At 65.7% G+C, this 109,912-nt stretch carries 112 protein-coding genes (1 of these 112 cut by a window edge); 40 read left to right on the forward strand and 72 right to left on the reverse strand.

The window, feature by feature from the left end; genetic code table 11:
* Both B2X67_RS12535 and B2X67_RS12540 read left to right on the forward strand, forming a co-directional pair.
* Positions 1-683 (forward strand): Tim44 domain-containing protein (locus tag B2X67_RS12535; protein WP_286785682.1); only part of this gene is annotated, 683 nt, incomplete at its 5' end.
* Positions 684-834: 151 nt separating this feature from the next.
* Entirely contained in the window at positions 835-1,242 is a 408-nt protein-coding gene (locus B2X67_RS12540) for an SMI1/KNR4 family protein (RefSeq protein ID WP_286785683.1), read from the forward strand.
* 42 nt (positions 1,243-1,284) lie between these two features.
* On the opposite strand, the gene B2X67_RS12545 is transcribed toward B2X67_RS12540, so the two are convergent.
* A complete protein-coding gene (locus B2X67_RS12545) occupies positions 1,285-3,042 on the reverse strand; it encodes a cation:proton antiporter (protein ID WP_286785684.1) in 1,758 nt (585 codons plus the stop codon).
* Positions 3,043-3,325: 283 nt separating this feature from the next.
* Between B2X67_RS12545 and B2X67_RS12550 the strand changes: the two genes are divergently transcribed.
* Complete coding sequence (locus tag B2X67_RS12550) at positions 3,326-4,717, forward strand: aspartate aminotransferase family protein (protein WP_286785685.1); 1,392 nt, start codon at positions 3,326-3,328, stop codon at positions 4,715-4,717.
* 111 nt (positions 4,718-4,828) lie between these two features.
* Positions 4,829-6,220: a glutamine synthetase family protein gene (locus B2X67_RS12555; RefSeq protein ID WP_286785686.1), complete on the forward strand. Its 1,392-nt coding sequence runs from the start codon at positions 4,829-4,831 to the stop codon at positions 6,218-6,220.
* A 101-nt stretch (positions 6,221-6,321) separates the two neighbouring features.
* On the opposite strand, the gene B2X67_RS12560 is transcribed toward B2X67_RS12555, so the two are convergent.
* Complete coding sequence (locus B2X67_RS12560) at positions 6,322-6,927, reverse strand: HD domain-containing protein (protein ID WP_286785687.1); 606 nt, start codon at positions 6,925-6,927, stop codon at positions 6,322-6,324.
* A gap of 193 nt (positions 6,928-7,120) precedes the next feature.
* Here B2X67_RS12560 and B2X67_RS12565 point away from each other — a divergent pair, with 193 nt between their 5' ends.
* Positions 7,121-7,816: a Crp/Fnr family transcriptional regulator gene (locus tag B2X67_RS12565; RefSeq protein ID WP_273233924.1), complete on the forward strand. Its 696-nt coding sequence runs from the start codon at positions 7,121-7,123 to the stop codon at positions 7,814-7,816.
* On the opposite strand, the gene B2X67_RS12570 is transcribed toward B2X67_RS12565, so the two are convergent.
* Both B2X67_RS12570 and B2X67_RS12575 read right to left on the reverse strand, forming a co-directional pair.
* A complete protein-coding gene (locus tag B2X67_RS12570; protein WP_286785688.1) occupies positions 7,813-8,505 on the reverse strand; it encodes an RES family NAD+ phosphorylase in 693 nt (230 codons plus the stop codon). The two genes, B2X67_RS12565 and B2X67_RS12570, sit on opposite strands and share 4 nt — an antisense overlap.
* Positions 8,505-8,915, reverse strand: coding sequence for an antitoxin Xre/MbcA/ParS toxin-binding domain-containing protein (locus tag B2X67_RS12575; RefSeq protein ID WP_282339193.1), 411 nt, complete (start codon positions 8,913-8,915; stop codon positions 8,505-8,507). Before B2X67_RS12575 ends, B2X67_RS12570 begins: the two co-directional genes overlap by 1 nt.
* Positions 8,916-9,080: 165 nt before the next feature.
* On the opposite strand from B2X67_RS12575, the gene B2X67_RS12580 reads away from it, so the two are divergent.
* Both B2X67_RS12580 and ybaL read left to right on the forward strand, forming a co-directional pair.
* Entirely contained in the window at positions 9,081-9,566 is a 486-nt protein-coding gene (locus B2X67_RS12580; protein ID WP_090231474.1) for an acyl-CoA thioesterase, read from the forward strand.
* A 153-nt stretch (positions 9,567-9,719) separates the two neighbouring features.
* Entirely contained in the window at positions 9,720-11,390 is a 1,671-nt protein-coding gene (gene ybaL, locus B2X67_RS12585) for a YbaL family putative K(+) efflux transporter (RefSeq protein WP_286785689.1), read from the forward strand.
* A 45-nt stretch (positions 11,391-11,435) separates the two neighbouring features.
* Here ybaL and B2X67_RS12590 read toward each other — a convergent pair whose 3' ends face one another.
* The 4 genes from B2X67_RS12590 to B2X67_RS12605 all read right to left on the reverse strand — a co-directional run bounded on the left by B2X67_RS12590 (position 11,436) and on the right by B2X67_RS12605 (position 16,201).
* Complete coding sequence (locus B2X67_RS12590) at positions 11,436-13,502, reverse strand: TonB-dependent copper receptor (protein ID WP_286785690.1); 2,067 nt, start codon at positions 13,500-13,502, stop codon at positions 11,436-11,438.
* 82 nt (positions 13,503-13,584) lie between these two features.
* Entirely contained in the window at positions 13,585-13,986 is a 402-nt protein-coding gene (locus B2X67_RS12595) for a DUF2946 domain-containing protein (protein ID WP_312205900.1), read from the reverse strand.
* A gap of 121 nt (positions 13,987-14,107) precedes the next feature.
* Positions 14,108-15,076, reverse strand: a complete 969-nt coding sequence (locus tag B2X67_RS12600) for a TRAP transporter substrate-binding protein (RefSeq protein ID WP_376747731.1) — start codon at positions 15,074-15,076, stop codon at positions 14,108-14,110.
* A gap of 222 nt (positions 15,077-15,298) precedes the next feature.
* Positions 15,299-16,201, reverse strand: coding sequence for a LysR family transcriptional regulator (locus B2X67_RS12605; RefSeq protein WP_273233916.1), 903 nt, complete (start codon positions 16,199-16,201; stop codon positions 15,299-15,301).
* A gap of 177 nt (positions 16,202-16,378) precedes the next feature.
* On the opposite strand from B2X67_RS12605, the gene B2X67_RS12610 reads away from it, so the two are divergent.
* The 3 genes from B2X67_RS12610 to B2X67_RS12620 all read left to right on the forward strand — a co-directional run bounded on the left by B2X67_RS12610 (position 16,379) and on the right by B2X67_RS12620 (position 19,162).
* The gene (locus B2X67_RS12610; protein WP_286785691.1) at positions 16,379-17,575 is read left to right on the forward strand and encodes a CaiB/BaiF CoA transferase family protein; all 1,197 of its coding nucleotides are present in this window, start codon (positions 16,379-16,381) and stop codon (positions 17,573-17,575) included.
* A 110-nt stretch (positions 17,576-17,685) separates the two neighbouring features.
* Positions 17,686-18,609 carry a hydroxymethylglutaryl-CoA lyase gene (locus tag B2X67_RS12615; protein WP_273233913.1) on the forward strand — a complete coding sequence of 308 codons (924 nt, stop codon included), beginning with the start codon at positions 17,686-17,688 and terminating at the stop codon, positions 18,607-18,609.
* A gap of 100 nt (positions 18,610-18,709) precedes the next feature.
* Positions 18,710-19,162 carry a DUF3301 domain-containing protein gene (locus B2X67_RS12620; RefSeq protein WP_286785692.1) on the forward strand — a complete coding sequence of 151 codons (453 nt, stop codon included), beginning with the start codon at positions 18,710-18,712 and terminating at the stop codon, positions 19,160-19,162.
* A gap of 4 nt (positions 19,163-19,166) precedes the next feature.
* On the opposite strand, the gene B2X67_RS12625 is transcribed toward B2X67_RS12620, so the two are convergent.
* Positions 19,167-20,051 carry an alpha/beta fold hydrolase gene (locus B2X67_RS12625; RefSeq protein WP_286785693.1) on the reverse strand — a complete coding sequence of 295 codons (885 nt, stop codon included), beginning with the start codon at positions 20,049-20,051 and terminating at the stop codon, positions 19,167-19,169.
* 174 nt (positions 20,052-20,225) lie between these two features.
* Between B2X67_RS12625 and B2X67_RS12630 the strand changes: the two genes are divergently transcribed.
* From B2X67_RS12630 to B2X67_RS12640, 3 genes are all read left to right on the forward strand, one after another.
* A complete protein-coding gene (locus tag B2X67_RS12630; protein ID WP_376747730.1) occupies positions 20,226-21,962 on the forward strand; it encodes a sensor histidine kinase in 1,737 nt (578 codons plus the stop codon).
* Positions 21,947-23,284 carry a sigma-54-dependent transcriptional regulator gene (locus tag B2X67_RS12635; RefSeq protein WP_286785695.1) on the forward strand — a complete coding sequence of 446 codons (1,338 nt, stop codon included), beginning with the start codon at positions 21,947-21,949 and terminating at the stop codon, positions 23,282-23,284. Before B2X67_RS12630 ends, B2X67_RS12635 begins: the two co-directional genes overlap by 16 nt.
* Before the next feature lie 233 nt (positions 23,285-23,517).
* Positions 23,518-24,828, forward strand: coding sequence for an MFS transporter (locus tag B2X67_RS12640; RefSeq protein ID WP_286785696.1), 1,311 nt, complete (start codon positions 23,518-23,520; stop codon positions 24,826-24,828).
* Positions 24,829-25,204: 376 nt separating this feature from the next.
* On the opposite strand, the gene B2X67_RS12645 is transcribed toward B2X67_RS12640, so the two are convergent.
* Positions 25,205-26,191 (reverse strand): CobW family GTP-binding protein, encoded by a 987-nt coding sequence (locus tag B2X67_RS12645; protein WP_286785697.1) that lies wholly within the window; start codon positions 26,189-26,191, stop codon positions 25,205-25,207.
* Positions 26,192-26,292: 101 nt separating this feature from the next.
* Between B2X67_RS12645 and B2X67_RS12650 the strand changes: the two genes are divergently transcribed.
* A complete protein-coding gene (locus B2X67_RS12650) occupies positions 26,293-26,652 on the forward strand; it encodes an NADH:ubiquinone oxidoreductase (protein WP_273233906.1) in 360 nt (119 codons plus the stop codon).
* A gap of 9 nt (positions 26,653-26,661) precedes the next feature.
* On the opposite strand, the gene zigA is transcribed toward B2X67_RS12650, so the two are convergent.
* Positions 26,662-27,864 carry a zinc metallochaperone GTPase ZigA gene (gene zigA, locus B2X67_RS12655; protein ID WP_286785698.1) on the reverse strand — a complete coding sequence of 401 codons (1,203 nt, stop codon included), beginning with the start codon at positions 27,862-27,864 and terminating at the stop codon, positions 26,662-26,664.
* A gap of 119 nt (positions 27,865-27,983) precedes the next feature.
* On the opposite strand from zigA, the gene B2X67_RS12660 reads away from it, so the two are divergent.
* Together B2X67_RS12660 and B2X67_RS12665 are read left to right on the forward strand one after the other, a co-directional pair.
* Positions 27,984-28,376: a glutamine synthetase gene (locus B2X67_RS12660; RefSeq protein WP_282339212.1), complete on the forward strand. Its 393-nt coding sequence runs from the start codon at positions 27,984-27,986 to the stop codon at positions 28,374-28,376.
* 259 nt (positions 28,377-28,635) lie between these two features.
* On the forward strand, positions 28,636-30,609 hold the full coding sequence (locus B2X67_RS12665; RefSeq protein ID WP_286785699.1) for an AAA family ATPase: 1,974 nt from the start codon (positions 28,636-28,638) through the stop codon (positions 30,607-30,609).
* 6 nt (positions 30,610-30,615) lie between these two features.
* Here the strand turns inward: B2X67_RS12665 and B2X67_RS12670 are convergent, their stop codons facing one another.
* From B2X67_RS12670 to B2X67_RS12690, 5 genes are all read right to left on the reverse strand, one after another.
* Positions 30,616-31,113, reverse strand: coding sequence for a GNAT family N-acetyltransferase (locus B2X67_RS12670; RefSeq protein ID WP_286785700.1), 498 nt, complete (start codon positions 31,111-31,113; stop codon positions 30,616-30,618).
* A 75-nt stretch (positions 31,114-31,188) separates the two neighbouring features.
* Complete coding sequence (gene cfaB, locus B2X67_RS12675; protein ID WP_286785701.1) at positions 31,189-32,373, reverse strand: C17 cyclopropane fatty acid synthase CfaB; 1,185 nt, start codon at positions 32,371-32,373, stop codon at positions 31,189-31,191.
* A 119-nt stretch (positions 32,374-32,492) separates the two neighbouring features.
* Positions 32,493-33,263, reverse strand: a complete 771-nt coding sequence (locus B2X67_RS12680; protein ID WP_286785702.1) for an alpha/beta hydrolase family protein — start codon at positions 33,261-33,263, stop codon at positions 32,493-32,495.
* Complete coding sequence (locus tag B2X67_RS12685; RefSeq protein WP_286785703.1) at positions 33,250-34,377, reverse strand: DUF3182 family protein; 1,128 nt, start codon at positions 34,375-34,377, stop codon at positions 33,250-33,252. Before B2X67_RS12685 ends, B2X67_RS12680 begins: the two co-directional genes overlap by 14 nt.
* A 115-nt stretch (positions 34,378-34,492) precedes the next feature.
* Entirely contained in the window at positions 34,493-36,901 is a 2,409-nt protein-coding gene (locus B2X67_RS12690; protein ID WP_376747726.1) for a heavy metal translocating P-type ATPase, read from the reverse strand.
* 76 nt (positions 36,902-36,977) lie between these two features.
* On the opposite strand from B2X67_RS12690, the gene cadR reads away from it, so the two are divergent.
* Together cadR and B2X67_RS12700 are read left to right on the forward strand one after the other, a co-directional pair.
* Positions 36,978-37,421, forward strand: a complete 444-nt coding sequence (gene cadR / locus B2X67_RS12695; protein ID WP_282339173.1) for a Cd(II)/Pb(II)-responsive transcriptional regulator — start codon at positions 36,978-36,980, stop codon at positions 37,419-37,421.
* A 188-nt stretch (positions 37,422-37,609) separates the two neighbouring features.
* Complete coding sequence (locus tag B2X67_RS12700; RefSeq protein WP_286785704.1) at positions 37,610-38,911, forward strand: MFS transporter; 1,302 nt, start codon at positions 37,610-37,612, stop codon at positions 38,909-38,911.
* Positions 38,912-38,933: 22 nt separating this feature from the next.
* Here B2X67_RS12700 and B2X67_RS12705 read toward each other — a convergent pair whose 3' ends face one another.
* From B2X67_RS12705 to rpmH, 22 genes are all read right to left on the reverse strand, one after another.
* A complete protein-coding gene (locus tag B2X67_RS12705; RefSeq protein WP_286785705.1) occupies positions 38,934-39,836 on the reverse strand; it encodes a LysR family transcriptional regulator in 903 nt (300 codons plus the stop codon).
* Between the two features lie 78 nt (positions 39,837-39,914).
* On the reverse strand, positions 39,915-41,765 hold the full coding sequence (gene glmS / locus B2X67_RS12710; RefSeq protein ID WP_286785706.1) for a glutamine--fructose-6-phosphate transaminase (isomerizing): 1,851 nt from the start codon (positions 41,763-41,765) through the stop codon (positions 39,915-39,917).
* Positions 41,766-41,776: 11 nt separating this feature from the next.
* Entirely contained in the window at positions 41,777-42,550 is a 774-nt protein-coding gene (locus B2X67_RS12715; protein WP_286785707.1) for a DeoR/GlpR family DNA-binding transcription regulator, read from the reverse strand.
* A 113-nt stretch (positions 42,551-42,663) separates the two neighbouring features.
* Positions 42,664-44,028, reverse strand: coding sequence for a bifunctional UDP-N-acetylglucosamine diphosphorylase/glucosamine-1-phosphate N-acetyltransferase GlmU (glmU, locus tag B2X67_RS12720; protein WP_286785708.1), 1,365 nt, complete (start codon positions 44,026-44,028; stop codon positions 42,664-42,666).
* Positions 44,029-44,160: 132 nt separating this feature from the next.
* Positions 44,161-44,586 carry a F0F1 ATP synthase subunit epsilon gene (locus tag B2X67_RS12725; RefSeq protein ID WP_273233891.1) on the reverse strand — a complete coding sequence of 142 codons (426 nt, stop codon included), beginning with the start codon at positions 44,584-44,586 and terminating at the stop codon, positions 44,161-44,163.
* Between the two features lie 41 nt (positions 44,587-44,627).
* Complete coding sequence (atpD, locus tag B2X67_RS12730) at positions 44,628-46,004, reverse strand: F0F1 ATP synthase subunit beta (protein ID WP_090231446.1); 1,377 nt, start codon at positions 46,002-46,004, stop codon at positions 44,628-44,630.
* Positions 46,005-46,030: 26 nt separating this feature from the next.
* On the reverse strand, positions 46,031-46,891 hold the full coding sequence (gene atpG, locus B2X67_RS12735; protein ID WP_090231445.1) for a F0F1 ATP synthase subunit gamma: 861 nt from the start codon (positions 46,889-46,891) through the stop codon (positions 46,031-46,033).
* 48 nt (positions 46,892-46,939) lie between these two features.
* Positions 46,940-48,484 (reverse strand): F0F1 ATP synthase subunit alpha, encoded by a 1,545-nt coding sequence (atpA, locus tag B2X67_RS12740; RefSeq protein ID WP_282339169.1) that lies wholly within the window; start codon positions 48,482-48,484, stop codon positions 46,940-46,942.
* 21 nt (positions 48,485-48,505) lie between these two features.
* Positions 48,506-49,042 carry a F0F1 ATP synthase subunit delta gene (locus tag B2X67_RS12745; protein ID WP_286785709.1) on the reverse strand — a complete coding sequence of 179 codons (537 nt, stop codon included), beginning with the start codon at positions 49,040-49,042 and terminating at the stop codon, positions 48,506-48,508.
* Between the two features lie 12 nt (positions 49,043-49,054).
* Positions 49,055-49,525, reverse strand: coding sequence for a F0F1 ATP synthase subunit B (locus B2X67_RS12750; protein ID WP_090231442.1), 471 nt, complete (start codon positions 49,523-49,525; stop codon positions 49,055-49,057).
* Between the two features lie 59 nt (positions 49,526-49,584).
* The gene (gene atpE / locus B2X67_RS12755; RefSeq protein ID WP_003097235.1) at positions 49,585-49,842 is read right to left on the reverse strand and encodes a F0F1 ATP synthase subunit C; all 258 of its coding nucleotides are present in this window, start codon (positions 49,840-49,842) and stop codon (positions 49,585-49,587) included.
* 62 nt (positions 49,843-49,904) lie between these two features.
* The gene (gene atpB / locus B2X67_RS12760) at positions 49,905-50,774 is read right to left on the reverse strand and encodes a F0F1 ATP synthase subunit A (protein WP_090231441.1); all 870 of its coding nucleotides are present in this window, start codon (positions 50,772-50,774) and stop codon (positions 49,905-49,907) included.
* Positions 50,775-50,789: 15 nt separating this feature from the next.
* Positions 50,790-51,194, reverse strand: a complete 405-nt coding sequence (locus B2X67_RS12765) for a F0F1 ATP synthase subunit I (RefSeq protein WP_090231440.1) — start codon at positions 51,192-51,194, stop codon at positions 50,790-50,792.
* 160 nt (positions 51,195-51,354) lie between these two features.
* A complete protein-coding gene (locus B2X67_RS12770) occupies positions 51,355-52,227 on the reverse strand; it encodes a ParB/RepB/Spo0J family partition protein (protein WP_286785710.1) in 873 nt (290 codons plus the stop codon).
* Positions 52,228-52,236: 9 nt separating this feature from the next.
* Entirely contained in the window at positions 52,237-53,040 is an 804-nt protein-coding gene (locus tag B2X67_RS12775) for a ParA family protein (RefSeq protein ID WP_286785711.1), read from the reverse strand.
* Positions 53,041-53,058: 18 nt separating this feature from the next.
* Positions 53,059-53,706 (reverse strand): 16S rRNA (guanine(527)-N(7))-methyltransferase RsmG, encoded by a 648-nt coding sequence (rsmG, locus tag B2X67_RS12780; RefSeq protein WP_286785763.1) that lies wholly within the window; start codon positions 53,704-53,706, stop codon positions 53,059-53,061.
* Positions 53,703-55,595: a tRNA uridine-5-carboxymethylaminomethyl(34) synthesis enzyme MnmG gene (gene mnmG, locus B2X67_RS12785; RefSeq protein WP_286785712.1), complete on the reverse strand. Its 1,893-nt coding sequence runs from the start codon at positions 55,593-55,595 to the stop codon at positions 53,703-53,705. The genes rsmG and mnmG overlap by 4 nt, the downstream gene beginning before the upstream one ends.
* A 463-nt stretch (positions 55,596-56,058) precedes the next feature.
* On the reverse strand, positions 56,059-57,426 hold the full coding sequence (gene mnmE, locus B2X67_RS12790; RefSeq protein WP_282339164.1) for a tRNA uridine-5-carboxymethylaminomethyl(34) synthesis GTPase MnmE: 1,368 nt from the start codon (positions 57,424-57,426) through the stop codon (positions 56,059-56,061).
* A gap of 69 nt (positions 57,427-57,495) precedes the next feature.
* Positions 57,496-59,235, reverse strand: a complete 1,740-nt coding sequence (gene yidC / locus B2X67_RS12795; RefSeq protein ID WP_286785713.1) for a membrane protein insertase YidC — start codon at positions 59,233-59,235, stop codon at positions 57,496-57,498.
* Positions 59,236-59,237: 2 nt separating this feature from the next.
* Positions 59,238-59,483, reverse strand: a complete 246-nt coding sequence (gene yidD, locus B2X67_RS12800; protein WP_090231433.1) for a membrane protein insertion efficiency factor YidD — start codon at positions 59,481-59,483, stop codon at positions 59,238-59,240.
* Entirely contained in the window at positions 59,476-59,877 is a 402-nt protein-coding gene (gene rnpA, locus B2X67_RS12805) for a ribonuclease P protein component (protein ID WP_286785714.1), read from the reverse strand. The genes yidD and rnpA overlap by 8 nt, the downstream gene beginning before the upstream one ends.
* A 16-nt stretch (positions 59,878-59,893) precedes the next feature.
* A complete protein-coding gene (gene rpmH, locus B2X67_RS12810; protein WP_090231431.1) occupies positions 59,894-60,028 on the reverse strand; it encodes a 50S ribosomal protein L34 in 135 nt (44 codons plus the stop codon).
* Between the two features lie 516 nt (positions 60,029-60,544).
* On the opposite strand from rpmH, the gene dnaA reads away from it, so the two are divergent.
* From dnaA to gyrB, 4 genes are read left to right on the forward strand one after another with little or no spacing between them, the layout of a single operon-like run.
* Positions 60,545-62,005 (forward strand): chromosomal replication initiator protein DnaA, encoded by a 1,461-nt coding sequence (gene dnaA / locus B2X67_RS12815; protein ID WP_286785715.1) that lies wholly within the window; start codon positions 60,545-60,547, stop codon positions 62,003-62,005.
* Positions 62,006-62,039: 34 nt separating this feature from the next.
* The gene (gene dnaN, locus B2X67_RS12820; RefSeq protein ID WP_286785716.1) at positions 62,040-63,143 is read left to right on the forward strand and encodes a DNA polymerase III subunit beta; all 1,104 of its coding nucleotides are present in this window, start codon (positions 62,040-62,042) and stop codon (positions 63,141-63,143) included.
* 6 nt (positions 63,144-63,149) lie between these two features.
* Positions 63,150-64,238 carry a DNA replication/repair protein RecF gene (gene recF / locus B2X67_RS12825; RefSeq protein ID WP_286785717.1) on the forward strand — a complete coding sequence of 363 codons (1,089 nt, stop codon included), beginning with the start codon at positions 63,150-63,152 and terminating at the stop codon, positions 64,236-64,238.
* Positions 64,239-64,241: 3 nt separating this feature from the next.
* Complete coding sequence (gene gyrB, locus B2X67_RS12830; RefSeq protein WP_286785718.1) at positions 64,242-66,659, forward strand: DNA topoisomerase (ATP-hydrolyzing) subunit B; 2,418 nt, start codon at positions 64,242-64,244, stop codon at positions 66,657-66,659.
* A 70-nt stretch (positions 66,660-66,729) separates the two neighbouring features.
* Here the strand turns inward: gyrB and B2X67_RS12835 are convergent, their stop codons facing one another.
* The 27 genes from B2X67_RS12835 to nifH all read right to left on the reverse strand — a co-directional run bounded on the left by B2X67_RS12835 (position 66,730) and on the right by nifH (position 88,315).
* Complete coding sequence (locus B2X67_RS12835) at positions 66,730-67,500, reverse strand: lysophospholipid acyltransferase family protein (protein ID WP_286785719.1); 771 nt, start codon at positions 67,498-67,500, stop codon at positions 66,730-66,732.
* 4 nt (positions 67,501-67,504) lie between these two features.
* On the reverse strand, positions 67,505-68,050 hold the full coding sequence (gene gmhB, locus B2X67_RS12840; protein ID WP_282339156.1) for a D-glycero-beta-D-manno-heptose 1,7-bisphosphate 7-phosphatase: 546 nt from the start codon (positions 68,048-68,050) through the stop codon (positions 67,505-67,507).
* A gap of 80 nt (positions 68,051-68,130) precedes the next feature.
* The gene (nifM, locus tag B2X67_RS12845; protein ID WP_273233617.1) at positions 68,131-68,973 is read right to left on the reverse strand and encodes a nitrogen fixation protein NifM; all 843 of its coding nucleotides are present in this window, start codon (positions 68,971-68,973) and stop codon (positions 68,131-68,133) included.
* Complete coding sequence (locus tag B2X67_RS12850; RefSeq protein ID WP_286785720.1) at positions 68,970-69,428, reverse strand: nitrogen fixation protein NifZ; 459 nt, start codon at positions 69,426-69,428, stop codon at positions 68,970-68,972. Before B2X67_RS12850 ends, nifM begins: the two co-directional genes overlap by 4 nt.
* A gap of 5 nt (positions 69,429-69,433) precedes the next feature.
* On the reverse strand, positions 69,434-69,742 hold the full coding sequence (gene nifW, locus B2X67_RS12855; protein ID WP_090231422.1) for a nitrogenase-stabilizing/protective protein NifW: 309 nt from the start codon (positions 69,740-69,742) through the stop codon (positions 69,434-69,436).
* 13 nt (positions 69,743-69,755) lie between these two features.
* Entirely contained in the window at positions 69,756-70,961 is a 1,206-nt protein-coding gene (gene cysE, locus B2X67_RS20885; protein WP_376747725.1) for a serine O-acetyltransferase, read from the reverse strand.
* Complete coding sequence (gene nifV / locus B2X67_RS12865) at positions 70,945-72,120, reverse strand: homocitrate synthase (protein ID WP_273233618.1); 1,176 nt, start codon at positions 72,118-72,120, stop codon at positions 70,945-70,947. The genes cysE and nifV overlap by 17 nt, the downstream gene beginning before the upstream one ends.
* A gap of 10 nt (positions 72,121-72,130) precedes the next feature.
* Positions 72,131-73,339: a cysteine desulfurase NifS gene (nifS, locus tag B2X67_RS12870; RefSeq protein ID WP_282339154.1), complete on the reverse strand. Its 1,209-nt coding sequence runs from the start codon at positions 73,337-73,339 to the stop codon at positions 72,131-72,133.
* Between the two features lie 3 nt (positions 73,340-73,342).
* Positions 73,343-74,233: a Fe-S cluster assembly protein NifU gene (gene nifU, locus B2X67_RS12875; RefSeq protein ID WP_286785721.1), complete on the reverse strand. Its 891-nt coding sequence runs from the start codon at positions 74,231-74,233 to the stop codon at positions 73,343-73,345.
* Positions 74,234-74,246: 13 nt separating this feature from the next.
* Complete coding sequence (locus tag B2X67_RS12880) at positions 74,247-74,570, reverse strand: HesB/IscA family protein (protein WP_286785722.1); 324 nt, start codon at positions 74,568-74,570, stop codon at positions 74,247-74,249.
* Positions 74,571-74,898: 328 nt separating this feature from the next.
* Positions 74,899-75,276: a hypothetical protein gene (locus B2X67_RS12885; protein WP_090231417.1), complete on the reverse strand. Its 378-nt coding sequence runs from the start codon at positions 75,274-75,276 to the stop codon at positions 74,899-74,901.
* Positions 75,277-75,307: 31 nt separating this feature from the next.
* Positions 75,308-75,580, reverse strand: coding sequence for a ferredoxin III, nif-specific (gene fdxB, locus B2X67_RS12890; RefSeq protein ID WP_090231416.1), 273 nt, complete (start codon positions 75,578-75,580; stop codon positions 75,308-75,310).
* On the reverse strand, positions 75,577-75,795 hold the full coding sequence (locus B2X67_RS12895; protein WP_286785723.1) for a CCE_0567 family metalloprotein: 219 nt from the start codon (positions 75,793-75,795) through the stop codon (positions 75,577-75,579). The genes fdxB and B2X67_RS12895 overlap by 4 nt, the downstream gene beginning before the upstream one ends.
* 13 nt (positions 75,796-75,808) lie before the next feature.
* The gene (locus tag B2X67_RS12900; RefSeq protein WP_286785724.1) at positions 75,809-76,267 is read right to left on the reverse strand and encodes a NifX-associated nitrogen fixation protein; all 459 of its coding nucleotides are present in this window, start codon (positions 76,265-76,267) and stop codon (positions 75,809-75,811) included.
* On the reverse strand, positions 76,264-76,674 hold the full coding sequence (locus B2X67_RS12905; protein ID WP_286785725.1) for a SoxR reducing system RseC family protein: 411 nt from the start codon (positions 76,672-76,674) through the stop codon (positions 76,264-76,266). The genes B2X67_RS12900 and B2X67_RS12905 overlap by 4 nt, the downstream gene beginning before the upstream one ends.
* Positions 76,671-77,099: a NifB/NifX family molybdenum-iron cluster-binding protein gene (locus B2X67_RS12910; RefSeq protein WP_286785726.1), complete on the reverse strand. Its 429-nt coding sequence runs from the start codon at positions 77,097-77,099 to the stop codon at positions 76,671-76,673. The genes B2X67_RS12905 and B2X67_RS12910 overlap by 4 nt, the downstream gene beginning before the upstream one ends.
* Positions 77,100-77,128: 29 nt before the next feature.
* The gene (gene nifN / locus B2X67_RS12915) at positions 77,129-78,535 is read right to left on the reverse strand and encodes a nitrogenase iron-molybdenum cofactor biosynthesis protein NifN (RefSeq protein WP_286785727.1); all 1,407 of its coding nucleotides are present in this window, start codon (positions 78,533-78,535) and stop codon (positions 77,129-77,131) included.
* 3 nt (positions 78,536-78,538) lie between these two features.
* Positions 78,539-79,942, reverse strand: a complete 1,404-nt coding sequence (gene nifE / locus B2X67_RS12920; RefSeq protein ID WP_286785728.1) for a nitrogenase iron-molybdenum cofactor biosynthesis protein NifE — start codon at positions 79,940-79,942, stop codon at positions 78,539-78,541.
* A 194-nt stretch (positions 79,943-80,136) separates the two neighbouring features.
* Positions 80,137-81,090 (reverse strand): hypothetical protein, encoded by a 954-nt coding sequence (locus tag B2X67_RS12925; RefSeq protein WP_286785729.1) that lies wholly within the window; start codon positions 81,088-81,090, stop codon positions 80,137-80,139.
* The gene (locus B2X67_RS12930) at positions 81,075-81,881 is read right to left on the reverse strand and encodes a 4Fe4S-binding leucine-rich repeat protein (RefSeq protein WP_286785730.1); all 807 of its coding nucleotides are present in this window, start codon (positions 81,879-81,881) and stop codon (positions 81,075-81,077) included. Before B2X67_RS12930 ends, B2X67_RS12925 begins: the two co-directional genes overlap by 16 nt.
* 16 nt (positions 81,882-81,897) lie before the next feature.
* Positions 81,898-82,674 (reverse strand): TOBE domain-containing protein, encoded by a 777-nt coding sequence (locus B2X67_RS12935; protein WP_282339143.1) that lies wholly within the window; start codon positions 82,672-82,674, stop codon positions 81,898-81,900.
* Positions 82,675-82,696: 22 nt separating this feature from the next.
* Positions 82,697-82,966: a DUF6129 family protein gene (locus tag B2X67_RS12940; protein WP_286785731.1), complete on the reverse strand. Its 270-nt coding sequence runs from the start codon at positions 82,964-82,966 to the stop codon at positions 82,697-82,699.
* 9 nt (positions 82,967-82,975) lie between these two features.
* Positions 82,976-83,680, reverse strand: coding sequence for a dinitrogenase iron-molybdenum cofactor biosynthesis protein (locus B2X67_RS12945; protein WP_273233631.1), 705 nt, complete (start codon positions 83,678-83,680; stop codon positions 82,976-82,978).
* Between the two features lie 102 nt (positions 83,681-83,782).
* Positions 83,783-84,010 (reverse strand): putative nitrogen fixation protein NifT, encoded by a 228-nt coding sequence (nifT, locus tag B2X67_RS12950; RefSeq protein WP_286785732.1) that lies wholly within the window; start codon positions 84,008-84,010, stop codon positions 83,783-83,785.
* 143 nt (positions 84,011-84,153) lie between these two features.
* Positions 84,154-85,725 carry a nitrogenase molybdenum-iron protein subunit beta gene (gene nifK, locus B2X67_RS12955; protein ID WP_282342436.1) on the reverse strand — a complete coding sequence of 524 codons (1,572 nt, stop codon included), beginning with the start codon at positions 85,723-85,725 and terminating at the stop codon, positions 84,154-84,156.
* A gap of 127 nt (positions 85,726-85,852) precedes the next feature.
* Positions 85,853-87,322 (reverse strand): nitrogenase molybdenum-iron protein alpha chain, encoded by a 1,470-nt coding sequence (gene nifD / locus B2X67_RS12960; RefSeq protein ID WP_090231402.1) that lies wholly within the window; start codon positions 87,320-87,322, stop codon positions 85,853-85,855.
* 108 nt (positions 87,323-87,430) lie between these two features.
* Entirely contained in the window at positions 87,431-88,315 is an 885-nt protein-coding gene (gene nifH, locus B2X67_RS12965; RefSeq protein WP_090231401.1) for a nitrogenase iron protein, read from the reverse strand.
* Between the two features lie 273 nt (positions 88,316-88,588).
* Between nifH and B2X67_RS12970 the strand changes: the two genes are divergently transcribed.
* The 5 genes from B2X67_RS12970 (at position 88,589) to B2X67_RS12990 (ending at position 91,845) form a co-directional block, all read left to right on the forward strand.
* Entirely contained in the window at positions 88,589-88,966 is a 378-nt protein-coding gene (locus B2X67_RS12970) for a NifB/NifX family molybdenum-iron cluster-binding protein (RefSeq protein WP_286785733.1), read from the forward strand.
* 3 nt (positions 88,967-88,969) lie between these two features.
* Complete coding sequence (gene modD, locus B2X67_RS12975; protein ID WP_286785734.1) at positions 88,970-89,809, forward strand: ModD protein; 840 nt, start codon at positions 88,970-88,972, stop codon at positions 89,807-89,809.
* 143 nt (positions 89,810-89,952) lie between these two features.
* A complete protein-coding gene (locus B2X67_RS12980; RefSeq protein WP_286785735.1) occupies positions 89,953-90,831 on the forward strand; it encodes an SIR2 family protein in 879 nt (292 codons plus the stop codon).
* A complete protein-coding gene (locus B2X67_RS12985; RefSeq protein ID WP_282342441.1) occupies positions 90,828-91,250 on the forward strand; it encodes a hemerythrin family protein in 423 nt (140 codons plus the stop codon). The genes B2X67_RS12980 and B2X67_RS12985 overlap by 4 nt, the downstream gene beginning before the upstream one ends.
* A 37-nt stretch (positions 91,251-91,287) precedes the next feature.
* Entirely contained in the window at positions 91,288-91,845 is a 558-nt protein-coding gene (locus tag B2X67_RS12990) for a nitrogen fixation protein NifQ (protein ID WP_286785736.1), read from the forward strand.
* A gap of 203 nt (positions 91,846-92,048) precedes the next feature.
* Here B2X67_RS12990 and B2X67_RS12995 read toward each other — a convergent pair whose 3' ends face one another.
* From B2X67_RS12995 to nifB, 3 genes are read right to left on the reverse strand one after another with little or no spacing between them, the layout of a single operon-like run.
* Complete coding sequence (locus tag B2X67_RS12995; protein ID WP_286785737.1) at positions 92,049-92,453, reverse strand: ArsC/Spx/MgsR family protein; 405 nt, start codon at positions 92,451-92,453, stop codon at positions 92,049-92,051.
* Entirely contained in the window at positions 92,450-92,731 is a 282-nt protein-coding gene (locus B2X67_RS13000) for a 4Fe-4S binding protein (protein ID WP_286785738.1), read from the reverse strand. Before B2X67_RS13000 ends, B2X67_RS12995 begins: the two co-directional genes overlap by 4 nt.
* A gap of 59 nt (positions 92,732-92,790) precedes the next feature.
* Entirely contained in the window at positions 92,791-94,278 is a 1,488-nt protein-coding gene (gene nifB, locus B2X67_RS13005) for a nitrogenase cofactor biosynthesis protein NifB (protein WP_286785739.1), read from the reverse strand.
* 343 nt (positions 94,279-94,621) lie between these two features.
* Here nifB and B2X67_RS13010 point away from each other — a divergent pair, with 343 nt between their 5' ends.
* On the forward strand, positions 94,622-95,326 hold the full coding sequence (locus B2X67_RS13010) for a Crp/Fnr family transcriptional regulator (protein WP_286785740.1): 705 nt from the start codon (positions 94,622-94,624) through the stop codon (positions 95,324-95,326).
* Between the two features lie 81 nt (positions 95,327-95,407).
* On the forward strand, positions 95,408-95,713 hold the full coding sequence (gene cowN, locus B2X67_RS13015; RefSeq protein ID WP_090231392.1) for a N(2)-fixation sustaining protein CowN: 306 nt from the start codon (positions 95,408-95,410) through the stop codon (positions 95,711-95,713).
* Positions 95,714-95,782: 69 nt separating this feature from the next.
* On the opposite strand, the gene nifA is transcribed toward cowN, so the two are convergent.
* Together nifA and nifL are read right to left on the reverse strand one after the other, a co-directional pair.
* Positions 95,783-97,330 carry a nif-specific transcriptional activator NifA gene (gene nifA / locus B2X67_RS13020; protein ID WP_090231391.1) on the reverse strand — a complete coding sequence of 516 codons (1,548 nt, stop codon included), beginning with the start codon at positions 97,328-97,330 and terminating at the stop codon, positions 95,783-95,785.
* The gene (gene nifL, locus B2X67_RS13025; protein ID WP_286785741.1) at positions 97,323-98,867 is read right to left on the reverse strand and encodes a nitrogen fixation negative regulator NifL; all 1,545 of its coding nucleotides are present in this window, start codon (positions 98,865-98,867) and stop codon (positions 97,323-97,325) included. Before nifL ends, nifA begins: the two co-directional genes overlap by 8 nt.
* 286 nt (positions 98,868-99,153) lie before the next feature.
* Here nifL and rsxA point away from each other — a divergent pair, with 286 nt between their 5' ends.
* From rsxA to B2X67_RS13060, 7 genes are read left to right on the forward strand one after another with little or no spacing between them, the layout of a single operon-like run.
* Entirely contained in the window at positions 99,154-99,735 is a 582-nt protein-coding gene (rsxA, locus tag B2X67_RS13030; protein ID WP_273233644.1) for an electron transport complex subunit RsxA, read from the forward strand.
* 11 nt (positions 99,736-99,746) lie between these two features.
* Positions 99,747-100,283 carry an RnfABCDGE type electron transport complex subunit B gene (locus B2X67_RS13035; RefSeq protein ID WP_273233645.1) on the forward strand — a complete coding sequence of 179 codons (537 nt, stop codon included), beginning with the start codon at positions 99,747-99,749 and terminating at the stop codon, positions 100,281-100,283.
* Positions 100,284-100,285: 2 nt separating this feature from the next.
* Entirely contained in the window at positions 100,286-101,725 is a 1,440-nt protein-coding gene (gene rsxC, locus B2X67_RS13040) for an electron transport complex subunit RsxC (RefSeq protein ID WP_286785742.1), read from the forward strand.
* Entirely contained in the window at positions 101,722-102,798 is a 1,077-nt protein-coding gene (locus B2X67_RS13045; protein ID WP_282342459.1) for an RnfABCDGE type electron transport complex subunit D, read from the forward strand. The genes rsxC and B2X67_RS13045 overlap by 4 nt, the downstream gene beginning before the upstream one ends.
* Entirely contained in the window at positions 102,795-103,427 is a 633-nt protein-coding gene (gene rsxG / locus B2X67_RS13050; RefSeq protein WP_286785743.1) for an electron transport complex subunit RsxG, read from the forward strand. The genes B2X67_RS13045 and rsxG overlap by 4 nt, the downstream gene beginning before the upstream one ends.
* On the forward strand, positions 103,418-104,113 hold the full coding sequence (locus B2X67_RS13055) for an electron transport complex subunit E (protein WP_376747729.1): 696 nt from the start codon (positions 103,418-103,420) through the stop codon (positions 104,111-104,113). The genes rsxG and B2X67_RS13055 overlap by 10 nt, the downstream gene beginning before the upstream one ends.
* 18 nt (positions 104,114-104,131) lie before the next feature.
* Entirely contained in the window at positions 104,132-104,416 is a 285-nt protein-coding gene (locus tag B2X67_RS13060; RefSeq protein WP_090231383.1) for an RnfH family protein, read from the forward strand.
* A 123-nt stretch (positions 104,417-104,539) separates the two neighbouring features.
* Here B2X67_RS13060 and glyS read toward each other — a convergent pair whose 3' ends face one another.
* On the reverse strand, positions 104,540-106,594 hold the full coding sequence (glyS, locus tag B2X67_RS13065; protein ID WP_286785745.1) for a glycine--tRNA ligase subunit beta: 2,055 nt from the start codon (positions 106,592-106,594) through the stop codon (positions 104,540-104,542).
* Complete coding sequence (gene glyQ / locus B2X67_RS13070; protein WP_282342464.1) at positions 106,594-107,541, reverse strand: glycine--tRNA ligase subunit alpha; 948 nt, start codon at positions 107,539-107,541, stop codon at positions 106,594-106,596. The genes glyS and glyQ overlap by 1 nt, the downstream gene beginning before the upstream one ends.
* Before the next feature lie 177 nt (positions 107,542-107,718).
* Here glyQ and B2X67_RS13075 point away from each other — a divergent pair, with 177 nt between their 5' ends.
* The 4 genes from B2X67_RS13075 to B2X67_RS13090 form a co-directional block, all read left to right on the forward strand.
* On the forward strand, positions 107,719-108,273 hold the full coding sequence (locus tag B2X67_RS13075; RefSeq protein WP_273233651.1) for a DNA-3-methyladenine glycosylase I: 555 nt from the start codon (positions 107,719-107,721) through the stop codon (positions 108,271-108,273).
* A 69-nt stretch (positions 108,274-108,342) separates the two neighbouring features.
* Positions 108,343-109,230 carry a lysophospholipid acyltransferase gene (locus B2X67_RS13080; RefSeq protein ID WP_286785746.1) on the forward strand — a complete coding sequence of 296 codons (888 nt, stop codon included), beginning with the start codon at positions 108,343-108,345 and terminating at the stop codon, positions 109,228-109,230.
* A gap of 70 nt (positions 109,231-109,300) precedes the next feature.
* Positions 109,301-109,576: a PilZ domain-containing protein gene (locus B2X67_RS13085; RefSeq protein WP_286785747.1), complete on the forward strand. Its 276-nt coding sequence runs from the start codon at positions 109,301-109,303 to the stop codon at positions 109,574-109,576.
* A 113-nt stretch (positions 109,577-109,689) separates the two neighbouring features.
* Positions 109,690-109,912: the beginning of a 7-cyano-7-deazaguanine/7-aminomethyl-7-deazaguanine transporter gene (locus tag B2X67_RS13090; RefSeq protein ID WP_273233654.1), read on the forward strand. It continues 431 nt past the right edge of the window; only the first 223 of its 654 coding nucleotides appear in the window; the start codon lies at positions 109,690-109,692; the stop codon falls past the right edge of the window.

Below are 109,912 nucleotides of genomic sequence, written 5' to 3' on the forward strand. Positions count from 1 at the left end.
AGGCGGGCGCCGCCAGTGGCGCCTCGCGCTGGCTCGGCCCGCTGGCCGGTATCGCCGCCGGCGGCCTGCTTGCCTCGATGTTCATGGGCGACGGCTTCCAGGGCCTGCAACTGTTCGACATGCTGATCTTCGGCGCCATCGCCTTCCTGATCTTCCGCTTCCTCGCCGCGCGCCGTCGCCAGCAGCAGCCGACCGCGGCCCCAGCGGGCCATGCGCCGTTCCAGCGCGAAATGCCGGTCGAGCCGCAAGCCGCCAACCGCAACATCTTCGGCGGTTCGCTGGCGCCCAGCGCCGCGGCCCCGGTGATCGCAGCGCCCGCTTGGTTCAACGAGCAGCGCTTCCTGGAAGCCGCCCGCGAGCACTTCATGTCCCTGCAGCAGCACTGGGACGCCAACGAGATGGACAAGATCGCCGAGTTCGTCACCCCGCAGATGCTCGACTTCCTCAAGCGCGAGCGCGCCGACCTGGGCGACGGCTTCCAGTCCACCTACGTCGACGACCTGCAGGTCCAGCTCGACGGCCTCGACGACAACCCGGACAAGACGGTCGCAACCCTGACCTTCGCCGGCGTCGCCAAGACCTCGCGCTTCGATCAGGGCGAGGCGTTCAGCGAGAGCTGGCGCATGGAACGCGCGCAGGGCGAGAACCAGCCGTGGCTGGTGGCGGGCATCCGGCAGAACTGACCCGCCGAGCAACGCTGAAAAAGCCCGGGCTTGCCCGGGTTTTTTATCGCCTGGAGTTAGCGCCGACCGGCGATTGGGTGCGACTCGGGTTTTTCTCCGCGGTCACGCTACTGTATAAAACGCATCCATTTCGTTGGGGAGGACGCTTGCCGTGGAAGAAGTCATCGAAGAGCTGCGCGAACAGAACGAGCCCGTGCCGGTGCCCCTGGAGCTGCCGGACGACGACCAGCTGGTCGAAATCGAGGAGCAGCTGCTGATCAACCTGCCGTTCGAGTTGCGCGAGTTCCTGCTCAAGGTCAGCGACGTGGTCTATGGCCGCCTGGAGCCGGTCACCGCCACCGACCCGCAGTCGCACACCTACCTGCCGGACGTCGCCGCCACCGCCTGGGACCTCGGCGTGCCGCGCGATCTGGTGCCGCTGTGCCAGGACGGGCGCGACTACTACGTGGTCGATATCGAAGGGCAGGTCACCCTGTGGGATGGCGACGACGGCGAACTCACCGACGAGACCTGGGACTCGGTGTGGCACTGGGCGCGCGACGTCTGGCTGGAGAGCTGATCGGCGATCGGTGCGCCGCCCGGACGCCCCGCATGAGCGGTTTCAGTGCGGCTGTTCGGGCTTGTCGAGGGTTTCGAACAGGGCGATCTGCATGCGCGAGTGCACGCGGATGAACCAGCGCCAGAGCAGCGCGATCACCCCGGCGGCGAGCAGGCCGATGACGGTCAGCAGCTCGCCGGTTGGCAGGATGCTCGCCGACAGCGCCATCACCAGCAGCATGATCCCGGCCAGCGACAGCAGCGGGATCAGCTCGGCGATCACCTTGCGCACCCGCGCCGTGTGGCGGCCGGCCTTGTCCGGGCGCACGCTCAGTTCCGCCAGCAGCATCGACAGCGCCTTGAGCTTGCGGTACGCGGCGATCAGGAACGGCAACGCCAGCAACAGCGCGGCGCCCCAGATCAGCGCCTTCTGCAGGTTGACCTGAGCGACCCAGGGCGCCAGGTAGGTGGCTAGGGTGCCGGCGAAATAGGCGCCGCCGAGGAAGATCGCCACCACGATGGCGAGGTTCACGCCCACCTGCATCAGGATCTTGCGGATCATCCCGGCGAGCACGGCGCTCTGGCCCTGCGGCTGGATGCTGCGCAGCCAGTCGCCATACAGCGCGAAGACCCGCGACACGCGCTCCGGCATGACCTGGGCGAGCTTGCCCGACAGCGGGTCGGCGGCGCGGATCAGGTAGGGCGTGAGCAGCGTGGTGATCGCCGACACCGCCACCGCCACCGGATAGAGAAAATCGCTGGTGACCTGCAGGCTGATGCCCAGCGCGGCGATGATGAACGAAAACTCGCCGATCTGCGAAAGGCCCATGCCGACGCGCAGCGAGGTGCGCCCGTCGTTGCCGGCAACGATCGCGCCGAGGCTGCAGGTCACGATCTTGCCGATCACCACGGCGCAGGTGATCACGGCGATGGGCCAGGCGTAGTCGAGGAGGATCCGCGGCTCGATCATCAGGCCGATGGCGACGAAGAAGATCGCGCTGAACATGTCGCGGATCGGTTCCACCAGCCGTTCGATCTGCGCCAGTTGCCGCGACTCGGCCATGATCGCGCCGATCAGGAACGCGCCCAGTACCATGCTGTATTCCAGCTTCACCACCAGCAGGCAGAAGCCGAAGCACAGCCCGAGCACCGTCACCAGCAGCATCTCGCTGCTCTCGAAACGCGCCACGTAGGCGAGGATGCGAGGCACCAGGAGGATGCCCACCACAAGCGCGACGATCATGAACAGGGTCAGCTTGCCGACGGTGGCGAACACCTGGCCGGTTTCCACGTTGCCGCTGACGGCGATCCCGGAGAGCAGGGCGATGATGCCGATGCCGAGGATGTCCTCGACGATCAGCACGCCGAAGATCAGTTGGGCGAAACGCTCGTTCTTCATCTTCAGGTCGCCGAGCGCCTTGATGATGATGGTGGTGGAGGAAATCGCCAGGATCGCGCCGAGGAACAGCGAATCCATGTTGTTCCAGCCGAAGTACTGGCCGATCTCGTAGCCGATCCAGATCATCAGGCCGATTTCCAGGAAGGCCGCGATGAACGCCGTGGCGCCGACCTTGAACAGCTTGCGCAGGGAGAATTCCAGGCCTAGGCAGAACATCAGGAAGATCACCCCCAGCTCGGCGAGGGTCCTGATCGTCTCCTCGTCGTGGATGAGGCCGACCGGCGGCGTATGCGGGCCGATCAGGAAGCCGGCGACGATGTAGCCCAGCACCACCGGCTGCTTGAAGCGGTGGAACAGAATCGTGACCACACCGGCGATCAGCATGATCACGGCCAGATCCTGGATGAAGCTGATGGCATGCATGGCCGCGGCTCCTGTGTTGCTGGCGATACTCGCTTGGCCCCGCCGGAGCTCGACATTCGAAAATGGAGTGGCCGCCTGGAACAGCGGGCGAGTGAAACGCAGATTACCACCGGCGCCGCACGCCGCTGACGAACGGCAATATGGCGAAACAATGCACCCGCTCAACCGTCGCCGGGTTGGCACGAACGGCGCTTTCAGCGCGCTGCCGGGCGTTTTCGCTCGCTATTGACAGGCCGCGGGCTCAGCCCCGAGGATGTGCGAAAAATCGAACGAGGTGTTCAACATGACAGCCAGTGGCGTCGCAGAACAGGCCGTACAGATTCTGACCGCACGCGAGCGGCAACGCTTCCTCGAACGCAATCCGCGTTCGCTGGCACTGGCCGAGCGCGCCCGCCATTCGCTGTTTGGCGGCGTGCCGATGCACTGGATGAGCGATTGGTCGACGCCTTCCGCGCTGTTTGTCGAGCGCGCCCAGGGCGCCCGCTTCCATGACGTCGACGACCATGAGTACGTCGACTTCTGCCTCGGCGACACCGGCGCCATGTTCGGCCATTCGCCGGCACCGATCGCCCGCGCCATCGCCGAGCAGGCCGGCAACGGCCTCACCACCATGCTGCCCGGCGAGGACGCGGTGGTCTGCGGCGAACTGCTCGCCCAGCGTTTCGGCCTGCCCTACTGGCAGGTGGCGACCACCGCCACCGACGCCAACCGCTTCGTCCTGCGCTGGGTGCGCGCGATCACCGGACGCAAGGTGATCCTGGTGTTCGACGGCTGCTACCACGGCACCGTGGACGAGGCCATGGTGCGCCAGCGCGACGGCCACACCGTGCACCGCGCGGGCCTGATCGGCCAGGCGCGCAACCTGGTGCAGCACAGCCGCGTGGTGCCGTTCAACGACCTCGCCGCACTGGAGGCCGCGCTGGCGCAGAACGACATCGCCGCGGTGCTCTGCGAGCCGGCGATGACCAACATCGGCATGGTCCTGCCCGAGCCCGGCTTCATGCAGCGCGTGCGCGAGCTGACCCGCAAGTACGGCAGCCTGCTGGTGATCGACGAGACCCACACCATTTCCACCGGGCCCGGCGGCTGCACCCGCGCCTGGAACCTCGAGCCGGACTTCATCACCCTCGGCAAGCCGATCGCCGGCGGCGTGCCCTGCTCGGTGTACGGCTGCACGGCCGAGATGGCCCAGGACATGCGCCTGGCCCAGCAGCACGCCAGCGAGATGGTCCACGGCCACGGCCACAGCGGCATCGGCACCACGCTGTCGGCCAACGCCCTGGCCATGCACTGCATGCGCGCCAACCTTGAACAGGTGATGACCGAGAGCGCCTACGCGCACATGCTGGCGCTGGCCGAACGCCTGGCCGACGGCTTCCGCGCGCTGATCGGCCGTCACCAGCTGGCCTGGTCGGTCAGCCAGCTGGGTGCGCGCTGCGAGTTCCAGTTCTGCGCGCAGCCGCCGAAGACCGGCGCGCAGGCCGAAGCGGCGTTCCACGACAGCCTGCAGATGGCCCTGCACCTCTACCTGATCAACCGCGGCGTGCTGATCACGCCGTTCCACAACATGACCCTGTGCTGCCCGGACACCACCGCGGCGGATGTCGATCGGCTGCTCGCCACCCTCGACGAGGGACTGAGCGAGCTGCTGGCGATTCCCGGCGCGCGGCTTTAACCCTCTCCCATTCACGGGAGAAAGCTGGGGAGAGGGCCCATGTCGCGTCCTCCGCCCCGCTCCCCCGGCCCCTCTCCCATAAACGCTAGAGGGGAGAAAAAGGACCTCACCATGCAATTCGCCGATATCCAGGAAGCTCATGACTTCCTTGCCGCCAACCCCGAGGTGCGCAGCATCGAGCTGTTCCTCATCGACGCCAACGGTGTGCCGCGCGGCAAGCTGCTGCACCGCGAGGAACTGCTCGCCGTGTTCGAGTCCGGCCGGCCGCTGCCGAGCACCATCCTCGGGCTGACCATCAACGGCGAGGATGTCGACGAGACCGGGCTGGTCTGGGACGTCGGCGATGCCGACTGCTGGACCTTCCCACTGCCCGGCAGCCTGTGCCTGCAGCCCTGGCGCGAGCGCCCGACCGGGCAGTTGCAGGTGAGCATGCATCCGACCCTGGGCCTGCCGGCGACCCCGGCCGATCCGCGCCATCTCCTGGCGCGGGTGATCGACGGCCTCAAGGGCGACGGTTACCACCCGGTGATGGCGGTGGAGCTGGAGTTCTACCTGCTCGACCGCGAACGCGCCGCCGACGGCCGCCCGTTGCCGGCGCGGCAGATGAACGGCACACGGCCGCACGCTACCCAGGTCTACGGCATCTACGAACTGGAACAGCTGCAACCCTTCCTCGACGATCTCTACGACGCCTGCGAGGCGCAGGGCCTGCCGGCGCGCACGGCGATTTCCGAATACGCGCCCGGCCAGGTGGAAATCACCTTGGAGCACCGCTTCGACGCGTTGCAGGCGATCGACGAAGGCATCCGCTACAAGCGCCTGGTGAAGGGCGTCGCCAACCGCCACGGGCTGCAGGCCTGCTTCATGGCCAAGCCGTTCGCCGACCTCGCCGGCACCGGCATGCACATGCACGTCAGCCTCGCCGACGCCGAGGGCAACAACCTCTACGCCAGCGATCTTTCCGACCTTGAGGGCAACGGAGCCGCCGGTGCCGGTACGCTGCTGCGCCACTCGATCGGCGGGATGATGGCCACGCTGCTGGACTCGCTGGCGCTGTTCTGCCCCAACGCCAACTCGTTCCGCCGCTTCCAGGCCAACAGCTACGCGCCGCTGGCGAAGAGCTGGGGCATCAACAACCGCACCGTGTCGTTCCGCGTGCCGGGCGGGCCGGCGAAGAGCCGCCACATCGAGCACCGCATCTGCGGCGCCGACGCCAACCCCTACCTGGCCGCCGCGGCGATCCTCGCCGGCATCCACCACGGCATCCGCCTGCAACTCGATCCGGGCGCGCCCATCGAAGGCAACGGCTACGCCCAGGCCACGGAATTCCTGCCCACCGACTGGCTCACCGCGCTGCGCGCGCTGGAACACTCGAGCTGGGCACGCGAAGCGCTGGGCGAGGAGTTCCTCAAGGTGTTCCTGGCGATCAAGCAGGCCGAATACCGCCAGTTCATGGGCGAGGTCGGCGAGCAGGACTGGCGCTGGTACCTGACCCAGGCCTGAGCCGTCGCAACCCGTCAGAATCTGGCGGGGCTGAAGCCAGCCGCCCAGGAGCGCGGTTCACCCAGGGTAAACGCGCGACCTGGACGCCCCGTCGAACGCACTCAGGCCGGCTGCTGCGCCGGCATCTCCGCCGGCTCCAGCGCCTTGCCGTAGATGCTGTTGCGCGGCTTGGCCAGCACGCGGCGCAGCATCGGCTCGAACTCGCTCAGCGGCAGGTTGGCGTAAGCCGGGTCGAACGCCGGGCTGTCGTACAGCTCGCAGAACTCGGCGGTGAGCTCGTAGTGCGGGCTGTCGGCGTACTGCTCGCGCAGGTCGCGGTCCAGGCCCAGGTGATGGAAGAAGTAGTAGCCCTGGAAAATCCCGTGGTGCTGGACCATCCAGTGATCGGCCTCGCTGACGAAGGGCTTGAGGATCGCCGCGGCGACGTCCGGGTGGTTGAAGGTCGCCAGCGTATCGCCGATGTCGTGCAGCAACGCGCAGACCACGTATTCCTCGTCGCGTCCATCGCGCAGCGCCCGCGTGGCGGTCTGCAGCGAGTGGGCGTAGCGGTCGATCGGAAAGCCGCCGTAGTCGCCCTCCAGCAGGCGCAGGTGGGCGATGACGCGGTCGGGAAGCCCCTTGGCGAAGCCGACGAATTCGGCGCCGATCAGCTGCCAGTCATCGCGGGTACTGTTCTGGAACGAGGTGAAACCGGCACGGGCACTCATGGCGCTCTCCTTGTTATGGATCGCCGGCGTGGGCCGCTGGCGTCATCGCAGCCTAGAGAAAGCGCGGCCGGCGAACTGCAAGGTTTCTTGCAATTGGCCAGGCTGGCTGGCCACGGCCGCTCCGCCATTCGGCGCCTTGCGGCTCCCGGCGAGTCGGGTCACAGTGCCCCGACAACTCCAAGGAAGCACGCGAATGCCCTTCGCTGACGATCTCCTCGCCGCGCGAATGCTCGGCAACCCGTGGTTCGCCGCGCTGCCCGCCGACATCCGCGACGAGCTGCTCGCCGCCGGCAAGCCGAAGCGCCTGAACGGTGGCGAATTCGTGTTTCGCCAGGGCGACGCCGGCAGCACCTTCTACGGGCTGGTGGCGGGCACGCTGAAGGTCTCGACGCTGCGGGCGGACGGCAAGGAAGCGATCCTCGGCCTGCTGGAGCCGGGCAACTGGTTCGGCGAGGCCTCGGCGCTGGATGGCCTGCCGCGCATCCATGACATCACCGCGCAGGGCAACGCCGAACTGCTCTGCATCGAACCGGCGGCGTTCGCCACGCTGATGCGCCACGGCCGCTTCGCCCATGCCATCGCGGTGCTGCAGGCCGCCCATACGCGGCTCGCCTTCAAGCTGCTGGAGGACGCCATGCTGCGTTCGACGCGCGCGCGCATCGTGCGCCGCCTGGAACAGCTCGCCCACGGCGACGCGACCATGGCCGACAGCGGCCGCGCGGTGGTGCAGGTGACCCAGGACGCGCTGGCGATGATGCTCGGCATCACCCGGCAGACGCTGGCGCTGGAGTTGAAGACGATGGTCGCGGCGGGTGCCATCGCCCTCGGCTATGGCCAGGTGCACATCCTCTCGCTGCCGCTTTTGCGCGCACTGGAAGACGACGCCTAACGACGCAGCTGCGCCAGGCTCAGGCGCACCAGCAGTTTCCCCGGCTCGCGCTCGACCTCGACGCTGCCGGCCGCCGCATCGATGCGGTAGGTCAGGTCGTAGAGTTGCACGGGCGAGGACAGCGGATCGGCGCGGAACGCCGCCAGGCAGTCGCCGCGCCAGCGTGCCGACGGGTAGAGCACACCGGGCAGGCCTTCGTGGGACAGGCGCTTGCCTACCGACTGCGGGTAACCGTAGTCGTCGCCGAGCAGGTCGGGGAATTCCCCGGTCTTGCCGCGCAAATCGACGAACAGGCCGCTCGCCTGCACCCGCCAGACCTTGCGGTAGCGGGTCACCGGGCCGTCCACACCCTCGATGTCGCGCAGCATCTGGATCTGGTGGTAGCAGGTCTCGGCCAGCGCGGTGTCTTCGTCCAGTGCGCCGTACCATACGCGGATGCTGCCGTCGCCGTAGCGGCTGGCGACGATGCCGTCGGCCTCGAACGGATAGCCGATGGCCTCGCTGTAGGCCAGGCCGCGCTCGATCACGCCGGGGCCGACGCGGCGCACGCGCATCTCCGCGGCGTTGGCCAGTTCCTGCGCGCGCGCGTCGTCGACCAGGTCGTCGAACAGGTTGGCGGATACCCGCAACGAGGCGATGTTGCGGTAGGTCGCGGCGGAGAAATCGCAGGTGCTGTCGAGCAAGGCCATCAGCGACCCCGCTGGAAATCGACCAGCCGGGCGATCCGCGCCACCCCGAGCAGGCCGTCGCGGACCATCACTTCCAGCGGCGTGGCGCCTTCGAGCACGCGGTTGCGCCGGTGCACCCAGGAAAAGCGCAGCGCCTCGTCCTCGGGAAACAGCAGGCGCAGCCCCTTGTGGATACCGAGCAGGTAGCCGACGCGGTCCAGGGTGTCGCGGCTGTTGGGCAGGGCCAGTTCGCCGGCACGGTATTTCGGCAGTTGCTTGCGGCTCTTCGGGCTCATGCCGAGCAGTTGCATCTGCAGGTCGGTATCCAGGCGCCAGCGCTCGAAGAGCGCCGCGACGATCCGCGCCAGGTCGCGGCGGCTTTCTTCCGAGGCGAATTCGGACGAATCGGAACGCAGGGCGGACATGACCATGGAAGGCACTCATCTCGTAGACATATCTACATTATTGGGCGATATATCCACAAATGCAAATCGGTGCAGCGGTAATCCCGCCCGCCGAGGCAGAAGCCAGGCGACGCCAGGATTGCGCCTCGGCTATGGTTGCGCGAAACCAGCCACGAACAGACGAGGGACGCCATGGAAGCCGGAACCACCCAATTGACGATGACGGTGCTGATGACGCCGGACATGGCCAACTTTTCCGGCAACGTGCACGGCGGCACCCTGCTCAAGTACCTCGACGAAGTCGCCTACGCCTGCGCCAGCCGCTATGCCGGTCGCTACGTGGTGACGCTGTCGGTGGACCAGGTGATCTTCCGCGAGCCGGTGCATGTCGGCGAACTGGTGACCTTCCTCGCCTCGGTCAACTACACCGGGCGCACCTCGATGGAAGTCGGCGTGAAGGTGGTCACCGAGAACATCCGCGAGCGCTCGGTGCGGCATACCAACAGCAGCTTCTTCACCATGGTGGCGATGGACCAGGACGGCAAACCGTCACCGGTGCCGCCGCTGCAGCCGGAAACCTACGACGAGAAACGGCGTTTCGCCCAGGCCCAGCAGCGCCGCCAGATCCGCCAGGAACTGGAGCAGCGCTACCAGGGGCTGAAGGACAGCTACGAGTAAGATTCCGTTGCAAAATCAAGGACAAACCGGCGTCAACCGAGGTCCTTGAGCGGTTACTCTGGGGAGTGGAAGGCGCGCTTCGCGCGTCTGCCCCGCTTCGCCCCAGCCCGCTCCGCGGCGCGCGGCGACCCGGTCCGTGCCAAGGAGAGCCGCATGCCCCATCAAACCCCGCTGATCGCCACCCTCGCCGCCGGGCTGGTGCTGGCGTTCATCCTGGGCGGCCTGGCCAACCGCCTGCGCATCTCGCCGCTGGTGGGCTACCTGCTGGCCGGCGTGGTCGCCGGCCCGTTCACCCCCGGATTCGTCGCCGACCAGGCGCTGTCGCTGGAGATTTCCGAACTCGGTGTGATCCTGCTGATGTTCGGCGTCGGCCTGCACTTCTCGCTGAAGGACCTGATGTCGGTGAAGGGCATCGCGATTCCCGGCGCGCTGGTGCAGGTCGTCCTCGCCACCCTGCTCGGCATGGGCCTGGCCCGGGCGCTCGGCTGGACGCTCGGCGCCGGGCTGGTGTTCGGCCTGGCGCTGTCGGTGGCGAGCACCGTGGTGCTGCTGCGCGCACTGGAGGAACGCCAGTTGCTCGACACCCAGCGCGGGCGCATCGCCATCGGCTGGCTGATCGTCGAGGACCTGCTGATGGTGCTGGTGCTGGTACTGCTGCCGGCGGTGTCCGGGCTGCTCGGCGGCAAGCAGGCGAATGCCGATGTCAGCCTGCCGATGGAGCTGCTGCTGACCCTCGGCAAGGTCGCCACCTTCATCGTGCTGATGCTGGTCGGCGGTCGCCGCTTCGTGCCCTGGCTGCTGGGCAAGGTGGCCAGCACCGGTTCGCGCGAGCTGTTCACCCTCGCCGTGCTGAGCATCGCCATGGGCATCGCCTTCGGTTCGGCGGTGCTGTTCGACGTGTCCTTCGCCCTCGGCGCGTTCTTCGCCGGGATGGTCCTCAACGAATCGGAACTCAGCCACGACGCGGCGGAGAAGACCCTGCCGCTGCGCGACGCCTTCGCCGTGCTGTTCTTCGTCTCGGTCGGCATGCTCTTCGACCCGCGCATCCTGATCGCCGAACCGCTGCCGGTGCTGGCGACCTTCCTGGTCATCGTCCTCGGCAAGTCGATCGGCGCGCTGCTGATCGTCCGTGCCTTCGGCCACCCGCTGTCCACGGCACTGACCATCGCCGCCAGCCTGGCGCAGATCGGCGAGTTCAGTTTCATCCTGATCGCCCTCGGCATCGGCCTGGAGCTGTTGCCGGCCCAGGGCCGCGACCTGCTGCTGGCCGGCGCGATCCTGTCGATCCTGGTCAACCCGCTGCTGTTCATCGCCATCACCCGCCTCAAACCCTGGCTCGACCGGCGCGAACCCGGCCCGGCACCGGCGCCGGCGGAGGTCGACGCGCCGCCGCCGATCGACGAGCGCGACCACGCCATCCTCATCGGCCACGGCCGCGTCGGCCGGCTGATCAGCGCGCGCCTGCGCGAAACCGGCACGCCGCTGGTGGTGATCGAGGATGACCTGGGCGGCATCGACGGTCTGCGCGAAGCGGGCATCAGTGCGGTGCTCGGCAACGCGGTAAAATCGGGCGTGCTGGAGCAGGCCAACATCGGCTCGGCGCGCTGGCTGCTGGTGGCGATACCCAATGGGTTCGAGGCGGCGAAGATCGTCCAGCACGCGCGCGAGCTGTGCCCGCGGCTGTGCATTATCGCCCGTGCGCATTTCGACGCCGAGGTGGAACACCTCGAACAGAGCGGCGCGGATCTCGTGGTGATGGGCGAGCGGGAAATCGCCCGCAGCATGTTCGAGCGGCTGGAAGAGCGTCGGGTAGCGGCGGTTTGAGCGGAACGCAGGGCGGGCCGCGGCCCACCCTGCGAACGCCTGCGGTCAGAAGCTGAAGTTCACCTTGGTCCACAGCGTGCGTCCCGGCTCCTGCACCGGCTGCGGATCGTCGGCGGCGTAGCCGAAGCCGGCGTTGCCGGCCAGGTTGAGGTGTTCGGCGTAGGCCTTGTCGAACAGGTTGTCGACGCCGGCGCTGAGCTTGACCTGCTCGCTCAGCCGATAGCTGCCGTTGAGCGAGAAGACGCCGAAGCCGCTGCTGTCGCCGTAGTCCTTGCCGACCACGTTGCCCTTGTCCTGCGCCACCCGGCCCTGCTCGGCGACCAGCCGCCAGAGGGCACCGGCGCTCCAGTCGTCACGCTCGTAGGTCAGCCCGAGGCGGGATTCCAGCGGCGGCATCTGCGGCAGCGCCTCCCCGTCCGAACTGTTCTTGCCCCAGGAATAGGCCAGCGTCGCGTCGGCCTTCCAGTGCTCGCTCAGGTGATAGGCCGCACCCAGCTCGCCGCCCATGATCCGCGCATCGACGTTACGCGCCTGCGAGCTGCTGCCCATCATCCCGCCGTTGCGGTACTCGAAGAGGATGTAGTCGCGGACCTGGCCGGCATAGGCCGAGGCCCACGCCTGCAGGTGCTCGCCGGCGTATTGCGCGCCGATGTCGAGCTGGGTGGTCTTTTCCGGACGGACGCCGTCGAAGGCGTTCGCCGAGTCCGCCGGGCCGGCGTCCGGCGAGTACAGCTCCCAGTAGTCGGGGAAACGCTGCACGTGGCCCACGCCGGCATACAGCGTCGTCGGCGAGTCGGCGAGGTCCTGCTCGACGCGCAGAAAGCCGCTCGGCAGGCTGTCGCTGCGCGTGTCGCCGGCGGTGGGGTTGGCCACCGCGCCCATGCCCGAACCGAGACTGGAGCGGTAGTCGCGGGCCGAGGCGCGGTCCAGGCGCGCGCCGCCGATCAGCCGGCGACGTTCGGCGGCGTACCAGGTAAGTTCGCTGAACAGACCGGCGTTGCGCATGGTCGCGTCGTGGCTCCAGGGCCGATCGTCGTAGGTGTCGATGCCCGAGGCGCTGCGCTCGCGGTGTTCGCTGACCTGGGCATCGGCCCCGCCGATCAGTTGCCAGTCGGCCCAGCGCCAGGTAGCGGAGACGCGCCCGCCGAGGGTGCGGCGGTCGACGTCGGCCGCCATCGGCCCGGCCATCATGCCGGTCCCCGAGGGCGTGCGCAGGCTGTAGTTGTCCATCACGTGGTCGGCGTAGTTGTAGTACACCCGCGCCTCCAGCTCCTGCAGCACCTCGCCGATGTTGGACTTCTTCAGGCGCAGGGCCAGGCTTTCGCGCTTGAACTGCGCACCGTCCATGCCGCGTCCGGCGTAGCGCGCCTCGCCGTCACCGGCACCGGCGCTGAGCTCGACCAGGGTGTCGGCGTCCGGCGTCCAGCCGAGGGCGACGTCACCGTTCCACTTGTCCCATTTCGACGGCACGTGGTGGCCGTTGCCATCGCGGTAGTCATCGGCGCGGGCCTGGTTGCCGACGACCCGCAGATAGCCCTGCGAGCCACCCACGGCGCCGTCGACGACCTTGTCGAAGCGCCCGTTGGAGCCCACCAGCAGGCTGCCGTCGAGGCGCGCGCCGAGTTCGCCGAAGCGCTCCGGATCGCGCTCGAAAAGCACCGTGCCGGCCGAGGCGCCGGGCCCGTAGAGCACGCTCTGCGGGCCCTTGATCACGGTCAGGCTGTCGAAGGTTTCCGGCGAGATGTAGGACGTCGGCGCGTCCATCCGGTTGGGGCAGGCGCCGATCATCTGGCCACCGTTGGTGAGGATGTTCAGCCGCGAGCCGAACATCCCGCGCAGCACCGGATCGCCGTTGCTGCCGCCGGCGCGGATCACCGAGAAGCCGGGGATGGTCTTCAGGTAATCGGCGCCGTCGCTGGCCGGCACCGGCTGGCGTGGCTGTTTCGGGTCGGTGACGACGGTCAGCGGGGATTCCGGCGCGACCGCCGTGACCACCTGGGTTTCCAGTTCGAGCGGGCTCGCTTCGTCGGGCGCAGACAACGCGAAAGGCGCGTTCAGCAGCAGCGGGCTGGCGACGAAAACCAGGCGCGCGCGGGTACGTAATGTGGACATGTGCTTTCCATGATCGGGAGACGGATACCGCTGCGCCGCGCGCGCGCAGGCGCGCCGGCGAGGTCAGCGGGTCGGGGGGCGATCAGGAAAACAGCGGTGGCGCGCGGCTGCGTGCGCCGGGGAACACCGCCGAGGCGGCGTGGCCGTCGACGACCCGCGGGGTCGCCAGCGGGGTGATGAACAGACCTGCCGGCGGCAGATCGAAGGGCGCCGCGACCAGGGCCGGGCAACTGAACAACAGGGTGCAGTAGCCGCACTGGGCCCAGAGCGCATCGTCGGCGCCGGTGCTGGCGGGATGGGCGTCGGCATGCGCCATGCCCGGCATGTCGTGCATGCCCGGCATCGCGGCCATGTCCATCGACGCCTGCATCCCCGGCATGGCGTGGTGCGCCATCCCCTGCGACAGCAACGGACCGGCGAACACCAGCAGCATGGCGAAGAGACCAAGCCAGGCGCTGCTGCGGGTTCGTCGGGAATGGCTCACGTGAGGGTCGGGAGATTGGCCGGAAGGGTCGCCATCCTACCCGGCTATGCCATCCTGCTGGCTGATTTGAGACAAAACGCCGCGGCCCGGCGAGCGCCGCCGGGCCGCGTATAGCCCGCGATCAGGGCGCCGTGTTAGCCGCCTGAGCGGCCTCGATCAGGTCGGCGCCGATGTCGGCCTCGAAGGGCTTCCAGCTCGGCCGCACGGCATCGCGCCACTTCGCCCGCTGCTCCGGAGTGAGCACGATGAACTCGTTCTGCCCGGCATCGACGATCGCCTGGCGGGCCTTGTTGTTGAGCGCTTCGGCCTGCTGGTTAACGGTCACCGTAACCTCGTCGATGATCGTCTCCAGCTGGCTGCGGATGTCCGCCGGCAGGCCGTTCCAGAACTGCGTGTTGGTGATCAGCACGTAGTTACCGATGCCATGGTTGGATTCGACCATGTACTTCTGCACTTCGTAGTACTTCTGGCTGTAGATGTTCGACCAGGGGTTGTCCTGGGCATTCACCACGCCAGTCTGCAGACCTTGGTAAATCTCGGCGAAGGCCATCTTCCGCGGCACCGCGCGCAGTGCGCTGTACTGCGCGGCCTGCAGGTCGGACGGCTGCACGCGGAACTTCAGGCCGCGGGCGTCCTTGGGTTCGAGCAGCGGCTTGTTGGCGGTCAGCTGGCGCATGCCGTTGAGCCAGTAGGCCAGCCCGGTGACGCCCTTGGGCTCCATCGACTTGAGCAGCGCCTTGCCGCGCGGGGAATTCTGGAAGCGCTGCGCGGCCGCCACGTCATCGAACAGGAACATCAGGTCGAACAGCTGCAGCTGCTTGGTGTACTGCTCCAGCTTGGACGGTGCCGGGGCGAGCATCTGCACTTCGTTGAGCAGCAGCGCCTCCATTTCCTTGCCGTCGCCGTAGAGCGAGGAGTTGGCGTAGACCTGCACCGCCACCTTGCCGGCCATGCGCTCTTCCACCAGTTTCTTGAACAGCAGCGCACCCTGGCCCTTGGGCGTGGAGTCGGCGGTGATGTGGGAGAACTTGATGAGGATCGGGTCAGCCTGGGCGCCGAGACAGAGGAACAGTGCCGAAGCGGCGAGCATGCGGCCGGTGCCGCGCAGAAAAGTACGCATCATGGAGGAGCCCCTTAGTTGTAGTTGTCGAGCCGCGGATGAATCTACGACGCGGCGGCAAGCCGCTGAAATTCTTAATTGGCTAAGCGAGCCTTCGGATTTCGCGAAGGCAGCCTTCAATCGCCCGCCGTGAAACGCGCGAAAGCGCGATCAGGCTTCGTCGTCCACGAGGGCTTGCGCACGAAGAAGCGCCTAGCCGGCCAGCGGATTTCCGCCAATCAGGTGTTCGAGCATCTGCCGCGCGGTGACCGAGAGGCTCTCCAGGCTGCGCACGCCGACCTTGAGTTCGCGTTTCGCCCAGGGGTCGGTGAGCGGGATCACCGCGACGTCCAGCGCCGGCAGGAGGCTGCGCACCGCTTCGTCGGGCAGCACGCCGACGCCCATCCCGGTCTGGATCATCCGGCTGATCGCCTCGAAGCTGCGCACCTGGATGCGCATCCGCAGCGGCTCGCCGAGCTGGTGCGCGGTGTGCTGCAGCAGGCTGTGCAACGAGGCATCCTGCTGCAGGCCGATGAAGTCGTAGCCGATGGCATCGCGCAGGCTGACCTGGCTGCGCGATGCCAGCGGATGATCGCGCGGGGTGACCAGCGCCAGTTGGTCGCGGCGATAGCCGAACACCTGCAGTTCGTCGGCCTGCACGTGGCCCGCGAAGATGCCGATGTCGGTGAGGCCCTCGCGCACCGCGCGGATGGTTTCGCTGCTGACCCGCTCCTCGAGGTCGATCTTCACCTCCGGGTGCGCGCGGGCGAAGCGGCTCAGGTCCTCGGGAAGGAATTCGATCACCGCCGAGGTGTTGGCATGGATGCGCACGTGGCCTTTGACGCCGAGGCTGAATTCACTGAGGTCGGCGCTCATCTGGCGCAGGTTGTCGAGCAGGGTGCGCGCGTGGTGCAGCAGCGCGTGGCCCGCCGGGGTCAGCTCGACGCCCTTGGGCTGGCGGTACAGCAGCGCGCTGCCGAGCTGGCCTTCCAGGTCGCTGATGCGCTTGCTCACCGCGGCCAGGGCCAGGTGCTCGCGTTCGGCGGCGCGTGTCAGGCTGCGCTCGTCGGCGATGCTGACGAAGAGCTTGAGAGTGACGAAATCGATGCGGCGCATGGGGCTCCTGCATTCGTGGATCACGAATCGAAAGGAATGAAATCGAACGTTTGGCGATAAAAATCAGCCGGTCTTCGCGTTTGGCGAAGCATAACTTGGCAATTCATTGATTGTCCGGGTTCAGGCGCTGTTCCATGCTCAGTGCCATACGCAACATATCCTGCGAGGAGAGCAGACATGACCCAGAGCAGCAGCCTGCCGCTGCAGGGCATCAAGGTGGTGGAGATGGGTCAGCTGATCGCCGGCCCCTTCGCCAGCAAGATGCTCGGCGAATTCGGCGCCGACGTGGTGAAGATCGAGCCGCCGGGCGTCGGCGACCCGCTGCGCAAATGGCGCAAGCTCAAGGACGGCACCTCGCTCTGGTGGCACGTGCAATCGCGCAACAAGCGCTCGCTGAGCCTCGACCTGAAAGCCGCCGAAGGCCAGGAAATCGCCCGCCGGCTGATCGCCGAGGCCGACGTGCTGATCGAGAACTTCCGTCCCGGCACTCTCGAGGGCTGGGGCCTGGGCTATCGCGAACTGGCGAGGTTGAACCCGAAACTGATCATGCTGCGCATCTCCGGTTACGGGCAGACCGGCCCCTATCGCGACCTGCCCGGCTTCGGCGTGATCGGCGAGGCGATGGGCGGGTTACGCCATCTGTCCGGCTACCCGGGCCAGGCACCGGTACGCGTAGGTGTCAGCATCGGCGACTCGCTGTCCTCGCTGTATGGCGTGATCGGCGTGCTGCTGGCCTTGCAGGAGCGGGCGCGCAGCGGTCGGGGCCAGGAGATCGACGTGGCGTTGTACGAGTCGGTGTTCGCCATGATGGAAAGCCTGGTGCCCGAGTACGACGCCTTCGGCTATGTCCGCGAACCGGCCGGTAGCGCGCTGCCGGGCATCACCCCGTCCAACTCCTACCCCTGCAACGACGGCCGCTACGTGTTGATCGCCGGTAATGGCGATTCCATCTACAAGCGCCTGATGCGCCTCATCGGCCGTATGGACCTCGCTGACGATCCTGCCCTGGCGCACAACGACGGGCGCAGCCTGCAGGCCGAGCGGATCGATACGGCGATTTCCGAGTGGACCCTGCAACACGGCCGTGACGAGGTGATCGAGGCCCTGAAGGAGGCCCGCGTACCGGCTGGGTACCCCTACACCGCCGCCGATATCGTGGCCGATCCGCACTACCTGGCCCGCGGCATGATCGAGCAAGTGCAGACCAGCGCCGGTCCGCTGAAGGTGCCGGGCGTGCTGCCCAAGCTGAGCCGCACCCCGGGACGAATTGGTGCCGGCGGCCCGCAGCTGGGCGAACACAGCAACGATGTGCTCGCCGGCCTCGGCCTCAGCGACGCACAGGTCGCCGGCCTGCGTGAGCGCGGGATCATCTGAAGCCAGCCATCGCCGGTAGCCTGGGTTGAACGACGTGATACCCAGGAGATCCGTCCCGGGTGACGCTGCGCTCGACCCGGGCCACATACCCGACCCAACAGGATTGCCCCATGACCCGTCTCTACATCCAGGAAGTCGCTACCCGCGACGGCTTCCAGATCGAAGCCGACTTCATCCCCACCGAGACCAAGATCGCCCTGATCGACGCGCTTTCGCGCACCGGCCTGGCGAAGATCGAGGCGACCTCGTTCACCTCGCCCAAGGCGATTCCCAACCTGCGCGATGCCGAGGAGGTGATGCGCGGCATCACCCGCGTGCCGGGCGTCGAATACACCGTGCTGGTGCCCAACGTGAAGGGCTGCGAGCGCGCCCTGGCCTGCGGGGTGGACGAGATCAACCTGGTGATGTCGGCCAGCGACACCCACGGCCTGGCCAACCTGCGCATGACGCCGGAGCAGTCGCTGGCGCAGTTCGCCGAGATCATCGATGTAAGCCGCGGCAGCGGCGTGTTCATCAACGCTTCGCTGTCGACCACCTTCGGCTGTCCGTTCGAGGGCCACATCGCGGAAGAACGGGTCTACCACCTGATCGAGCGCTTGCTGGAAATCGGCGTGCAGGGCGTGACGCTGTGCGATACCACCGGCATGGCCAACCCGGCGCAAGTCGCGCGGATCTGCCGCGAAACGCTGGCGCGCTGGCCGCAGGCCGGCTTCACCCTGCATGTGCACGACACCCGCGGCATGGGCCTGGCCAACGCGCTGGCGGCGTTCCAGGTCGGCATCCGCCGCTTCGACGCCTCCCTCGGCGGGCTCGGTGGCTGCCCCTACGCGCCGGGCGCCACCGGCAATGTCTGCACCGAGGACCTGGTACACATGTTCGCGCAGATGGGCGAGGACACCGGGGTCGACCTCGACGCCCTGCTGGAGGTCGCCGCCGGGCTGCCGGCGATCGTCGGCCACGCCCTGCCCGGGCAGGTACTGAAGGCCGGCAAGGCCGACCGCCGCTACCCGAAACCGCGTTCGCTGCAGGCCTGAAAGCGGCGCATGCGGGCCGCGAAAAAAGCCCGGATGCGCCCCGTTGAAAGTCGCCGGGGTTGGGGTAAGCTCCTGTCTCCGCCCCTCGACTGGACCCTCCATGCTGACCCTCGGCAATCTGTTCCTGCTGCTGTTACTGGCTGGCGCCGGCGCCTGGCTCTGGCATGGCCACGGCGTGCGCGAGCGCGCGTTGATCCTGGCGCGCCAGCATTGCGCGAAGGTGCAGGTGGAACTGCTCGATGAGAACGTCGCCTTCCGCCGTTTCGGCCTGGTCGCCGACAGCCGCGGGCGCAAGCGCTTCGCGCGGGTCTACGCCTTCGAGTTCACCGTCACCGGCGAGCAGCGCCACGCCGGCACCCTGGTGATGTTCGGCAATCACCTCGGCCGTATCGAGCTGGAGGCGCACCCGCTGCCGACCGCCGCCGAGCCGATGCCCGCACCGGTGGTGGAAGTCGCCGCCAGCGCGATCCTGGAAAGCGTGCCGAGCGTCCCACCGACGCCGCGGCGCACCGACAACGTGGTCCGCCTCGACCAGTGGAAGCGCAAGAGCTAGCGGGTCAGAACGACTGCTCCAGCAGGAAGCCGCGCACCAGCACGGCAGTATGCTCGGGGTGTTCCTGCATGAAGCAATGGCCACCGTCGACCGCCTGCTCGCTGAGCGACGGGCTCGCCGCGCACCAGCGCGCCACCGAGGGCGCGATGAAGGCGTAGCTGTCGCGGCCGTGGATCACCCGGGTCGGCGTGCGCACCTGGCGCAGCGTCGGCCACAGGCGCTGCGGCGACGAGGAGAACACCTCGGCCTCGCGGCTCGGCCGGCATTTCAGCTCCACGCCGCCGTCCGCCGCCGGGCGCAGCGCGTGCTCGATGTGCGCGTCCAGCGCCTCCTCGCACCAGCCCTTGAAGATCCCGCGACCCTCGAAATTGGCGCGCACCGCCGGGCGGTCCGGCCAGTGGTTGCGCCGCGCCGCCGCCCGACGCGCCATCTGATGCCGGCCGTACTGTCCGAACAGCGCGGCGAAGCGCATCGCCATCAGCATGCGCGGGCTGAACAGCACCGGGTCGAGCAGCACCGCGCGCTGGAACAGGTCCGGCCGCTCGGCCAGGATCAGGCCGGTGAGCACGCCGCCGAAGCTGTGCCCGAGGGCCAGCCGGGGCACCTGGCCGAACACCTCGCGGCCGGACTCGAAGCACTGCACGGCGAGTTCGGCGCTGCGGTTCCAGCCGACGAAGGTGCCGCCATGGTCGCTTTCGCCGTGGCCCTGGAAATCGCCCAGCCACAGATCGAAATCGTCGCTCAGCCGGCGCAGCAAGGGTTCGTAGGTGCGAGAGCAGAAACCGTTGCCGTGGAGGAAATGCAGCAGCGGTTTGCCGGACGGCTCGCTGTGCCAGCCGCGCAGGGTGAATCCCTCGGCGACGGGTAAAGACCAGGGATACAAGTGCATGAGGGCGCAATCGTTGTTGTTCGAGAAGCGCAGTGTATCCAGTCGCCGTGGACAAGGGCAGAGCGTGGCGACGGCTCGTGATAAGGTCGGGCCTGCCTCGATCGCTCCCTCCCCGGCTCGCCGGGCCACACCATGAGTTCACCCGTGCCACCCCGTTCCCTGCGCCTCATCGTGATGATCCTGCTGCTCGCCGCCGGCCTGCTGCTGGCGATGCATTTCGCCGGGCGCCAGGCCGAACGCCAGGCCCTGCGCGAGCAGAGCGTGCAGGCGCGCGAACAGCTCAGCCTGATCGGCGGCAACCTGCAGACGCTGATCGAGCGCTACCGCTCGCTGCCGGCGGTGCTGGCGCTCGATCCGGAGCTGAAGACGGCCCTGCGCGGCCCTGTGGACGGCGCGCTGCGCGAGCGGCTGAACCTCAAGCTGGAGGCCATCAACGGCGCCGCGCGCTCGGCGATCCTCGAACTGATGGACCGCGACGGGCTGGCCGTCGCCGCCAGCAACTGGCGCCTGCCGACCAGCTACGTCGGCCACAACTACGGCTACCGGCCGTACTTCTTCGACACCCGCCGGCAAGGCAGCGGGCGCTTCTACGCGGTGGGCGTGGTCAGCGGGATTCCCGGCTACTTCATGTCCCAGGCGATCCGCGACGACGACGGCAGTTTCCTCGGCGCGATCGTGGTCAAGCTGGAGTTTCCCGATCTGGAGGCCGACTGGAGCACGCGCCCGGACCTGATCCTCGCCAGCGACGCCAAGGACGTGGTGTTCCTCGCCAACCGCGCGGCCTGGCGTTACCGCGAGCTGCGCCCGCTGGGCGAGGCCGAACGCGCCGAGCTCGCGGCCACCCGGCAGTACGACAAGCAGCCGCTGCAGCCGCTTCGCTACGGCGAGCTGCGCACCCTGGGCGAGGACAGCCACCTGCGGCGCGTGGCCGGCCCCGACGGCGCCGAGGACCTGCTCTGGGAATCGATGGCGCTGCCCAACGAGGGCTGGACGCTGCACCTGCTCAGCGCACCGCAGAGCGGCAACGCCGCCCGCGATGCGAGCCTGGCCGCCGGCGGCGCCTGGCTGGCACTGGTCTTCCTCGGCCTGTTCCTGCACCAGCGCTGGCGTCTGGCACGCCTGCGCCAGCGCAGCCGGGCGGAGCTGGAACGCCTGGTGGAACAACGCACCGCCGACCTGCGCACCGCCCAGGACGGCCTGGTGCAGGCGGCCAAGCTGGCCGCGCTGGGGCAGATGTCCGCCGCGCTGGCACACGAGATCAACCAGCCACTGACCGCCCTGCGCATGCAGCTGGCCAGCCTGCGCCTGCTCTTCGACCAGGGCCAGCTGGAGCAGGCGCGCGCCGCCCTCGCCCGCCACGACGAACTGCTGCAGCGCATGAGCGCACTGACCAGCCACCTGAAGACCTACGCGCGCCGGAGCCCCGGCGGCAACCGCGAGCGCCTGGAGCTGGGCGGCGTGCTGGACAAGGCGCTGCAGCTGCTGGCGCCGAACCTGCGGCAGGCGCAGGTGCGCATCGAGCAGCGCGTGCAAAGGCCGGCCTGGGTGAGCGGCGACGCGATCCGCCTCGAGCAGGTGCTGGTCAACCTGCTCAGCAACGCGCTGGACGCGGTCACCGGCAAGCCCGAGCCGTGCATCCGCCTGAGCCTGCAGCGCGACGGCGAACACTGGCTGCTGCAGGTCGCCGACAACGGCGGCGGCATCGCCGAGGAACACCTGACGAAGGTCTTCGATGCCTTCTTCACCACCAAACCGGCCGGCGCCGGGCTGGGCATCGGCCTGGCCGTGTCCGCCGCCATCGTCGGCGAACTCGGCGGCCAGCTGAGCGCCACCAACCTGGACGACGGCGCACTGTTCAGCCTGCGCCTGCCGATCCACACCCCGGAGGAAACAGCATGCGCGGACCGGTGATTCTGGTCGATGACGAGGCGGTGATCCGCCAGGCGGTCGGTGAATGGCTGCAGCTGTCCGGCTACGCCGTGACCCTGTTCGAAAACGCCCGGGACTGCCTGGCGAGCCTGGACGCGGACTTCGCCGGCGTGCTGATCAGCGACCTGCGCATGCCCGGCATGGACGGCATGGCGCTGCTGCAGGCGGTGCGCGCGATGGACGCCGAGCTGCCGCTGATCATGGTCACCGGCCACGGCGACGTGCCCCAGGCGGTGGAAGCGATGCGCCTGGGCGCCTACGACTTCATCGAGAAACCGGTGGACCCCGAACGCCTGCTGGAAACCCTCGGACGGGCGCTGGAGAAGCGCCGCCTGGTGCAGGAAAACCGCCGACTGCGTGCCCAGGTCGAGCACGGCGACGCGCTCGAGTCGCGCCTGCTCGGCGTTTCCCCGGCGATCTGCACGCTGCGCCGGCAGCTGCTGGCGCTGGCGCAGACGCCGGTCAACGTGCTGCTGCGTGGCGAGACCGGCAGCGGCAAGGAAATGGTCGCGCGTTGCCTGCACGACTTCGGACCGCGCGCGCAAAAGCCCTTCGTCGCGCTCAACTGCGCGGCGATTCCCGAGCACCTGTTCGAGACCGAGCTGTTCGGCCACGAAAGCGGCGCCTTCACCGGCGCCCAGGGCAAGCGCGTCGGCAAGCTGGAGCACGCAGACGGCGGCACGCTGTTTCTCGACGAGATCGAGAGCATGCCGCTGGCGCAGCAGGTCAAGCTGCTGCGCGTGCTGCAGGAGCAGCGCCTGGAGCGGCTCGGCTCGAACCAGAGCATCGCCATCGACCTGCGGGTGATCGCCGCGACCAAGCCCGACCTGCGCGATGAAGTGCGCGCCGGGCGCTTCCGCGAGGACCTGTTCTACCGCCTCAACGTCGCCGAATTGCACTTGCCGGCGCTGCGCGAGCGGCGCGAGGACATCGCCCTGCTGTTCGCCCATTTCTCCCGCGAGGCCGGCGGCCGGCTCGGTCGCGAGGCCACCGCGCCGACGCCGCTGCACCTGGCGCAACTGCTCAGCCACGACTGGCCGGGCAACGTGCGCGAACTGGCCAACGCCGCCGAACGCCATGTGCTCGGCCTCGACGAAAGCCCGCTGCCGGCCACTGCCGGCGAGCCATCGCTGGCCGAGCTGATGGAAGCCTACGAGGCGCAGTGCCTGCGCCTGGCGCTGGCGCGCAGCGGGGGCGAAATCAAGACGGCGATGAACCTGCTGCAACTGCCGCGGCGCACGCTCAACGAGAAGATGCAGCGCCACGGTCTGGCCCGCGGCGAATTCCTGCGTGACGAGGAATGAGATGATCGGCCCGCCGTAGGGTGCGCCGTGCGCACCGAGAGCCCCCTCAAACAGGCGGATTTCCGCTTATCCAGCCGCAGCAGTCGGCATAATTCCGCGCATCGACTCCCCTAAAAACCCTCGCAACCCCTCTGATACGGGCCTTCCGGCCCATGGCACAGCATCTGCTATGGACAACCGGCACTCGCGCGGCCGAGGCGGCGCCCAAAAACAACAACATCAGAGGAATAACGATGGATAGCTCCAGCACGCTGTCTGCTTCCAACGCAGCACCCCGCAGCACCTCGCAACGCATCAAATCGATTTTCAGCGGCTCGGTGGGCAACTTGGTCGAGTGGTACGACTGGTACGTCTACGCCGCCTTCTCCCTGTACTTCGCCAAATCCTTCTTCCCCCAGGGCGACCAGACCGCGCAGTTGCTGAACACCGCGGCGATCTTCGCCGTCGGCTTCATCATGCGTCCCATCGGCGGCTGGCTGATGGGCATCTACGCCGACCGCAAGGGCCGCAAGGCCGCGCTGCTGGCCTCGGTGCTGCTGATGTGCTTCGGCTCGCTGATGATCGCGCTGACCCCGAGCTACGAAACCATCGGCGTGGCAGCGCCGGTGCTGCTGGTGGTCGCGCGCCTGCTGCAGGGCCTCTCGGTCGGCGGCGAGTACGGCACCTCGGCAACCTACCTGAGCGAGACGGCGACCAAGGAAAGCCGTGGCTTCTTCTCCAGCTTCCAGTACGTCACGCTGATCTCCGGCCAGCTCATCGCCCTGGCGGTGCTGATCGTCCTGCAGCAGACGCTGACCGTCGAGCAGCTGGAAAGCTGGGGCTGGCGCGTACCGTTCCTGATCGGCGCGCTGTGCGCGGTGGTCGCCATGTTCCTGCGTCGCGGAATGGAAGAGACCGACTCCTTCACCAAGAAGAAGGACAAGCCGGCCGAAAGCCTGATGCGCACGCTGATGCGTCATCCCAAGGCGGTGTTCACCGTGGTCGGCCTGACCATGGGCGGTACGCTGGCGTTCTACACCTACACCACCTACATGCAGAAATACCTGGTGAACACCGTCGGGATGAGCAAGACCGATTCGACGATGATCTCCGCCGCCACGCTGTTCCTGTTCATGCTGCTGCAGCCGCTGGTGGGCGCGCTCTCCGACAAGATCGGACGGCGCCCGATCCTGATCGCCTTCGGTGTGCTCGGAACGCTGTGCACGGTGCCGATCCTCACCACCCTGCACACCGTCCAGACCTGGTGGGGCGCGTTCTTCCTGATCATGGCGGCGCTGATCATCGTCAGCGGGTACACCTCGATCAACGCCGTGGTGAAGGCCGAGCTGTTCCCCACCCAGATCCGCGCCCTCGGCGTCGGCCTGCCGTATGCGCTGACCGTGTCGATCTTCGGCGGGACCGCCGAGTACGTCGCGCTGTGGTTCAAGAGCATCGGCCTGGAAAGCGGCTTCTACTGGTACGTGACCGGCTGCATCGCCTGCTCGCTGCTGGTCTACGTGTTCATGAAGGACACCCGCACCCACTCGCAGATGGACAAGGATTGACTGAGCCGTACTGGCTCTGGCCACGTTAACCCGTGGCCGTTTTATTCCCGACGACGGGCCCGCAAGGGCCCGTTTTTCGTTCGTAGTGCGGCCGCGAATGCACCGCTCGCCGGCCCCGTAGGGTGCGCCGCGCGCACCACAACCACCGCGCCGCTCCCACGGTGCGCATGGCGCACCCTACGCAGCGCAACGATCAGGAAGGTGTTGTTTGTCCGACCACCGCTGGGTGCACCACCGGGGAACGCGCCGCTCGCTCGGCCCGTAGGGTGCGCCGCGCGCACCACAACCAGCGCGCGGGGACCAGTGGTGCGCATGGCGCACCCTACAGGGCAGCGATCAGGAAGGTGTTGTTTGTCCGGCCACCGCTGGGTGTGCTTCAGCCCACCACCGCCCTGTCATCCGGCAAGCGGCACGCCTCCAGCCCCGCCGATAGCGCCTCGACATCCTGCGCCTGGGTGAAGATCAGCTCGATCCGCGAATCGCGGCGCCACTCGCTGTCGCGCCAGTGCAGGGCCTCGCCGTCCAGCGCGTTGCCCGACAGCCAGCCGGCGTCGCTCCGCAGCACCAGCTTGGCGCGTCGCCAGCGCAGCAGCATCAGCCATTGCTGCAACCGCGCCAGCTCGAAACGCTGGCTTGGGTGCCAGCGCCAGCCGATGCTCCAGCCGTCCGCCTGCTCACGCACCTGGCGGATCGCCTGCGCGGGATCGCGCCAGAGCGCCGCGGGTGTGGAGGCGCCGTCCGGCAGCGCGGCGGTGTCGCCCCCGGTCTCGCCGGTAGCCGCATGGCCGGGCAGGTCGGCCAGGACCAGCTCGCCATTCCGGGTCCAGCGCCAGGGCCGCGCGGGCAATCCGGCAAGCACCCTGACGCGCGTCGCGTCGTCGAGGCCCTCGGCCTTGTTCAGCAGCAGCAGACCCGCCTCGTCCAGCGCGCCGCGCTGGCTGTCCGGCAACGCCTGGCCCGCCGCCAGCGCCGCAGCATCGAGCACCATCACCAGCGGCTGTATCGCCAGCACGCCGACCCACGGCGGCTCGTTCAGTTGGCGAAGCAGCTCGGCGGGATGACCGAGCCCGGACGGCTCGATGAACAGCCGGTCGGGCCGTGCCTTGCGCAGCAGCCGACCAAGGCCGACCTGGAAGGGCGCGCCATTGATGCAGCACAGGCAGCCACCGGCGACCTCGGCGAGGCTGACACCGTCGGCGTCGGTACTGAGCAGCGCGGCATCCAGGCCAATCAGGCCAAACTCGTTGATCAGCACCGCCCAGCGCTCGGCCGCTGGCTTCTGCGCCAGCAGCGCGCGGATCAGGCTGGTCTTGCCGGCGCCCAGGGGCCCGGCGATGAGGTAGGTCGGGATGTTCTTCAGCATCTGCACATGGTGCGGTTTCGTTCGCCATCGGTGAAGCCCCCGCGCGCTCAACGACGCCGATCCGGCGTGCTAAAGTCGCCGGCCTTCCATGGGAGATGCCGATGCGCGCCCTACTCTTGAGCCTGCTGCTGTTGCCCGGTCTGGCGTTCGCCGAGGCCTGCGTGGTGCACAGCCAGGACGAGCACGTCGAAGTGAAGATCTGCCAGCAGAACCGCAGCATTCCCAGCGGCCTGTTCCGCAGCGGCTACTGCGAGCCGCAACTCAAGGACCAGAAGGTCGACGTGAGTTTCGTCGAGCAGTGCCCGGGCGGCGCCTTCGGCGTATGCAGCGGCGCGCGCACCTCCAACATGCCCTACCTCGAAGACATCCACTACTACGGCGTTGCCAGCGACGCGCGCTTCCTCAAGCCGGCCTGCGAGGGCCAGAGCCAGGGCCAGTGGATAACCCCGAAGGCGGACTGAGCGACACCGCTAGGCGGCCTCCGTCCAGGGTCCGAAGGGGTCGGGAAGCTGCAACCAGGCCTCGGTGCCGAGGTCCATTTCCGCATCGCTGAGCAGGCAGGCATCGAGCTCGGCGGTGAGCCGGTCGAAGTCGATGTTCTGCCCGATGAACACCAGTTCCTGGCGGCAATCGCCGCTGTCCGCGCTCCAGTGGCGCATGATCGTGCGCACCCCTTCGTCGTCATCTGGCCACTGGTTCTTCGGCACGAAGCGCCACCAGCGACCGCCGTAGCCGTAACGCATCAGCCCGCCGGCCTGCGACCAGCTGCCGGCCTCCTGCGGCTTGCTCGCCAGCCAGAAGAAGCCCTTGGAGCGCAGCAGGCGCCCGTTGGTCCATTCGCGGTTTAGCAAGGCGAAGAACCGTTGCGGATGAAACGGACGCCGCGCGCGGTAAGCGCCGGAAGCGATGCCGTATTCCTCGGTTTCCGGGATGTGCTCGCCGCGCATTTCCTTCAGCCAGCCGGGCGCCTGGGCAGCGCGCTCGAAGTCGAAGCGGCCGGTGTCGAGAATCTTCTTCAGCGGCACCGCACCCATGCTCATCGGCAGGATCTCGGCATGGGTATTGAGCCGGCGCAGGATCGCCATCAGCTCCTCGCGTTCGGCAGAAGCGATCAGGTCGATCTTGCTGATCAGGATGACGTCGGCGAACTCCACCTGGTCGATCAGCAGGTCGGTGATCGAACGCTCGTCGTCCTCGCCCAGGCTTTCACCGCGGCTGGCGAGGCTGTCGGCGGCATGCAGATCGCGGAGGAAATTCACCCCGTCGACCACTGTGACCAGCGTGTCGAGGCGCGCCAGGTCGGCCAGGCTCTGCCCCTGCTCATCGCGAAAGGTGAAAGTTTCCGCCACCGGCAGCGGCTCGGCGATCCCGGTGGACTCGATCAGCAGGTAGTCGAAACGGCCTTCGCGGGCAAGTCGGCTGACTTCCTCCAGCAGGTCCTCGCGCAGCGTGCAGCAGATGCAGCCGTTGCTCATCTCGACGAGCTTTTCCTCGGCGCGGTTGAGGACGACGTCGCGCTGCACTTCGCTGCCGTCGATGTTTATCTCGCTCATGTCGTTGACGATCACCGCCACACGCAGGTTTTCGCGGTTTCTCAGCACATGATTGAGCACGGTGCTCTTGCCGGCGCCGAGGAAGCCGGACAGCACGGTGACGGGAAGACGGTGGGTCATGCGGGTTACCTCATCGGGCATCACGTAGGTGTTTTTGCCGTCGCTTCCGGTTTCACTCCGGGCGGCTGTTTTTTGTTATACCATAACATTTAAAGACGACTGGAAAATCGCCCGTGTCGATGAAATCGCTTTCGCTGATCCGCTGCAGTTTCGTCCTCGCCCTGCTCGCGTACGGACCGGCACAGGCACGTCTGCTGTTGCCGCTACCGAAGACGGACTGTCTGCGCAGCGCCAATCTGCTGGTCTGCGAAGACCGCTTGGGCAATGCCTATGCGGTGGCGAAAGTCGGCTCGGATACCTATCTGCGCGGCTACGACAGCCTGAGCGGCCGCCATTGGCGCCAGACCAGCAGCCGCTACGGCCGGCTGACCTTCTTCAGCGGCATCGCCAGCGATGGCGAGATCTGGATCGGCTCCAGTCGCCGGCTCGGCTGGAACGACGTCAGCCGACTCTCCTCGTCGAGCGGCACCCGTGGCTCGGTAATCTGCAATCGCCTGGTCGGTTGCCAATAGGCTCTCGATGAGCCGAAAGCCTGCATCCATGCATGTTCCACATGGAACCCCTTGAGAAATCGCCGGTTTTGCAAGCTGCTGAAGGCGGCGAAGGACACCCGACAGAAGGCAGTCTTTTGACGTCAAGGCAGGGAACTTATCGCCGATAGCCTGTTTGTGCCGCCTTCGCGTGCACCTCACAGCGGATTGTCCGCAGCACCGCAGCCGGTCTCCCGGCGTTGACGTATCGATGTCGGGCCACCGCCCGCCTGGAAGCACGATGAAGAAGCCTGCTTTGCTGAATACCCGTCGCGGGCGTGCCGCGTTCCTGGGCCTTTTCCTGGCTGTCGCGCTGCTCGCCGGCGCCGCCTGGCAACTCTGGCCGCAGGCAGTACAGCCCGCCGCCAGCGGCGCGGCCGCGTTGATGCTCGAGCAGCTGAAGGAATCGACCCAGCCGTGGCTTGAGAACCGCCGCGACCTGTCCACTCTGGTCGCCGACCTGCGCGACAAACGCATCGCCAGCGCCGCGCTGGATCGCGACGCGGTCTACATCAGCACCAAGGACGGCGCTCGCTACTGGTTGCCGGACCAGTCCGGCCGTATCGCCGACCTGCTGCTGCAGCGCTACGCCGACGGCAGTGGCGAACTCTTCCCGCTCAGCCTGTTCCGCACCGATGGCGAAGCGCCCTGGTATGCCGGCGCACTCTCCTATGCGCCGTTCGGCGTGCTCGCACTGCTCCTGCTGGCAGTGCTGGCGGTGAAAATGCGCCCGTACGCGGTCCTGCGCAAAAGTACCGGGGTCGGCTTCGACGACGTGATCGGCGCCCACGAAGCCAAGCAGGCACTGACCGACGTCACCGCCTACCTGCGCGACCCCAGCGCCTTCGTCGAACTGGGTGCGCGGCCGCCTCGCGGCGTGCTGCTGACCGGCGAGCCCGGCACCGGCAAGACGCAACTGGCCAAGGCCCTGGCCAGCGAGGCCAACGCGGCGTTCATCCAGGTCACCGGCAGCGACTTCTCCTCGATGTATTTCGGCGTCGGCATCCAGAAGGTCAAGGCGCTGTTCCAGGCCGCGCGGCGCCAGGCGCCGTGCATCATCTTCATCGACGAGATCGACGGCATCGGCAAGCGCTCCGAGCAGACCCGCTCCAGCGACGCCGAGAGCAACCGCATCATCAACCGCTTCCTCACCGAAATGGACGGCTTCGATGCCAGCTCAGGCGTGCTGGTGGTGGGCGCGACCAACTTCCCCAACTCGCTGGACGCCGCGCTGCTGCGTGAAGGGCGTTTCGACCGCTCGATCGCCGTGGGCCTGCCGACGCTGGCCGACCGCGGTGCGCTGTTCCGCCTCTACGCCGGCAAGCTGCGCCGCGCCGCCGACATCGACTTCGCCCAGCTGGCGCGCAACAGCGTCGGCCTGACCCCCGCGGCGATCGCCTCGATCGTCAACCAGGCGGCCCTGCTCGCCGCCCGCAACCGCGCCGCGCGGGTCGAGATGGAGCACATGGTGGAGGCCATCGAGATCAGTCGAATCGGCGCCAAGCCAGATGGCGTCACCCCGCTCTCCGACGCCGAACGCACACGCATAGCCGTGCACGAGGCCGGCCACGCGCTGGTCGCCGCCGCGCTGAACACCGGCCGGGTGGAGAAAGTCACCATCCTGCCGCGCGGCCAGGCCCTCGGCGTGACGCTGGTGACGCCGCTGGAAGACAAGCGCCTGCACTTGGAATCCGAACTGCGCGGACGCATCCAGATGCTGCTCGCCGGGCGTAACGCCGAGCAGCTGTATTTCCACGAAGTCTCGTCCGGTGCCGGGCAGGATCTGCAGGAAGCCTCAAAGCTCGCGCTGTCGATGGTCGGCGCGCTGGGCATGGGCCCGGCCGGCTCGCTGCTCAGCCTGCAGGCGGTGCGCGAGGCGCACATCGACTTCGACAGCAGCGAAACGCTGCACTCGGCCGATGCGCTGCTGCAGCAGCTCAACCGCGAATGCTTCGCCCTGCTGCAGCGGATGAAGCCGGCGCTGGACGAGATCAGCCAGCGTCTGCTGGAAGAGGAAAGCGTGCCGGGCGAAGCCGTGGTGGAGGCCATTGCCCGGTTGCCGGTGCACGACCTGGAGATGGCACTGAAGCCGCTGCACCAGCGTGCTCACGGCGGCCTGGAACGCGTCGCCCTGAGCGCCTACGACCAGGACCAGCCGTTCGAGCTTGGCGCAGCGCCAGCCGAGCCGGACGAAGAAGGTCCCGGCATGGCCTGAGCGGCGTCACTCCGCCGACGCGATCTGGTGATACAGCTCGAAGCCGCGCGCCTTGTAGTTGGCCAGCGCGGCCGGGTGATCCAGGCTGCAGGTGTGCAGCCAGATGCGCTCAGTCCCCGGCCAGTTCCAGCCCGAGGCGATCGCGTGGGACAGTAGAGGCCCGCCCAGCCCCTGTCCGGAGAATTCCGGCGCCAGGCCGAAATAGAGAATCTCGACGTTGCGCTCATCCGGGCGATACAGCTCGTAATAGCCGGCGATGGCGCCGCGCCGGTAAGCCACCCAGGTGCGGTGCGCGGGGTTTTCCACCAGCTCACGCCATTGCGCGTCGCTCCACGACAGCTTGTCGGTCCATTCCCAGGGACCGCCGACCAACTGGTAGAGAAAGCGGTTCAGGGCGAACTGCGGCTGCTCGCATTCGACAACACTCAAGCCGGCCGGCAACGGCTTGGCGCGCAACGCCTGCGACTGGTTCATTTCCAGGTAGTAGGTGATCAATTCGCTCATGGCCGAGGCATCCCTTTTTCCGAGGACGGCCAAGGTACCTAGCTCGACGGCGAAGTAAAACCCACCCGCGCCCTTTCAGGCATACAGATCGGCGCGGGACCAGGGCAGCTCGTGGGAGCCGTCCTCCCGCGGCTTCACCGCGAGGATCTGGTGCAGGTTGATCCAGTTGCGCCCGAAGCCATAGGCGCAGCCGGCCAGGTAGAGCCGCCAGATGCGCAGCGCCTCCTCCGGGACCAGCGCCCTGGCCTGCTCCAGCCGCGCCTCCAGCCGCCCGCTCCACAGCTCCAGGGTGCGCGCGTAGTGCCGGCGCAGGCTTTCCACATCGACGATTTCCAGCCCGGCATCGCTGATCTGCGCACTGATCATCGCCAGGTGCGGCAGCTCTCCGTGGGGAAATACATAGCGCCCGATGAATTCGCCGGCGCCGTGACCGACCGGGCGTCCGTCGGTGTGGCGCGCGGTGATGCCGTGGTTCATCACCAGCCCGCCCGGACGCACCGCGTTGAACAGCGTGCGGCAATACAGCGGCAGGTTGGCGTGACCGACGTGCTCGAACATGCCGACGCTGACCACCTTGTCGAAGCGGCCGTCCTGCGGCAACTCGCGATAATCCATCAGTTCCAGTTGCACCTGTCCGGCAAGGCCGTCGTCGGCCACGCGCTGGCGCGCCAGCTCCAGCTGGGCGCGGCTGAGCGTGATGCCGAACACCTCGGCACCGAACTCCCGCGCGGCGAAACGCGCCAGCCCGCCCCATCCGCAGCCGACGTCCAGCAGCCGGTCGCCGGGCTGCAGGCGCAGCTTGCGACACAGGTGACGCAGCTTGGCCTGCTGCGCCTGGTCGAGGTCTTCCCCGCCGGTTTCGAAATAGGCGCAGGAATAGACCATGTCCTGGTCCAGCCAGAGTCGGTAGAAGTCGTTGGAAAGGTCGTAGTGATAGGAGATTGCCGCCGCATCGGTGGCCTTGTCGTGGGCCTGGCGACTCGGCGCAGTACCCGTATCTTCACCGATCAGGGCCCGGCACAGGCTGTCGGCGATACGGATCACCTCGAGTATCGGCCCCTCCAGCCCGAGGCGGCCTTCGACATAGCTGCTGCCCAGCAGGTCCAGGCTGGGCCTGGCGAGCTGGCCGACCAGCGCCGGGTCATTCACCACCAACGTGACCACAGGGCTGGGGCCCAGAACGACGTGGCTACCGTCCCAGAGGCGCAACTGCACGGGAAGGTGCAAGTCACGCAAGGCTGTCATGAGCGGCGCGAACATGAGGAAGTCCTCCTGTAACAGGCAGGACTACCATAAGCCCCTATTCGATAGGTGTCATGCTATCTACCCGATAGACGAAACCTTTCCTCCTACGCTGGAAAATCGCAGCGCGGATTCGATCAGGCGTATTCGCCCGGCATCGCCCCGCCGACGCGCGCGCCGATGACCATCTCGGTCGCCCAGCCGGTCAGCACGGAGGTATAGGCCTGCTGGCAGGTCTCGCCGCTGAGCGCGTGGTCGGCGCCGTCGATGATGCGGTGAGTCAGCGAGTGGGTTTTCTGGAAGGCCGCGCGGTAATTCATGATCGTCTCGTGGGGGACGAAATCGTCGTGCTCGGACTCGACGATCAGCACGTCGCCGGTGAAGGCCGCGCACGCGGCCAGCGCACGGTTCTCGCTGGGCAGCACGCGGGTGCGCCGGTACTGGGCAAGGTCGACGCGGTCCAGGCTGCGTTTGGGCAGCGTCCAGTCCTCGTCGCGGTAAAGCGCCGGCACTCGCAGCGCCAGCCAGCGCACCGGCCGCAGGGTGGTGAGAATGGCCGCCAGGTAGCCGCCGTAGCTGGTGCCAACCACGGCGATCGCCGAGGTGTCGATGCCCGGGTGCGCGGCGAGGCGGTCGTAGGCGGCGAGGATGTCGCTGAGATTGTCCTCGCGGGAAACTGTCTCCTGCTGCTCGCGAGTTTGCGCATGACCGCGCAGGTCGAAGGTCAGGCACACACAACCCAGCCCGGCGATGCCGCGGGCGCGCGCGATGTCGCGCGCCTGGCTGCCGCCCCAGCCGTGGACGAAAAGCACGCCGGGAATTTTCGAGCGGGGAACCAGGAACGTACCGGCGATTTGTTCGCCGGCGACTTCCACTTCGATGTCGAATGTTTCGCTACGTGCCTTCATACGCCTCCACCGTCACGCATTTGGTCATGAAGCCGATTTCCGGATCGAGACCGCGAAACAGTACCGAGGCATGGGTCGGCGGCTGGCGGGCTTCGCCGAAGAACTCCAGCGAAGATGACCGCACGCGGGTCACGGTCGGGTCGGCATGAAAGGTTTCCAGCGCGGCGATTTCCGCGCTGCTGGCACCGCCGATGCGCCAGGACTGCTCCAGCACGCCGGAGCGCTGCCGGCCATGCGCGTCGCGGCCCTGGGCGACGTCATAGTTGCGCCGCGACGCGATCAGCGCGGGGAAGCAGGCGCTCGCGACGGCGTCGTAGCGCTGGCTCTGGCGCACCGCCAGGCGCACGGGGTCGGGCAGATCCAGTCGCAGCAGGGCGTCGAAATCGCCGCGCACCACGACCAGGTCGGAGCCCCCATAGACCGTCTCGCCGGCGTTGTCCTCGGTGAGCCGCTGGCGACCGTGATAGGTCGCCAGCAGTTCACCGATGCGTACCTGGCCGACGCTGTAGGTCAGCACCTCGTCCAGATGCTGCTCCAGCACCAGCCCGAAGGCGTTCACTTCGTCGGCGTCCTGGGCAGCGAGCGCCTGCTCCAGCGCGTCGGTATCCTCGACCAGCCACTGTCCTCGTCCGGCAGTGGCGCGTACCGGCTTGACCCGCATGCGCCCCTGCCGCAGCAGCCGCCGTCCGGCCTCGCGGGCATCGTCCAGATCGAACGCGGTGAAGCCGTCGAGCAGCGCGTCCCCGGCCTGCGAGGCGAAGGCTTCCGGCCAACCCTGCGGTGCCTGTGCACCCGCGCCCACCAGCCCGTGACTGATCGCCTTGGTCGCCACGAAGGGCAGCGGAACCACGCCGCCGAACAGATCCTGCTCGCTGGCGACACCGAGCGAACGCGCCTCGTCGACGCCGATCAGGGTTCCGCTGGGGACCAGATACAGCGACTCGGCCGGCGCCTGCGCGGGGTTGAATTCGCCGTAATAGGGCAGCCCTTGAAGGCCGGCGATGCGACGCGCCAGTTCGCCCAGCGAGATCCGCTCGTGCTGGGCCTCGTGCGCCCGATTGGGATAGAGGGCGACGGCCACATGTGCAGTATGGGGGGTGTTTTGAGCTGTCATCGCATCGCTCCCCGGGGCTGGGATCGTCCCGCTGCCAACGCGGCGGGACGCACGGAACCACTTACCCGGTAGACCCGGACAGGTCGCGATCTATCGACCGTTCGTCCGTCAGCCGCTATTTGCGCAGCAGCCGCATGCCGTTCAGCACCACCAGAAGGCTGACGCCCATGTCGGCGAACACCGCCATCCACAAGGTCGCGTGGCCGGTCAGGGTGACCAGCAGGAACAAGGCCTTGATCCCCAGTGCCAGCGCGATGTTCTGCTTGAGCACGGCCGCGGTCTGCCGCGACAGGCGCACGAATGCCGGAATCTTGCGCAGGTCGTCGTCCATGATCGCCACGTCGGCGGTCTCGATGGCGGTGTCGCTGCCGATCGCCGCCATGGCGAAGCCGATGTCGGCGCGCGCCAGCGCCGGTGCGTCGTTGATCCCGTCGCCGACCATGCCGACGCCGCCGGATTTGCCCAGCAGCGCCTCGATGGCCGCCAGCTTGTCGCTCGGCAACAGCTCGCCGCGAGCCTCGTCGATGCCAGCCTGGCGCCCGATGGCGGCCGCGGTGTGGGAGTTGTCGCCGCTGAGCATCAGGGTGCTGACGCCCAATGCGTGCAGCTCGCGGATCGCCTCGCGGCTGCTCGGCTTGAGCGTATCGGCCACGGCGAACAGCACCAACGGATGCAGCTCGTCGCAGAGCAGCACCACGCTCTTGCCCTCGCGCTCCAGCACGTCGAGGCGCGCCTCCAGCTCGGGCGAACACAGCCCCAGCTCTTCCACCAGGCGATGATTGCCCAAGTGCAGCAGCTGCCCGCCGATGCGCCCGCGCACCCCGCGCCCGGCCAGCGCGGCGAATTCCTCGACGTCCCGCAGCGGCTGGTTTTCGCCATGCCGGGCGATGGCCTGCGACACCGGATGGTCCGAACGTGCCGCCAGGCTCAGCGCGAGGCCGACGACGGTCGTCGGATCGGCATCCACCAGCAGATGCTGATCGGTCAGCTGCGGCTTGCCGTAGGTCAGCGTGCCGGTCTTGTCCAACGCCAGGTGGCTGAGGTGACGACCGTTCTCCAGGTAGGCGCCGCCCTTGATCAGGATGCCCTTGCGCGCCGCCGCGGCGAGCCCGCTGACGATGCTCACCGGGGTGGAAATCACCAGCGCGCAGGGGCAGGCGACCACCAGCAGCACCAGCGCGCGATAGATCCACTCCAGCCACTGGCCGTCGAAGAGCGGCGGCAGCAACGCCACCGCCAGCGATAGCAGCACCACCGCCGGGGTGTAGAGGCGCGAGAAGCGGTCGACGAAACGCTGCGTCGGCGCGCGCATGCCCTGGGCCTGCTCGACGGCCTGGATGATCCGCGCCAGCGTGCTGTTGCTCGGCTCGGCGGTGACCCGGTACTCCAGCGCGCCATTGCCATTCAGGGTGCCGGCGAACAGCGCGTCACCGACGGCCTTCTCCACCGGCAGGCTCTCGCCGGTGATCGACGCCTGGTTCACGCTGGACTGGCCGACGAGGACTTCGCCATCCAGGCCGATGCGTTCGCCAGGACGAACGCGCACCTGGCTGCCCAGCGCCACCTCGGCCACCGGCGTGCTCAGCCAGCTGCCGTCGGGCTGGCGTACCGTGGCCGTTTCCGGCGCCAGTTCGAGCAGGCCGCCAATGGCATTGCGCGCACGATCGAGGGACTTCGCCTCGATCAGCTCGGCAACGGCGAAGAGGAACATCACCATCGCGGCCTCGGGCCACTGGCCGATGAGGATCGCCCCGGTCACCGCGATGCTCATCAGCGCGTTGATGTTGAGGTTGCGGTTCTTCAGCGCGATCCAGCCCTTCTTGTAGACCTCCACCCCGCTGAGCAACACGGCGGCCAAGGCGATCAGTGCCACCAGCCATTCGGGCGCCAGGTCGGCGAAATGCAGCACTTCGGCGGCAATCGCGGCGACACCGGCCAGTGCCAGCTTGATGCCCTTTCCGCTCGTCGGCGCCATCTGCGGCGCCGGTTCGCCCGTCGTCGCCACCTGCGGCGTGAAACCCAGCTCGCGAATCGCCTGCAGCGCCGGCTGCAGCGCCTCCGGATCGTGGCCGAGGGTGAGTACACGCTGCATCAGGTTGAACTGCAGCGCCGTGATGCCGGGCATGCCGCCGAGCTTGTCGGTGATCAGACGCTCCTCGGTCGGACAGTCCATCTGCGCGATGGCGATCCGCGTGGTGGTCGCCGCCAGCGGTTCGGCGCGCATGCCCAGCTCGGCGATCGCGTCGCGGATCGTCGCTTCCCGCAGCCCCGTGTGCCACACGCCAAGCACGCGCTTGAGCAGGTTGAACTCCAGGCGCTGTACCTCGGGCAGCTTGCCGAGGCGCCCGCGGATCAGGCTTTCCTCGGTCGGGCAATCCATCTGCTCGATGCGGAAACGGCTCAGCTGGCCGGTCACCGCGCCGTGATCGTGATCGTGATCGTGATCGTGATCGTGGCGATCCTGAACGTCCTGTCGGTCCGCGGAGGGTTTTCCGCAGGCGTGGTCACCGCAACACTGGGTCATCTCGGTTCTCCGGATGGGGTATGGTGCCCAGTGAACACCCTGTAGCAACTACAGGGTCAAGCGACCTGGAGGCCTCATGAAAATCGGTGAACTGGCGCGGCAGACCCACTGCCCCGTGGAAACCATCCGCTACTACGAACGTGAAGGCCTGCTGCCGCTTCCCGCCCGCAGCGAAGGCAATTACCGGGTTTACGGCCCGCTACACAGCGAGCGACTGACGTTTATCCGCAACTGCCGCACGCTGGACATGACCCTCGACGAGATTCGTCGCCTGCTGGAATTCCGCGATCAGCCGCAGAACAACTGCGAAGCCTTCAACGAGTTGATCGACGAGCACATCGAGCACGTCGCCGCCCGCATCGCCGGCCTGCAGGCGCTCCAGGTGCAACTGGTGGAGCTGCGCCGCAGTTGCGCGGAAGGCGGCGAAATCGAACGCTGCCAGATCGTCCGCCAGCTCACCGAAGCCAGCATCAACGTGGAGGAGGCTCCGTCCCACGTCGGCCGTTCGCACCAGCACTGAGGTCATCACGCAGGGGAAGACCCGACAGGTTTCATGCGTATTGGTTGGAATCGAATTCAAACTGATGCCAGGCACGCATCAATACATGCGAAATACGCACTTATCATTTCAAGATGTGTCAGCCAACATCGAGGATTCCAATAATCGTGCGCCCCCCTGCGCATGGACAAAAAGGCTGGAGAATACCCATGCAGGATTCGATGAAATCCGCGGCAACATCCGCGCGGGCAAAAATCGCCGCCGTATTCCGAGTCACTTCGGGCAACTTCCTCGAACAGTTCGACTTCTTTCTGTTCGGCTTCTACGCCAACCACATCGCCGCCGCGTTCTTCCCGTCATCCAGCGAATTCGCCTCGCTGATGATGACCTTTGCCGTGTTCGGCGCAGGCTTCCTCATGCGTCCCCTGGGCGCGGTGATCCTCGGCGCGTACATCGACGACGTCGGCCGCCGCAAGGGGCTGATCGTGACGCTCTCGATCATGGCTAGCGGCACCCTGCTGATCGTGATGGTGCCGGACTACTCCAGCATTGGCCTGGTGGCACCGCTGCTGGTGCTCATCGGCCGACTGCTTCAGGGCTTCTCGGCCGGTGCGGAACTGGGCGGGGTATCCGTGTATCTAGCCGAGATCGCTACGCCGGGGCGCAAGGGTTTCTATACCGCCTGGCAGTCGGGCAGCCAGCAGGTGGCGATCATCGTCGCCGCGGCGCTAGGTTACGCGCTGAACCAGGGAATGGCGGCCAGTGACGTGGCGGCCTGGGGCTGGCGCATTCCCTTCGCGATCGGCTGCATGATCGTGCCGTTCATCTTCCTGCTGCGCCGCAACCTGAAGGAAACCGAGGAATTCATCGCGCGCCGACACCGTCCGACGATGCGCGAGGTGTTCCGCACGCTGATGCAGAACTGGGTCACCGTGGTGGCCGGCATGCTGATGGTCGCGATGACCACCACCGCGTTCTACCTGATCACCGTCTACGCGCCGACCTTCGGCAAGAACGTGCTTGAGCTGAGCACGGCGGATGCCTTGCTGGTGACGCTGCTGGTGGGGGTGTCGAACTTCATCTGGCTGCCGATCGGCGGCGCGCTGTCCGATCGCATCGGGCGCAAACCGGTGCTGGTCGCCATGACCGTGATGGCCATCGTCAGTGCTTACCCGGCGCTGTCGTACCTGGCGCAGGCGGCGAGTTTCGCGCACATGCTCGAAGTGCTGCTGTGGCTGTCGTTCCTCTACGGCATGTACAACGGCGCGATGATTCCGGCGCTTACCGAAATCATGCCGGTGGAAGTCCGCGTAGCCGGTTTCTCCCTGGCCTACAGCCTGGCCACCGCTGTATTCGGTGGCTTCACCCCGGCGATCTCCACCGCGCTGATCCACGCCACCGGCGACAAGGCCGCGCCCGGCTACTGGATGACCTTCGCCGCCCTCTGCGCATTGCTGGCGACGCTGTACATGTATCGGCGCATCTCCGCGCAACCGCAGTTGGCGGTCTGAACGCGGGCCTGCCGGGTGGCAATCAGCCCGGCAGGCGCTTCATCTCCCGCACCAGGCGTTCCAGTTCCAGCGCGGCCGGTGTCAGCGAGTGCCCCCTGCGCTTGATCAGGCCGACATTGCGCAGCACCTCCGGCTCCACCAGCGGCACGCTCGCCAGCAAGGGGTGCCCGGCCATCGGCATGGCGATGGACGGCACCGCCGCCACGCCCAGCCCCGCCTCCACCAGACCGATCATGGTGGTCACATGGCGGGTTTCGCAGATCCCGGCCTTCTCCGGACGGACCTTGACCAGCGCCTGATCCAGCAGAAAACGGTTGCCCGAGCTCTTGCCAAGGGTGATGTAGTCCTGCCGGTACATCTCGTCCCAGCTCACCTGCGCCGCTTCCGCCAACGGATGGTCGCGACGACAGGCCATCACATAGCGTTCCTGCAGCAGCAGCTCGAAGGCGATGGCCGGATCCAGCGCGCCGGTGAAACTCAGGCCGAGATCCGCTTCGCCGCTGGCCACCGCGTCCTGTACCTCGCTGGCGCTGGCATCCAGCACGTGCACCTTGGTCCGTGGATACAGGCGGTGGTACTCGGTGACCACCTGCGGCATGAAGTAGTAGGCGGTGGACGGCACGCAGGCGATGGTGACGTTGGCCAGGCGGTTCGAAGCGACGCCGGTGATGCCGAGCAAGGCGACTTCCAGGTCATCCAGCAGGCGTTCGACATTCGGCATGAACGCGCGCCCGGCCATGGTCAGGCTGACCTTGCGGGTGGTCCGCTCGAACAGCTTCACGCCGAGCGCGGTTTCCAGCTTGTCGACGCGCCGGCTGAGCGCCGGCTGCGAGATGCGGATGGCCTCGGCGGCCTTGCGAAAGCTGCCCTTCTCGACCACCGCGCGAAAGGCCTGGAGATCATTGAGATCGAAGTTGATGTTCATAGAGCGCCAGAACGGTTCGGGGAGGCGGCGGCAGCCGGGCGGTGGAATCCGCCAATGCTGTCCGCACGCCTCCAGACTTCACTCCACGGTGACCGATTTCGCCAGGTTGCGCGGCTGGTCGACGTCGGTGCCCTTGAGCACGGCTACGTAGTAGGACAGCAGCTGCAGCGGCAAGGTATAGAGGATCGGCGCGAGGATGTCGTGAATGTGCGGCATGCTGACCACGTAGGTGCCTTCGCCGTTGTCGATACCGGCCTCGATGTCGGCGAACACCACCAGTTGGCCGCCGCGCGCGCGTACTTCCTGCAGGTTGGACTTGAGCTTCTCCACCAGCTCGTTGTTCGGCGCCACGGTGACCACCGGCATGTCGCTGTCCACCAGCGCCAGCGGGCCGTGCTTGAGTTCGCCGGCCGGGTAGGCTTCGGCGTGGATGTAGGAGATTTCCTTGAGCTTGAGCGCGCCCTCCATCGCCACCGGGTACTGCGCGCCGCGACCCAGGAACAGCGTGTGGTGCTTCTCGGCAAAGAGTTCGGCGACTTTCTCCACGGTCTTGTCCATGCCCAGCGCTTCGCCGAGGCGGGTCGGCAGGCGGCGCAGCTCGTCCACCAGCTCGGCCTCCACCGTCTTCGACAAGCCGCCGCGCACGCGCCCCAGCGCCAGGGTCAGCAGCAGCAGGGCGACCAGCTGTGTGGTGAACGCCTTGGTCGACGCCACGCCGATTTCCGGCCCGGCCTGGGTCAGCAGGGTCAGGTCGGATTCGCGCACCAGCGAACTGGTGCCGACGTTGCAGATCGCCAGGCTGGCCAGGTAGCCGCCGGCACCGGGGGCAAGCTGCTTGGCGTTGCGCAGCGCAGCCAGGGTGTCGGCGGTTTCGCCGGACTGCGAAATGCTGACGAACAGGGTGTCCGGCTGCACCACCACCTTGCGGTAACGGAACTCGCTGGCGACTTCGATCTGGCAGGGAATCCCGGCCAGTTCCTCGAGCCAGTATCGGGCGACCATGCCAGCGTGATAGCTGGTGCCGCAGGCGACGATCTGCACGTTGCGCACCTGGGCGAACAGCGCCTCGGCCTGCGGGCCGAAGGCCTCGACCAGCACGTGGTCGAGACCCAGGCGACCTTCCAGCGTGCGCTGCACGACCTTGGGCTGCTCGTGGATTTCCTTGAGCATGAAGTGCCGGTAGGCGCCCTTGTCGGCGGCTTCCGCGCCTTCGTGGTACTGCACCTGGTCGCGCTGCACCGGCTGGCCGTCGAGATCCCAGATCTGCACGGAATCGCGGCGGATCTCGGCGATGTCGCCCTCCTCCAGGTACATGAAGCGGTCGGTCACCTGGCGCAGCGCCAACTGGTCGGAAGCGAGGAAGTTCTCGCCCAGACCCAGGCCGATCACCAGCGGGCTGCCGCTGCGGGTGGCCAGCAGGCGGTCCGGCTGCCTGGCGCTGATCACGGCCAGGCCGTAGGCGCCGTGCAGCTCCTTCACCGTCGCCTTGAGCGCATCGGCCAGGTCGCCCAGCGCGTCCAGGTGATGGTGCAACAGGTGCACGATGACTTCGGTGTCGGTCTCGGAGGTGAAGAGGTAGCCCATGTCCTTGAGACGCGCACGCAGCGGCTCGTGGTTCTCGATGATGCCGTTGTGCACCAGCGCCAGGTCGTTGCCGGAAAAATGCGGGTGCGCGTTGCGCTCGCTGGGCACGCCGTGGGTGGCCCAGCGGGTGTGGGCGATGCCCAGCCGGCCATTCAGTGGAGCTGTGGCCAGGGCCTGCTCCAGTTCGCTGACCTTGCCCGGCCGGCGCACGCGCTGCAATGTGCCGTCGCCGTCGAGCAGGGCCACGCCGGCGCTGTCGTAACCGCGGTATTCCAGGCGTTTGAGGCCCTCGACGAGGACCGGCAGGATATTGCGTTCGGCGACGGCGCCAACGATGCCACACATATGTTTCTCTCCTATTTGTCGCTGGCGGCGGCGAGGATCAGCCGTACGCCAAGGGATTCGATGCGATCACCCGCCTCGGCGGTGAGGCGCGTGTCGGTGATCAGGGTATGCACGCTGCTCCAGGGCAGCTCGAGGTTCGGCATGCGCCGGCCGATCTTGTCGGACTCGACCATCACGATCACCTCGCGGGCGACCTCGGCCATCACCCGCGACAAGCCCAGCAACTCGTTGAAGGTGGTGGTGCCGCGCTCCAGGTCGATGCCATCGGCGCCGATGAACAGCTGGTCGAAATCATAGGAACGCAGCACCTGTTCGGCGACCTGGCCCTGGAAGGATTCGGAGTGCGGGTCCCAGGTGCCGCCGGTCATTAGCAGGACCGGTTCGTGCTCCAGTTCGCGCAGGGCGTTGGCCACGTTCAGCGAATTGGTCATCACCACGAGGCCCGGCTGACGCCCGAGCGCACCGATCATCGCCGCCGTCGTGCTGCCGCTGTCGATGATGATGCGTGCATGCTCACGCAGGCAGGCGACCGCGGCGCGGGCAATCGCGCGCTTGTAGGGTGATACCGGCTGCGCATCGTCGGCGATCAGTTCCTGCGGCACCGGCACCGCGCCGCCGTAGCGACGCAGCAGCAGGCCATTCTTCTCCAGCGCCGTGAGGTCCTTGCGGATGGTCACTTCGGACGTCGAGAAGCCTTTGGCCAACTCGTCCACGCTGACTTCTCCCGACTCGGCGAGCATAGCCAGGATGGCGTGACGACGTTGCGGCGTGTTGCGCTTCGACATACTTAAGTTTCGATTCGAAATTAAAGTTGTCGAATCAAAACCTAACGAAGCTTTCACGTCAACCACAGAAACGAAAAAGGCGGCCCAGGGCCGCCTTCTCATCATCGATCACGCTACTTCTTCACCTTCACCGGCCGCTTCCAGCCTTCGATGTTGCGCTGCTTGGCGCGCCCGACGGCCAGCGTATTTGCCGGCACGTCCTGGGTGACCACCGACCCGGCACCCGTGGTGGCGCCGTCGCCGAGGCTCACCGGAGCGACCAGTGCGCTGTTGGAACCGACGAATACATCCTCACCCATCCGCGTGCGTGACTTGTTGGCACCGTCGTAGTTGCAGGTGATGGTGCCAGCGCCGATGTTGCTGCGCGCACCGATCTCGGCATCGCCGAGGTAGCTCAGATGGCCGGCCTTGGCGCCCTCCCCCATGACGGCATTCTTCAGTTCGACGAAGTTGCCTACATGGGCCTTCGCACCCAGCACGCTGCCCGGACGCAGCCGCGCGAACGGGCCGCAATCCGCGCCCTCGCCCAGTTCGGCGCCATCCAGATGGCTGTTGGCCTTGACGATCGCTCCCTTGCGCAGCGTGCTGTTGCGGATCACGCAGTTCGGTCCGATCTCCACGCCCTCCTCGATCAGCACGCGGCCTTCGAGAATCACGTTGATATCGATGAGCACGTCGCGGCCGACACTGACGTCTCCGCGCACATCGAAACGCGCCGGATCACGCAACGTCACGCCCTCGGCCATCAGGCGACGTGCCGCACGCTGCTGGTAATGACGTTCCAGTTCGGCCAGCTGGATGCGGTCGTTGGCGCCCTGCACCTCCATCGCGTCCAGCGGCTGTTCGGTGGCGACGGTGAGCCCGTCGGCGACCGCCATGGCGATCACGTCGGTCAGGTAGTACTCGCCCTGCGCGTTGCTGTTGGACAGCCGGCTCAGCCAGCCGCCGAGGCGTTTGCCGGGCACCGCGAGGATCCCGGTATTGCCTTCCCTGATCGCGCGCTGCTCGGGCGTTGCGTCCTTGTGCTCGACGATGGCGCTCACCGCCCCCACGGCGTCACGGACGATGCGCCCGTAGCCGGTCGGGTCGCCGAGCTCCACGGTAAGCAGCGCCAGATTTTGGTCATCCACCTTCTGCAACAGGCGCTGCAGGGTGCCGACTTCGATCAGCGGGACGTCGCCATAGAGGATGAGCACGCGCTTGGCGGACAGCGCCGGCGCCGCCTGGGCCACGGCGTGGCCGGTGCCGAGCTGTTCACGCTGCATGACGAAACTGAGGTCGTCCGCGGCGAGCCGCTCGCGCACCGCATCCGCGCCGTGCCCGATGACCACGTGGATGCCCTGCGGCTGCAACTGGCGCGCGCTGTCGATGACATGCCCGAGCATCGGTTTGCCGGCTACCGGGTGCAGCACCTTGGGCAGTGCCGAACGCATGCGCGTACCTTGGCCGGCGGCGAGAATCACGACTTCAAGGGACATGCAGGGACCTCCGGGAGCAAAGGGAAACGGCGCGACCTTAAGACAGCCAGATCATGCCGGCAACAGCGTTCGGAAAAGACGCAAACAAAAAGGGGTAGCCGAAGCTACCCCTGATTGTCGAAACGGATTCACTCAGCGTTTGGCTCTGGCGCGCAACTGCTGGATGGTCCGCAACTGGGCGGCGGCTTCGGCGAGCTGGGCCGAAGCCGAGCCGTAGTCGAACTCCGCGCTCTTATCGTTCAGAGCCTGCTCGGCGGCCTTGACGGCCTCCTGGGCGGACGCTTCGTCGAGGTCGCCAGCGCGCTGCACGGTGTCGGCAAGAACCTTGACCATGTTCGGCTGGACTTCGAGAAAACCGCCGGAGATGTAGAACACCTCCTCTTCGCCGCCCTGCTTGACCAGACGGATCGGACCCGGCTTCAGGTCGGTGATCAAGGGTGCGTGGCCCGGCGAAATACCCAGGTCACCCAGGTTGCCGTGCGCAATCACCATTTCCACCAGACCGGTGAAGATTTCGCCTTCCGCGCTGACGATATCGCAATGGACTGACATAGCCATTAGGTAGCCTCGCGTGGGCGCCCGTCACCGGGCGCTCCCGATTACAGTTTCTTGGCTTTCTCGATGACTTCTTCGATGCCACCAACCATGTAGAACGCTTGTTCCGGCAGGTGATCGTAGTCGCCGTTGAGGATCCCTTTGAAACCAGCGATGGTGTCCTTCAGGGAAACGTACTTGCCCGGCGAGCCGGTGAAGACTTCGGCCACGAAGAACGGCTGGGACAGGAAACGCTGGATCTTACGAGCGCGGGATACCAGTTGCTTGTCGGCTTCGGACAGCTCGTCCATGCCGAGGATAGCGATGATGTCCTTCAGCTCCTTGTAGCGTTGCAGGACGTACTGCACGCCACGAGCGGTCTCGTAGTGCTCGGCACCGATCACGTTCGGGTCCAGCTGACGCGAGGTGGAGTCGAGCGGATCGACCGCCGGGTAGATACCGAGCGAAGCGATGTCGCGGGACAGAACCACGGTGGCGTCAAGGTGGGCGAAGGTGGTCGCCGGCGACGGGTCGGTCAGGTCATCCGCAGGAACGTAGACGGCCTGGATCGAGGTGATCGAACCCGACTTGGTGGAAGTGATGCGTTCCTGCAGAACGCCCATTTCCTCGGCCAGGGTCGGCTGGTAACCCACTGCGGACGGCATACGGCCGAGCAGTGCGGACACTTCGGTACCGGCCAGGGTGTAACGGTAGATGTTGTCGACGAACAGCAGAACGTCGCGACCTTCGTCACGGAACTTCTCGGCCATGGTCAGGCCGGTCAGCGCCACGCGCAGACGGTTGCCCGGCGGCTCGTTCATCTGGCCATAGACCAGGGCAACTTTGTCGAGAACGTTGGAGTCCTTCATCTCGTGGTAGAAGTCGTTCCCTTCACGGGTACGCTCGCCCACACCGGCGAACACGGAGTAACCGCTGTGCTCGATGGCGATGTTACGGATCAGCTCCATCATGTTGACGGTCTTGCCGACACCGGCGCCGCCGAACAGACCGACCTTGCCGCCCTTGGCGAACGGGCAGACCAGGTCGATGACCTTGATGCCGGTTTCCAGCAGCTCGTTGCCGCCAGCCTGCTCCGCGTAAGACGGCGCAGCGCGGTGGATGCCCCAGCGCTCTTCTTCGCCGATCGGGCCCGCTTCGTCGATCGGGTTGCCGAGGACGTCCATGATCCTTCCCAGGGTTTTCACCCCGACCGGAACCTGGATGCCAGCACCGGTGCTGGCGACGTCGAGACCGCGCTTGAGGCCTTCGGTCGAACCCATGGCGATGGTACGGACGATGCCGTCGCCCAGCTGCTGCTGGACTTCCAGGGTGGTTTCCGCGCCTTGTACCTTCAGCGCGTCATAGATGTTCGGGACCTGATCGCGCGGGAATTCCACGTCGATGACGGCGCCGATGATTTGAACGATACGTCCGCTACTCATCTTTGGTTCCTCTGAATTTTGAACCGTTAAACCGCGGCAGCGCCGCCGACGATTTCCGAGATTTCCTGAGTGATCGCTGCCTGACGCGCCTTGTTGTAGATCAGCTGCAATTCGCTGATCAGATCACCGGCGTTGTCGGTGGCGTTCTTCATCGCAATCATCCGCGCGGCCTGCTCGGCCGCATTGTTCTCGACCACCGCCTGGTAGACCTGCGACTCCACATAGCGCACCAGCAGGCCTTCCAGCAGCTGCTTGGCATCGGGTTCGTAGAGATAGTCCCAGTGGTGCTTCAATTCCTGACTATCCTCGGCGACCAGCGGAATCAACTGTTCCACGGTCGGCTTCTGGGTCATGGTGTTGACGAACTTGTTGGAGACCACGTACAGCCGGTCGATACGGCCTTCGAGGTAGGCATCCAGCATGACCTTGACGCTGCCGATCAAGTCGTTGATCGAAGGCGCTTCGCCCAGGTTGCTGATCGCCGCTACCACGTTGCCGCCGTAGCTACGGAAGAACGACGCACCCTTGCCCCCGATCACCGCCAGATCGATCTCCGCGCTTTTCTCGCGCTGGGCGCTCATGTCCTTGACCAGTGCTTTGAACAGGTTGGTGTTCAAGCCGCCGGCAAGACCACGGTCGGAGGTGACGACGATATAGCCGACACGCTTGACCTCACGCTCGATCATGAACGGGTGCAGGTATTCCGGATTGGCGTTGGCCAGATGGCCGATCACCTGCCGAATGCGCTCGGCATAAGGACGGCTGGCAGCCATGCGCTGTTGTGCTCTGCGCATCTTGCTGACCGCCACCTTTTCCATGGCGCTGGTGATCTTTTGCGTGCTTTTGATGCTCGCAATCTTGCTGCGAATCTCTTTTGCGCCTGCCATTTCACACCTATGGGGTTAGCAGGCGGGGCCTTTCGACCCCGCTGCGGCTTACCAGGTTTGGGTGGCCTTGAACTTCTCGATGCCGGCTTTGATGCCTTTATCGATTTCGTCGTTGAAGTCACCCTTCTCGTTGATCTTCGCCATCAGATCGGCGTGATCACGGTTGAAGTAGGCAATCAGCGCAGCTTCGAAGCTACCGATCTTGGCCAGCTCGACGTCGGTCAGGAAACCGCGCTCGGCGGCATACAGCGACAGCGACATTTCGGCGATGGACATCGGCGCGTACTGCTTCTGCTTCATCAGCTCGGTAACGCGCTGACCATGCTCGAGCTGCTTGCGAGTGGCTTCGTCCAGGTCGGAAGCGAACTGGGCGAAAGCCGCCAGTTCACGGTACTGCGCCAACGCGGTACGAATACCACCGGAAAGCTTCTTGACGATCTTGGTCTGAGCAGCGCCACCCACGCGGGATACCGAGATACCGGCGTTGACAGCCGGACGGATACCCGAGTTGAACATCGCCGATTCAAGGAAGATCTGGCCGTCGGTGATCGAAATCACGTTGGTCGGAACGAACGCGGAAACGTCGCCGGCCTGGGTTTCGATGATTGGCAGCGCGGTCAGCGAACCGGTCTTGCCAGTCACGGCGCCATTGGTGAACTTCTCGACGTACTCTTCGGAAACGCGGGAAGCACGCTCCAGCAGACGGCTGTGGAGATAGAACACGTCGCCCGGGTAGGCTTCGCGGCCCGGCGGACGGCGCAGCAGCAGGGAGATCTGGCGATAGGCGACAGCCTGCTTGGACAGATCGTCATAAACGATCAGGGCGTCTTCGCCGCGGTCACGGAAGTACTCGCCCATGGTGCAGCCGGCGTAGGGAGCCAGGAACTGCAGCGCTGCGGATTCCGAAGCACTCGCCGCCACCACGATGGTGTTGGCCAGGGCGCCGTTCTCTTCCAGCTTGCGTACAACGTTGGCGATGGTCGACTGCTTCTGACCGATGGCGACGTAGACGCAGCGGATGCCGCTGTTCTTCTGGTTGATGATGGCGTCGATGGCCAGAGCGGTCTTGCCGATCTGACGGTCACCGATGATCAGCTCGCGCTGGCCACGGCCTACCGGGATCATCGCATCGACCGATTTGTAGCCGGTCTGTACCGGCTGGTCGACCGACTTACGCCAGATCACGCCCGGCGCGACCTTCTCAACCGCGTCGGTAGCGACGTTGTTGAGCGGGCCTTTGCCATCGATCGGGTTACCCAGGGCATCGACCACACGACCCAGCAGTTCCGGACCGACCGGAACCTCGAGGATGCGGCCGGTGCACTTGGCACTCATGCCTTCTTGCAGGCCGAGGTAGCTACCCAGAACGACGGCGCCGACGGAGTCTTGTTCCAGGTTCAGCGCCATACCGTAGACGCCACCGGGGAACTCGATCATCTCGCCGTACATAACGTCGGCCAGGCCGTAGATGCGCACGATACCGTCGGAAACGCTGACGATGGTGCCTTCGTTACGGGCTTGGGAAGAGACGTCGAGTTTCTCGATACGCCCCTTGATGATTTCACTTATTTCGGAAGGATTGAGTTGCTGCATTGCTCTGCTGCCCCTTCAAACTCAGGATTTCAACGCTTCGGCCAGTTTCGCGAGCTTGCCGCGAACCGAGCCATCGATAACCAGGTCGCCTGCGCGGATCACGACACCACCGATGAGGCTGGCGTCTTCCGCAGCGTGCAATCGCACTTCCCGGCTGAGCCGAGCGCTGAGAACCTTGGCGAGTTTGTCTTGCTGTTCGGCGCTCAATGCGAAGGCACTGGTCACGTCCACATCGACCGATTTCTCCTGCTCGGCCTTGTACAGCTCGAACAGTTCGGCGATTTCCGGCAACAGCGCGAGGCGCTCGTTTTCGGCGATGATATGGATGAAGTTCTGTACCTGAGCATCGAACTTGTCGCCGCACACCTCGACGAAGGTGGCGGCCTTTTCTGTACTGGTCAGACGCGGAGCCTTGAGCACGCTCTGCATGCGCGCGTCTTGCGACACTGCTGCAGCCAGGCCGAGCATGGCCGACCAGGCGGCCAGCTGCTGATGGGCCTGGGCGTGCTCGAAAGCAGCCTTGGCATAAGGTCGGGCCAGCGTGGTCAATTCTGCCATGATCGCCCTCGCTTAGATTTCGGCAGCCAGTTTATCAACCAGCTCCGCATGCGCGTTTCGATCGATTGTGGCACCCAGGATCTTCTCGGCACCGCCGACGGCCAGGCTACCCAGTTGGGCACGCAGCGCGTCCTTGACACCGTTAATTTCCTGCTCGATCTCGGCCTGAGCCTGAGCCTTGACGCGCTCAGCTTCGACACGGGCCTGATCACGGGCTTCGTCGACGATCTGGGTCGCGCGCTTCTTGGCTTGCTCGATGATCTCGGCTGCCTGAGTCTTCGCTTCGCGCAGTTGCTCGCCCACTTTCTCTTGGGCCAGCTCCAGGTCGCGAGTCGCACGATTGGCAGCGTCCAGACCTTCTGCGATCTTCTTCTGGCGTTCGCGCAAAGCCGTGATGACCGGAGGCCACACGAACTTCATGCAGAACAGCACGAAGATGAAGAACGCAACGGACTGGCCAATCAGGGTTGCATTAATGTTCACGCCAACACCTCGCTCGTTCGTTGTCCATCAAACCGGTTCACTCGAATGAAGACGAGTGATCAGCCGGCGATTTGACCAACGAAGGGGTTCGCGAAGGTGAAGAACAGAGCGATACCAACGCCGATCATGGTCACGGCGTCGAGCAGGCCGGCGACGATGAACATCTTGACTTGCAGCATCGGGACCATTTCCGGTTGACGCGCAGCGCCTTCCAGGAATTTGCCACCCAGCAGACCGAAACCAATGGCGGTACCCAGGGCACCCAGGCCAATCAGCAGTGCAACGGCAATAGCGGTAAGACCAACTACAGTTTCCATTTTTCCTCCGACTCTTATGTCGACTTGGTTAGGGGTTTTAGATGAAGCGGTAAAGCGAACAATCAGTGGTTATCTTCGTGCGCCATCGAAAGGTAGACGATCGTCAGCATCATGAAGATGAACGCTTGCAGGGTGATGATCAGGATGTGGAAAACCGCCCACGCCCACTGCAGCACCACACCCAGGCCACTCAGCCAAAGCAGACCGCTGCCGAACATCACGGCGATCAGGATGAATACCAGCTCGCCGGCATACATGTTGCCGAACAACCGCAGGGCCAGCGAAATCGGCTTGGCCACCAGGGTTACGAATTCGAGCAGGAAGTTGACCGGGATGAGGATGACCTGCACCGCGATGTTCTTGCTGCTGAAAGGATGTAGGGTCAGTTCACCAATGAAGCCGCCGATGCCCTTGACCTTGATGCTGTAGAAAATGATCAGCGCGAACACCGACAGAGCCATGCCCAGGGTAGCGTTCGGGTCGGTAGTAGGAACCGCACGGAAGAAGATGTGCTCGTTACCGGAGATCGCCATCGCCGCATGAGGGATCCAGTCGACCGGGATCAGGTCGATGGCGTTCATCAGGAAGATCCAGACGAAGATCGTCAGGGCCAGAGGAGCGATCAGCGGGTTGCGGCCGTGGAAGGTGTCCTTGACGCTGCCGTCGACGAACTCGACCAACACCTCGACGAAGTTCTGCAGGGCACCCGGCTGACCGGAGGTTGCCTTGCTGGCAGCCATGCGGAATAGCAGAACGAAGATCACACCCAGCGCAACCGACCAGCCCAGGGTATCCAGGTGGAATGCCCAGAAGCCCATTTCCTTGGCTTCCTGAGCGGTGTGGGCAAGACCCCAGTCACCGCTCGGCAGCCGCCCGAAGGTCAGGTTCTGCAGGTGGTGCTGAATGTAGCCCGAAGCGTTTTCTGCTGCCATGTTTGCCTCAACGCGTTAATTCGTAAGTCGTTTTCTCATCAGCAGGGGAGAAAACCAGCCGACCGTCTGGGTCAGCAGGAACACACCGAATACGGCCAGCGGCTCCAGTGGTTTCACACCTGCGAACGTCAGCGCAAAGAGCACCGCCGTCAGAATCAGTTTTCCGGCCTCGCCGGCGTAGAACGACCGGACGATGGCTTGTGCGGCCCGCGCCCCGCTGAAGCGGAACGCCTTGTGAGCGAAATACAGATTGGGTAGCCATACGATCAGACCACCGCAGAGTCCCGAGTAACCGGCTACCGATCCTCGCGAAAGCCACAGTAACGAAGCGGCGATCAGCAGCAGGACCAGTTGGGCGATCAACACCGGAAAAACCGGCAGGCGATGGAGGGGCAGGCGTTGTGGCGTGCGGGCATCCATCGCAAACGTCCTCTGGAAGGTCGGCGTCCGTTAAATCAACGACTTGGCATATTTCATGCCGACCAAAATGCGCGCAGAGTATAGGGGCGCTTCCCTACCCGTTCAACTGCCGGGTAGTGATTTCCGACTACCCGCTACACGTCATGCATAAGCATTTGTTTCAGCGGATATGCGCCAGTACGCCCTGCAATTCATCCAGCGAGTTGTAGCGGATTACCAACTGACCTTTGCCCTTCTGTCCGTGCTTGATCTGCACGGGAGAGCCCAGCCGCTCTGCGAGGCGCTGTTCCAGACGGCTGATGTCCGGATCGGCTTTGGGCTTCTCGGTGGCCTGTGGTTTGTCGCTCAGCCACTGCCTCACCAGAGCCTCGGTCTGACGGACCGTCAGACCTCGTGCGACAACATGTCGCGCAGCTTCCAGCTGGCGGTCGGCCGGCAATCCGAGCAATGCCCGGGCGTGCCCCATTTCCAGATCGCCATGGGCGAGCAGGGTCTTGATCTCTTCCGGCAGGGCGATCAGGCGCAACAGGTTGGTCACGGTGACCCGCGATTTGCCCACGGCCTCGGCGACCTGCTGCTGGGTCAGCTGGAATTCCTGCTGCAGGCGCTGCAGGGCGAAGGCTTCCTCGATCGGATTGAGGTCCTCGCGCTGGATGTTCTCGATCAGCGCCATCGCCACCGCGGCCTCGTCGCTGACGTCGCGCACCATCGCCGGGATCTTTTCCAGATTGGCCTGCTGGCTGGCACGCCAGCGACGCTCGCCGGCAATGATTTCGTAATGACCACCGTCGATGGCACGCACCACGATCGGCTGCATCACGCCCTGGGCCTTGATCGATTGCGCCAGTTCTTCCAGTGCGGCGGGGTCCATGTCGCGGCGCGGCTGATACTTGCCGCGCTGAATCAGGTCGAGCGGGAGGTAATGCAGCTCGCGGTTTTCCACCTGGGCGGCTTCTTCCTGCATGGCGGCGATGCTGGTTCCGCCCAGCAGGGCGTCCAGTCCGCGTCCGAGACCTCGTTTCTTGATGGCCATGCCAGTTCCTTATGCTTGTGTGGCGGGCGCCACTGCGGTGCGTCCGGCGCTCCGCTGACGGCGTGCCAGCTCGCCGGCCAGCGCCAGGTAGGCCAGGGCGCCACGCGATTGCTTGTCGTAGACCAGCGCCGGCATCCCGAAGCTGGGCGCCTCGGCGAGACGGACGTTGCGCGGGATCACAGTGTCGTAAAGCGTGTCGCCGAAATGCTCCTTGAGCTGGGCGGACACGTCGTTGGTCAGACTGATGCGCGGGTCGTACATGGTGCGCAGCAAGCCTTCGATCTTCAGTGTCGGATTGAGCATCTTGCCGATGCGCTGGATCGAGTTGATCAGGTCGGTCAGCCCTTCCAGCGCGTAGTACTCGCACTGCATGGGGATGATCACGCCATCTGCGGCGACCAGGGCGTTGACGGTGAGCATCGACAGCGACGGGGGGCAGTCGATGAGGATGTAGTCGTAGTTCTCGCGGACCGGGGCCAACGCCTCGCGCAGGCGATTCTCCTTGGCCGGCATGTCCAGCAGAGCCACTTCGGCGGCCGTCAGGTCGCGGTTGGCCGGCAGCAGCTGGTAACCGCCGTGCTCGGAGAACTGCATGGCTTCGACCAGGCTGCATTCGCCGATCAGCACGTCGTAGATCGAATGTTCGAGACCGAGCTTGTCCACGCCGCTGCCGGTGGTGGCATTGCCCTGCGGATCGAGGTCGATGAGCAGCACCCGGCGCTTGGTGGCCACCAGCGAGGCCGCCAGGTTGATGCAGGTCGTGGTCTTGGCGACACCGCCTTTCTGGTTGGCGATGGCGAGAACTTTAGCCATTGTCGGTGTCGGTCCGGGTCATGAGGAGCGGCGCAGTATCAGCAGATGGCGCTGGCCTTGGCAACCGGGAACCTTGAGCACGTGGGTCGCGGCGAGGCGGAAGTCGTCCGGCAGCGCCTGCAGCTCGTCATCGGGATGCACGCCTTTCATCGCCAGCCAGCAGGTCGATGCATCGCCCAGATGGCGCGTCCAGTTGGCGAAATCGTCCAGGGCGCTGAAGGCGCGCGAGCAGATGCCGTCGAACGGCCGCTCGGGCGTGAACGCCTCGACGCGACCATGCACCACATCTAGGTTGCTCAGGCCGAGCTCGAGTTTTACCTGGGTGAGGAAGCGGGTCTTCTTGCCGTTGGAGTCGAGCAGGGTGAAATGGCGTTCGGGAAACAGGATCGCCAGTGGAATGCCGGGCATGCCGCCGCCGCTGCCGACGTCCAGCCAGCGCTCTCCAGCGTCGGCCACGAAGGGCACCACGCTGAGGCTGTCGAGCAGATGACGCGAGACCATCTCGTCAGGGTTGCGCACCGCCGTCAGGTTGTAGGCCTTGTTCCACTTGATGAGCAGCGCGAGGTAACCGAGCAGGCGGCGTTGCTGCGACGCGTCGAGCGCCAGACCGAGTTGCTCGGCGCCCCGGGAAAGCTCCAGCGCCTGATGATCGGTGACCGCCATCAGGCGCTCTGTTCCAGCTGGCGGCCAGCGCCGCGCTTCTTCAGATGGATCATCAGCAGCGACACGGCCGCCGGCGTGACGCCGGGAATACGCGAGGCCTGGCCGAGGGTTTCCGGGCGGGCCTGGCCGAGCTTGTGCTGGATTTCCTTGGACAGCCCGGAAATCCCGGCGTAGTCGAGGTCGTCGGGCAGGCGGATGTTCTCGCTGGCACGCAGGCGGGCAATTTCTTCCTGCTGGCGATCAATGTAGCCGGCGTACTTGGTACGGATCTCTATCTGCTCGGCGACCTGCGGATCGCCTACGCCTTCGCCGGTGATCTCGATCAGCCCGGCATAGTCGATTTCCGGGCGGCTGAGCAGGTTGAGCAGGTTGTATTCGTGGGCGAGCGGTGTCCCGAAGCGCGCGGCGACGGCGTCACCCTGCGGGGTGTTCGGCCGGACCCAGGCGCTTTTCAGGCGCTGTTCTTCCTGCTCGATCGCCACGCGCTTGGTGCAGAACGCGGCCCAGCGCGCGTCGTCGATCAATCCCAGTTCGCGGCCCTTCTCGGTGAGGCGCAGATCGGCATTGTCCTCGCGCAGGATCAGCCGGTACTCGGCGCGCGACGTGAACATGCGGTACGGCTCCTGGGTGCCAAGGGTGATCAGGTCGTCGACCAGCACGCCGATGTAGGCCTCGTCGCGACGCGGGCACCAGGCGTCCTTGCCCTGCGCACGCAGCGCGGCGTTGGCACCGGCGAGCAGGCCCTGGGCACCGGCTTCTTCGTAGCCCGTGGTGCCATTGATCTGGCCGGCGAAGAACAGCCCGCCAATGACCTTTGTCTCCAGGCTGTACTTGAGATCGCGCGGATCGAAATAGTCGTACTCGATGGCGTAGCCGGGACGCACGATGTGCGCGTTTTCCATCCCGCGGATGCTCTGCACGATCTGCAACTGCACGTCGAAGGGCAGCGAGGTGGAGATGCCGTTCGGATACAGCTCGTGGGTGGTCAGGCCTTCGGGCTCGAGGAACACCTGGTGGCTGTCCTTGTCGGCGAAGCGATGGATCTTGTCCTCGATCGACGGGCAGTAGCGCGGGCCGATCCCTTCGATGACGCCCGAATACATCGGCGAACGATCCAGGTTGGCGGCGATGATCTCGTGGGTGCGCGCATTGGTATGGGTGATCCAGCAGCTGACCTGCGTCGGGTGCTGTTCCTTCGAACCGAGGAACGACATCACCGGAACCGGTGTATCGCCAGGCTGCTCGGTCATCACCGAGAAATCCACCGAGCGACCGTCGATGCGTGGTGGCGTGCCGGTCTTCAGCCGACCGACGCGCAATGGCAATTCACGCAGGCGCTTGGCCAGGGCGATCGACGGCGGGTCGCCGGCGCGGCCGCCGGAATAGTTCTGTAGGCCAATGTGGATAAGTCCGCCCAGGAATGTGCCGGTGGTCAGCACCACGGACTCGGCGAAGAAACGCAAGCCCATCTGGGTGACCACGCCCCTGACCTGCTCGTTCTCGACGATCAGGTCGTCGCAGGCCTGCTGGAATATCCACAGGTTGGGCTGGTTTTCCAGCACCTCACGCACCGCGGCCTTGTACAGGATTCGGTCGGCCTGGGCGCGCGTGGCGCGCACCGCAGGGCCCTTACGGCTATTGAGCACACGGAACTGGATTCCACCCTTGTCCGTTGCCTGCGCCATCACGCCGCCGAGGGCGTCGATTTCCTTCACCAGATGGCTCTTGCCGATCCCGCCGATGGCCGGGTTGCAGCTCATCTGGCCGAGGGTTTCGACGTTATGGGTCAGCAGCAGGGTTTTCACCCCCATGCGGGCAGCAGCCAGCGCTGCTTCGGTACCGGCATGGCCGCCACCGATGACGATCACGTCGAAACGGGAAGGGTAATCCACCACGCACCTCGTGCCTGTTGAGATTGGGAAATCAGGGAGCCGGCAAGTATAGGGAGTTAGGTCGGCTGAATGAAGCCTTTTGCACAAAATTTAGCCAATCGGTTCACCCTGAGAAGGGAGTGGCTCCTGAGTCCGGCTAACAAGAATAAATAGAGATGAATTTATAAAGCTTGTTTTCTATGTTTATTCTTACTGCAACCATTTTCTGTGGATAACGTGATACAAGCCACGCCAATCCTGATGTACAGCGTTCGTGAGACTTGTGCCCTAGCTGCGTGAAAGCAGGGGTTAGGCTGATCGTAACCTGTGTATTAAGTCATCAGTTATGCACAGGTGAGTTTATCCTCCGCGTTGGAGACGCGTTACCTACAGGGCACAGTCAGGGTTATCCACAAAGCTCAATGACCGAAAAATGGATGGCCGAATGCCGTCCCGACCCGCGAGACCGCAACCCTTCCGGGGGCTACTTGCCGATGCAGAAGCTGGAGAAGATCCGACCGAGGAGGTCGTCGGAGCTGAACGCGCCGGTGATTTCGCCGAGTGCCTGCTGCGCCAGGCGCAGGTCTTCCGCCAGGAGCTCGCCGGCGCCTGCCAGGGTCAACTGGGCGCGTCCATGTTCGAGATGGCTGGACGCCTGGCGCAGTGCCTCGAGGTGACGCCGGCGGGCGCTGAAGCTGCCCTCGGACAGCTGCTGGTAGCCCATGCAGGCCTTCAGGTGTTCGCGCAGCAGTTCGAGGCCGTCGCTGGAGCGCGCGGACAAGACGATGCTGACGTGACCATCCTCGGCGACCGACAGTTCGGTGGGCTCGCCGGAAAGATCGGCCTTGTTGCGGATCAATGTGACCTTGTCCGCCGCCGGGCGCACGTCGAAGAACTCCGGCCAGAGTGCGAACGGATCGCGCGCTTCCGGCGTGCTCGCATCCACCACCAGCAGCACACGATCGGCCTCGCTGATCGCCTTCACCGCGCGTTCGACGCCGATCTTCTCGACCTGGTCGTCCGTAGCGCGCAGGCCGGCGGTGTCGATCACGTGCAGCGGCATGCCATCGATGTGGATATGTTCGCGCAGCACGTCGCGCGTGGTGCCGGCGATGTCGCTGACGATCGCCGTCTCGCGGCCTGCGAGGGCGTTGAGCAGGCTCGACTTTCCGGCGTTGGGTCGGCCGGCGATGACCACGTTCATGCCGTCGCGCAGCAACGCGCCCTGGCTGGCTTCCCGGACGACCTGCTGCAGGTGTTCGCGCACGGCATCGAGTCGCCGCAGTACGTGGCCATCGGCGAGGAAGTCGATTTCTTCCTCCGGGAAGTCGATTGCCGCTTCGACGTAGATGCGCAGCTGGATCAGGCTCTCGGTCAGGCCGTGCACACGTTTCGAGAACTCGCCCTGCAGCGAACGCAACGCGTTACGTGCCGCCTGTTCGGAGCTTGCCTCGATCAGGTCGGCAATCGCCTCGGCCTGCGCCAGATCGAGTTTGTCATTGAGGAAGGCGCGCTCGCTGAACTCGCCCGGGCGTGCTTGGCGGGCGCCCAGTTCGAGGCAGCGCCTGAGCAGCAGGTCGAGGATCACCGGGCCGCCGTGGCCCTGGAGTTCGAGTACGTCTTCGCCGGTAAACGAATTCGGCCCCGGAAAAAACAGCAGCAGGCCTTCGTCGATGACCTGGCCCGCTTCGGCGAGGAACGGACCGTAATGCGCATGCCGTGGCCGCGGTTCACGGCCGGACAGCGCGACCGCCATTAGCCGCGCCTGCGTACCCGACACCCGCACGATACCCACGCCGCCGCGTCCGGGTGCGGTGGCGACGGCGGCGATGGTTTCGCGGGGTGTGGACATCGGGGCTCTCCAGATAGCAAGACGCCCCATAAATGGGGCGTCTCGTTCAACAGGTGCGCGCGGCGTGAATCAGACTTCTGCCTTCTTCGTGCGTGCTTCGATCTGGCGGGTAATGTACCACTGCTGTGCGATGGACAGGCAGTTGTTGACCACCCAGTACAGCACCAGACCGGCCGGGAACCAGAGGAAGAAGAAGGTGAAGATGATCGGCATCAGCTTCATCACCTTGGCCTGCATCGGGTCCGGCGGCGTCGGGTTCAGCTGCTGCTGAATGAACATGGTCGCGCCCATGATGATCGGCAGGATGAAGAACGGATCCTTGATCGACAGGTCGGTGATCCAGAACATCCACGGCGCCTGGCGCATCTCTACGCTTTCCAGCAGCGTCCAGTAGAGCGCGAGGAACACCGGCATCTGCACCACGATCGGCAGGCAGCCGCCGAGCGGGTTGATCTTCTCCTTCTTGTACAGCTCCATCATCGCCTGGGACATCTTCTGGCGATCGTCACCGAACTGTTCTTTCAGTGCGGCCATCTTCGGCGAGACGGCACGCATGCGCGCCATCGAACGGTAGCTGGCGGCAGACAGCGGGAAGAACGCCATCTTGATGATGATGGTCAGGACGATGATCGACCAACCCCAGTTTCCGAGGAGGCTGTGGATATGTTGCAGCAACCAGAAGATCGGTTGTGCGAGGAACCACAGTACGCCGTAGTCGACCGTCAGCTCGAGACCGTGCGACAACTCGCCGAGGTACTTCTGGATCTTCGGACCGGCATAGAGGATCGCACTAGTCTCTGCCTTGGCGCCGGGGGCGACGGTTACGGTTGGACCGGTGAAGCCGATGATGTAGTTGCCCTGGGCGTCCTTGCGGGTCTGCACCACGTTGGTGGTGTCTTTCGCCGGCACCCAGGCGGTGACGAAGTAATGCTGCAGCCAGGCAACCCAGCCGCCCTGCACGGTTTCCTTCAGCGGGGCCTTGTCGATGTCCTTCATTTTCACCTTGGTGTAAGGCGAATCAGGTTTCCACATTGCCGCGCCGAGGTAGGTGGCCGTGCCGGTGGCCGTGGTCGAGGACGGGTCGCCGCTGGCGTCACGCTTGAGCTGGGCGAACAGGTTACCGTTCCAGGTAGCGCCGCTCTGGTTGTCGATTAGGTAGCGCACTTCGACCTGATAGGCGGACGGGTCCACGCAGCCCGGCTTCTTCAGCTGCTGCTCCTTGGGCGAGCAAGAGGCATCGAGCCCGCGCTTGAAGGTGAAGCGCTTGATGTAGTTGACCCCGGCATCGCTGTAGGTCAGGTCGACCACCAGTTGATTCTGACCTTCGGCCAATTCGTAGCTGCGCTGCGCGCTGTTGAACAGCGGGCGTCCGGAGCTGCGGGCATCCGGGCCGTTGGCGCCGGTCAGGCCGCTCTGCGCCAGGTAGGTCAGTTCGCCGCCGTTGTCGAACAACTGGAACGGCACATCGGGACGGTCCTGACGACGCGGATACTGCGGCAGGCTGAGCTGGACGATATCCCCCCCACGCGGATCGATCGCCAGGTCGAGAACGTCGGTCTTCACCCGGATGAGCGCGTTGCTGACTGCGCTCGGCGCGATTTGCGCTTCGCCTTCGGCCGTCGCGCTGGGCACGTCATCACTGGTGGCAGTGGCACTGGGAGCGTCGGGCAGCGCCTGGTTGGAGCTCTGCGCAACAGGGTTCTGCGTCGGCGGTAATGCGGCCTGCCCATAATCCTGGTTCCATTGCAGGACCATCAGGTAGGACACGATCGCAAGGGCGACGATCAGGATCGAGCGTTTGATATCCATGATTACTCGGCCATCGAAGGGGATCGGGAGGGTTTCGCTGCGGGAACCGGATCGTAACCGCCGGGATTCCAGGGATGACAACGGCCAAGCCGGCGCATGGCCAGCCAGCCGCCACGCATCACGCCGTGCTGCTCGATGGCGTCATGGGCGTAGCAGGAACAGCTGGGGTAGAAGCGACAGTGGCTGGCCATCATCGGGCTGATGGCGTAGCGGTAGAACTGGATCGATGCGAGGGCCAGTTTACGCATGACGACTGTCGGTGACCTCAGGTTCGGCTTGGGTGTGCAGGCGAGGTCGATTGCGCGCGAGGCGTTTCCAGAGCTTGCCGAACTGCAGAACCAGTTCGCTATTGTCCAGGTCGCCAAGGCCCTTGCGCGCGACGATCACGATGTCCCAGCCGACCAGGCTGTCCTGATTCAGGCGGAACGATTCGCGGATCTGACGTTTCAGGCGATTGCGTTCAACGGAGAGCTTGACGCTCTTCTTGCCGATCACCAAACCCAAGCGGGAATGATCAAGATCGTTGTCGCGCGCGAGTAGCAGGACATTCCTGCCGGGGACCTTGCCGGTGGGGGAGTCGAATACGCTCTTGAATTGTCGGGGTGTAAGCAGGCGCTTTTCCCGACTGAAGTCTCGACTCACCACCCGTGCCGGATTATTAGACGGTCAGACGCTTGCGGCCCTTGGCGCGGCGACGCGACAGGACTTGACGACCGTTCTTGGTGGCCATGCGGGCACGGAAACCGTGGACACGAGCGCGCTTGATGGTGCTGGGCTGGAAGGTGCGTTTCATGATGCTTCTACCTGGTGCTCACTACGGGCCGGGAGTGGCCCCCGTTTAAGAGACCGGCAATTCTAGTGAAACCGAACGGACAGGTCAATTTCCAACCAACGCTTTCGTTGCAGAGAAATATAAAGAGAAGAATAGATAAGCTCTTTGGTGAATATGACTACTAATGGTGAGCCTGTTTTCTGTGGAAAAAGCAGTGAAGGCCGGACCAGCTGCTGCCTGCAGCGGATTACAACACTGTGATGAAAACGTGCTGCGGATGTGCCCGACCTGTGCAGAGGCTCTGGACAAGTGGGCGAGTTTTCCACAGGTAAGGTTAACGACAGGTTTTCCCACGGGTTCTTACATATGTTATTGGCACTTCACCCACAGTGAAACGCGTGGATTTCTGCCTGTCCATGATTTTCGTGTACGACGTCTCTAACCATTTCCCCACGTCGGGCAATGTGGATAACTGCCCGCCAGCCCCGTACAATGCCTGCTGTTTTTTCGTCGCTTTTTCACTCTGTGGGGTCGTCTGTGTCCGTTGAACTTTGGCAGCAATGCGTGGAAATACTTCGCGACGAGCTGCCGGCCCAGCAATTCAACACCTGGATACGGCCACTGCAGGTCGAGGCAGAAGGCGAGGAGTTACGCGTCTATGCGCCGAACCGGTTCGTTCTGGACTGGGTCAACGAGAAGTACCTCGGACGGCTGCTCGAACTCCTCGGGGAGCGCGGCGCGGGAGTCGCACCGGCACTGTCCCTTCTTATCGGCAGCAAGCGCAGCGCGGCTTCGCGCCCGGCGCCTAACGCGCCCCTTTCGGCGGCCGTCGCGCCGCCGCCCGAGCCCGTTCAGCAGGCCAGCCAGGTAGCGGATGTCGTTTCGGCGCCGATCTACGCCCCTGAGCCTGTGGCGAGCAACTCGGCCCCTGCGGTTCGTACCGAGCGGACGGTGCAGGTAGAGGGCGCGCTCAAGCACACCAGTTACCTGAACCGGACCTTCACCTTCGAGAATTTCGTGGAAGGCAAGTCCAACCAGCTGGCACGAGCAGCGGCGTGGCAGGTAGCCGACAACCCCAAGCACGGCTACAACCCGTTGTTCCTTTATGGCGGCGTCGGTCTGGGCAAGACTCACCTGATGCATGCGGTCGGCAACCATTTGCTGAAGAAGAACCCGAACGCCAAGGTGGTCTACCTGCATTCGGAGCGTTTCGTCGCGGACATGGTCAAGGCACTGCAGCTGAACGCGATCAACGAGTTCAAGCGTTTCTACCGCTCCGTCGACGCGCTGCTCATCGACGACATCCAGTTCTTCGCCAAGAAAGAACGTTCCCAGGAGGAATTCTTCCATACTTTCAATGCCTTACTTGAAGGCGGCCAGCAGGTTATCCTCACCAGTGACCGCTATCCGAAGGAGATAGACGGGCTTGAGGAGCGCCTGAAGTCGCGTTTCGGCTGGGGGCTGACGGTAGCCGTCGAGCCACCGGAGCTGGAAACGCGCGTGGCCATCCTGATGAAGAAGGCCGACCAGGCGAAGGTCGAGCTGCCGCACGATGCAGCATTCTTCATCGCTCAACGGATTCGCTCGAATGTTCGTGAACTCGAAGGCGCGCTGAAGCGTGTCATCGCTCACGCCCACTTCATGGGGCGTGATATCACCATCGAGCTGATCCGCGAGTCGCTGAAGGATCTGCTGGCCTTGCAGGACAAGCTGGTCAGCATCGAAAACATCCAGCGCACCGCGGCCGATTACTACCAGATCAAGATCGCCGACATGCTGTCGAAGCGGCGTTCCCGATCGGTCGCCAGGCCCCGTCAGGTGGCGATGGCACTGTCCAAGGAACTGACCAACCACAGCCTGCCGGAAATCGGCAATGCATTCGGCGGTCGCGATCACACCACAGTGCTGCATGCCTGTCGTAAGATTGCTGAACTGAGGGAATCCGACGCGGACATCCGCGAGGACTACAAGAATCTGCTGCGCACATTGACTACCTGATCCACACGCAGCCTACGAGGCAAGGGAACGGACCATGCACTTCACTATTCAGCGCGAAGCCCTGTTGAAACCCCTGCAACTGGTTGGCGGCGTCGTGGAACGTCGGCAGACCCTGCCGGTTCTTTCCAACGTCCTGCTGGTCGTGGAGGGACAGAATCTTTCCCTTACCGGCACCGACCTGGAAGTCGAACTGGTCGGTCGCGTTGCCCTGGAAGACATCGCCGAGGCCGGCGAAATCACTGTTCCCGCACGCAAGCTGATGGATATCTGTAAGAGCCTTCCCAGCGACGCGCTGATCGACGTGCGGCTGGATGAACAGAAATTGGTCGTCAAGGCGGGCCGCAGCCGCTTCACCTTGTCCACCTTGCCGGCCAATGACTTCCCGACAGTCGAGGAAGGTCCGGGCTCGCTGAACTTCACCTTGCCGCAGGCGAAGCTGCGTCGGCTCATTGAGCGCACCAGCTTCGCCATGGCGCAGCAGGATGTGCGGTACTACCTGAACGGGATGCTGCTGGAAGTCAGCGCCAACGTGCTTCGTGCGGTCGCCACTGACGGCCACCGACTGGCCATGTGTTCGATGACGGCCGGCATCGAACAGGCGGACCGTCACCAGGTGATCGTTCCCCGCAAAGGTATTCTGGAGTTGGCCCGCCTGTTGACCGAGCAGGATGGCGAGGTTGCGATCGTGCTGGGCCAGCACCATATTCGCGCTACCACGGGTGATTTTACCTTCACCTCGAAACTCGTCGACGGCAAATTTCCCGACTACGAGCGCGTGCTGCCCAAAGGCGGCGACAAACTGGTAGTGGGCGACCGGCAGGTCCTGCGCGAGGCTTTTAGCCGCACCGCGATTCTCTCCAACGAAAAATACCGGGGCATCCGACTCCTACTGACGAGTGGCACACTGAAGATTCAGGCCAACAATCCCGAGCAGGAAGAAGCGGAAGAAGAAGTAGCCGTCGACTACACGGGTGCCGGCCTCGAGATTGGCTTCAACGTCAGCTATCTGCTGGACGTGCTGGGCGTGATGACTACCGATCAGGTGCGTTTGATTCTTTCCGATTCCAATAGCAGTGCGCTGGTGCAGGAAGCTGAAAACGACGAGTCTGCCTATGTCGTCATGCCGATGCGCCTGTAACGCTCAATGTCCTTAAGCCGCGTCACTGTCACCGCGGTGCGCAATTTGCACCCGGTGACGCTCTCCCCTTCCCCCCGCATCAACATCCTCCATGGCGCGAACGGCAGCGGCAAGACCAGCCTGCTAGAGGCCATCCATTTACTGGGCCTGGCCCGCTCATTTCGCAGCAGTCGACTGCAGCCGGTTATTCAGTATGAACATCCCGCCTGCACGGTGTTCGGGCAAGTGCTGCTGCCTGATGGAACCAGCAATCTGGGAATCAGTCGTGATCGCCAGGGCGAATTGCAGATTCGTATTGATGGGCAGAATGTCCGAAGTGCGTCCCAACTTGCCGAGACCTTGCCGCTTCAGCTAATCAATCCCGATAGCTTTCGTTTGCTGGAAGGCGCTCCAAAGATCCGTCGACAGTTTCTAGATTGGGGAGTGTTCCACGTGGAACCTCGCTTTCTGGGAGCCTGGCAGCGGCTTCAGAAGGCATTGCGGCAACGGAACTCCTGGTTGCGCCATGGTACACTTGACGGTGCTTTACAGGCCTCGTGGGACCGTGAGCTGTATCTGGCCAGCGACGAAATTGATGGCTATCGGCGCGCCTATATTCAGGCGTTGAAACCCGAGTTCGAGGCGACGCTGTGCGAGCTGGTGGATCTCCAGGGGTTGACCCTCAGTTATTTTCGGGGATGGGATAAAGAGCGTTCTCTTGAGGAAGTGCTTTCCACCTCGTTATCCCGTGACCAGCAGATCGGCCATACGCAGTCGGGACCTCAACGTGCTGATTTGAGGCTTAGGTTGGGCGCTCATAGCGCGGCCGATATCCTGTCCCGAGGCCAGCAGAAATTGGTCGTCTGCGCACTGCGGATTGCCCAAGGGCATCTCGTTAACCAAACCAAGCGCGGCCAATGTATCTATCTGGTGGACGATTTGCCGTCCGAGCTGGATGAGCACCACCGACGCGCATTGTGTCGGCTGTTGGAAGATTTGCACTGTCAGGTGTTCATCACCTGCGTGGATCATGAATTATTGAAAGATGGCTGGCACGCGGATACGCCGGTCGCCATGTTCCACGTGGAACATGGCCGAATCACACCTTCGGAGTGAAGCATGAGCGAGAACAACACGTACGACTCCTCCAGCATCAAGGTCCTCAAAGGACTGGACGCCGTACGCAAGCGCCCGGGCATGTACATCGGCGATACCGATGACGGCACGGGTCTGCACCACATGGTGTTCGAAGTCGTCGACAACTCCATCGACGAAGCACTGGCCGGTCATTGCTCCGAGATTTCCATCACCATCCATCTAGATGAGTCGATCACGGTTCGGGACAACGGTCGCGGCATTCCGGTCGACATGCACAAGGAAGAAGGTGTGTCCGCTGCGGAGGTCATCATGACCGTGCTGCACGCCGGCGGTAAGTTCGATGACAACTCTTACAAGGTTTCCGGCGGTCTTCATGGCGTGGGTGTCTCGGTGGTAAACGCGCTGTCCGAGGAGCTGCGTTTGACCATTCGCCGTGCAGGTCAGGTGTGGGAGCAGCTCTACCGCCATGGCGTGCCTCAAGCGCCACTCGCGCCTGTCGGCACCACCGAAGGCACAGGCACCGAGGTGCATTTCAAGGCATCCGCCGAGACCTTCAACAATATCCATTTCGTCTGGGAAATCCTCGCCAAACGCCTGCGCGAGCTTTCGTTCCTCAACTCGGGCGTAGCGATCGTTCTGCGGGACGAGCGCAGCGGCAAGGAAGAGCTGTTCAAGTACGAAGGAGGGCTGCGTGCCTTCGTCGAATACCTGAACACCAACAAGACTGCGGTCAATCAGGTCTTCCATTTCAACGTACAGCGCGACGATGGTGTTGGCGTCGAAGTGGCCTTGCAGTGGAACGACAGCTTCAACGAGAACCTGCTCTGCTTCACCAACAACATTCCGCAACGTGACGGCGGCACTCACCTGGCCGGTTTCCGTTCGGCGCTGACGCGAAACCTGAACAGTTATATCGAGCAGGAAGGCCTGGCCAAGAAGCATAAGATCGCCACCACCGGCGACGATGCGCGCGAAGGCCTTACGGCCATCATCTCGGTGAAGGTTCCTGATCCGAAGTTCAGCTCCCAAACCAAGGACAAGCTGGTTTCGTCCGAGGTGAAAACGGCCGTCGAACAGGAAATGGGCAAGTACTTCGCCGACTTCCTCATCGAGAACCCGAATGAAGCCAAGGCAGTCGTCGGCAAGATGATCGACGCTGCACGGGCTCGTGAGGCTGCCCGCAAAGCACGTGAAATGACACGCCGCAAGGGCGCTCTGGATATCGCCGGACTGCCGGGCAAACTGGCCGATTGCCAGGAAAAGGATCCGGCGCTGTCCGAACTGTACATCGTGGAAGGGGACTCCGCGGGCGGCTCTGCGAAGCAGGGGCGTAACCGCAAGACCCAGGCGATCCTGCCGCTCAAGGGCAAGATCCTCAACGTCGAGAAAGCGCGTTTCGACAAGATGCTTTCCTCGCAGGAGGTCGGCACGCTGATCACCGCGCTGGGCTGTGGCATCGGCCGCGAGGAATACAACATCGAGAAGCTGCGTTACCACAACATCATCATCATGACCGATGCCGACGTTGACGGTTCGCACATCCGCACGTTGCTGCTGACGTTCTTCTTCCGTCAGTTGCCCGAGTTGATCGAGCGGGGCTACGTCTATATCGCCCAGCCGCCGCTGTACAAGGTCAAGCGCGGGAAGCAGGAGCAGTACATCAAGGACGACGAGGCCATGCAGGAATACATGACCCAGTCCGCTCTCGAAGATGCCAGCCTGCATGTCAACGAACAGGCGCCGGGTCTTTCCGGTTCCGCGCTGGAGAAGCTGGTCAACGATTACCGCACGGTGATGAAGACCCTGAGTCGCCTGTCGCGCCTGTATCCGCAGGAGTTGACCGAGCACTTCGTCTATCTGCCGCGCGTCGAGCCCGAACAGCTCGGCGACCAGGCAGCCATGCAGGCCTGGCTGGAACTGTTCCAGGCGCGCCTGAAGCTGATCGAGAAGTCGGGCCTCAGCTACACGCTGAGCCTGCGCGAAGACCGCGAACGCCTACTTTGGCTGCCTGAGGTCGAAGTGGTCGCTCATGGTCTGAGCAACTACATCACCTTCAACCGCGACTTCTTCGCCAGCAACGACTACCGCACGGTTACCAAGCTCGGCGATCAGTTGAACAGCCTGCTCGAAGAAGATGCCTACGTGCAGCGCGGCGAGCGCAAGAAGCCGGTATCGACCTTCAAGGAAGCGCTTGGCTGGCTGATGACAGAGAGCACCAAGCGTCACAGCATCCAGCGCTACAAAGGCCTAGGCGAAATGAACCCGGACCAGCTGTGGGAAACCACGATGGATCCGAACGTGCGGCGCATGCTGCAGGTCACCATCGAAGACGCCATCGCCGCCGACCAGATCTTCAACACCCTGATGGGCGATGCCGTGGAGCCGCGTCGCGACTTCATCGAAACCAACGCTCTAGCGGTCTCGAACCTCGACGTCTGATCGTTCTTCTGCCCGCATAAAAAAACCGGTCATTTGACCGGTTTTTTTATGAGCGCCGATTGGCGATCGATCAGAGTGCTGCAATATCCAGGGGCACCGCTCCGTCTTCCAGCGCGCCGATTTCACGCTGGGTGCGCTCGACCCAGGCGAAGGCGCGGTCGTTGAGTTCGGCTATCGCGCGCGGACCGGTGGTTTCGGCGTGCATCGGCGCACCAATCACCACCTGGATGGTGCCCGGGTATTTGGCCCAGCCGTTCTTCGGCCAGAAGGCGCCGGCGTTGTGGGCGATGGGCAAAACCGGCAGGTTGGCGTTCACCGCCAGCGCGGTGCCGCCGCGGGAGAACTTGCCGATCTGGCCGAACGGCACGCGTGTGCCCTCGGGAAACACCAGAATCCAGGCGCCCTGCCTGATACGTTCGGCGCCGACGCTGGCCATCTGCTTGAGGGCGGCCTTCGGATTGCTGCGGTCGATGGCGATGGGTTTGAGCATGGCCATCGCCCAGCCGAAGAACGGCACGTACAGGAGTTCGCGCTTGAGTACCTGCGACAGCGGCTCGAAGAAGCCGGAAAGGAAGAAGGTCTCCCAGGTACTCTGATGCTTGGCCAGGATCACGCAGGGGCGTTCCGGGATATTCTCTATCCCTTTGATTTCATAGCGGATGCCGACAATGGTCTTGGTCAGCCAGACGGCGCTGCGGCACCAGTTGCGCACGACGAAACGGTAACGCGCGCGAAACGGCAGGAAAGGCGCTACGAAGAAGCTGACGCTGCACCAGATACAGGCGCTGCTGGCGAGGAGAACATAGAACAGGAGGGTTCTGAGGGTTTGCAATGGCGACATCGAATCACTCGTTGAGCAGGTGTCTGGCGACGGATGAAAGATCGGCGAAGACCAGTGTGCCGGGCGGCAGCGGCCTTTCCAAGGTGACCGCGCCCTTGCCGGTGCGAACCAGATAGGGCGTCGCGCCGAGCGCCGCGCCCGCCTGCAGATCGCGCAGCGAATCACCCACGGCAGGTACACCGGCGAGGTCGGAATAGCCGTAGTGATCGGCGATCTGGCGGAACATGCCGGGCTTCGGTTTGCGGCACTCGCAACCGTCGTCCGGCCCATGCGGGCAGTGCAGGATGAGCTCGATCCGCCCGCCCTGCCCGGCCACCAGCTCGCGCAGGCGGTCGTGCATCGAGTCCAGGGTGGCAGTGTCGAACAGGCCGCGGGCCAGGCCGGACTGATTGGTGGCTATGCAGACCTCCCAGCCGGCGTGGGAAAGGCGCGCGATCGCCTCGATGGAACCCGGCAGTGGAATCCATTCATCCAGGGTCTTGATGAAGGCATCGGAGTCTTCGTTGATGACGCCATCGCGGTCGAGAACGATGAGTTTGCGGGTGGCCACGTCGGTGCTGTCCGGAAAAGCCAGAGGGGTGGCGATTCTACATCAACGCGCGGCGCCCACTCTGGCAATTCTCCGTGTGACTAGGCGAACAGCGACCTGATCCAGTCGCGCTGGGTAGCGCGCCGCACCCGCGTATCGAGAAGCTCATGGATGCTCGGGCGAGCCTCGGCGAAGCGCATCCTCTTGGCCTGGGTGATCGAGTCGCACGACAGCAGATGAAAGCCTATCGGAGATCGCAGCGGTCCGCTGATCTGGCCTCTGGCGAGGTTGAAGAGCACCTGGTCGAGTTCCGGGTAGAGCTTGCCCCGGGGCATCTCCCCGAGCAGCCCGCCGTTCATTGCCGTTGGGCATTCCGAATAGCGTTGGGCGAGCTGGGAGAAACGCCGCGGGTGACGCTTCAATTGCTCGGCGATCTGGCGGATGCGCTTCAGCGCGGCATCGTGGTGGTTGTCGGCGAACTGGTCATTGATGGTGATGAGGATGTGCCGCACCTTGCGTCGCTCCGGCAGATGGAAGCGATCGAGGTGATTGAGGTAGAACAGCTCCTCGTCCACCGGATCGATCTGCTTGGCGTTCTGTGCCACGCGATCCATCACCGCTTCCACCCGCAACTCCCAGAGCAGTGCCCGGCGCAGCCCCGCCTCGCCGAGCCCGGCGCGCTCCAGTCCCTCGAGGAAGTCGGCCTCCGCCTCATAGCGCTGGCGAATCCGCGCGAAGGCGTCCTCCACCGTCGAGGCCGGCACGTGGACGTCCTGGGCCATGGGCGAGGCCAGCACCGCCGTTTCTATGCGGTACTGGCGCTGCGCATGCTGCTGAGCCTCATGCTTCTGGCTCTCGGTGAGCTGCGCCGGTTCGCAATCGAAGCGCGCCTGTACGCTCTTGAGAGTCATGTACGCCAGGTTTTCCTGATCGATCGCGGTCATCGGCCAGCCTCCTCCCCGCTTGCGTCATTCAGTGCCGACTCCGGCACCATCAACAGGCGTCCGGGGAACTGCACGTGATAGAACGGCTGGCCGCGCTCGAATTCGCGGACAACCTTGAACACTTCACCCACGCTGCCCTGCGGCACCCGGACCTCGCCATTCACCGAAAGCGGGATCGCCGCGCTGACCTTCTCGCGGGTCTCGTAGCGGCTCGGCATCCACGGCAGATCGGCGTCGACCAGTTCTTCCTCGCGGCAGCCGATGCGTCTGTCCGTGCCGAGGAAATGCACGGTGTAGATCAACTGGTCCTGGAGAAAGGTGCCGACATTGAGCACGTGGCCGACTTCGCCGCGACGCATCAGGAGCGTGCCGGTAGGAATGCCGGGATAGGTGCCGTCGTTGCGCACGTTGCGGATCAGCCGCACGCGGTCGCCGTATTCGTAAGAGGGTTGCATGGCGTTCAGCCCCGGGTGATTTCGCCGAGGGCGACGAAGCCGGGTGTGGCCTCCTTGAACACCTTGAGCGCCCGTTCGGCCTGGGCCGAGGAGTTGATGAAGTCGGCGTAGGCCTTGCTCAGCTGTTCGCGGTAGAGGGCGTGGCGTTCGGCTTCCTCCTCCGGCAGCGTGAGGCGGCTCAGGTAGTCGTGGAAGCGCTGCAGGATGTGCAGGCGGTAGACCTGAACGATGCGGCTGTCGAAGGGGATGGCGAAGAACTCGAGGAATTCCTCGGCGCCTTCGAGTTCACGTAGCGAGTTTTCCAGGTAGCTCATAGCGGTGCTCCCATCAGGCGGCGTTTGACGTGCAGTCGAAATCGGAAAGATCGGCGAGACTCAGCAGATAGGCGCCGCCCAGGCTGTTATTGGGGTCAAGCCTGCAAAGTGCCTCCAGCCGCTGCTTGGCCGACGCGCAGCGTCCGAGGCGTAATTCGAGGTAGGCGCAGGCCTTTAGCGCGAGCAGGTAGAGGCGATGCATGCCGCTCTGCGGGCCGGCGAAATCCGCAGGCTGAAGGCTCTTCCAGTCGGCGTTCAGGCGGGCCTGGGCGGCACTGGTGCGCAGGGTGTGCTCGGCAACGCCCAGTGCGTCGTCGAGGCGATGGCGATAGAAGTAGAAGCGATACAGCGCGCCGAGTACCTGGGGATGATCGGAGGCCAGCGCCCAGGCTTCCAGCAGCAGGTTTTCGGCTTCCATCTGCGGGTAGAGAATCGCGGCCTTCTCCAGCAGCCGGCCGACCGCGCCGGAAAGCGGTGCCAGCGTATCGCCGGCGAAGGTGTGCAGATCGTTCTGTACGACCGCCGCCGGCTCTTCCGTTGCGACGATGGGCGGCAACTCGGGCGCGCCCTCGAGACGCTCCAGGCGCTGGATCAGCGAGGCGATGAGCTTGCCCACCGGGTCGGGAATCAGGTGGTGATCGAGGTTGATGCCCTCCTCGCCATTCACCACGGTTTTCAGCGACACCACTTCCTTGCCGGGGATTCCGACCACGGTGCGGTCCGCGCCGACGCTGTGCACCACCACCGAGTTGGCGCCGACGCGCACCCGGTCGCCGAGGGTGATCGGCCCGAGCACCTTCGCGCCGGCGCCAACCACCACGCCATTGCCGAGGGTCGGGTGGCGCTTGCCCTTGTTCCAGGTGGTGCCGCCCAGGGTGACGCCATGGTAGAGGGTCACGTCGTCACCGATTTCGGCCGTTTCGCCTATCACCACGCCAGCGCCGTGATCGATGAAGAAGCGCAGCCCGATGCGTGCGCCGGGGTGTATGTCGACGTTGCTCCACAGCCGCGCGACGAAGCTCAGCAGTCGCGCCGGGTAGGCCAGCTCCAGTCGCCACAGACGATGCGCGAGGCGGTACAGCAGCACCGCGTGCACGCCGGGATAGGTGGTCAGCACCTCCCAGCGCGAACGCGCCGCCGGATCGCGCTGGAAGACGCAGGCGATGTCGTCGCGCATCAACTGCCAGAGTGACGGTGCGGCATCAGTTGGTGCGGACATGGGCATCTCCTTGCGAGGGCGAAAGCGCGGGCGGATTGCACAGCGCATGCAGGGCGAGCAATTCCTCGTCGCGGGGCGCGCGCTTGCAGCGCACCGCAAGCGCGCGGATCGCCGGCAGCAACAGGCCGGCGTCGTTCAGCGACAGTTCGATGCCGATGCGGGCGAAGCTGGCCTGGACCGAGCGGCTGCCGGAATGCTTGCCGAGCACCAGGCGGTGTTCGCGGCCGATCAGCGCGGGATCGAGGCCCTGATAGATCAGCGGGTCCTTGAGCAGGCCGTCGACATGGATGCCGGCCTCGTGGGTGAACACGCCCTCGCCCACCAGGCTCTTCTGCCAGCCGACTGGCCGGCCGGCGGCCTGGGCAACCTGCTGCGAAAGTGCCGGGAAGGCCGTCAGGTCGAGGCCGCAATCGAGGCCGTAGAGCGTCATCAAGCCCACGGCGACTTCTTCCAGCGCGGCGTTGCCGGCGCGTTCGCCGAGGCCGTTGACCGTGGTGTTGACGTGGCCGGCGCCGGCTTTCACCGCCGCCAGGCTGTTCGCCGTGGCCAGGCCGAGGTCGTCGTGGGCGTGCATCTCCAGTTCGAGGTCGCAGACGCTGCGCAGCTGGGCGATACGCTGGTAGACGCCGAAAGGCTCGAGGATGCCGAGGGTGTCGGCGAAGCGCAGGCGCTGGGCGCCGGCACGTTGCGCGGCTTCGGCGACCTCGGCGAGGAAGTCCGGGTCGGCCCGCGAGGCATCCTCGCAGCCAACCAGTACGCGCCAGCCGGAATCCAGCGCCAGCGGAACTAGGTACTCGATCTGGCGCAGCACCCAGGCACGGTCGCGGCCGAGTTTCTTGTGGATGTGCAGGTCGGACACCGGGATCGACAGGTCGACCATCTGCACCGGCAGGTTGCGGCTGGCGATCAGGTCGCCAGCATGCATCCGGCACCACACCAGCAGATCGGCCTGCAGGCCGAGCCCGGCCACCGCGCGAATGCTCTCGCACTCCTCCTCGCCCATTGCCGGAATGCCGATTTCCAGTTCCGGTACGCCGAGCCGGTCGAGCCCGCGGGCGATCGCCAGCTTCTCTTCCAGGCTGAAGGCCACGCCGGCGGACTGCTCGCCGTCGCGCAGCGTGGTGTCGTCGATGATGACTGCCGCAGACTCGCCTTTCATCGCGTATCCCTCAGGCGTAGACCGGTGCGAAGGCCTGTTGCGGGTCGGCCACCGGCCCGAGGTCGTTCCAGTAAGGCGACAGCTTGCGCAACTGCGCGACCACCTGCGGCACCACCTCGATGACGCGGTCGATTTCCGCTTCGGTGGTGTAGCGCGACAGCGAGAAGCGCACGGTGCCGTGGGCCGCGGTGTAGGGAATGCCCATCGCGCGCATCACGTGGGACGGTTCCAGCGAGCCCGAGGTGCAGGCCGAACCGCTGGAAGCGGCGATGCCGAACTTGTTCAGCAACAGCAGGATCGCCTCGCCCTCGATGTATTCGAAGGCGATGTTGGCGGTGTTCGGCAGGCGGTTGTCCGGGTCACCGGTGACGAAGGCGTGGCTGACCTGCGCCAGTACGCCGGCTTCGAGCTTGTCGCGCAGGCGGCGCACTTCGGTGTTCTCATGCTCCATCGATGTCAGCGCCATCTCCGCCGCCTGGCCGAGGGCGACGATGGCCGCGCTGTTCTCGGTGCCGGCGCGCCGGCCGCGTTCCTGATGTCCACCGCGCAGCAGCGGACGGAAACGGCTGCCGCGGCGCAGGTAGAGCACGCCGATGCCCTTGGGCGCGTGCAGCTTGTGGCCGGACGCGGAGAGCATGTCGATCTTGCTGTCGGCCAGCTCCAGCGGAATCTTGCCCACCGCCTGCACGGCGTCGGTGTGGAACATCACCCCGGCGGCGTGCGCCAGCTCGGCCATTTCCTTCACCGGAAAGTAGGTGCCGGTCTCGTTGTTCGCCCACATCACGCTGACGATGGCGACACGCTCGCTGAGCAGTCCGCGGTATTCGTCGAGGTCCAGGCGGCCCTTGCCGTCGACCTTCAGGCGGTGGATCACGTAGCCCTCTTTCTCCAGATGCTCGCAGAGCGCGAGGATCGCCGGGTGCTCGACCACGGTGGTGATGATCTCGCGGCGCTCCGGCTGTGCACGCAGCGCCGACAGGATCGCGGTGGAGTCGCTCTCGGTACCGCAGGAGGTGAAGATGACCTCGGTGTCATGCGCAGCGCCGAGCAGCGCCTGCACCTGCATGCGTGCCTTCTTCAGCGCCAGGCCTACGCGGTTGCCGAAGCTGTGCAGCGACGAGGGGTTGCCGAACTGCTCGGTGAAGTACGGCAGCATGGCGTCGACCACCAGCGGATCGACGCGGGTGGTGGCGTTGTTATCGAGATAGATGGTTTCCATCGTCTAGTTCCCCATGGCGCGGGTCAGCGAACCGGCGCGGGTCGGTACCACGCGGATAAACTCCCCCAGCTCTTCCATCAGCTTCTGCTGGATGCCGTTGAGGGTCAGCGATTCCATCTGGCAGCCGGAGCAGGCGCCGATCATGTTCACGTAGACGGTCTTGCCATCCACGTCGACCAATTCGATGTCGCCATGGTCGCGCTGCAGTTGCGGGCGCACGGCCTGGATCACCTGTTCGATGCGGCGGATACGCTGCAGGGTGTTCATCTGCGCCGGCGCGACTTCCACCGGTGCCGGGGTGGCGGTCGGGTCGAAGGCCACGCCGGTCTCGGCGAGCACCTTGACCAGGATCTCCTCGATCCCTTCGTGGTAGGCGGCGCAGCTGCCGCCGGCCTTGGTGTAGTTGGTGACTTCCTCGACGGTGGTCAGCTTGTTGGCGCGGATGGTGTCCTCTATCAGCACCGCGTCCACCGCGAAGCATTTGCACACCAGCGCGCCTTCCTCGTGGTCGTCGCTCCAGACTTCACCGCGGTAGTTGGCCACCGCAGCCTGCAGGGCTTCGCGGCCCATCACCGAGCAGTGCATCTTTTCCGGCGGCAGGCCGTCGAGGTAGTCGGCGATGTCCTGGTTGCTGACCTTCAGCGCTTCGTCGAGGGTCTTGCCCTTGATGATTTCGGTGAGCGCGGAGGACGAGGCGATGGCCGAACCGCAGCCGAACGTCTGGAAGCTGGCGTCCTGGATCACTTCGCTTTCCGGATCGACCTTGAGCATCAGGCGCAAGGCGTCGCCGCAGGAAATCGAGCCGACGTCGCCGACACCGTTCGCGCCTTCCAGCGCGCCGGCATTGCGCGGGCTGAAGAAGTGCTCTTTGACCTTATCCGAGTAATCCCACATGACGGTTTTCCTCTCAGGCGGCGAATGACTTGCCGCAACCGCACTGGGTCTTGGCATTGGGGTTGCTGAACTGGAAACCGCTGCCGGCCAGGCCGTCGACGAAGTCGATGTTGCAGCCGTCCAGTGACGGGGCGCTGAGGGGATCGACCAGCAGGGTGACGCTGCCGATGGTCAGCACCAGGTCGTCTTCTTCCTGGATCGACTCCAGGCGCAGGGCGTACTGCAGGCCGGAGCAGCCACCGCCGGCCACCGCGACGCGCAGACCGGCGACCTGCCCTTCGGCACCCTGAATGAATCGGTGGATGGCTTGCTCGGCTTGGGCTGTGAGGTTGATCACGGTTGACCTCCAGAATCTTCGTGAGATGACAGGAGGGACAGAGCACGGCCTGTGCCAAACCGGTTTTCAAGCCTAAGTGGTTGTTTTTAAACAGAGGGACTTGCGGAGAAAAGGCGCCGAGGCTGTTTGGAAGGGGACGCCGACACTGCTTTGTTGGATTTGCTACAGAGGGGAAATGCAGCGGATGGTCGCAGCTGTGTAGGGCGTTTTTTGTTGACCGGCCGGCGATCCGCTGCAGTCAGTAGGATGGGTCGAGGAGCGTAGCGACGATACCCATTAGGGACGCTTGATGGGTATCGCTGCGCTCGACCCATCCTACGTTCGGCGCCTACAGCGTCGGCCACAGCCGCGGGTCGATCTTCACCTGGCCGTCGCGGCCCCAGGCGGTGAGCGATTCGACGAACCAGCGTGGGTCCTGCGGGTGCTGCACGTCGAGGTCGAGTTCGGCGTAGTAGCTGCCGTCGCTGTTGAACAACACCTCCAGCTGCAGCCGTTCGGCCTTGTCGCGCCAGTAGCCCTGATAACCCGAGCGGCCGTTAACCGGGTCGGTGACGCGCACGAAGGCCAAGTAATCCGGGTCGACGTGCGCCGGCAGCGCATCCTGGCGAAAGCCCTGCGCGCTCTGGCGCAGGCGCTGGATGAGCAGGGTGAGGGTACTGCGCAGATTGCTCGGCAAACGGCAGGCCTGTCCTTGAGGTCCACGCATGACGGTACTCCTTGATGTGGCGGGAGCCAGGTCAGCCGGCGCTGGGCATGGCTTCGTGGCTATGGCAGTTCTTCGGACAGACGCGGCTGCAGGAGCCGCAGCCGATGCAATCCAGTTCGTTGCCCAGGGTCATCACGCTGCGCACGTCGTCGAGGTCTTCGTCGTCCAGTTCGATCAGCTCGAACACGTCGCGCGGGCAGACCTTGAAGCAGCGTCCGCAGCCGATGCAGGTGCTCTGGTCGACGCTGACGACGAAGGCCGGCGTCCAGCTCTGGCCGCCTCGGGTTAGGCCGGTAATGTTCATCGGGATGCCTCCTCGGCAAGTTGTTGCAAACGTGCACTGGCATCCGCCCACGCCCTGCAGGCGTCATAGGTGGATTGCGCGATGCGGGGTATCTCCTCGTAGGCGGCGGGCAGGCGATCCTCGACCAGATCGTGCAGCTGCCCGGCCCATTCGCTGGCGATGCGCTTAAGCTTGCGCACTTCTTTGTCCAGCGCCTGGCTATCGGTCGGTTCCATGTGGTGGCTCTCCTTACAGGCCGGCGACGTCGGGGAAGCGCTCGATCATCGCCAGCGCCGCGTCGATGTGCTTGGTGGCTTCGGCCTCCATCGCTTCCAAGGTCTCGAAGCCGAAGCGGTGCACGTCGCGCAGGGTGCGTTCGAACACCACCAGCTTGCCGACGGTGATCAGCACGCGGCCGAAGCCTTCGTGGCTGAGGTTGATCAGCGGCACCGCCATCAGCTTGCACTGGCGTTCGATGAGGGTGGCGATGGCGTTGTAGAAGGCCTTGATCCGCGCCACCACGATCTCGTCCGGGTCGCCGATCACCGGCATCTCGCGACGCTGGGCCTTGGTCACCACGAAGGGCTCGAGCACGCGCGCGTCGGACCAGCTGTCGTAGGTGCCGTAGCTGTCGATGGCGCGCATCTGCTTGACCATCTCGCGCTTGAAGATCTCGTCCTGCTGAAGTTCGGCGACTGCCTGGTTCATGGGTGTTCTCCGCTGTCTGGGGGGGAATCGTCGAGGTGCTGGCTGACCAGCACGGGTTGGCGGCTGCCGAGCAGATGCGTCAGGCCGAGGCCCGCGCAGAGGCCCAGCAGCGCTCCGCCGATGGCGGCGAAATCGCCGTATAGCGAGCCGACCATCGCGCCGACCACCACGCTCAGGCTGGGCACCCCGTAGGCATAGAAACTGGCACGCAGCAGGTCGGCCTCGCGGACCGAGAGGATCACGCTCTGCCCGTCGCAGAGCCCGTCGTCCGGGGCAATGTCCAGTGCGTCATCGTTGCCGGCGCAGCTGCCGCGTACCTGGCAGGCGCCACAGGCGGCGGGCGTTTCGCCATGCATGCGCAATTGGCCGTGGACGTCACGGACGACGCGGGCGCGGGTCTCGATCATTCCTGCCAGGCCTCGCTGAGCAAGGCGTCGAAGCGCTTCTCGTCACGCTCGCCGTGCAGTGCCTTGCGCAGCCACACGGGCGCGGCGTCGGTCTGGGTGGCGTCGATCAGCTCGCGCAGGCAGTCGTCGATGGCGCTGCCTTCCTCGACCTTCATCGGCTGGATGCCGGCGGCCAGCAGCTGCTTGATCGCCGAGCCGCCGACCGCCACGCAGTACACCGCCGCGCAGCCGCCGAGCAGCTCGATTTTGCTCGCCAGCTTGCCTTCGTGGCCGTCCATCAATACGTCCGCCTCGCTGAACTCGGCGACCTCCACCAGGCGCGTGACGGGCGGCTCGAAGGCGTAGATGGCGAATGCCTCGGCGGCGCCGAAGTGCTGATCGACCAGCTGCCGGTCGGAGCTGGCGAAAGCGATGCGCAAGGACATGCGGTTTCCTCCTCGAAGCGTTACCAGTTTCAGGTGGCGCATGGCGACGGCACCTGCGGTGCGTGCGCCGGACTGCCGTCGGCCGGGCGCACCGCGTAGATCGAGCGATAGGGCTGGACCTCGTGCTTGTGGATTTCACCAAGCATCAGGTTGGCCAGGTTGCACAGCGTCTGCCGGGTGCCGCGGTAGCCGATCCACAGTTGCATCTGCCCGCCGATGCGGTCGTACAACGGCCAGCCGGCGCGTTGCAGCGGAATGTCCAGGCGTTCGGCGCTCTGTGCGGCGTGGGAGTTGGCCAGCAGCAGCTGCGCGTGGCCTTCGGCGGCGAGTTTCTCCAGATCCTGCAGGTCGCCGATCTTCACCTGCGCGCAGGCCAGTTCGGCGAGGATCGGCGCCTGCGCCGGTGCCACCGCGGCGACGGTTTCGCCGCCCATGGAGGCGACCAGGTCGGCGAGGGCGAACAGCAGGTCCGGATCGGCGGCGATGGCGTAGCGCGCATAGCCGAGCATGAAGTGGGTGTCGACCATGCAGTCCTGCAACTGCGCGCGCTGGCGCTCGAGGGTTGCCGGCACCGGCTGGCCGCTGAGCTGGCGCAGGCAGTCCACCAGCGCATCGACGCGCTGCAGGCCCATCAGGCTGTCGAAGCGCCGGTCGGGTACGCCGGTGCGCGCGGCGAGAATGTCCGCGGCCTTGCCCAGCGAGCGGCCGATGACCAGTGTCAGCGCCGCTTCACCCAGCGTGGCGAAGGCCTCCACCGGCGTACCGCCGACGCTGAACGGGGTGAACTGCGCGTCGGTCAGGTGGCCGTCCAGCGCATCGGCGAGGTCCGGCAGCACCACCGGGCTCAGGCCGAAGGCTTCGATCATTTCCTTGAGCTGCTCGATGTCCGCGGCGGTCAGCAGGCTGCCGGCGAGCACGTTGACCTGGCGCGGGCGGCGCCCTGCCCGGCCGCGGTCCTCGACCACCAGCGCAGCGAGCATCGCTTCCACCGCCAGCGCATAGCCGCTTTCCATGCAGCCGCTGTAGTCCGGCGTGTTCACCGCGATCACCGGGGTCGCCGCCAGCTCAGGGTGCTGCGCGCGGAACTCGCGGACCAGCCGGTGGATATCGGTGCCCTGGGTTTCCGAGAGCCCGGTGGTGGGCAGCCCGACCAGCGCCGGCTTGCGCTTGCCGATGATCCCTGCGAGGCCTTCGAGGACGTTGTCGTCGGCGCCCATCACCGCGCTGCCGTGGTCCATGGCGCTGGTCTGCAACGGGATCGGCTCGCGGAAATGCCGTACCAGGAACACCTTGGCGAACGCCGTGCAGCCCTGCGAGCCGTGCATCATCGGGATGGCGTTGCGGATGCCGAGGAACGCCAGCGAGGCGCCGACCGGCTGGCTGACCTTCAGCGGATTGACCGCCAGGGCCTTGTCGCGACGAACGATCTGCGCCATGGCTCAGGCCTCCGTCGCGCGCAGAGCGGCCGGCTGGTCCCAGGGCGCGCGTTCGCGCACCGCCTGCCAGACCGGCGATTCCAGGGTCAGGGCGATCTGCCGGGCGAGCTCCAGCATGCCCTGATAGCCGGCGTAGCCGAACTCGCGCTCCTGGTTGATATCGAGGAACGGCAGGCGCGCCTTCAGCGCGGTGTACATGTTGCGGCCGCCGGCGATCAGCAGATCGGCGCGGTAGTCGCGCATGCAGTCGAGCAGCGCCTGCGGGCTGCCCTCGTCGAGCATGCGCGCCTCCTCGCCCATCAGTTCGCGGATGCGCTGCTTGTCTTCCTCGGTGGATTTCTTGGTGCCGGTGGCTACCACCGTCATGCCCAGGTCCTGTAGCGCCGAGACCACCGACCAGGATTTCACCCCGCCGGTGTAGAGCAGCACGCGCTTGCCGTCGAGGCGTGCGCGCCAGGGCGCCAGGGCCAGGTCGATGCGTGCTTCCTCGCGGGCGATCAGGGCTTCCACGCGGGCCGAAAGGTCGTCATCACCGAGCATCCGGGCGATGGTGCGCAGCGCCTCGGACGTGTCGTTGACGCCGTAGAAGCTGCCTTCGAACCAGGGCACGCCGAAGCTGCTTTCCAGCTTGCGCGCGACGTTGAGCAGCGCCTTGGCGCAGACCACCATGCTCAGTTCGGCGCGATGCATGCTCTGCACCTCATGGAAGCGCGCATCGCCGGAGAGCGTGCAGATCACCCGCAGGCCGAGCTCGTCGAGCAGCGGCAGCACGTGCCAGAACTCGCCGGCGATGTTGTATTCGCCGATCAGGTTGATGTTGTGCACGCGAATACCGGGGCGTTCGGCGCCGGCGGGCAGCGGCAGCGGTTCGCCGGTGCCGATCACGTACTTGAACATCGCCTCGCCGGCCAGGCGGTTGCCCATGTTCTTGGTGCCGTAGAAGCCGGCCGCATCCACCGGCACCACCGGCACGCCGAAGTGTTCGGCGGCGGCCCGGCAGACGGCGTCGACGTCGTCGCCGATCAGCGCGGTGACGCAGGTGTTGTAGACGAACACCGCGGCCGGCGAGAACTCCTCCACGGCCTGGCGGATCGCATGCAGCAGGCGTTTTTCGCCGCGGCCCATGATCACGTCCTGCTCGGTGAGGTCGGTGGTCATGCCGATGCGGTACAGGGTCGGGCCGGAGGAACGCGTGCCGCGGTTATCCCAGGAACTGCCGGCACAGGCGATCGGCCCGTGGACGATGTGCGCGACGTCGGCGATCGGCAGCAGGGCGATCTGTGCGCCGTCGAAGGCGCAGCCACCGTCGGTGGCTCCCGGCTTGGGCTTGGCGCACGCGGATTTCTCCTTGTGGTTGTGGCTGCAAGCGGGTTCGTCGAGCAACTGGGCGATGTCTTTAGCGTGCATGGCGGTCACCTGCGACTGGATGACTCGACTATCGCAAGCGGCATGCCATAACTATCTGATTGTTTTTAAAGGAATTTAAACGGAAGGTTTTGTGGCGAAGCCGACAATCGGGGGAATCCGCGGGGGATTGCCGACAAGCCTTCGTTGCACTGTGACAACGCGGAGGCGCCTGCCCGTTGCGGGCAGGCCAAGGTTCAGCAGCTGTAAGGCGCTTCGACCCAGCGCTTGAGCAGGGCGGATTCGCGGTCGGGCAGGTAGTGGAAACCGGCCTTCTCGTCGGCGAGCAGGTGCGTGGCCAGCTCGGCAGGCACGCCGGCACCGGCGACCAGGTTGAAATACCAGGCGCCGCGATAGCCGGCCAGGCGCTCGAAGGCCTGTAGCTGGCTGGCCAGCGCCAGCCCGGTTTCGCGAAAGCTCCAGGGGAATCCGTGCAACTGGCGTTCGCGTACCGCGAGCATCGCCAGCCGGGTCTGCCGCTGATGGAAGACGTCGACGCTTTCCTGCTGCTGCACCAGCCAGTGCTTGCACAGCGGCTGCTCGGCGGCGCTGCCGATCTGCCACTCGCGAACGAAGCGCTGCACTGGCTCGCCGGCATCCTGGCCGTCGAGCAGCGCGCGCACGTCGACCAGGCGCGATAGCCGGTAGCGCGGCGCGGCCACCGGCTGCGGGGTGATCGAGGCCGGCTGCAGCGGTTCGAGCAAGTCCTGCAGATCGTTGGGGTTCGGGTCGTTGGGCAACAGGCGGCGCTCGAAGACTTCCTGCAGCTCCTCGACCTCGACCTGCCAGAACGACGAGGCGCCCGGCGCGTACTGGGCGACGAAGTAGTGGATGCAGCCATTCAGGCGGGTCACCACCGGCTGCGCCTCGACCAGCTCGCGCAGCACCGCGGCGAAATCCTCGTCGTGCTGCTGGTAGCGCAGCTCCAGCCAGTCCTCCAGCGAGGCGTTGAGCAGGCTGCCGCCGGGGCTGCGTACCGCACCGCTGCGGTACCAGCCGCCGACGCTGCGGCGGTACTGGAAATCCAGATCCGGCAGCAGTTTCGCCAGGGTCGCCAGGAGCGCGGCATGGTGCGGCCGCGGGCGGGTTTCGGCGATGCGTTCGGCCAGGGTGGCGGTGGTGGGCCAACTGGGGCTCAGGAGCTGCTGCATGGATCGTCCTCATCCAGGTCGTTGTCCAGTGGATCGCCGGCCAGGCGCCGGGCCACCAGGTTGCGGATATCTTCTTCGGGGTCGTCGGCGAGGCGCGCCAGGTACTCCAGCGGCGCGCGGACGGCGGCGCGCAGGCGCACCAGCCAGTCGGGGTCGTCGAGCAGCGACAGGCGGGTTTCCAGCAGGCCGCGGCTGGCGACGATGGCGCGCACCTGCGGTTCCGGGTCGTCGCGCAGCAGACGCAGGGCGAACGCCGGCAGCCGCCGTGCCACCGCCTTGCGCACCTCGCTGTCGCTGTCATGGGCCAGCCGGCGCAGTTCGCCCAGCGGCAGGCGCTGGGCGACCAGCAGGCGTACCAGGTAGTCGCTGTCCTCGATCAGCGCGCTCAGGTGTTCGGCCGGCAGGCGGCTGGCCAGGGTCACGCGCACCTCGCGGTCGGGGTCGCCGAGCAGCGCCGGCAGTTCGGCGACCGGCAGGCGGCTGGCGACGGCGCGGCGCACCACTTCGTCGGGGTCGTCGATCAGCGAGGAGATCGACTCCAGCGGCGCATAACGCACGGCGATGGCGCGGCGCTCCCAGAACAGGTCGTGCAGGCAGCCTTCGGCGCATTCCGGGTTGCGGCTGAGGAAGGCGTCGTTGAGGCGACCGTTGCGCACCTGGATGCAGGCGTTCTGCGGCGTGCAGCGGCCCACGGCGAAGCGTTCGGCGCGGTGCGGGCAGTTTTCGCAGCGCGCCAGCGCGGGCACCGCCTCGAGCGCGGGGCCGGCGGCGGGAGGCGGCGGTCGGACCATGTGCTGCGCCGCCCGCTCAGTCATCGACGGCGAGGATGACATGCGAGGCCTTGATCAGCGCGGTGAGCATCTGTCCGCGGTTGAGCTCCATGTCGTCGGCGCTCTCGTGGGTGATCACCGCGGTGAGCGTTCGCCCGCTGGCCAGCGCCAGGCCGACCTCGGTGTTGATAGGCCCTTCGCGCACGCTCTGCACCAGCCCGCGGAACTGGTTGCGCGCGCTGCAGCGCAGGCTGTCGTTGCTGCTCAGGATGACCCACGAGGCTTTGATCAGGGCGATCGCTTCGCCGCCGATTTCCAGGCCCAGGCGGGCGATGCTTTCCTGGGTGACGGTGGCCACCAGCGGCTGCTCGGCGCCGATGTCGAGGTGCACTTCGCTGTTGATCGGCCCGGTACGGATCTCGTCGATACGGCCGAGGAACTGGTTTCTCGCGCTGGTGCGCATGTCCCATCTCCTTTTCAGGCGGTAGCTGTGCTGGAAGCCCTCGAAGCGCACCTTCAGGCTGTCCAGGGTGTGCAGGAAGGCGTTGAAGTCGTGGCTGCGATCGCCGAGCAGCGCGAGCGCCTGGTGGCCGTGCTCGCTGAGCCGCGCACTTCCGTCGGCATTGCAGTGCACCAGCGGCAGGGGCGAGAGGTTGTTCAGCCATTCGACCATCACCCCGGCGCGCTCCAGCTCGATGCCCTGCTCCGCGGCGGCACCCTGCAGCGAGCCGTGGCGGGCGATGCCGGCAAGCAGCAGCAAGGGATCGCGGCGGGTCCGGGCAGGCGCGGGGGTGGGGTTCAGATAGCCGAACATGGGCAGCACTCCTGGGTGCGGATCAGTCGTCGTCGTGCAGCGCCAGCACCACGCCGCTGGCGTTCTGCGCATCGTTGGTCAGGCTCGCGCAGTGCTTGCGGGCATCGACCAGGTACAGGCTGAACCCGTCGCCGCCGCGTACTGGCTGCAGCTTCAGCGGCACGTCGTTGTCGCTGCACAGGGTCAGCGAAAGGCCGGGAAAGGCCAGGCGCAGTTCGGCCAGGCGCGCATCGTCGAGCGGCGCTTGCGCGGCCTGGGCGGCGAGATCATCGAGCAGGGCTTCTTCGAGCATGCGGACTCCTCAGCTTTCCAGGTCGACGGCGAAACGCGCCAGCGAGCGGCTTTCCACACCCATCACCTTGGCCAGCCACGGCGGTGGCGCCGGCAGCACGGCCTGCAGCTTGGCGAGGGCTTCCTGCGCCGGTGCCGCCTTGGGGAATTTCAGCGGATGCACGCCCGCGCGAATCACCTTGGCCGCCGCCGGACCGCCGATGGATTGCACGTAGAGCAACTGGCAGTCGCCGATCAGTTCGGCGCGCGCGGCGTTGCGGTCGTCGCTGGCATCGGCTGCCGCGGTGCTGCGCAGTTCGCGCAACAGCGCCTGCTCGGTGCTGACGTCGTAGATGAGGAAACGCGGGCAGGAACCGAAGTGGCCGTCGAGCATTTCCTGGCTGTTGGAAGCCACGGCGACCCGCAGGTGCGCGCCACCGGGCAGTTCGACGGCGCTGGCGGCCGGCAGCGCTTCGTCGCCGTCCTGTTCGCCCCACAGGTAGCGCACCGCCTGCTTGAGCGTGGGCGCGGCGATGTCGGTGGCGATTTCCAGTTCCTCGTCGCCGATCAGCAGCGCGCGCAGATCCTCGACGGTGAGTCCGGCGAGCTTGTTCTCGTCGATCGGCAGGCCGAGCTTGCCGCCCAGTGCGGCGATGAACGAGGCCGGGTTTTCCAGGCCGAGCGCGCGCGACGCCAGGGCGATGCGCAGAGCGGCGGCCTTGCTGATGCTGGACATGGCGAACTCTCCTTCGGGCGTGCGGCGCAGAATAGGGTGCGCCGCAGCCGCGGCATGCCGACCCGAATCAATCTTTGTCGCGTCGGCGCGTCGGTTTACGGTTCAGTCTTCCGCGCCGCCAAGTCGGCGGGCGCGGAACGACATGGGCAATTTCGGCGTCCGCTCGAGCGGGTCGATGAAGTAGCTCTGGCCGTTGGCCAGGTGCAGCTCGCCGCCCCATTTTTCCGGGCCGGTGAATTCCAGCGAGACGATCCTTTCTTCCAGGTCCTTCTTCGGCAGGTAGAAGAGCAGGCTGCCGCCGTTGTCCTGGCTGATCATGATGTTGGCCATCTGCGTTTCCTTGCTGAATGAAAATCGCCGGGCGCCGTTTCCGACATCGCCTCGCGACGGCCCGAACAGGCAACCGCCAGCGATGACGGGCACAAAAAAAAGCGACGCGGTAAGGGGACCCACGTCGCATAAGGAGCTCGGTATCAGCGCACCAAGTCGAAGTTGAAGTCGGTGACGCCCATTTGCATGGTGTCGGCATCGAGCTTCTCGAGGACCGCGTTGACCAGGGTGGTCAGCATGGTCATCGCGCCTTCGTAACCCAGGGTGGTGGCACGGTGCAGGTGGTGGCGGTCGAAGATCGGGAAGCCGATGCGGATCAGCGGAACTTCGGCGTCCTTGCCCTTCTGCAGGGTGTCGCGCTGGATGAACTTGCCGTAGGAGTTGCCGATCATGAAATCGGGCTTCTCGGTGAACACCAGCGAGCGCAGGTGCCAGAGGTCATGGCTGTGGAACAGCTGGGTGGAGTGGTTCACCGGCGCCGAGGCTTCGAGCATCTTGTTCATTGCCTTGAGCCAGCGCTTGCCACCGTTGTTGCACAGTACGTGAACCGGCTCCGCGCCCAGTTCCAGAAGGAACTTGGTCATGCCCATGGTGAAGTCCGGGTCGCCCCACAGCGAGAAGCGCTTGCCGTGCAGCCAGGTGTGCGAGTCGGTCATCATGTCGACCAGGCGGCCGCGCTCGGTGGTCAGCGATTCGGAGATCGGCTTGCCGCTGATCTTCGATACCGCCATCAGGAACTCGTCGGTCCACTCCAGGCCCATCGGAATGTTGAGCTTGGGTATTTCGTGCTTCCAGGTGTCCGTGACCAGCTTGCGGGTTTTTTCCATCTGCAGCGGTTGCAGGAAGATGGTGGTCAGGGCGTTCGGCGCGTCCTTCACTTCATCCTGGGTGGTGCCGCCGGCGTACATGCGGAATTCCCCGTCGGCCGGGGTATCCAGCACTTCGGACGGATCGGAGAGCAGGCTGTAGTCGACGCCCATCTCGCTCATCATGCGTTTCATCACGCGGAAGTTGCCCAGGTAGGTCTCGAAGCCCGGCACCAGGTTGATCTTGCCGTTGCTGCCGACGACCTTGCCTTCCATGTGGTTGAGGGTGAAGTAGCGGGCGATGCCTTCGAACATGTTGTCCCAGCCGGTCACGTGGGAGCCGACGAAGGACGGGGTGTGCGCGTAGGGCGTGGCGAAGTCCTGGTCGATGTAGCCTTCCTTCTTGGCGTTGTTGATGAACGCGTTGAGGTCGTCACCGATGACTTCGGCCATGCAGGTGGTGGAGACGGCGATCATGTCCGGCTTGTACAGCGCCTTGCAGTTCTCCAGGCCGTCGTACATGTTCTTCTGCCCGCCGAACACCGCCGCGTCTTCGGTCATGGAGTCGGACACGCAGGACAGCGGCTCCTTGAAGTGGCGGTTGAAGTAGGTGCGGAAGTAGGCGACGCAGCCTTGCGAGCCGTGCACGTAGGGCATGGTCTTCTCGAAGCCGATCGAGCAGAGCACCGCGCCCAGCGGCTGGCAGGCCTTGGCCGGGTTGATGGTCAGGGCTTCGCGCTGGAAGTTGAGTTCCTTGTATTCGACGCTGGTGGTCCAGAGGAAGGTCTCGTCGACCTTGGCCTGGCCGTGGCTGTTCTCGAAGTTGGCCTTCTTGTCACCCAGCGACTGCTTGTATTCGTCCTTGCGGAACAGCGGGTAGCTGGGCTTGATGTCGTCTGCGTTTTGCATGCTGCTCTCCTCGCCGCATCGCCAATCTGCGAATCACGGCTAGAAATAATGCGGTGGGGAACGGCCGGCGGCCGCCCCGCTGAAACCCGACGCCGCACCCGCGGCGTCGGGCAGACGCGTATCGCGGTCAGGCGATGGCGCGCTGCTCTTCCTCGACGGGCTTGAGCCACGGCGGGGTGAGGTTCTTCCAGCAGGGGTTGTTCAGGGTCATGTCCATGTCGCGGGCGAAGATGGCGAAGCCGTCATAGCCGTGGTACGGACCGGAGTAGTCCCAGGAGTGCATCTGGCGGAAAGGCACGCCCATCTTCTGGAAGATGTACTTCTCCTTGACGCCCGAACCGATCATGTCCGGCTTCACGCGTTTGACGAATTCCTCGAATTCGAAACCGGTGACGTCGTCATAGAGCAGCGTCGCGTTGCCCATTTCCGGAACGGTACGGTCGTAGTCGTCGTTGTGACCGAACTCGTAACCGGTGCCGACCACGTCCATGCCCAGGTCCTCGTAGGAACCGATCACGTGGCGCGGGCGCAGGCCGCCGACGTAGAGCATCACGCGCTTGCCTTCCAGGCGCGGGCGGTACTTGGCGATCACCGCGTCGACCAGCGGCTGGTACTTGGCGATGACGCGCTCGGCGCCTTCCTTGATGTGGTCGTCGAAGAACGCGGCGATGGCCCGCAGGCTCTCGGCGATCTTGGTCGGGCCGAAGAAGTTGTACTCGACCCATGGGATCCCGTACTTCTCTTCCATGTGCCGCGAGATGTAGTTCATCGAACGGTAGCAGTGCAGCAGGTTGAGCTTGGCTTTCGGGGTGTTTTCCATTTCCGCCAGGGTGCCGTCGCCGGACCACTGGGCGATCACCCGCAGACCCATCTCTTCAAGCAGGATGCGCGAGGACCAGGCGTCGCCGCCGATGTTGTAGTCACCGATGATAGTGACGTCATAGGGGCTCGACTCGAAGGCGGTACCGCCGCCCTCGCGCTCGAACACCCAGTCGCGGATCGCGTCGTTGGCGATGTGGTGACCGAGGGATTGCGAAACCCCGCGGAAGCCTTCGCAACGCACCGGGACGATCGGCTTGGAAAGCTCCGCCGCGCCCTTCTTCGACACCGCTTCGATGTCGTCGCCGATCAGGCCGATCGGGCATTCCGACTGCACGCTGATGCCACGTGCCAGCGGGAACAGGCCGTCGATCTCGTTGATCAGCTTGGCCAGCTTCTTGTCACCGCCGAAGACGATGTCCTTCTCCTGGAAATCCGAGGTGAAGTTCATGTCGCCGAAGGTGTCCACGCCGGTGTGGCCGACGTAGTAGTTGCGGCGACCGGCGCGCGAATACTGGCCGCAGCCGACCGGGCCGTGGGAAATGTGGATCATGTCCTTGATCGGACCCCAGACCACGCCCTTGGAGCCGGCGTAGGCGCAACCACGGATGGTCATCACCCCGGGCAGCGACTTGCGGTTGGACGTGACGCATTTGGTGGTCTTTTCCTGGTCGTTGACGGCCAGGTGCTTGGCGCGGTCTTTCTGCGCCTTCTCCGGATAAACCTCCAGCACCTCTTGGATGAGGGCGGCGGCTTCTTCCTTGCTGAGCGTTGCCATGTTGATCTCCTGCGCCGGCCCACTAATCCGTGGAACCAGCCATAGGTAATGACGGCTTGTTGCCTACGAACGTCCCGCGGGCCTCGCGACCGCGCGGGGGTTCACGCATCAGGCGCTGGCGGCTTCTTCGTGTGCGGCCTTGCCGATGATGCTTTCGTCTTCCTCGTCGAGGATGCCGAACTCCATCAGCAGGGATTCCAGCTCGTCCATGGTGATGGGCGTCGGAATCACGAAGTTGCGGTTGTTGACGATCTTGTTCGCCAGCTGGCGGTACTCGTCGGCCTGCTTGGCCGTCGGGTCGTACTCGACTACGGTCATGCGGCGGATCTCGGCGCGCTGTACGACGTTGTCGCGCGGCACGAAGTGGATCATCTGGGTGCCCAGCTGACGGGCCAGTTCCATGATCAGTTCGTCTTCGCGGGCGGTGTTGCGGCTGTTGCAGATCAGGCCTGCCAGACGCACGCTGCCGGAGTTGGCGTACTTCACGATGCCCTTGGCGATGTTGTTGGCCGCGTACATGGCCATCATTTCGCCGGAGCAGACGATGTAGATCTCCTGCGCCTTGTTCTCGCGGATCGGCATGGCGAAGCCACCGCAGACCACGTCGCCGAGTACGTCGTAGAACACGAAGTCGAGGTCTTCCTCGTAGGCGCCTTCCTCTTCGAGGAAGTTGATCGCGGTGATCACACCGCGGCCAGCGCAGCCAACGCCCGGCTCAGGGCCGCCCGACTCGACGCACTTGATGTCGCGATAGCCGACTTTGAGCACGTCTTCGAGCTCGAGGTCTTCCACGCTGCCGGCTTCGGCGGCCATTTCCATGATCGAGTTCTGGGCCTTGGCGTGCAGGATCAGACGGGTGGAGTCCGCCTTCGGATCGCAGCCGACGATCATCACCTTCTGACCGGCTTCGGCCAGGGCGGAGACGAGGTTCTGGGTGGTGGTGGACTTGCCGATACCACCCTTGCCGTAAATGGCGCATTGACGCAGAGCCATGCTGGTTTCTCCTTGTTGCGTGGAATTGACGAAGCGAAATTCGCCCTCGCAATTCCCTAGCGCAAGGCCTGTGCCAGCTTTTGCCTGGTAGTTAACTCATTGAAATACATAAAGATAATAAAAAGTTGCAGATCGTTGTAGCGGTGTCGGAGGCGACAACGACAAAGCCATTGTCGGAGTGGCGACAAGCCAGAACGACCTTGTATCGGTGTCGCTATACCCACTTTTCAAGTAAGGGTATAAGGAGGCGATTCGCTCACAGGAGGAGCCGTCATGAAGATCGCCTTCGCTACCCAGGATTACGCACGGATCGCCAGGCACGCTGGCCAGGCACGCCATTGGCTGGTGTTCGACACCGAGTTCGCCGAGCGCCCGGCGCAACGCATCGAGCTGCAGCGCGAGCAGACCTTCCACCACCTGGCCGACGGTGCCGCCCATCCCCTCGACGGGGTCGAGCTGATTGTCGCCGCCAGCGCCGGCGACGGTTTCGTCCGCCACCTGCGCAAACGTCGGCAGGAGGTGCTGCTCACCGAACAGGGCGACCCGCACCTGGCCTTCCAACGGCTGCTGCGCGGCGAAACGCTGCCCGCGCCCGGCTTCGACGCGGCGCGCGTGTTGTGCAAGATCCACGACCTGTTCTCGAGGCATTGAGCGATGAGCGTATCCGTACTCGATGACGGGCAGCTTCACCAACTGCTGCGCGACGACGTGCCCTCCGGCGACCTGACCACCGATAGCCTCGGCATCGGCGGCCTCGCCGCGCGCCTCGACTGCTCGGCACGCCAGGCCATGACGCTGTGCGGCGTCGAGGAGGCCGCGCGGCTGTTCCAGTTGCTCGGCGCGCGGGTGGACATGCATGCATCCAGCGGCCAGGCGCTGGCCGCTGGCACGCCGATCCTTTCCGTCGAAGGCCGCGCCGGCGCGCTGCACCAGGGCTGGAAGACCGCGCAGGTGCTGATGGAGTGGGCCAGCGGCGTGGCCACTGCCAGCGCCGCCCTGGTGGCCGCCGCCGCATCGTTGCCGGTGGCCTGCACGCGCAAGAGTGCGCCGGGGACCAAGGCGCTGGCCATCAAGGCGGTTCGCGCGGGCGGCGCGACGCTGCACCGGCTCGGCCTGTCGGAGACCCTCCTGCTGTTCGCCGAGCACCGGCTGTTCCTCGACCAGGCGCCGGGCGACACCCTCGCCAGGCTGCGTCGTCGCGAACCGGAAAAGAAGATCGTGGTGGAGGTCGGCGATCTCGGCGAGGCCTTGCGCTGGGCCGAGGCGGATGTCCTGCAGCTGGAGAAATTCACCCCGGCGGCGCTGGCGGCGGTGCGCCGGGCGCTGGAGGACTGGCCGTCGCGGCCGCTGCTCGCGGCGGCTGGAGGCATCCATGCCGGCAACGCGGCGGAGTATGTCGCTGCCGGGGCCGATCTGCTGGTCACCTCATCGCCGTTCTCGGCGCCGCCCAAGGACGTACAGGTACGTTTCGGCCGGCCGCTCGCCACTGTGTAGCAAGTGCGACATCAGGGCCGCACGGTGCGTCGCAGACCGCACCAAAGGACCTTGGTATTCACAGGAAACCTTTCTGATTCAGTGGGTTGAAGAGTTGGCGCCGGGTTTGCAATGGATCGTTAAAACCCGGTGAGGAACCCGCCATGACCCCCGAGCTCCCCGTAGAACTGATCGCCGCGCGCCGTGCCGGCACCCTGGTGCCGATGCTTGGTCCGGCCGCGCTGGATGGCGTGGTCGACGCCCAGGGCCAGGCCATTCCGGCCGACAGCGAGAGCCTGATCCTGGCGCTTAATAACGGCCAGCCGATGGCCAAGAAGCTGATGTACGAGTTTCCCCGCGCCGCAATGAACGTCGAGCTCAAGCGCGGCCGCAGCGCGCTGGTGCGCTTCTTCGACGCCACCTACCGCGACCATGCCTGGAGCGCCTCGGCGCTGCACGGGCGGATCGCCGAGCTCGAACCGCCCTACGTGGTCGATTTCAACCGCGACACCCAGCTACAGGATTTCTGGGCCACCCGGCCGCACCTGCTGGTGGTCGGCATCGCCCGGCTGAGCGGCGAATTCGCCCGCTACCGGCTGTTCCAGCACGATGGCGAGGGTTACCGCGCGGTCGCCGAGGACACCCTCGATAGCAACCTGCCGGTGTTGTTCAAACCGGTCGGGGCGGCGCGCCCGGAGTCCCTCTACGTCGCCTCGGACGCCGACTACGTCGACTACCTCACCGAACTGATGGGCGGCTTCGGCATGCCGGCGTTTCTCAAGCAGCGCCGCGTGGGCATGCAGTACCTGCTGATCGGCCTGCGCCTGAACCGCGACACTGAACGCATGCTGCTCTCCGACATCGTCTGGGGCGCTGGCGAACCCGCCGGCTGGGCCTGCATGCCGGAGTGTTCGGCCAAGGAGCGGCGTTTTCTCGAACGCGCCGGCTTCGTCGTTCTCGACCTTGCCCCAGAGCAAGTCCTGAACGGTTTGAGTCCGCATCATGAACCCCTCGTCCGCCATCCCGCCGGAGCACATCCATGAGCCACGCTTCCTACCCGCTGCACCTGCACTACATGGGCCTTCCGGCTCTGGACAATTCGCGCCAGGCCTTCTTCGGCCTGCTCGGCGCCCTGCCCTTCGCCGAGCGCGAAAACACCGCGCCGCAGGTGATCGAGCGGATCATCGAGCGGGCCCGTGAACACTTCGCCCTGGAAGAACGCTTCATGCAGGCGACCGCCTACGGCGAGCAACGCGAGCACTGCGAAGAGCACCAGGAAACCCTGGACATGCTGCAACGCATGCAGGCGAGTTTCGGCCAGGCCAACGGCCGGCGCAGCCGCGAAGCGCTCTACCAGCGCGTGCTGCGCAACCTCGACGAACACATCCAGAGTCTGGACGCCTGCCTGGCGCTGCACCTGCAGCGTCCGCAAAGCTGGGAAGCGCAACAGCAGGTCGCCTGAAGGCAGTCCATTCCGTCGCGTTCCCCGGAGGTCGCCCATGAGCGCACTGCACCTGAGCCGCCCCTTGCTGAATGCCGAGCAGGTCTGGCTGGCGAGTAGCCACGGCCTGCCCAACGACCGCTGGCTGGCGCGCATGCTAGCGAGCCAGCGATTCGGACACAGCGCCCTGCCGGACGGTCTGGGCCTCGCGCCCCCGGACTTCGAGGTTCTGTTGCAGCGGCATTTCCCCGGCCTGGGGCAGGCCCCGGGCGCTGCGCTGCCGGCAGCCAGTCACCGGCGCGACGATTGCCAGGCGCTGGAGCAATTGCTGTTGAGCCACCGTGCCGGCAACGATCCCAGCGAAACCTGGATGGCCAGCATCCTCGCCCACGGCTGCCTGGGGGGCGATCACCTCTGGTACGACCTCGGGCTCTGGTCGCGCGACGACCTCAGCGCGCTGCTGGCGAGCAACTTCCCTGCCCTGGCCGAGCAGAACCGCTTCAACATGAAGTGGAAGAAATTCCTCTACCGCCTGCTCTGCGCCGGACGTTACTGCCGCTCGCCGAGCTGCCAGGACTGCATCGAGTTCAGCGAGTGCTTCGGCCCGGAAAGCTGAGCGGTCCATCGACCAGGTCATGGCCCGCTTGCGGGCCATAGGGTGGGCCGGGTGCAACCCGCGATCATCGTGCGGCAACGCGGATTCATCGGCGCTACGCGATGTGCCGATCGGGTCCGGTTCCTGATCATTTCAGAGCAATGACGGCCGCGTAGGGTGGGCTTCAGCCCACCGTTTGCCCGGCCCGCCGCACGGCTGGCATCTCAGCCGTGCTTGCCGCAGGCGCAGCCTTCCAGGCCGCTGCCGATGCTTCCCGCCGGCAGCTCCAGCAAGCTGTCCACTTGTGCGGCTTCGAAACCCACCAGGAAGCGCTCACCGCGTTGCAGCAGCGGCCTGCGGGTCAGCAGTGGTTCGCTGAGCAACAGTTCCAGGGCCTCTTCGGCGCCGAGTTCCTGCGGGCGGATCTCGCCGGAGGCGACCCTCGGGGCGGTCGGGTTGAACCATTCGGCCACCGGCAGCGGACCGAGGAATCGCAGCAGGCGTTCGGCCGTCCAGGCCTCGGCGCGCAGGTCGTGGACCTCGACCGGTACGTGCAGCGCGGCGAGTTGCTCCAGCTGACGCTGATTGCCTTTGCAGCCGGGCTTGCCATAGAAATGCAGGGTGGTCATCGGATGTCCTGGGGGATTGAGGAAGGAAGCTCGCCGGCCGACAGCAGGATGCCGGTCAGCGAGCCGGGAGGGTTCAGCGCATCGCCCAGCTCGTCGAGGATCGCGCCCTCGATCGGGCAGATGCTCGCGCACTGGGCTTCGTCGTGGTCGCCGACGCATTCGGTGCACTTGTCCGCATCGATGAGGAAGTGTGGCTGGGCCTGGTGGATCGCATCGTTCGGACAGACCGGAACGCAGGCCCAGCAGTTGACGCAGCTATCGATTATTTCCAGGGCCATCGGGGTTCTCCTCGGTGAACGGCGGCCCCTGTTCCGGGGCCTCTTGGATCGGTGGCGGGTCAGGCGCTCTGCCGCTGCTGGGCGACTTCGTCGGTCAGCTTGCCGGCCTCCAGCAGCTCCTGGTAAAGCGCCAGCACGGCTTCCTCGATGGGCTCCAGGGCGTGTTCGCCGTTGGGCTGGATGCCGGCGTTCTCCAGCGCGCTCCAGGGCTCGTAGCCGACCTTGGCGCAGAGCACCGCGCGGCAGCCTTCCAGTGCGTCGATGATCTTCGCCAGCGCGCTTTCACCTTCGCCGCAGCTGCTGTCGCCTTCGCAGTAGGGCGTTTCCACCCGGCGGTGGCCGATGAAACGCACGCCGGCGGGGGACGCTTCGTAGATCAGGAACTCGCGGGCGTGGCCGAAGTGTTCGTTGACCAGGCCGCCGCCCTTGGTGGCCACCGCCATCAGCGCGGTCGGCCCGGACGCTTGCAGGATGGGCACCGGCGCGGGTCCGTGCTGGCGGCGTTGGGCGAGCTCCTCGGCGATATCGGCGTGAACCCGGGCGCGGGTTTCCATCGCCGCGGCGTAGTCGATTTCCATGGCGTCGATCTTTTCCAGGGTGAACTCCGCGCCACGGTCTTCGCCGAGCAGGCCGACCGCATCGGCACGGCACTGGCGGCAGTGGCGCATCATGTTCATGTCGCCGGCGCAGGCATCCTGCAGCGCCTGCAATTCGGCGTGGCTCGGTTCGCGCTGTCCGGTGAGGCCGTAGAAGGTGCCGTGCTCGGCTTCGGCGATCAGCGGCATCACGTTGTGCAGGAAGGCGCCCTTCTCCTTGACGATGCGCGAGACCTCCTTGAGGTGCTCGTCGTTGACGCCGGGGATCAGCACCGAATTGACCTTCACCAGGATGCCGCGCTCCACCAGCATCTCCAGCCCGCGCTGCTGCTGCTCGATGAGGATGCGCGCGGCCTCGATGCCGCGGATGCGGCGGTTCTGCCAGAAGATCCATGGATAGATCTTCGCGCCCACCTCGGGGTCGACGCAGTTGATGGTGATGGTGACGTGGTCGATGTTGTGCTTGCTCAGCTCCTCGACGCTCTCCGGCAGGCTCAGGCCATTGGTCGAGACGCAGAGTTTGATGTCCGGGGTTTGCTCGCTGAGCATGCGGAAGGTGTCGAAGGTGCGCTGCGGGTTGGCCAGCGGGTCACCCGGCCCGGCGATGCCGAGCACGCTCATCTGCGGAATCGCCGCGGCGACCGCCTTGACCTTCTTCACCGCCTGTTCCGGGCTGAGCACCTCCGACACCACGCCGGGGCGCGATTCGTTGGCGCAGTCGTACTTGCGGTTGCAGTAGTGGCACTGGATGTTGCAGGCCGGCGCCACCGCGACGTGCATGCGCGCGAAGTAGTGGTGGGCGTCCTCCGAGTAGCACGGGTGGTTGAACACCTTGTCGCGTATCGCCTCCGGCAGATGACCGAGCTGGTCATCGCTGGAACCGCACGAGTTGGCCGCGCAGCCGCCCGAAGGAGACGCCGGTGGGTCGTTGAACAGAACGGGCAGGTCCATGGACGCTTCCTCCGGGTGAGATGAAGGTCGGATTGCAAGCGCTGTGCCGTTGCCTCTATCGAACGCCAACCCATTGTTTCCAAACGAATATCGGAAATCGCGCTGGCGCTTTCGGCGATCTGTGTGAACAACGCCCCACGTGCGATGGGAGGAATGTGAGGTTTGCGACAGCCCTGCGCCTTCGCGGCGTCGGGCCTGTCGCCGGGCCCGCGGGCAGAGGCCGTCCAGGCTCCGGCTGGCGGGCCCGCTGCGGCGGTTGGTCGCGAAGGCTGGCGACGGCAAGCTCCTTGCTGGGGATGCTGGGTGGTCGCCTCGCGCGACACTGCCGAACCGGAGCCCGCCGATGAACGATCACCAGTCCCAACGCCTGCTCGATGCCCTCTCCGAACCCTCGCGCGCCGCGCTGCTGGAAGGCTTCCGCGTGCGCCGCCTGGTGCAGGGCGAGATCCTTGGCGGCCCGCACGAGATCCGCGACAGCGTGTTCATCCTGCGCAGTGGGCGGATTCGCGTGTTCCTCACGTTCGAGGACAAGGAGCAGACGCTGACCTTCCTCGAGCCCGGCGATATCTACAGCACCCACAGCCGCGCCTACCTGCAGGCGATCAGCGAGTGCGACGTGCTGGTGACCGAGACGCGGACCATGCTCGGCAAGCTGGCGGCGCTGCCCGAGGCCGCGCCGGTGGTGATCCGTGTGCTGGCGCAGTCGCTGGGCAACGCCATGCAGATCATCGAGGACCTGGCCTTTCGCGATGTCGAGGGGCGCCTGGCGCGCTTTCTCGACGGCATGCTGCTGCGCAAGGGCGAACTGGTCGACGCGCGCAGCTGGCGCCTGCCGCTGGCGCTGAACACCGAGGACATCGCCCAGTTGCTTGGCACCACCCGGCAGACGCTGTCGTCGCTGATCGCCCGGCTGACCCGCGAGGGCATCCTCGAGCGCGACGGCGGCGGCACCTTCCTCATCCACCGCGCCGACCTGCTGCGCGAACGCAGCGGCTGGCGCTACAGCAGCTGGCGCGCGCAGGACAAGAACGCACTGTCGGCTGGCTGACAGACCGCGCCGGGTCGGCTTCCTAGGATGGCCTTCCAGCGACCGCTCTCCCGCGACGGAGGGCCCCATTCCGGAGGCAGCATGAACACCAGCGGCACTACGACCACCTACCGCAGCATCGCCGGTGAGGGCGACCTGCCCTACATCGATTGCGACCACTGCATCCGCCTGATCTACGCGCGCATCCAGCACCACATCGCCGAAGACGACGGCAACTGCGTGCTGTGCCGCTATTTCCGCGAAAAGCTCGGCGATCGCGACGGCTCCGAAGACGACGCCCGGCTGCTGCTGCACGCGCAGGTGAACATCATCCACGAGCTTTTCGAGCGGCGTCAGGACGACGAGGCGCAGACCCTGCTGTACCGGGTCGAGGACGATTGCTGCTGAGAGGCGCGAGCCCGCTGGCGATCCGCGCACGGCGATCGCCAGCAGGCGCTGCGCCGTCCTTCAGGTGGCTTACAGCTGCTTCACGCGGATGTTCAGTGTCTGGATGCGGTAGGCGATCTGCCGTGGCGTCATGCCCAGCAGGCGCGCGGCCTTGGCCTGCACCCAGCCGGCCTGTTCGAGGGCGGCGATCACCTTCTCACGTTCGTCGAGGCTGTCGTCGTCCAGCGCCACGGGCTCGCTGCGGCCGACGTTGATCTGCTCGTTGATCCCGGTGAGCAGCACCTGGTCGCGGTCGATCAGGCCGTCGCTGGACATCACCGCGGCGCGCTCCAGGCTGTTCTCCAGCTCGCGCACGTTGCCCGGCCAGTCGTGGTGCATCAGCACCCGCCGGGCGGCGTCGGTGAGCTCCAGCTCGCGGCCCTGCAGGCGGGAGATCTTCTGGATGAGGAACTGGGCGATGTCGGGGATATCCTCCATGCGCTCGCGCAGCGGCGGCATGACGATCGGCATCACGTTCAGCCGGTAGTACAGATCCTCGCGGAACTTGCCCTTGGCCACGTCGCTTTCCAGGTCGCGGTGGGTCGCGGCGATCACCCGCACGTCGACCTTCAGCGTGCGGGTGCCTCCGACGCGTTCCAGTTCGCCTTCCTGCAACACGCGCAGCAGCTTGGCCTGGAACGCCGCGGACACTTCGCCTATCTCGTCGAGGAACAGGGTGCCGCCGTTGGCTTGCTCGAAGCGGCCCTGGCGCTGGGTCATGGCGCCGGTGAAGGCGCCCTTCTCATGGCCGAACAGCTCGGACTCCAGCAGGTTCTCCGGCAGCGCCGCGCAGTTCAGCTTGATCATCGGCCCGCGTGCGCGCGGCGAGTTGTAGTGGATGGCGTTGGCGATCAGCTCCTTGCCGGTGCCGGTCTCGCCGCGGATCAGCACCGTGGTGTTCCATTTGGATACCTGGCGCACCTGGTCGAACACGTGCCGCATGGCGAAGGAGTGGCCGATGATGTTGTCGAAGCCGTACTGCGCGCGCACCGTTCGGCGCAGCTGGTCGCGCTCGTCCTTGAGCGCCTGCTTCTCGGTTTCCACTTCCCAGGCCAGGCGCACGCTCTGGCCGATCAGGTTGGCGACCATCTCGAGGAAGCGCCCGCGTTCCTCGAGCAACTGCAGGTGTACGGTGTTCGGTTGCGCGGCGAACACGCCGATGATTTCCCGGCTGCTGCGGATCGGCATGCCGATGAACGCGCGTTGCGGATCGTAGATGCCCAGCCGCGAGAGAAAGCGCGGGTCGTCGCCCAGGCGCGGCAGCACCAGTCCGGCGCCCTCGACGAAGACGCTGCCGACGATGCCCTCGCCGGTCTGGTAGCGCACCCCGCCGACGGTCAGCTCCGGCATGCCCTGCACGGCGTACACCAGCAGGCCGTCCTCGCCGGGCGGGGCGAGGCAGACCATGCCGCGCTCCAGGCCGCCGCGTTCGTGCAGCACCTGCAGCACCGAGCTGAGGGTTTCCTTCAGGTTGAGCGAATGAGAGAGCACGCGGCTGACCAGAAACAGGGTTTCCAGCTCGCCGGCGAGGATCGCCTGTAGGGTGCCTTGGTCGAGACGTTCGTTGAACTCAGACATAGGGGATCTGCACCCTTACCTGGCAGCCCTCGCCGGTCGCGGAGTCGATCTCGATCAGGCCCTCGTGGCGCATCACCACGTCTTGGGCCATGGTCAGGCCCATGCCGATGTGCGGCTGGCCGCGCGTCTTGGTGGTGAAGAACGGCTCGAACACGCGGCTCTGCAGCTCGGCGGCGATGCCCGCGCCGCTGTCTTCGATCAGCACTTCGACATGGTCCTCGCGGGCCAGCGTCGTCACGCTGATCTCGCGGGTGCCCTGGCGCCTGGCGTCGATGCCCTCGATGGCGTTGTCCAGCAACTGCTTGAAGAGCATGGTCAGCGAGGTCGGCAGGCCGTTGACGTTGGGCAGCAGCGACTCCGGACGCCACTCCACGACGATGCCCAGGCCGAGCAGACGCGGGGTGAGGATCCACAGCACGTTCTGCAGGATGGCGTTGAGGTTGACCGGCTGCAGCGGCTCCTGGGCCAGCGCCGGAATGCTCGCGTTCAGGTTGTCCAGGGTCATGCCGCCGACGCGCAGCACGTCATCGAACATCTTCTTCAGCGCCTGCTGGTCGAGCTGCGGCTGGCGTTCCAGCAGCTTGGCCGCGGCGGCGATCATGTTCAGCGGCCCGCCGAGCTGGTAGATCGCCCCGGACAGCGTCTCACGCACGCTGCGCACGCGTTCCTGCTCGGTGAGCAGGGCCCGCAGGCCGCTGGCGCGGATGTGGTCCTGCTGGCGCTTGAGCTCGCTGATGTCCTGCACGACCAGCAGCATGTAGCGGTAGCCGCGGTTCTCGTAGAAGGCTTCGGCGCTGGTGTCCTGCTCGTCGATGAGCGAGCCGGCGCAGCTGAACCACAGCGGCTCGCGGTCCTGGCGGTCGATGCGCACTTCCAGCGGGGCGAAGCCGCTGGCGAGCGCGTTGACCCGGTCGAACGCCGGTACCTCGCGCTCGAGCGCGGAAAGCAGCAGTTGCGCCGGGTCCGGCGCGAGGTCGCCGATCAGCTTCTTGTAGGTCTGGTTGCTGAGCAGCACGCGCTCGCGCGAGTCGAGCAGTACCATCGCCACCTGCGCGGCGTCCACCACCGATTCGATCAGGGTCTTCTGGTTGCGCACCTGGCGTTCGAGGCGGTGCATCTCGGTGACGTCGCGGTGCATGCCCAGGTAATGGGTGATGTTCTGCTCCTCGTCGAGCACCGGGGTTATGGTCAGGTCGGCGAGGTAGCGCGAGCCGTCCTTGCGCCGGTTCACCAGCAGGCCGTTCCACGGCTTCTGCCGCAGCAGCTGCGCCCACATGCTCTCGTAGACGATCGGCGGGGTGACGCGGTAGGAGAGGATCGACTCGTTGCGGCCGATCACCTCCGGCAGGGTGTAGCCGGTGACGCGCTGGAACGCCGGGTTCGCATAAACGATGTGGGCGTGGGCGTCGGTGATGGAGATCGCCAGCGCCGACTGTTCGACCGCCTGGCGGAACACCTGGGGCGGAAGCTGATCGTAATCGCCCGGTTCGCTCGGGACGGAGGACGAGTCGGAGTTCAGAGAGGTCGATCTGGACATGCGGGCGTGCTCGCTCACAGAGAGGACCCCGGATAAGGAGCAATAACCGTTCCATTGATAGGGATATGTGCCAGTCCCCAATGCCGCAGCGGCGTGGCGCGCGGCCGGGTCCACATACAGACGCCCGGGGCTGTGTGCCATACCCGACAAAGCCCCACCCTTCGGGCCAAGCCTGACAGCTCCGCGATGCCCTCCGATTGGGCGCAGGCCCCGAATGACGTGGGCTTGCCGCACTTTTTTCGACTGGCACGGCGCTTGCGCTGGGACAGCCAAGGAGGTGCCCCCCATGTCTGACTATCTGCTACTGCTGCTCTCGACCGCCCTGGTCAACAACGTGATCCTGGTGAAGTTTCTCGGCCTCTGCCCGTTCATGGGGGTGTCGAGCAAGATCGACAGCGCCCTCGGCATGGGTATGGCGACCACCTTCGTGCTCACCCTCGCCGCCGCCTGCTGCTGGCTGGTCGAGAACCTCATGCTGGCGCCGCTGGGGCTGCAGTTCCTGCGCATTCTCGCGTTCATCCTGATCATCGCCACGCTCGTGCAGTTCACCGAGATGCTGGTGCGCAAGGTCAGCCCCGGCCTGTACCAGGTGCTCGGCATCTACCTGCCGCTGATCACAACCAACTGCGCGGTGCTCGGTATTCCGCTGGTCAGCGCATCGAGCAAGGCCGGCTTCGCCGTCTCATTGCTCGACGGCTTCGGCTCCTCGCTCGGCTTCACCCTGGTAATGGTGCTGTTCGCCGGCCTGCGCGAGCGTCTGGCGCTGGCCGACACCCCCGCGCTGTTCCGCGGCTCGCCGATCGCCTTCGTCTGCGCCGGCCTGCTGGCCGTGGCGTTCATGGGCTTCGCCGGCCTCGGCGGACTTTAAGGAGCACCTCCATGCTGATGACCGTAATGCCGCTGACCGCCCTCGGCCTGGCCCTGGGCTTCCTGCTCGGCGGTGCCGACCGCCTGCTGCGCGTGCCGCGCGATGAGCTCGAGGAAGAGCTGCTGAAGATGCTTCCCGGCAGCCAGTGCGGCCAGTGCGGCTACATCGGCTGTGCCGGCGCCGCACAGGCGTTGGCCAAGGGCGAGGCTCCGCTGACCCTGTGCCCGCCCGGTGGTCGCGCGGTGGCCCAGGCGCTGGCCGAGCGCCTCGGCGTGGAGATGAACCTCGCCGACATGCCCGATGACGTGCCGCGCGTGGCGCAGGTGCTCGAGCACCTGTGCATCGGCTGCACCCGCTGCTTCAAGGTCTGCCCGACCGATGCGGTGATGGGCGCCGCCAAGCAACTGCACCAGGTGTTCGGCGACGCTTGCACCGCCTGCGGCAAATGCCAGGCGATCTGCCCCACCGAGGCGATACAGCTGACCCCGGTGGCCCCGAGCCTGCTGACCTGGGGCTGGGAACGGCCCCTGGCGACCCGAGAGGTATGAGGATGAAATGGAATCGTTGGCGCGGCGGGGTCCATCCAGCCGGTCGCAAGGAAGAGTCCAGCGCGCAGCCGATCCGTCGACTTCCGCTGCCCGAACTGTTGTTCATCCCGCTGCAGCAGCACGTCGGCGAGATGGCCATGCCGGTGGTTGGCGTCGGCCAGCGCGTGCTCAAGGGTCAACTGCTGGCCGCCGGCCAGGGCAACATCTCCGCGCCGCTGCATGCGCCGACGTCCGGGCTGGTGCGCGCGCTCGGCGAATACCCGGCGCCGCACCCGTCCGGGTTGCCGCTGCCGACGCTGGTGCTGGAAGTCGACGGCGACGACCGCTGGGTCGACCTGGAGGTCGCCGCCGATCCCTTCGCCCTGGCGCCGGAAGACGTCTGCCGGCGGGTGGGCGAGGCCGGTATCGTCGGCCTCGGCGGAGCGACCTTTCCTTCCGCGGTGAAGCTGGAGCTGAGCCTGCGCCGCGGCATCGATACGCTGGTGATCAACGGCGGCGAGTGCGAGCCCTACCTGACCAGCGACGACCTGCTGATGCGCGAGCGCGCCGCCGAGGTGATCACCGGCGCGCGGCTGATCCGTCATGCCGTGCAGGCGCGCCAGGTGCTGCTGGGTGTTGAGGACAACAAGCCCGAAGCCCTCGCCGCGCTGCGCCTGGCCGCGCTCGGTACTGAAGTCGAGGTGCAGTCGGTGCCCAGCCGCTACCCGATGGGTTCGGACAAGCAACTGGTGAAATGGCTGACCGGCCGCGAAATCCCCGCTGGCGGCCGCGCCGCCGACGCCGGCGTGCTGGTGCACAACGTCGCCACCGCCTACAGCGTCGCGCGCGCCCTGGTCCACGGGCAACCGCTGGTGTCGCGCATCGTCACCCTGGCCGGCGGCGCGATGGCCCACCCGGGCAACTGGGAAGTGCCCTTCGGCACCCTCATCAGCCGCCTGATCGAAGGCGCCGGTGGCTATCTGCAAACCCCGGCACGCCTGGTCATGGGCGGGCCGATGATGGGCATGCAACTGCCGCGTGCCGACGTGCCGGTGGTCAAGGGCTGCAGCGGCGTGCTGGCACTTTCCGCGGCGGAAGTCGCCGAGCGGGCGCCGGAGCCCTGCGTGCGCTGCGCCAACTGCGTACGCGGCTGCCCGCAGGGGCTGATGCCGCTGGAGATGGCCGCCTACATCCGCACCGGCGACCTCAAGGGCGCGCAGGCCCTGGGCCTGAAGGAATGCATCGGCTGCGGCGCCTGCTCGTACATCTGCCCGTCGAACATCCCCCTGACCCACTACTTCAACTACGCGCGCAACGAGCTGGCCACGATGGCCCGCCAGCAACGCAAGCTGGACGCCACGCGCCGGCTCGCCGAGCAGCGCGAGGCCCGCTTCGCCCGCGAACAGGCGCGGCTGGCGGCGCGTCGCGCGGCGGCCATGGCGCAGACGGAGAAAAGCCAATGAGCGAGACCAGCGTGGTCCACGGGCCACACGCCCACGCCGGGCCCAGCCTGCGGCGGATGATGCTCGAGGTGATCCTAGCGTTGCTCCCCGCGACCCTCTACGGCTTCAGCCAGTACGGCTGGCCGGCACTCTTCCTGTTCCTCACCTGCATCCTCTGCGGGCTGCTCATCGAGGCGCTCTGCCTGCGCCTGCAGAAACGCCCGCTGCGCGCCCTCGGCGACGGTTCGGCGCTGCTCAGCTGCTGGCTGCTGGCGCTCTCGTTGCCGCCGTGGGCGCCCTGGTGGGTGGCGCTGGTCGGTGCGCTGCTGGCGATCGGGCTGGTCAAGCAGCTGTTCGGCGGGCTGGGGCAGAACCTGTTCAACCCGGCGATGGCGGCACGCGTGATCCTGCTGATTGCCTTCCCCGTGGAGATGACCCGCTGGGTGCAGCCGCTCGCGCTGGGCAGCCTGCCGGCGCCGGGTATCATCGAGTCTCTGCAGATCACCTTCGGTGGGGCGCAGACCGATGCCTACGCTTCGGCCACCCTGCTCGGCCACGTGAAGACCGAGCTGAGCCGCGGTAGCGCATTGAGCGCGGCGCTGGCGGACATCTACCGACCGCTGCAGGCGCTGCTCGGCGAGCGCGCCGGCAGCATGGGCGAGGGTTCCGCCCTACTGCTGGCGCTCGGCGGCTGCTTCCTGCTGGCGCGCCGGGTGATCACCTGGCAGGCGCCCGTGGGGCTGACCCTCGGCCTCGCCCTGCCGGCGCTGGCGATGTACCTGATCGATCCGCTGCGCTATGCCAGCCCGCTCTATCACCTGCTCTCCGGCGGCTTCATGCTGACCCTCTGGTTCATCGTCACCGACCCGGTGACCTGCCCGGCGTCCGCCGCCGGGCGGCTGCTCTTCGGCCTGCTGTGCGGCGTGCTGATCTACCTGATCCGCACCTACGGCAGCTATCCCGAGGCGGTGGCCTTCGCCCTGCTGCTGATGAACGCGGCGACCCCGCTGATCGACCGTTACCTGCGTCCGCGCATCTATGGCCGCACTCGCCAGGGTGCCGCCCTGCAACCATTCAACCGGAGGGCGCCATGAACTGGCAGCGTCTGCACGGCTACCTCAGCTACCAGAGCCTGATGCTCGGCGCCGTGGTCCTGGTCACCTGCGCCGCCCTCGGCTGGGCGGCGCAGCGCACGCACGACCCGATCCTCGCCGCCGAGGCCCAGGACCTGCGCAATAACCTGTCCCGCGTGCTGCCGCACGGCAGCTACGACAACGACCTGCTGCAGACCCGCGCGCAGGTCGACGGCCCGGAAGGGCCGCTCGACGTCTACCGCGCCACGCTGCAGGGCAAGCCGGTGGCGGCGATCTTCGCCGTGCACGGGCGTGGCTATGCCGGTGACATCGAGGTGCTGCTGGCCATTTCGCCGGAAGGCGCGCTGCTCGGCGCACGGGTGCTCAAGCACAAGGAAACCCCGGGGCTGGGCGACAAGATCGACGTCGAAAAGAACCCCTGGATCACCCGCTTCCAGGGTCTCTCGCTGGGCAATCCGCCCGTGGAGCGCTGGGCGGTGAAGAAGGACGGCGGCGACTTCGACCAGTTCGCCGGCGCCACCATCACCCCGCGCGCGGTGGTCAAGGAAATCCGTGAGGGCCTGGAGTTCTTCGCCAGCCATCGCCAGCAACTGTTCGGCGAAACCCTCGCCGCCGGAGAATCGCAATGAGCAACTACCTGCGCATCGCCCAGGACGGACTGTGGAGCAACAACATCGTGTTCGCCCAGGTGCTCGGCATGTGTCCGACCATGGCGGTCACCGGCTCGGCGACCAACGGCCTGGGCATGGGCCTGTGCACGACGCTCGTGCTGGTCTGCGCCAACCTGCTGGTTTCGATGATTCGCCAGGCGGTGACCGAGGCCATCCGCATCCCGGTGTTCATCGTCATCATCGCCACCCTGGTGACGCTGCTGGACATGATGATGAACGCCTGGGCCCACGCGCTGTACCAGGTGCTTGGTCTGTACATCGCGCTGATCGTCGCCAACTGCGCGGTGCTTGGACGCTCGGAGGCCTTCGCCTCGAAGAACGGCGTGGTCGCCTCGACCCTCGACGGCCTGTTCATGGGGCTGGGATTCACCTTCGCGCTGACCCTGATCGGTGCGATCCGCGAGCTGATCGGCAACGGCACGCTGTTCGCCGACGCGCACCTGCTGCTCGGCTCCTCGTTCGCCTTTCTCGAGACCCGGGTGATCCCCGACTACAAGGGCTTCCTGCTGATGATCCTGCCGCCGGGCGCGTTCTTCGCGCTGGGCTTCCTGCTCGCGCTCAAGCGCTGGATCGATCAGCGCCAGCAGGCACGCCAGGGCATCCAGGCCGCACCCGCCGCCGCGCTCGGCGGTGGCTGCCACTGACTTTCAGGGAGCAGGAACATGCAGATCGTCGTTGCTTATGCCGAGGCCAATAATCAGGCCTGGCTGGAACTGGACGTGCCGGAGGACTGCTGCGTGCGCGACGCCATCGAGCGTTCGGGAGTGCTCAAGCGCTTCCCGGCGCTGGACCTGGCGAAGAGCAAGGTCGGCATCTACGGCAAGCTGGTGAAGCTGGAGGCCCCGCTGCAGCCGGGCGACCGCGTGGAGATCTACCGCGCCATACTGGTCGATCCCAAGCTGGTGCCGCGGCGCAAGATGGATGATGACGACGACGATGACGATTGAGGCCGGCGGGACGGGTGTAGCCCTCCCCTGAACCGCGTTCGGCACCGCGTGCCGTAGCAGCCGGCGTTTCCGCCGGCTTCGTCGCGCAGCAGGGGTCAGCCGCGTGGCGGCATCCCCCCTTCCTCACCCCAGCAGCGAAATGTCCGCCACGCCGAGGAACAGCCCGCGCAACTGCGCCAGCAGCGCGTAGCGGTTGGCGCGTACCGAGGCGTCTTCGGCGTTCACCAGCACCGCTTCGAAGAACGCATCCACCGGCTGGCGCAGCGCGGCCAGGCGCGCCAGCGCCTCGCTGTACTGCCGCGCCGCCGCCATCGGCCGGACCGCCTGGTCGGCCTGCTGCATCGCGGCGTACAGGGAGAACTCGGCGGGGTTGTCGAAGTAGTGCGCCTGGACGCCGGCCGGCAGCGTGCCGTCGAACTTGCCCAGCAGGTTCGACACGCGCTTGTTGGCGGCGGCCAGGGCAGCGGCTTCCGGCAGGCGGCGGAACAGCTGCACCGCTTGCACGCGCTGGTCGAAGTCCAGCGGGGAGCCCGGCTGCAGCGCGCGTACCGCCTGGTAGGCGGCGACGTCCACGCCTTCGTCTTCGTAGCGCGCACGCAGGCGGTCGAAGACGAAATCCAGCACTTGGGTGGCCAGGCCGTTGGCTTTCACCTGGCCGCCGAACTGGCGGATGGCGAAGGCCACGGTCTCGTTCAGGTCCAGGTCCAGGCCCTTCTCGATGAGAATGCGCAGTACGCCGAGGGCGGCGCGACGCAGGGCGTAGGGGTCCTTGCTGCCGGTGGGCAGCATGCCGATGCCGAAGATGCCGACCAGGGTATCGAGCTTGTCGGCCACCGCCACGGCGGCGCCGGTCAGGGTGGTCGGCAGCTCGGCGCCGGCGCCGCGCGGCATGTACTGCTCGTTCAGTGCCAGCGCCACGTCTTCCGGCTCGCCGCCGTTGAGCGCGTAGTAGTAGCCGGCGATGCCCTGCATCTCCGGGAACTCGCCGACCATCTCGGTGGCCAGGTCGCACTTGCTCAGCAGGCCGGCACGCGCGGCGTTGCGCGCATCGCCGCCGACCCGCTCGGCGATGAACGCCGCCAGTTTCGAGACGCGCTCGGCCTTGTCGTAGACGGTGCCGAGCTGGGCCTGGAAGACCACCTTCTTCAGCCGCTCGTTGAAGCTTTCCAGCGGCTGCTTCTTGTCCTGCTTGAAGAAGAACTCGGCGTCGGTGAGGCGCGGGCGCACCACCTTCTCGTTGCCGGAGACGATCTGCGTCGCATCCAGACTGTCGATGTTGGCCACGGTGATGAAGCGCGGCAGCAGCTTGCCGTTGGCGTCCAGCAGGCAGAAGTACTTCTGGTTGTCCTGCATGGTGGAGATCAGCGCTTCCTGCGGCACGGCAAGGAAGCGTTCCTCGAACGAACAGACCAGCGGCACCGGCCATTCGACCAGCGCGGCGACTTCGTCGAGCAGCGCCGGCGGCACGATCGCGCTGCCCTGCTCGGCCGCCGCCAGTTCGGCGACGCGGGCGGAGATCAGCGCCCGGCGCTCGGCGAAGTCGGCGATCACGTGGGCGCCGCGCAGCGTTTCGGCGTAGGCGGCTGGGCTGGCGATGGTCACCGCATCCGGATGATGGAAGCGGTGGCCGCGGCTCTCGCGGCCGGCGGTCTGGGCGAGAATCTCGCAGTCGATCACGTCGTCGCCGAAGAGCATCACCAGCCACTGCGTCGGGCGCACGAACTCTTCCTTGCGCGCCGCCCAGCGCATGCGCTTGGGAATCGGCAGGTCGTTCAGCGAGGTCTCGACGATGCCCGGCAGCAGGCCGATGGCGGGCTGGCCGGGGATGCTGCGGCTGAACTTCAGCTTGGCGCCGCTGCGGTCGACCTCGGCGAGGTCGACGCCGCATTTCTTGGCGAAGCCCAGGGCCGCGGCAGTGGGGTTGCCCTCGGCGTCAAAGGCGGCCTGGATCGGCGGGCCGTCGAGATTGACGCTGCGGTCCGGCTGCTGGCTATCCAGCTGCTCGACCAGCACCGCGAGACGCCGTGGCGCGGCGTAGACGCGCGCGGAAGCGTAGCCGAGGCCGGCGGCCTTGAGGCCTTTTTCGATGCCGGCGAGAAAGGCATCGCCGAGGCTTTTCAGCGCTTTCGGCGGCAGCTCTTCGGTGCCCAGTTCAACCAGGAAATCCTTGGTGGTCATTATTCGGCCTCCTTCAGCTTGGCCAGTACTTCGTCACGCAATTCGGGAGTGGCCATCGGGAAGCCGAGGCGCGCGCGGGCCTGCAGGTAGCTCTGCGCCACGGCGCGGGCGAGTGCGCGAACACGCAGGATGTACTGCTGGCGCGCGGTCACCGAGATGGCGCGGCGGGCGTCGAGCAGGTTGAAGGTGTGCGACGCCTTCAGGACCATCTCGTAGGTCGGCAGCGGCAGCTCCAGCTCGATCAGGCGGTTGGCCTCGCTCTCGTAGAAATCGAACAGCTCGAACAGCTTGTCGACGTTGGCGTGCTCGAAGTTGTAGGTGGACTGCTCCACCTCGTTCTGGTGGAACACGTCGCCGTAGGTCACGGTGCCGAACGGGCCGTCGGTCCAGATCAGGTCGTAGACCGAGTCGACGCCCTGCAGGTACATGGCCAGGCGCTCCAGGCCGTAGGTGATCTCGCCGGTCACCGGGTAGCATTCGATGCCGCCGACCTGTTGGAAGTAGGTGAACTGGGTGACTTCCATGCCGTTCAGCCAGATTTCCCAGCCGAGACCCCAGGCGCCGAGGGTCGGCGACTCCCAGTTGTCCTCGACGAAACGGATGTCGTGCACCAGCGGATCGAGGCCGATGCGCTTCAGCGAGCCGAGGTAAAGCTCCTGGAAGTTTTCCGGATTGGGTTTGAGCACCACCTGGAACTGGTAGTAGTGCTGCAGGCGGTTGGGGTTCTCGCCATAGCGGCCGTCAGCCGGACGCCGGGAGGGCTGCACGTAGGCGGCGTTCCAGGTTTCCGGGCCGATGGCGCGCAGGAACGTGGCGGTGTGGAAGGTGCCGGCGCCCACTTCCATGTCGTAGGGCTGCATCACCACGCAGCCCTGCTCGGCCCAGTACTGCTGGAGGACGAGAATCAGATCCTGGAAGGTGCGCACGGAGGGCTTGGTCTGGCTCAAGAAAGATCACCCGTTGAGGCTGCGACGAAAAACCGGGGAGTATACCGAAGCCGCGGCCATCCCGCAGGGCGCGCAGCCCGACGTCGGTCCTCGAAGCGCGAATCGCCGCTCGATACCTGTTTTTTTAACCAGTGTCTTGGCTATAGTGTCCAGCCCTTCCCCCTGAGGTTCACGCCCATGCCGCGCTGCTTCTGGTGCACCGACGATCCCCTCTACATCGCCTACCACGACGAGGAATGGGGTGTGCCGCAGCGCGATCCGCAGCGGCTGTTCGAGATGCTGCTGCTCGAAGGTTTCCAGGCGGGACTGTCGTGGATAACCGTGCTGAAGAAGCGCGAGCGCTACCGTGAGGTGCTGTTCGGTTTCGATGCCGAGCGCCTGGCGCGGATGACCGACGAGGAGATCGAGGAGCGCATGCAGGACCCCGGCATCATCCGCAACCGGCTCAAACTGCAGGCCGCGCGCCGGAATGCGCAGGCCTGGCTGAAGCTTGAGGACCCGGTGACGCTGCTCTGGTCGTTCGTTGGCGGCCAACCGAGGATCAACCGCTTCGACGGGCGCGGCGACGTGCCGGCGGTGACCGCGCAAGCCGAAGCGATGAGCAAGGCGCTCAGGAAACTCGGCTTCACCTTCGTCGGTCCGACCATCTGCTATGCGTACATGCAGGCCACCGGAATGGTGATGGACCACACCCTCGAATGCGATCGTCATAGCGCTCTGTCAATGAACTGATACCTCCGTAGCGCTGAAAGGCGTAGGCGAGACGGGTACAATGCTTGCCTTTGAAAATCGGAGACCGTTGTGGAGAAGTTCAAAGGCGCGTTGGTCGTAGGCTTCCTGCGCCTGTTCGCGCTGCTGCCCTGGCGTGTTGTGCAGGGGCTCGGTGCGTTCATCGGCTGGCTGATGTGGCGGCTGCCCACCGATACGCGCGAAGTGGCGCGGATCAACCTGAGCAAGTGCTTCCCGGAACTGGATGCCGATGCGCTGGAAAAACTCCTGCGCCGAAGCCTGATCGACATCGGCAAGACCCTCACCGAAAGCGCCTGCGCGTGGATCTGGCCGGCGGGCAAGTCGCTGGCGCTGGTGCGTGAAGTCCAGGGGCTCGAGGTGTTGCAGCAGGCACTCGCCTCGGGCAAGGGCGTGGTCGGCATCACCAGCCACCTGGGCAACTGGGAAGTGCTCAACCATTTCTACTGCGCACAGTGCAAACCGATCATCTTCTACCGCCCGCCGAAGCTCAAGGCGGTCGACGATCTGCTGCAACGCCAGCGCGTGCAGATGGGCAATCGGGTTGCGCCATCGACCCGCGAAGGCATCCTCAGCGTGATCAAGGAAGTCCGCCGCGGCGGCGCCGTAGGGATTCCCGCCGACCCCGAGCCGTCGCTTTCCGCCGGCTTCTTCGTGCCCTTCCTCGGCACGCGGGCGCTGACCAGCAAGTTCGTCCCCGGCATGCTCGACCACAAGAAATCCCTGGGCGTGTTCCTCCACGCGCTGCGTCTGGAAGACGGCTCCGGTTACCGGGTCATCATCGAGGCGGCGCCGGAGGCCATGTACGGCGAGGACGTCGAGGCGGCAGTGGCGTCCATGAGCGAGACCATCGGCAACTATGTGCGCACCTACCCCAGCCAGTACATGTGGACGATGAAGCGTTTCAAGAAGCGCCCCGAAGGGGAGGCCCGCTGGTACTGAAGTGCCCTGCGGGCTGGGCGTGAGGGGCGAACTACGGTATTAAGTGGCCACCATGCCGAGGAAGCTGCTCATGTCTAATCAGCGTCGCCATCCGCGCATCCCGATGAAGTGCAGAATCAAGGTCAGCCATGAAAGCTTCGGTGAACTCATCGCGCAGACCCGCGACCTCTCCGATGGCGGCGTCTTCATCCGTCACCCGCAACTGGTTGGTCTCGCCACCGGCACGCTGATCAGCGGCCAGGTGCAGGACCTGCCGATCGAGGCGCCGGTGCTGAGGATGCAGGTGATGCGCGCGGACGGCGAAGGCGTCGGGGTGCGCTTCATCCTCGACGAAGAGGCCGGCTAGGCCACCGCTCGCCGGCCTGCCGACGAAAACGCTTACCAGCACGCGACACTGCGGCTAGAATGCCGGCCGCTGAAATGGGTTCCCTCACCCCATCACTCCAAAAAGGACGCAAGATGCCGACGTTTTCCTCATCGGCCCGCCGCGCGACGCTGGCCGGTCTGATCGCTTTCCACATCCTCATCATCATCGCCAGCAACTACCTGGTGCAGCTGCCGATCTCGCTGTTCGGCTGGCATACCACCTGGGGCGCGTTCAGCTTCCCGTTCATCTTCCTGGCCACCGACCTCACCGTGCGTCTGCTCGGCAAGGAACCGGCGCGGCGGGTGATCGCCAAGG

The sequence above is a fragment of the Pseudomonas sp. UBA3153 genome, assembly GCF_002364635.1.
GTDB lineage: Bacteria > Pseudomonadota > Gammaproteobacteria > Pseudomonadales > Pseudomonadaceae > Pseudomonas_O > Pseudomonas_O kuykendallii.

Coding starts and splice junctions, on each gene's coding strand:
- B2X67_RS12985 (WP_282342441.1), top strand. CDS start 90,828: ATGAGCCACGCTTCCTACCCGCTGCACCTGCACTACATGGGCCTTCCG.
- B2X67_RS13035 (WP_273233645.1), top strand. CDS start 99,747: ATGCTGATGACCGTAATGCCGCTGACCGCCCTCGGCCTGGCCCTGGGC.
- cysE (WP_376747725.1), bottom strand. CDS start 70,961: ATGTCCGCACCAACTGATGCCGCACCGTCACTCTGGCAGTTGATGCGC.
- B2X67_RS12900 (WP_286785724.1), bottom strand. CDS start 76,267: ATGAACCAGGCAGTCGCCGAACTTCAGCAGGACGAGATCTTCAAGCGC.
- cowN (WP_090231392.1), top strand. CDS start 95,408: ATGAACACCAGCGGCACTACGACCACCTACCGCAGCATCGCCGGTGAG.
- B2X67_RS12775 (WP_286785711.1), bottom strand. CDS start 53,040: ATGGCTAAAGTTCTCGCCATCGCCAACCAGAAAGGCGGTGTCGCCAAG.
- B2X67_RS12645 (WP_286785697.1), bottom strand. CDS start 26,191: ATGCTGAAGAACATCCCGACCTACCTCATCGCCGGGCCCCTGGGCGCC.
- B2X67_RS12690 (WP_376747726.1), bottom strand. CDS start 36,901: ATGACCCAGTGTTGCGGTGACCACGCCTGCGGAAAACCCTCCGCGGAC.
- atpD (WP_090231446.1), bottom strand. CDS start 46,004: ATGAGTAGCGGACGTATCGTTCAAATCATCGGCGCCGTCATCGACGTG.
- B2X67_RS12940 (WP_286785731.1), bottom strand. CDS start 82,966: ATGCTCGAAGAAGCCCTGCTCGATGATCTCGCCGCCCAGGCCGCGCAA.
- B2X67_RS12565 (WP_273233924.1), top strand. CDS start 7,121: ATGCCCTTCGCTGACGATCTCCTCGCCGCGCGAATGCTCGGCAACCCG.
- B2X67_RS12680 (WP_286785702.1), bottom strand. CDS start 33,263: ATGAAGGCACGTAGCGAAACATTCGACATCGAAGTGGAAGTCGCCGGC.
- nifK (WP_282342436.1), bottom strand. CDS start 85,725: ATGCAAAACGCAGACGACATCAAGCCCAGCTACCCGCTGTTCCGCAAG.
- cadR (WP_282339173.1), top strand. CDS start 36,978: ATGAAAATCGGTGAACTGGCGCGGCAGACCCACTGCCCCGTGGAAACC.
- B2X67_RS12925 (WP_286785729.1), bottom strand. CDS start 81,090: ATGCAGCAGCTCCTGAGCCCCAGTTGGCCCACCACCGCCACCCTGGCC.
- B2X67_RS12835 (WP_286785719.1), bottom strand. CDS start 67,500: ATGTCGCCATTGCAAACCCTCAGAACCCTCCTGTTCTATGTTCTCCTC.
- B2X67_RS12930 (WP_286785730.1), bottom strand. CDS start 81,881: ATGGTCCGACCGCCGCCTCCCGCCGCCGGCCCCGCGCTCGAGGCGGTG.
- B2X67_RS12670 (WP_286785700.1), bottom strand. CDS start 31,113: ATGAGCGAATTGATCACCTACTACCTGGAAATGAACCAGTCGCAGGCG.
- B2X67_RS12665 (WP_286785699.1), top strand. CDS start 28,636: ATGAAGAAGCCTGCTTTGCTGAATACCCGTCGCGGGCGTGCCGCGTTC.
- B2X67_RS12745 (WP_286785709.1), bottom strand. CDS start 49,042: ATGGCAGAATTGACCACGCTGGCCCGACCTTATGCCAAGGCTGCTTTC.
- modD (WP_286785734.1), top strand. CDS start 88,970: ATGAGCGTATCCGTACTCGATGACGGGCAGCTTCACCAACTGCTGCGC.
- cfaB (WP_286785701.1), bottom strand. CDS start 32,373: ATGTTCGCGCCGCTCATGACAGCCTTGCGTGACTTGCACCTTCCCGTG.
- atpG (WP_090231445.1), bottom strand. CDS start 46,891: ATGGCAGGCGCAAAAGAGATTCGCAGCAAGATTGCGAGCATCAAAAGC.
- B2X67_RS12650 (WP_273233906.1), top strand. CDS start 26,293: ATGCGCGCCCTACTCTTGAGCCTGCTGCTGTTGCCCGGTCTGGCGTTC.
- B2X67_RS12705 (WP_286785705.1), bottom strand. CDS start 39,836: ATGAACATCAACTTCGATCTCAATGATCTCCAGGCCTTTCGCGCGGTG.
- nifN (WP_286785727.1), bottom strand. CDS start 78,535: ATGGCGCAGATCGTTCGTCGCGACAAGGCCCTGGCGGTCAATCCGCTG.
- B2X67_RS12905 (WP_286785725.1), bottom strand. CDS start 76,674: ATGATCGAGACCCGCGCCCGCGTCGTCCGTGACGTCCACGGCCAATTG.
- B2X67_RS12885 (WP_090231417.1), bottom strand. CDS start 75,276: ATGCGTGGACCTCAAGGACAGGCCTGCCGTTTGCCGAGCAATCTGCGC.
- gyrB (WP_286785718.1), top strand. CDS start 64,242: ATGAGCGAGAACAACACGTACGACTCCTCCAGCATCAAGGTCCTCAAA.
- B2X67_RS12635 (WP_286785695.1), top strand. CDS start 21,947: ATGCGCGGACCGGTGATTCTGGTCGATGACGAGGCGGTGATCCGCCAG.
- rsxA (WP_273233644.1), top strand. CDS start 99,154: ATGTCTGACTATCTGCTACTGCTGCTCTCGACCGCCCTGGTCAACAAC.
- glmU (WP_286785708.1), bottom strand. CDS start 44,028: ATGTCCCTTGAAGTCGTGATTCTCGCCGCCGGCCAAGGTACGCGCATG.
- B2X67_RS12895 (WP_286785723.1), bottom strand. CDS start 75,795: ATGGAACCGACCGATAGCCAGGCGCTGGACAAAGAAGTGCGCAAGCTT.
- glmS (WP_286785706.1), bottom strand. CDS start 41,765: ATGTGTGGCATCGTTGGCGCCGTCGCCGAACGCAATATCCTGCCGGTC.
- nifL (WP_286785741.1), bottom strand. CDS start 98,867: ATGTCCAGATCGACCTCTCTGAACTCCGACTCGTCCTCCGTCCCGAGC.
- B2X67_RS12700 (WP_286785704.1), top strand. CDS start 37,610: ATGCAGGATTCGATGAAATCCGCGGCAACATCCGCGCGGGCAAAAATC.
- nifU (WP_286785721.1), bottom strand. CDS start 74,233: ATGTGGGATTACTCGGATAAGGTCAAAGAGCACTTCTTCAGCCCGCGC.
- zigA (WP_286785698.1), bottom strand. CDS start 27,864: ATGACCCACCGTCTTCCCGTCACCGTGCTGTCCGGCTTCCTCGGCGCC.
- B2X67_RS12545 (WP_286785684.1), bottom strand. CDS start 3,042: ATGCATGCCATCAGCTTCATCCAGGATCTGGCCGTGATCATGCTGATC.
- nifA (WP_090231391.1), bottom strand. CDS start 97,330: ATGTCTGAGTTCAACGAACGTCTCGACCAAGGCACCCTACAGGCGATC.
- B2X67_RS13045 (WP_282342459.1), top strand. CDS start 101,722: ATGAGCGAGACCAGCGTGGTCCACGGGCCACACGCCCACGCCGGGCCC.
- nifV (WP_273233618.1), bottom strand. CDS start 72,120: ATGAAAGGCGAGTCTGCGGCAGTCATCATCGACGACACCACGCTGCGC.
- recF (WP_286785717.1), top strand. CDS start 63,150: ATGTCCTTAAGCCGCGTCACTGTCACCGCGGTGCGCAATTTGCACCCG.
- B2X67_RS12715 (WP_286785707.1), bottom strand. CDS start 42,550: ATGTCGAAGCGCAACACGCCGCAACGTCGTCACGCCATCCTGGCTATG.
- nifH (WP_090231401.1), bottom strand. CDS start 88,315: ATGGCTCTGCGTCAATGCGCCATTTACGGCAAGGGTGGTATCGGCAAG.
- B2X67_RS12570 (WP_286785688.1), bottom strand. CDS start 8,505: ATGGCCTTGCTCGACAGCACCTGCGATTTCTCCGCCGCGACCTACCGC.
- fdxB (WP_090231416.1), bottom strand. CDS start 75,580: ATGAACATTACCGGCCTAACCCGAGGCGGCCAGAGCTGGACGCCGGCC.
- B2X67_RS13085 (WP_286785747.1), top strand. CDS start 109,301: ATGTCTAATCAGCGTCGCCATCCGCGCATCCCGATGAAGTGCAGAATC.
- atpB (WP_090231441.1), bottom strand. CDS start 50,774: ATGGCAGCAGAAAACGCTTCGGGCTACATTCAGCACCACCTGCAGAAC.
- nifM (WP_273233617.1), bottom strand. CDS start 68,973: ATGACCGCGATCGATCAGGAAAACCTGGCGTACATGACTCTCAAGAGC.
- B2X67_RS12600 (WP_376747731.1), bottom strand. CDS start 15,076: ATGCTCGCCGCTTCGGCACTGTTCCTCTGTCTCGGCGCCCAGGCTGAC.
- B2X67_RS12550 (WP_286785685.1), top strand. CDS start 3,326: ATGACAGCCAGTGGCGTCGCAGAACAGGCCGTACAGATTCTGACCGCA.
- nifE (WP_286785728.1), bottom strand. CDS start 79,942: ATGCACGCTAAAGACATCGCCCAGTTGCTCGACGAACCCGCTTGCAGC.
- B2X67_RS12660 (WP_282339212.1), top strand. CDS start 27,984: ATGAAATCGCTTTCGCTGATCCGCTGCAGTTTCGTCCTCGCCCTGCTC.
- rsxG (WP_286785743.1), top strand. CDS start 102,795: ATGAACTGGCAGCGTCTGCACGGCTACCTCAGCTACCAGAGCCTGATG.
- nifB (WP_286785739.1), bottom strand. CDS start 94,278: ATGGACCTGCCCGTTCTGTTCAACGACCCACCGGCGTCTCCTTCGGGC.
- B2X67_RS12945 (WP_273233631.1), bottom strand. CDS start 83,680: ATGTCCAGCATCAGCAAGGCCGCCGCTCTGCGCATCGCCCTGGCGTCG.
- B2X67_RS12685 (WP_286785703.1), bottom strand. CDS start 34,377: ATGACAGCTCAAAACACCCCCCATACTGCACATGTGGCCGTCGCCCTC.
- B2X67_RS12620 (WP_286785692.1), top strand. CDS start 18,710: ATGCTGACCCTCGGCAATCTGTTCCTGCTGCTGTTACTGGCTGGCGCC.
- ybaL (WP_286785689.1), top strand. CDS start 9,720: ATGCCCCATCAAACCCCGCTGATCGCCACCCTCGCCGCCGGGCTGGTG.
- B2X67_RS12970 (WP_286785733.1), top strand. CDS start 88,589: ATGAAGATCGCCTTCGCTACCCAGGATTACGCACGGATCGCCAGGCAC.
- B2X67_RS12555 (WP_286785686.1), top strand. CDS start 4,829: ATGCAATTCGCCGATATCCAGGAAGCTCATGACTTCCTTGCCGCCAAC.
- B2X67_RS12615 (WP_273233913.1), top strand. CDS start 17,686: ATGACCCGTCTCTACATCCAGGAAGTCGCTACCCGCGACGGCTTCCAG.
- B2X67_RS12560 (WP_286785687.1), bottom strand. CDS start 6,927: ATGAGTGCCCGTGCCGGTTTCACCTCGTTCCAGAACAGTACCCGCGAT.
- B2X67_RS13075 (WP_273233651.1), top strand. CDS start 107,719: ATGCCGCGCTGCTTCTGGTGCACCGACGATCCCCTCTACATCGCCTAC.
- B2X67_RS12625 (WP_286785693.1), bottom strand. CDS start 20,051: ATGCACTTGTATCCCTGGTCTTTACCCGTCGCCGAGGGATTCACCCTG.
- B2X67_RS12995 (WP_286785737.1), bottom strand. CDS start 92,453: ATGACCACCCTGCATTTCTATGGCAAGCCCGGCTGCAAAGGCAATCAG.
- B2X67_RS12580 (WP_090231474.1), top strand. CDS start 9,081: ATGGAAGCCGGAACCACCCAATTGACGATGACGGTGCTGATGACGCCG.
- B2X67_RS12980 (WP_286785735.1), top strand. CDS start 89,953: ATGACCCCCGAGCTCCCCGTAGAACTGATCGCCGCGCGCCGTGCCGGC.
- nifT (WP_286785732.1), bottom strand. CDS start 84,010: ATGGCCAACATCATGATCAGCCAGGACAACGGCGGCAGCCTGCTCTTC.
- B2X67_RS12605 (WP_273233916.1), bottom strand. CDS start 16,201: ATGCGCCGCATCGATTTCGTCACTCTCAAGCTCTTCGTCAGCATCGCC.
- nifD (WP_090231402.1), bottom strand. CDS start 87,322: ATGGCAACGCTCAGCAAGGAAGAAGCCGCCGCCCTCATCCAAGAGGTG.
- nifS (WP_282339154.1), bottom strand. CDS start 73,339: ATGGAAACCATCTATCTCGATAACAACGCCACCACCCGCGTCGATCCG.
- atpE (WP_003097235.1), bottom strand. CDS start 49,842: ATGGAAACTGTAGTTGGTCTTACCGCTATTGCCGTTGCACTGCTGATT.
- B2X67_RS12910 (WP_286785726.1), bottom strand. CDS start 77,099: ATGTCCTTGCGCATCGCTTTCGCCAGCTCCGACCGGCAGCTGGTCGAT.
- B2X67_RS12590 (WP_286785690.1), bottom strand. CDS start 13,502: ATGTCCACATTACGTACCCGCGCGCGCCTGGTTTTCGTCGCCAGCCCG.
- B2X67_RS12765 (WP_090231440.1), bottom strand. CDS start 51,194: ATGGATGCCCGCACGCCACAACGCCTGCCCCTCCATCGCCTGCCGGTT.
- B2X67_RS13000 (WP_286785738.1), bottom strand. CDS start 92,731: ATGGCCCTGGAAATAATCGATAGCTGCGTCAACTGCTGGGCCTGCGTT.
- B2X67_RS13010 (WP_286785740.1), top strand. CDS start 94,622: ATGAACGATCACCAGTCCCAACGCCTGCTCGATGCCCTCTCCGAACCC.
- B2X67_RS12630 (WP_376747730.1), top strand. CDS start 20,226: ATGATCCTGCTGCTCGCCGCCGGCCTGCTGCTGGCGATGCATTTCGCC.
- B2X67_RS12990 (WP_286785736.1), top strand. CDS start 91,288: ATGAGCGCACTGCACCTGAGCCGCCCCTTGCTGAATGCCGAGCAGGTC.
- yidC (WP_286785713.1), bottom strand. CDS start 59,235: ATGGATATCAAACGCTCGATCCTGATCGTCGCCCTTGCGATCGTGTCC.
- dnaN (WP_286785716.1), top strand. CDS start 62,040: ATGCACTTCACTATTCAGCGCGAAGCCCTGTTGAAACCCCTGCAACTG.
- atpA (WP_282339169.1), bottom strand. CDS start 48,484: ATGCAGCAACTCAATCCTTCCGAAATAAGTGAAATCATCAAGGGGCGT.
- B2X67_RS12850 (WP_286785720.1), bottom strand. CDS start 69,428: ATGCAACCCTCTTACGAATACGGCGACCGCGTGCGGCTGATCCGCAAC.
- B2X67_RS12770 (WP_286785710.1), bottom strand. CDS start 52,227: ATGGCCATCAAGAAACGAGGTCTCGGACGCGGACTGGACGCCCTGCTG.
- B2X67_RS12640 (WP_286785696.1), top strand. CDS start 23,518: ATGGATAGCTCCAGCACGCTGTCTGCTTCCAACGCAGCACCCCGCAGC.
- glyS (WP_286785745.1), bottom strand. CDS start 106,594: ATGACCACCAAGGATTTCCTGGTTGAACTGGGCACCGAAGAGCTGCCG.
- mnmE (WP_282339164.1), bottom strand. CDS start 57,426: ATGTCCACACCCCGCGAAACCATCGCCGCCGTCGCCACCGCACCCGGA.
- yidD (WP_090231433.1), bottom strand. CDS start 59,483: ATGCGTAAACTGGCCCTCGCATCGATCCAGTTCTACCGCTACGCCATC.
- rpmH (WP_090231431.1), bottom strand. CDS start 60,028: ATGAAACGCACCTTCCAGCCCAGCACCATCAAGCGCGCTCGTGTCCAC.
- B2X67_RS12575 (WP_282339193.1), bottom strand. CDS start 8,915: ATGGTCATGTCCGCCCTGCGTTCCGATTCGTCCGAATTCGCCTCGGAA.
- B2X67_RS12725 (WP_273233891.1), bottom strand. CDS start 44,586: ATGGCTATGTCAGTCCATTGCGATATCGTCAGCGCGGAAGGCGAAATC.
- rsxC (WP_286785742.1), top strand. CDS start 100,286: ATGAAATGGAATCGTTGGCGCGGCGGGGTCCATCCAGCCGGTCGCAAG.
- nifW (WP_090231422.1), bottom strand. CDS start 69,742: ATGAGCTACCTGGAAAACTCGCTACGTGAACTCGAAGGCGCCGAGGAA.
- B2X67_RS12610 (WP_286785691.1), top strand. CDS start 16,379: ATGACCCAGAGCAGCAGCCTGCCGCTGCAGGGCATCAAGGTGGTGGAG.
- B2X67_RS12935 (WP_282339143.1), bottom strand. CDS start 82,674: ATGTTCGGCTATCTGAACCCCACCCCCGCGCCTGCCCGGACCCGCCGC.
- B2X67_RS13060 (WP_090231383.1), top strand. CDS start 104,132: ATGCAGATCGTCGTTGCTTATGCCGAGGCCAATAATCAGGCCTGGCTG.